At 40.9% G+C, this 115,343-nt stretch carries 126 protein-coding genes, 1 other RNA gene and 1 riboswitch (2 of these 128 running past the window's edge); of the genes, 18 read left to right on the top strand and 109 right to left on the bottom strand.

The window, feature by feature from the left end:
• Positions 1-929, top strand: partial view of a hypothetical protein gene (locus tag QNN06_RS22415; protein ID WP_284035972.1) — the 3' portion only. Its footprint begins 316 nt before the window's first position; the window shows 929 of its 1,245 coding nt (coding positions 317-1,245); its start codon lies off the left edge, out of view; it ends in the stop codon at positions 927-929.
• 14 nt (positions 930-943) lie between these two features.
• On the top strand, positions 944-1,243 hold the full coding sequence (locus tag QNN06_RS22420) for a metal-sulfur cluster assembly factor (RefSeq protein WP_213120408.1): 300 nt from the start codon (positions 944-946) through the stop codon (positions 1,241-1,243).
• Positions 1,244-1,287: 44 nt separating this feature from the next.
• Here the strand turns inward: QNN06_RS22420 and QNN06_RS22425 are convergent, their stop codons facing one another.
• From QNN06_RS22425 to QNN06_RS22465, 8 genes are all read right to left on the bottom strand, one after another.
• Complete coding sequence (locus QNN06_RS22425; protein WP_284035973.1) at positions 1,288-3,213, bottom strand: ATP-dependent DNA helicase; 1,926 nt, start codon at positions 3,211-3,213, stop codon at positions 1,288-1,290.
• A 46-nt stretch (positions 3,214-3,259) separates the two neighbouring features.
• Complete coding sequence (locus tag QNN06_RS22430; protein WP_217033506.1) at positions 3,260-4,405, bottom strand: THUMP domain-containing class I SAM-dependent RNA methyltransferase; 1,146 nt, start codon at positions 4,403-4,405, stop codon at positions 3,260-3,262.
• Positions 4,406-4,562: 157 nt separating this feature from the next.
• An RNA gene (rnpB, locus tag QNN06_RS22435) (RNase P RNA component class B) lies at positions 4,563-4,955 on the bottom strand.
• Positions 4,956-5,035: 80 nt separating this feature from the next.
• Entirely contained in the window at positions 5,036-5,338 is a 303-nt protein-coding gene (gene gpsB / locus QNN06_RS22440; protein ID WP_213120405.1) for a cell division regulator GpsB, read from the bottom strand.
• A 137-nt stretch (positions 5,339-5,475) separates the two neighbouring features.
• On the bottom strand, positions 5,476-6,036 hold the full coding sequence (locus tag QNN06_RS22445) for an SLOG family protein (protein ID WP_284035974.1): 561 nt from the start codon (positions 6,034-6,036) through the stop codon (positions 5,476-5,478).
• A 121-nt stretch (positions 6,037-6,157) separates the two neighbouring features.
• Positions 6,158-6,523 carry a CotD family spore coat protein gene (locus QNN06_RS22450; RefSeq protein ID WP_213120403.1) on the bottom strand — a complete coding sequence of 122 codons (366 nt, stop codon included), beginning with the start codon at positions 6,521-6,523 and terminating at the stop codon, positions 6,158-6,160.
• A gap of 376 nt (positions 6,524-6,899) precedes the next feature.
• Complete coding sequence (locus QNN06_RS22460; RefSeq protein ID WP_217033508.1) at positions 6,900-8,168, bottom strand: ribonuclease H-like domain-containing protein; 1,269 nt, start codon at positions 8,166-8,168, stop codon at positions 6,900-6,902.
• A gap of 14 nt (positions 8,169-8,182) precedes the next feature.
• On the bottom strand, positions 8,183-10,462 hold the full coding sequence (locus QNN06_RS22465) for a DEAD/DEAH box helicase (protein ID WP_284035975.1): 2,280 nt from the start codon (positions 10,460-10,462) through the stop codon (positions 8,183-8,185).
• A gap of 140 nt (positions 10,463-10,602) precedes the next feature.
• Between QNN06_RS22465 and QNN06_RS22470 the strand changes: the two genes are divergently transcribed.
• Both QNN06_RS22470 and QNN06_RS22475 read left to right on the top strand, forming a co-directional pair.
• Complete coding sequence (locus QNN06_RS22470; protein WP_217033511.1) at positions 10,603-11,301, top strand: Crp/Fnr family transcriptional regulator; 699 nt, start codon at positions 10,603-10,605, stop codon at positions 11,299-11,301.
• 223 nt (positions 11,302-11,524) lie between these two features.
• On the top strand, positions 11,525-12,019 hold the full coding sequence (locus QNN06_RS22475) for an Hsp20/alpha crystallin family protein (protein ID WP_213120399.1): 495 nt from the start codon (positions 11,525-11,527) through the stop codon (positions 12,017-12,019).
• Between the two features lie 50 nt (positions 12,020-12,069).
• Here QNN06_RS22475 and QNN06_RS22480 read toward each other — a convergent pair whose 3' ends face one another.
• On the bottom strand, positions 12,070-12,432 hold the full coding sequence (locus QNN06_RS22480; protein ID WP_249366895.1) for a YppG family protein: 363 nt from the start codon (positions 12,430-12,432) through the stop codon (positions 12,070-12,072).
• 65 nt (positions 12,433-12,497) lie between these two features.
• Here QNN06_RS22480 and QNN06_RS22485 point away from each other — a divergent pair, with 65 nt between their 5' ends.
• From QNN06_RS22485 to QNN06_RS22495, 3 genes are all read left to right on the top strand, one after another.
• A complete protein-coding gene (locus tag QNN06_RS22485; protein ID WP_213120678.1) occupies positions 12,498-12,677 on the top strand; it encodes a hypothetical protein in 180 nt (59 codons plus the stop codon).
• A 119-nt stretch (positions 12,678-12,796) separates the two neighbouring features.
• Entirely contained in the window at positions 12,797-13,009 is a 213-nt protein-coding gene (yppF, locus tag QNN06_RS22490; protein WP_213120398.1) for a YppF family protein, read from the top strand.
• Positions 13,010-13,324: 315 nt separating this feature from the next.
• Positions 13,325-13,447 (top strand): hypothetical protein, encoded by a 123-nt coding sequence (locus QNN06_RS22495; RefSeq protein ID WP_284038012.1) that lies wholly within the window; start codon positions 13,325-13,327, stop codon positions 13,445-13,447.
• Positions 13,448-13,809: 362 nt separating this feature from the next.
• Here QNN06_RS22495 and QNN06_RS22500 read toward each other — a convergent pair whose 3' ends face one another.
• From QNN06_RS22500 to QNN06_RS22510, 3 genes are all read right to left on the bottom strand, one after another.
• Positions 13,810-14,184 (bottom strand): DUF1798 family protein, encoded by a 375-nt coding sequence (locus QNN06_RS22500; protein ID WP_217033514.1) that lies wholly within the window; start codon positions 14,182-14,184, stop codon positions 13,810-13,812.
• Positions 14,185-14,376: 192 nt separating this feature from the next.
• Positions 14,377-14,649, bottom strand: coding sequence for a hypothetical protein (locus QNN06_RS22505; RefSeq protein ID WP_213120396.1), 273 nt, complete (start codon positions 14,647-14,649; stop codon positions 14,377-14,379).
• Positions 14,650-14,992: 343 nt separating this feature from the next.
• Entirely contained in the window at positions 14,993-15,970 is a 978-nt protein-coding gene (locus QNN06_RS22510; RefSeq protein ID WP_284035976.1) for a DUF2515 domain-containing protein, read from the bottom strand.
• A gap of 189 nt (positions 15,971-16,159) precedes the next feature.
• Here QNN06_RS22510 and recU point away from each other — a divergent pair, with 189 nt between their 5' ends.
• Both recU and QNN06_RS22520 read left to right on the top strand, forming a co-directional pair.
• Positions 16,160-16,774: a Holliday junction resolvase RecU gene (gene recU, locus QNN06_RS22515; protein ID WP_213120394.1), complete on the top strand. Its 615-nt coding sequence runs from the start codon at positions 16,160-16,162 to the stop codon at positions 16,772-16,774.
• Between the two features lie 36 nt (positions 16,775-16,810).
• Entirely contained in the window at positions 16,811-19,375 is a 2,565-nt protein-coding gene (locus QNN06_RS22520) for a transglycosylase domain-containing protein (RefSeq protein ID WP_217033517.1), read from the top strand.
• 126 nt (positions 19,376-19,501) lie between these two features.
• Here the strand turns inward: QNN06_RS22520 and QNN06_RS22525 are convergent, their stop codons facing one another.
• The 16 genes from QNN06_RS22525 to QNN06_RS22600 form a co-directional block, all read right to left on the bottom strand.
• On the bottom strand, positions 19,502-19,858 hold the full coding sequence (locus QNN06_RS22525) for a YpoC family protein (protein ID WP_284035977.1): 357 nt from the start codon (positions 19,856-19,858) through the stop codon (positions 19,502-19,504).
• Complete coding sequence (gene nth, locus QNN06_RS22530; RefSeq protein WP_213120391.1) at positions 19,851-20,513, bottom strand: endonuclease III; 663 nt, start codon at positions 20,511-20,513, stop codon at positions 19,851-19,853. Before nth ends, QNN06_RS22525 begins: the two co-directional genes overlap by 8 nt.
• A 67-nt stretch (positions 20,514-20,580) precedes the next feature.
• A complete protein-coding gene (locus QNN06_RS22535) occupies positions 20,581-21,279 on the bottom strand; it encodes a DnaD domain-containing protein (RefSeq protein WP_213120390.1) in 699 nt (232 codons plus the stop codon).
• Between the two features lie 123 nt (positions 21,280-21,402).
• Positions 21,403-22,590: a pyridoxal phosphate-dependent aminotransferase gene (locus QNN06_RS22540; RefSeq protein ID WP_284037968.1), complete on the bottom strand. Its 1,188-nt coding sequence runs from the start codon at positions 22,588-22,590 to the stop codon at positions 21,403-21,405.
• A 29-nt stretch (positions 22,591-22,619) separates the two neighbouring features.
• Positions 22,620-23,096, bottom strand: a complete 477-nt coding sequence (locus tag QNN06_RS22545; RefSeq protein WP_284035978.1) for a cell wall elongation regulator TseB-like domain-containing protein — start codon at positions 23,094-23,096, stop codon at positions 22,620-22,622.
• A 139-nt stretch (positions 23,097-23,235) separates the two neighbouring features.
• Positions 23,236-24,084 (bottom strand): ComEC/Rec2 family competence protein, encoded by an 849-nt coding sequence (locus tag QNN06_RS22550; protein WP_284035979.1) that lies wholly within the window; start codon positions 24,082-24,084, stop codon positions 23,236-23,238.
• Between the two features lie 48 nt (positions 24,085-24,132).
• Positions 24,133-26,931 (bottom strand): ATP-dependent DNA helicase DinG, encoded by a 2,799-nt coding sequence (gene dinG, locus QNN06_RS22555; protein ID WP_213120387.1) that lies wholly within the window; start codon positions 26,929-26,931, stop codon positions 24,133-24,135.
• Positions 26,932-27,695: 764 nt separating this feature from the next.
• Entirely contained in the window at positions 27,696-28,079 is a 384-nt protein-coding gene (gene panD / locus QNN06_RS22560; RefSeq protein ID WP_213120386.1) for an aspartate 1-decarboxylase, read from the bottom strand.
• Between the two features lie 29 nt (positions 28,080-28,108).
• Positions 28,109-28,957, bottom strand: a complete 849-nt coding sequence (gene panC / locus QNN06_RS22565) for a pantoate--beta-alanine ligase (protein WP_213120385.1) — start codon at positions 28,955-28,957, stop codon at positions 28,109-28,111.
• Complete coding sequence (gene panB, locus QNN06_RS22570; protein ID WP_213120384.1) at positions 28,954-29,790, bottom strand: 3-methyl-2-oxobutanoate hydroxymethyltransferase; 837 nt, start codon at positions 29,788-29,790, stop codon at positions 28,954-28,956. The genes panC and panB overlap by 4 nt, the downstream gene beginning before the upstream one ends.
• 250 nt (positions 29,791-30,040) lie before the next feature.
• On the bottom strand, positions 30,041-31,018 hold the full coding sequence (locus tag QNN06_RS22575) for a biotin--[acetyl-CoA-carboxylase] ligase (protein WP_284035980.1): 978 nt from the start codon (positions 31,016-31,018) through the stop codon (positions 30,041-30,043).
• Positions 30,988-32,202, bottom strand: a complete 1,215-nt coding sequence (locus tag QNN06_RS22580) for a CCA tRNA nucleotidyltransferase (RefSeq protein WP_284035981.1) — start codon at positions 32,200-32,202, stop codon at positions 30,988-30,990. Before QNN06_RS22580 ends, QNN06_RS22575 begins: the two co-directional genes overlap by 31 nt.
• 12 nt (positions 32,203-32,214) lie before the next feature.
• Entirely contained in the window at positions 32,215-33,342 is a 1,128-nt protein-coding gene (gene bshA / locus QNN06_RS22585; protein ID WP_217033526.1) for an N-acetyl-alpha-D-glucosaminyl L-malate synthase BshA, read from the bottom strand.
• 3 nt (positions 33,343-33,345) lie between these two features.
• Entirely contained in the window at positions 33,346-34,053 is a 708-nt protein-coding gene (gene bshB1, locus QNN06_RS22590; RefSeq protein WP_284035982.1) for a bacillithiol biosynthesis deacetylase BshB1, read from the bottom strand.
• A 24-nt stretch (positions 34,054-34,077) separates the two neighbouring features.
• Positions 34,078-34,881 carry a 4-hydroxy-tetrahydrodipicolinate reductase gene (gene dapB / locus QNN06_RS22595; RefSeq protein ID WP_213120379.1) on the bottom strand — a complete coding sequence of 268 codons (804 nt, stop codon included), beginning with the start codon at positions 34,879-34,881 and terminating at the stop codon, positions 34,078-34,080.
• Positions 34,882-34,886: 5 nt separating this feature from the next.
• Positions 34,887-35,213, bottom strand: a complete 327-nt coding sequence (locus QNN06_RS22600) for a nucleotide pyrophosphohydrolase (RefSeq protein WP_213120667.1) — start codon at positions 35,211-35,213, stop codon at positions 34,887-34,889.
• A gap of 218 nt (positions 35,214-35,431) precedes the next feature.
• Between QNN06_RS22600 and QNN06_RS22605 the strand changes: the two genes are divergently transcribed.
• Positions 35,432-36,304 (top strand): YitT family protein, encoded by an 873-nt coding sequence (locus tag QNN06_RS22605; protein ID WP_213120378.1) that lies wholly within the window; start codon positions 35,432-35,434, stop codon positions 36,302-36,304.
• Positions 36,305-36,338: 34 nt separating this feature from the next.
• Here QNN06_RS22605 and QNN06_RS22610 read toward each other — a convergent pair whose 3' ends face one another.
• From QNN06_RS22610 to QNN06_RS22750, 29 genes are all read right to left on the bottom strand, one after another.
• Positions 36,339-37,016 (bottom strand): zinc metallopeptidase, encoded by a 678-nt coding sequence (locus QNN06_RS22610; RefSeq protein WP_284035983.1) that lies wholly within the window; start codon positions 37,014-37,016, stop codon positions 36,339-36,341.
• 61 nt (positions 37,017-37,077) lie between these two features.
• Positions 37,078-37,872 carry a sporulation protein YpjB gene (gene ypjB / locus QNN06_RS22615; protein ID WP_284035984.1) on the bottom strand — a complete coding sequence of 265 codons (795 nt, stop codon included), beginning with the start codon at positions 37,870-37,872 and terminating at the stop codon, positions 37,078-37,080.
• A 78-nt stretch (positions 37,873-37,950) separates the two neighbouring features.
• Complete coding sequence (gene lhaT / locus QNN06_RS22620; RefSeq protein ID WP_284035985.1) at positions 37,951-38,544, bottom strand: lipoprotein heptaprenylglyceryl N-acetyltransferase LhaT; 594 nt, start codon at positions 38,542-38,544, stop codon at positions 37,951-37,953.
• 88 nt (positions 38,545-38,632) lie between these two features.
• Positions 38,633-39,409 (bottom strand): menaquinol-cytochrome c reductase cytochrome b/c subunit, encoded by a 777-nt coding sequence (locus QNN06_RS22625; protein WP_284035986.1) that lies wholly within the window; start codon positions 39,407-39,409, stop codon positions 38,633-38,635.
• Positions 39,410-39,471: 62 nt separating this feature from the next.
• On the bottom strand, positions 39,472-40,146 hold the full coding sequence (gene qcrB / locus QNN06_RS22630) for a menaquinol-cytochrome c reductase cytochrome b subunit (RefSeq protein ID WP_213120374.1): 675 nt from the start codon (positions 40,144-40,146) through the stop codon (positions 39,472-39,474).
• Between the two features lie 3 nt (positions 40,147-40,149).
• On the bottom strand, positions 40,150-40,653 hold the full coding sequence (locus QNN06_RS22635) for a QcrA and Rieske domain-containing protein (RefSeq protein WP_213120373.1): 504 nt from the start codon (positions 40,651-40,653) through the stop codon (positions 40,150-40,152).
• A 141-nt stretch (positions 40,654-40,794) separates the two neighbouring features.
• The gene (locus QNN06_RS22640) at positions 40,795-41,259 is read right to left on the bottom strand and encodes a YpiF family protein (RefSeq protein ID WP_284035987.1); all 465 of its coding nucleotides are present in this window, start codon (positions 41,257-41,259) and stop codon (positions 40,795-40,797) included.
• Positions 41,260-41,654: 395 nt separating this feature from the next.
• Positions 41,655-42,221 (bottom strand): ReoY family proteolytic degradation factor, encoded by a 567-nt coding sequence (locus tag QNN06_RS22645; protein ID WP_213120371.1) that lies wholly within the window; start codon positions 42,219-42,221, stop codon positions 41,655-41,657.
• 42 nt (positions 42,222-42,263) lie between these two features.
• Positions 42,264-43,529, bottom strand: a complete 1,266-nt coding sequence (locus tag QNN06_RS22650) for a tetratricopeptide repeat protein (RefSeq protein WP_284035988.1) — start codon at positions 43,527-43,529, stop codon at positions 42,264-42,266.
• Between the two features lie 23 nt (positions 43,530-43,552).
• Positions 43,553-44,452, bottom strand: coding sequence for a hypothetical protein (locus QNN06_RS22655; RefSeq protein ID WP_284035989.1), 900 nt, complete (start codon positions 44,450-44,452; stop codon positions 43,553-43,555).
• 104 nt (positions 44,453-44,556) lie between these two features.
• Complete coding sequence (gene aroA / locus QNN06_RS22660) at positions 44,557-45,846, bottom strand: 3-phosphoshikimate 1-carboxyvinyltransferase (protein ID WP_284035990.1); 1,290 nt, start codon at positions 45,844-45,846, stop codon at positions 44,557-44,559.
• 26 nt (positions 45,847-45,872) lie between these two features.
• A complete protein-coding gene (locus QNN06_RS22665) occupies positions 45,873-46,979 on the bottom strand; it encodes a prephenate dehydrogenase (RefSeq protein WP_284035991.1) in 1,107 nt (368 codons plus the stop codon).
• Between the two features lie 83 nt (positions 46,980-47,062).
• Positions 47,063-48,151 carry a histidinol-phosphate transaminase gene (hisC, locus tag QNN06_RS22670; RefSeq protein WP_284035992.1) on the bottom strand — a complete coding sequence of 363 codons (1,089 nt, stop codon included), beginning with the start codon at positions 48,149-48,151 and terminating at the stop codon, positions 47,063-47,065.
• A gap of 44 nt (positions 48,152-48,195) precedes the next feature.
• Positions 48,196-48,570: a chorismate mutase gene (gene aroH, locus QNN06_RS22675; protein ID WP_213120365.1), complete on the bottom strand. Its 375-nt coding sequence runs from the start codon at positions 48,568-48,570 to the stop codon at positions 48,196-48,198.
• 15 nt (positions 48,571-48,585) lie between these two features.
• The gene (aroB, locus tag QNN06_RS22680) at positions 48,586-49,662 is read right to left on the bottom strand and encodes a 3-dehydroquinate synthase (RefSeq protein WP_284035993.1); all 1,077 of its coding nucleotides are present in this window, start codon (positions 49,660-49,662) and stop codon (positions 48,586-48,588) included.
• Entirely contained in the window at positions 49,662-50,834 is a 1,173-nt protein-coding gene (gene aroC / locus QNN06_RS22685; protein ID WP_284037969.1) for a chorismate synthase, read from the bottom strand. Before aroC ends, aroB begins: the two co-directional genes overlap by 1 nt.
• A gap of 164 nt (positions 50,835-50,998) precedes the next feature.
• A complete protein-coding gene (ndk, locus tag QNN06_RS22690) occupies positions 50,999-51,445 on the bottom strand; it encodes a nucleoside-diphosphate kinase (protein ID WP_213120363.1) in 447 nt (148 codons plus the stop codon).
• A 98-nt stretch (positions 51,446-51,543) separates the two neighbouring features.
• Positions 51,544-52,506, bottom strand: a complete 963-nt coding sequence (gene hepT / locus QNN06_RS22695; RefSeq protein WP_213120362.1) for a heptaprenyl diphosphate synthase component II — start codon at positions 52,504-52,506, stop codon at positions 51,544-51,546.
• 39 nt (positions 52,507-52,545) lie between these two features.
• The gene (locus QNN06_RS22700; protein WP_213120361.1) at positions 52,546-53,250 is read right to left on the bottom strand and encodes a demethylmenaquinone methyltransferase; all 705 of its coding nucleotides are present in this window, start codon (positions 53,248-53,250) and stop codon (positions 52,546-52,548) included.
• A 3-nt stretch (positions 53,251-53,253) separates the two neighbouring features.
• Positions 53,254-54,060, bottom strand: a complete 807-nt coding sequence (locus QNN06_RS22705) for a heptaprenyl diphosphate synthase component 1 (RefSeq protein WP_217033540.1) — start codon at positions 54,058-54,060, stop codon at positions 53,254-53,256.
• A 224-nt stretch (positions 54,061-54,284) separates the two neighbouring features.
• On the bottom strand, positions 54,285-54,521 hold the full coding sequence (gene mtrB / locus QNN06_RS22710) for a trp RNA-binding attenuation protein MtrB (RefSeq protein ID WP_213120359.1): 237 nt from the start codon (positions 54,519-54,521) through the stop codon (positions 54,285-54,287).
• A gap of 28 nt (positions 54,522-54,549) precedes the next feature.
• Entirely contained in the window at positions 54,550-55,116 is a 567-nt protein-coding gene (gene folE, locus QNN06_RS22715; RefSeq protein ID WP_213120358.1) for a GTP cyclohydrolase I FolE, read from the bottom strand.
• A 153-nt stretch (positions 55,117-55,269) separates the two neighbouring features.
• Entirely contained in the window at positions 55,270-55,542 is a 273-nt protein-coding gene (locus QNN06_RS22720; RefSeq protein WP_213120357.1) for an HU family DNA-binding protein, read from the bottom strand.
• A 343-nt stretch (positions 55,543-55,885) separates the two neighbouring features.
• On the bottom strand, positions 55,886-57,364 hold the full coding sequence (gene spoIVA / locus QNN06_RS22725; RefSeq protein ID WP_213120356.1) for a stage IV sporulation protein A: 1,479 nt from the start codon (positions 57,362-57,364) through the stop codon (positions 55,886-55,888).
• Positions 57,365-57,671: 307 nt separating this feature from the next.
• A complete protein-coding gene (locus tag QNN06_RS22730) occupies positions 57,672-58,379 on the bottom strand; it encodes a hypothetical protein (RefSeq protein ID WP_213120355.1) in 708 nt (235 codons plus the stop codon).
• Positions 58,380-58,407: 28 nt separating this feature from the next.
• A complete protein-coding gene (locus tag QNN06_RS22735; protein WP_217033542.1) occupies positions 58,408-58,593 on the bottom strand; it encodes a DUF2768 domain-containing protein in 186 nt (61 codons plus the stop codon).
• A 211-nt stretch (positions 58,594-58,804) separates the two neighbouring features.
• Positions 58,805-59,854: an NAD(P)H-dependent glycerol-3-phosphate dehydrogenase gene (locus tag QNN06_RS22740; RefSeq protein ID WP_213120353.1), complete on the bottom strand. Its 1,050-nt coding sequence runs from the start codon at positions 59,852-59,854 to the stop codon at positions 58,805-58,807.
• Between the two features lie 19 nt (positions 59,855-59,873).
• Positions 59,874-61,184 carry a ribosome biogenesis GTPase Der gene (gene der / locus QNN06_RS22745; protein ID WP_213120352.1) on the bottom strand — a complete coding sequence of 437 codons (1,311 nt, stop codon included), beginning with the start codon at positions 61,182-61,184 and terminating at the stop codon, positions 59,874-59,876.
• Between the two features lie 161 nt (positions 61,185-61,345).
• Positions 61,346-61,954 carry a YphA family membrane protein gene (locus tag QNN06_RS22750; RefSeq protein WP_213120351.1) on the bottom strand — a complete coding sequence of 203 codons (609 nt, stop codon included), beginning with the start codon at positions 61,952-61,954 and terminating at the stop codon, positions 61,346-61,348.
• A gap of 107 nt (positions 61,955-62,061) precedes the next feature.
• Here QNN06_RS22750 and QNN06_RS22755 point away from each other — a divergent pair, with 107 nt between their 5' ends.
• A complete protein-coding gene (locus QNN06_RS22755) occupies positions 62,062-62,208 on the top strand; it encodes a YpzI family protein (RefSeq protein ID WP_213120350.1) in 147 nt (48 codons plus the stop codon).
• Positions 62,209-62,304: 96 nt separating this feature from the next.
• On the opposite strand, the gene fni is transcribed toward QNN06_RS22755, so the two are convergent.
• From fni to QNN06_RS22830, 15 genes are all read right to left on the bottom strand, one after another.
• Complete coding sequence (gene fni, locus QNN06_RS22760) at positions 62,305-63,357, bottom strand: type 2 isopentenyl-diphosphate Delta-isomerase (protein WP_213120349.1); 1,053 nt, start codon at positions 63,355-63,357, stop codon at positions 62,305-62,307.
• Positions 63,358-63,369: 12 nt separating this feature from the next.
• Positions 63,370-64,509: a 30S ribosomal protein S1 gene (rpsA, locus tag QNN06_RS22765; RefSeq protein ID WP_213120348.1), complete on the bottom strand. Its 1,140-nt coding sequence runs from the start codon at positions 64,507-64,509 to the stop codon at positions 63,370-63,372.
• 121 nt (positions 64,510-64,630) lie between these two features.
• Positions 64,631-65,212, bottom strand: coding sequence for a lysophospholipid acyltransferase family protein (locus QNN06_RS22770; RefSeq protein ID WP_217033549.1), 582 nt, complete (start codon positions 65,210-65,212; stop codon positions 64,631-64,633).
• A 1-nt stretch (position 65,213) separates the two neighbouring features.
• Complete coding sequence (gene cmk / locus QNN06_RS22775; RefSeq protein WP_284035994.1) at positions 65,214-65,888, bottom strand: (d)CMP kinase; 675 nt, start codon at positions 65,886-65,888, stop codon at positions 65,214-65,216.
• A 715-nt stretch (positions 65,889-66,603) separates the two neighbouring features.
• Positions 66,604-66,783, bottom strand: coding sequence for a DUF5359 family protein (locus QNN06_RS22780; RefSeq protein ID WP_213120345.1), 180 nt, complete (start codon positions 66,781-66,783; stop codon positions 66,604-66,606).
• A 103-nt stretch (positions 66,784-66,886) separates the two neighbouring features.
• Positions 66,887-68,236: a germination protein YpeB gene (ypeB, locus tag QNN06_RS22785; protein ID WP_284035995.1), complete on the bottom strand. Its 1,350-nt coding sequence runs from the start codon at positions 68,234-68,236 to the stop codon at positions 66,887-66,889.
• A 12-nt stretch (positions 68,237-68,248) separates the two neighbouring features.
• Positions 68,249-69,004 (bottom strand): spore cortex-lytic enzyme, encoded by a 756-nt coding sequence (gene sleB, locus QNN06_RS22790; RefSeq protein ID WP_213120343.1) that lies wholly within the window; start codon positions 69,002-69,004, stop codon positions 68,249-68,251.
• A gap of 204 nt (positions 69,005-69,208) precedes the next feature.
• Positions 69,209-69,898, bottom strand: coding sequence for a glutamic-type intramembrane protease PrsW (gene prsW / locus QNN06_RS22795; RefSeq protein WP_213120342.1), 690 nt, complete (start codon positions 69,896-69,898; stop codon positions 69,209-69,211).
• Positions 69,899-69,980: 82 nt separating this feature from the next.
• On the bottom strand, positions 69,981-70,937 hold the full coding sequence (locus QNN06_RS22800; protein WP_213120341.1) for an asparaginase: 957 nt from the start codon (positions 70,935-70,937) through the stop codon (positions 69,981-69,983).
• Positions 70,938-70,944: 7 nt separating this feature from the next.
• Positions 70,945-71,916 carry a YpdA family putative bacillithiol disulfide reductase gene (locus tag QNN06_RS22805; RefSeq protein ID WP_217033555.1) on the bottom strand — a complete coding sequence of 324 codons (972 nt, stop codon included), beginning with the start codon at positions 71,914-71,916 and terminating at the stop codon, positions 70,945-70,947.
• Between the two features lie 104 nt (positions 71,917-72,020).
• Positions 72,021-73,298: a Glu/Leu/Phe/Val family dehydrogenase gene (locus tag QNN06_RS22810; protein WP_213120339.1), complete on the bottom strand. Its 1,278-nt coding sequence runs from the start codon at positions 73,296-73,298 to the stop codon at positions 72,021-72,023.
• Between the two features lie 226 nt (positions 73,299-73,524).
• Positions 73,525-74,106 (bottom strand): adaptor protein MecA, encoded by a 582-nt coding sequence (locus tag QNN06_RS22815; protein WP_284035996.1) that lies wholly within the window; start codon positions 74,104-74,106, stop codon positions 73,525-73,527.
• A 152-nt stretch (positions 74,107-74,258) separates the two neighbouring features.
• Positions 74,259-75,041, bottom strand: coding sequence for a metallophosphoesterase (locus QNN06_RS22820; protein WP_284037970.1), 783 nt, complete (start codon positions 75,039-75,041; stop codon positions 74,259-74,261).
• Between the two features lie 27 nt (positions 75,042-75,068).
• Positions 75,069-75,428: a hypothetical protein gene (locus QNN06_RS22825; RefSeq protein ID WP_284035997.1), complete on the bottom strand. Its 360-nt coding sequence runs from the start codon at positions 75,426-75,428 to the stop codon at positions 75,069-75,071.
• Positions 75,429-75,492: 64 nt separating this feature from the next.
• Positions 75,493-76,125, bottom strand: coding sequence for a CBS domain-containing protein (locus QNN06_RS22830; RefSeq protein WP_213120336.1), 633 nt, complete (start codon positions 76,123-76,125; stop codon positions 75,493-75,495).
• A gap of 146 nt (positions 76,126-76,271) precedes the next feature.
• Between QNN06_RS22830 and QNN06_RS22835 the strand changes: the two genes are divergently transcribed.
• From QNN06_RS22835 to QNN06_RS22845, 3 genes are all read left to right on the top strand, one after another.
• The gene (locus QNN06_RS22835; protein WP_213120335.1) at positions 76,272-76,502 is read left to right on the top strand and encodes a spore coat associated protein CotJA; all 231 of its coding nucleotides are present in this window, start codon (positions 76,272-76,274) and stop codon (positions 76,500-76,502) included.
• Positions 76,499-76,759 carry a spore coat protein CotJB gene (locus tag QNN06_RS22840; protein ID WP_213120334.1) on the top strand — a complete coding sequence of 87 codons (261 nt, stop codon included), beginning with the start codon at positions 76,499-76,501 and terminating at the stop codon, positions 76,757-76,759. Before QNN06_RS22835 ends, QNN06_RS22840 begins: the two co-directional genes overlap by 4 nt.
• A 178-nt stretch (positions 76,760-76,937) precedes the next feature.
• Positions 76,938-77,507 carry a manganese catalase family protein gene (locus tag QNN06_RS22845; RefSeq protein ID WP_213120333.1) on the top strand — a complete coding sequence of 190 codons (570 nt, stop codon included), beginning with the start codon at positions 76,938-76,940 and terminating at the stop codon, positions 77,505-77,507.
• 27 nt (positions 77,508-77,534) lie between these two features.
• On the opposite strand, the gene QNN06_RS22850 is transcribed toward QNN06_RS22845, so the two are convergent.
• The 5 genes from QNN06_RS22850 to QNN06_RS22870 all read right to left on the bottom strand — a co-directional run bounded on the left by QNN06_RS22850 (position 77,535) and on the right by QNN06_RS22870 (position 81,952).
• Positions 77,535-77,990, bottom strand: a complete 456-nt coding sequence (locus tag QNN06_RS22850; RefSeq protein ID WP_213120332.1) for a DUF2663 family protein — start codon at positions 77,988-77,990, stop codon at positions 77,535-77,537.
• Between the two features lie 90 nt (positions 77,991-78,080).
• Positions 78,081-78,806 (bottom strand): LysM peptidoglycan-binding domain-containing protein, encoded by a 726-nt coding sequence (locus QNN06_RS22855; RefSeq protein WP_213120331.1) that lies wholly within the window; start codon positions 78,804-78,806, stop codon positions 78,081-78,083.
• Entirely contained in the window at positions 78,799-79,410 is a 612-nt protein-coding gene (locus QNN06_RS22860) for a CPBP family intramembrane glutamic endopeptidase (protein WP_217033563.1), read from the bottom strand. Before QNN06_RS22860 ends, QNN06_RS22855 begins: the two co-directional genes overlap by 8 nt.
• Complete coding sequence (locus QNN06_RS22865) at positions 79,407-80,915, bottom strand: RecQ family ATP-dependent DNA helicase (protein ID WP_213120329.1); 1,509 nt, start codon at positions 80,913-80,915, stop codon at positions 79,407-79,409. The genes QNN06_RS22860 and QNN06_RS22865 overlap by 4 nt, the downstream gene beginning before the upstream one ends.
• Positions 80,906-81,952 (bottom strand): YpbB family protein, encoded by a 1,047-nt coding sequence (locus QNN06_RS22870; protein WP_217033564.1) that lies wholly within the window; start codon positions 81,950-81,952, stop codon positions 80,906-80,908. The genes QNN06_RS22865 and QNN06_RS22870 overlap by 10 nt, the downstream gene beginning before the upstream one ends.
• 247 nt (positions 81,953-82,199) lie before the next feature.
• On the opposite strand from QNN06_RS22870, the gene QNN06_RS22875 reads away from it, so the two are divergent.
• Entirely contained in the window at positions 82,200-82,448 is a 249-nt protein-coding gene (locus QNN06_RS22875; protein WP_042355233.1) for a ferredoxin, read from the top strand.
• A 108-nt stretch (positions 82,449-82,556) separates the two neighbouring features.
• On the opposite strand, the gene QNN06_RS22880 is transcribed toward QNN06_RS22875, so the two are convergent.
• The 19 genes from QNN06_RS22880 to QNN06_RS22970 all read right to left on the bottom strand — a co-directional run bounded on the left by QNN06_RS22880 (position 82,557) and on the right by QNN06_RS22970 (position 101,801).
• Positions 82,557-83,120, bottom strand: a complete 564-nt coding sequence (locus QNN06_RS22880) for an ECF transporter S component (protein WP_284037971.1) — start codon at positions 83,118-83,120, stop codon at positions 82,557-82,559.
• Between the two features lie 167 nt (positions 83,121-83,287).
• A riboswitch (FMN riboswitch) is annotated at positions 83,288-83,420 on the bottom strand.
• Positions 83,421-83,545: 125 nt separating this feature from the next.
• Positions 83,546-84,295 carry a peptidoglycan DD-metalloendopeptidase family protein gene (locus QNN06_RS22885; protein WP_213120327.1) on the bottom strand — a complete coding sequence of 250 codons (750 nt, stop codon included), beginning with the start codon at positions 84,293-84,295 and terminating at the stop codon, positions 83,546-83,548.
• 169 nt (positions 84,296-84,464) lie between these two features.
• Complete coding sequence (locus QNN06_RS22890; protein WP_284035998.1) at positions 84,465-85,643, bottom strand: negative regulator of sigma-X activity; 1,179 nt, start codon at positions 85,641-85,643, stop codon at positions 84,465-84,467.
• A complete protein-coding gene (sigX, locus tag QNN06_RS22895) occupies positions 85,618-86,169 on the bottom strand; it encodes an RNA polymerase sigma factor SigX (protein WP_213120325.1) in 552 nt (183 codons plus the stop codon). Before sigX ends, QNN06_RS22890 begins: the two co-directional genes overlap by 26 nt.
• A 189-nt stretch (positions 86,170-86,358) precedes the next feature.
• Entirely contained in the window at positions 86,359-87,633 is a 1,275-nt protein-coding gene (ltrA, locus tag QNN06_RS22900; RefSeq protein ID WP_284035999.1) for a group II intron reverse transcriptase/maturase, read from the bottom strand.
• A 584-nt stretch (positions 87,634-88,217) separates the two neighbouring features.
• Positions 88,218-89,999: an ATP-binding protein gene (locus QNN06_RS22905; protein ID WP_213120324.1), complete on the bottom strand. Its 1,782-nt coding sequence runs from the start codon at positions 89,997-89,999 to the stop codon at positions 88,218-88,220.
• Complete coding sequence (locus tag QNN06_RS22910) at positions 89,996-90,712, bottom strand: response regulator transcription factor (protein WP_213120323.1); 717 nt, start codon at positions 90,710-90,712, stop codon at positions 89,996-89,998. Before QNN06_RS22910 ends, QNN06_RS22905 begins: the two co-directional genes overlap by 4 nt.
• A gap of 180 nt (positions 90,713-90,892) precedes the next feature.
• Positions 90,893-92,080 (bottom strand): c-type cytochrome biogenesis protein CcsB, encoded by a 1,188-nt coding sequence (gene ccsB / locus QNN06_RS22915; RefSeq protein ID WP_213120322.1) that lies wholly within the window; start codon positions 92,078-92,080, stop codon positions 90,893-90,895.
• Entirely contained in the window at positions 92,081-93,700 is a 1,620-nt protein-coding gene (gene resB, locus QNN06_RS22920) for a cytochrome c biogenesis protein ResB (RefSeq protein ID WP_213120321.1), read from the bottom strand.
• A 22-nt stretch (positions 93,701-93,722) separates the two neighbouring features.
• Complete coding sequence (gene resA / locus QNN06_RS22925) at positions 93,723-94,247, bottom strand: thiol-disulfide oxidoreductase ResA (RefSeq protein WP_213120320.1); 525 nt, start codon at positions 94,245-94,247, stop codon at positions 93,723-93,725.
• Positions 94,248-94,345: 98 nt separating this feature from the next.
• The gene (gene rluB, locus QNN06_RS22930; RefSeq protein ID WP_213120319.1) at positions 94,346-95,089 is read right to left on the bottom strand and encodes a 23S rRNA pseudouridine(2605) synthase RluB; all 744 of its coding nucleotides are present in this window, start codon (positions 95,087-95,089) and stop codon (positions 94,346-94,348) included.
• Between the two features lie 850 nt (positions 95,090-95,939).
• Positions 95,940-96,476, bottom strand: coding sequence for a spore maturation protein (locus QNN06_RS22935; protein WP_213120318.1), 537 nt, complete (start codon positions 96,474-96,476; stop codon positions 95,940-95,942).
• A gap of 6 nt (positions 96,477-96,482) precedes the next feature.
• Positions 96,483-97,070, bottom strand: coding sequence for a nucleoside recognition domain-containing protein (locus QNN06_RS22940; protein WP_213120317.1), 588 nt, complete (start codon positions 97,068-97,070; stop codon positions 96,483-96,485).
• Positions 97,063-98,208, bottom strand: a complete 1,146-nt coding sequence (locus QNN06_RS22945; protein ID WP_213120316.1) for a D-alanyl-D-alanine carboxypeptidase family protein — start codon at positions 98,206-98,208, stop codon at positions 97,063-97,065. The genes QNN06_RS22940 and QNN06_RS22945 overlap by 8 nt, the downstream gene beginning before the upstream one ends.
• Before the next feature lie 218 nt (positions 98,209-98,426).
• Entirely contained in the window at positions 98,427-99,323 is an 897-nt protein-coding gene (locus tag QNN06_RS22950) for a superoxide dismutase (RefSeq protein ID WP_217033571.1), read from the bottom strand.
• A 111-nt stretch (positions 99,324-99,434) separates the two neighbouring features.
• Positions 99,435-99,923 carry a YpuI family protein gene (locus tag QNN06_RS22955; protein ID WP_213120314.1) on the bottom strand — a complete coding sequence of 163 codons (489 nt, stop codon included), beginning with the start codon at positions 99,921-99,923 and terminating at the stop codon, positions 99,435-99,437.
• 17 nt (positions 99,924-99,940) lie between these two features.
• Complete coding sequence (locus QNN06_RS22960) at positions 99,941-100,360, bottom strand: hypothetical protein (protein ID WP_213120313.1); 420 nt, start codon at positions 100,358-100,360, stop codon at positions 99,941-99,943.
• A 93-nt stretch (positions 100,361-100,453) separates the two neighbouring features.
• Positions 100,454-101,041, bottom strand: coding sequence for an SMC-Scp complex subunit ScpB (scpB, locus tag QNN06_RS22965; protein ID WP_284036000.1), 588 nt, complete (start codon positions 101,039-101,041; stop codon positions 100,454-100,456).
• A complete protein-coding gene (locus QNN06_RS22970) occupies positions 101,028-101,801 on the bottom strand; it encodes a segregation/condensation protein A (protein WP_213120311.1) in 774 nt (257 codons plus the stop codon). Before QNN06_RS22970 ends, scpB begins: the two co-directional genes overlap by 14 nt.
• A 195-nt stretch (positions 101,802-101,996) precedes the next feature.
• Between QNN06_RS22970 and QNN06_RS22975 the strand changes: the two genes are divergently transcribed.
• The gene (locus tag QNN06_RS22975; protein ID WP_213120310.1) at positions 101,997-102,098 is read left to right on the top strand and encodes a YjcZ family sporulation protein; all 102 of its coding nucleotides are present in this window, start codon (positions 101,997-101,999) and stop codon (positions 102,096-102,098) included.
• 124 nt (positions 102,099-102,222) lie between these two features.
• Positions 102,223-102,744: a DUF309 domain-containing protein gene (locus tag QNN06_RS22980; protein WP_284036001.1), complete on the top strand. Its 522-nt coding sequence runs from the start codon at positions 102,223-102,225 to the stop codon at positions 102,742-102,744.
• A 21-nt stretch (positions 102,745-102,765) separates the two neighbouring features.
• Here QNN06_RS22980 and QNN06_RS22985 read toward each other — a convergent pair whose 3' ends face one another.
• Positions 102,766-103,116: a GNAT family N-acetyltransferase gene (locus QNN06_RS22985; protein WP_213120308.1), complete on the bottom strand. Its 351-nt coding sequence runs from the start codon at positions 103,114-103,116 to the stop codon at positions 102,766-102,768.
• A 471-nt stretch (positions 103,117-103,587) separates the two neighbouring features.
• Between QNN06_RS22985 and QNN06_RS22990 the strand changes: the two genes are divergently transcribed.
• Positions 103,588-104,454 (top strand): DUF1002 domain-containing protein, encoded by an 867-nt coding sequence (locus QNN06_RS22990; protein ID WP_284037972.1) that lies wholly within the window; start codon positions 103,588-103,590, stop codon positions 104,452-104,454.
• 43 nt (positions 104,455-104,497) lie between these two features.
• On the opposite strand, the gene lysA is transcribed toward QNN06_RS22990, so the two are convergent.
• The 12 genes from lysA to deoB all read right to left on the bottom strand — a co-directional run.
• A complete protein-coding gene (gene lysA / locus QNN06_RS22995; RefSeq protein ID WP_217033575.1) occupies positions 104,498-105,802 on the bottom strand; it encodes a diaminopimelate decarboxylase in 1,305 nt (434 codons plus the stop codon).
• A 174-nt stretch (positions 105,803-105,976) separates the two neighbouring features.
• Complete coding sequence (locus tag QNN06_RS23000) at positions 105,977-107,464, bottom strand: spore germination protein (RefSeq protein WP_217033576.1); 1,488 nt, start codon at positions 107,462-107,464, stop codon at positions 105,977-105,979.
• Positions 107,421-108,026 carry a stage V sporulation protein SpoVABEA gene (spoVAEA, locus tag QNN06_RS23005; RefSeq protein ID WP_217033578.1) on the bottom strand — a complete coding sequence of 202 codons (606 nt, stop codon included), beginning with the start codon at positions 108,024-108,026 and terminating at the stop codon, positions 107,421-107,423. Before spoVAEA ends, QNN06_RS23000 begins: the two co-directional genes overlap by 44 nt.
• A 27-nt stretch (positions 108,027-108,053) precedes the next feature.
• Positions 108,054-108,476, bottom strand: coding sequence for a stage V sporulation protein AB (locus QNN06_RS23010; protein WP_213120304.1), 423 nt, complete (start codon positions 108,474-108,476; stop codon positions 108,054-108,056).
• Positions 108,466-109,086: a stage V sporulation protein AA gene (locus QNN06_RS23015; protein WP_213144972.1), complete on the bottom strand. Its 621-nt coding sequence runs from the start codon at positions 109,084-109,086 to the stop codon at positions 108,466-108,468. Before QNN06_RS23015 ends, QNN06_RS23010 begins: the two co-directional genes overlap by 11 nt.
• 187 nt (positions 109,087-109,273) lie before the next feature.
• Positions 109,274-110,032 carry an RNA polymerase sporulation sigma factor SigF gene (sigF, locus tag QNN06_RS23020; protein ID WP_213120302.1) on the bottom strand — a complete coding sequence of 253 codons (759 nt, stop codon included), beginning with the start codon at positions 110,030-110,032 and terminating at the stop codon, positions 109,274-109,276.
• Between the two features lie 12 nt (positions 110,033-110,044).
• The gene (spoIIAB, locus tag QNN06_RS23025; RefSeq protein ID WP_213120301.1) at positions 110,045-110,485 is read right to left on the bottom strand and encodes an anti-sigma F factor; all 441 of its coding nucleotides are present in this window, start codon (positions 110,483-110,485) and stop codon (positions 110,045-110,047) included.
• A gap of 1 nt (position 110,486) precedes the next feature.
• Positions 110,487-110,837 (bottom strand): anti-sigma F factor antagonist, encoded by a 351-nt coding sequence (spoIIAA, locus tag QNN06_RS23030; protein WP_213120300.1) that lies wholly within the window; start codon positions 110,835-110,837, stop codon positions 110,487-110,489.
• Between the two features lie 130 nt (positions 110,838-110,967).
• Positions 110,968-112,158 carry a D-alanyl-D-alanine carboxypeptidase family protein gene (locus QNN06_RS23035; RefSeq protein ID WP_217033579.1) on the bottom strand — a complete coding sequence of 397 codons (1,191 nt, stop codon included), beginning with the start codon at positions 112,156-112,158 and terminating at the stop codon, positions 110,968-110,970.
• 122 nt (positions 112,159-112,280) lie between these two features.
• Positions 112,281-113,585: a pyrimidine-nucleoside phosphorylase gene (locus QNN06_RS23040; protein WP_217033580.1), complete on the bottom strand. Its 1,305-nt coding sequence runs from the start codon at positions 113,583-113,585 to the stop codon at positions 112,281-112,283.
• 26 nt (positions 113,586-113,611) lie between these two features.
• Positions 113,612-114,430, bottom strand: a complete 819-nt coding sequence (locus QNN06_RS23045) for a purine-nucleoside phosphorylase (RefSeq protein ID WP_284036002.1) — start codon at positions 114,428-114,430, stop codon at positions 113,612-113,614.
• A 33-nt stretch (positions 114,431-114,463) separates the two neighbouring features.
• A protein-coding gene (deoB, locus tag QNN06_RS23050; RefSeq protein ID WP_284037973.1) for a phosphopentomutase crosses the window boundary here: on the bottom strand, positions 114,464-115,343 show its 3' portion. 305 nt of this gene lie beyond the right edge of the window; the window shows 880 of its 1,185 coding nt (coding positions 306-1,185); its start codon lies beyond the right edge, outside the window; it ends in the stop codon at positions 114,464-114,466.

Below are 115,343 nucleotides of genomic sequence, written 5' to 3' on the forward strand. Positions count from 1 at the left end.
TCTACTTCGCGCCGCAAAATGCCGTCATTCCTGGTGTCATTACGCTTATCGGAATCTTCATGTTCTTATTCCAGATGCTAATGACGCTAAGAACACAAGCAAACCCTAACATTCTCACTGCTTTTGTGGGTACGGCTTTAGTTTGCTTGTTTTTGACCATCTTCTTGGGAATTACAATGATTTACAGTATGAAAACAGGCTTTCTCGGCGAACATTACCAAGCCATTTTTAAAAGCCATCTTTTATTGGGGTTAACCGGCTGGTTTACTCTATTAATCTTTGGCTTTTCTTATAAAATGGTGCCGATGTTTTCTTTGGCCCATGGTTTTCCAATGGTGCAATCAAGATATGTATATGGAATTTATGTATCCGGGCTTGTCTTGACAATCATTTCTTTCTATAGCGATAGCAGTATTTTATTAAAAATTGGATTCTTCCTGCTATTTGCCGGCTTTTCCATTTTCAGTTGGCATATCAGGATTATCGTTAAAAAGAGGTTAAAGAAAAAGCTCGATAAACCATTTTCCTTCGCCCTTTCGGCGATTGGCCTTGGGAATGTGATTCATGCAGCGGCCTTTATGGTCTTGCTCAGCAGCAAGTTTGCCAGTCTTATCGGGCCGCTACTATATTGCTATATACTGTTGTGGATTGTCCTAAGTATTGTCGGATATTTATATAAAATCGTTCCATTCCTGTGGTGGACCTATAAATACAGCAAGGAAATCGGAAAGGCTAAAGTTCCTTCGTTGAAGGAAATGATGAATGAAAAATTGATTGTGCCAGTCTTATCGGTATTCATTGGCTCAGTACTAGTTGTCTTTTTGGCACTTGTATTAAAAACAACGATTCTCTTTAATTTGGGCCAATTTGTCCTGTCTGTAGCGATGCTTATTATTGCAAGCAGTATATTCAGTGTTCTAAAAAAATAATGAGGTGAGTTACGATGAATCTAGAGGAGAAAATTTTTGAAGAATTAAAAAGTGTATATGACCCGGAGTTAGGCATCAATGTTGTAGATTTAGGGTTAATTTATAGTGTGGGGATTACAGAAGAAAATGATGTTTCGATTACGATGACACTGACCACTCCTGGCTGTCCGCTTCACAATAGTATCACAAGCGGAGTCCGTTATTGTGTCGAAGGAATCGAGGAAGTAAACAAGGTTGACGTTAACCTTGTTTGGCAGCCGGCCTGGTCACCGGATAAAATGACCGAAGACGGCCGCCGCGCCCTTGGCAGATAGCAAAAAGAGGCTGGCAATTCATTGTCAGCCTCTTTTTTCCTTCCTTACCCTTCAATTGCTTTAGTCGGCAATACTTCTTTTATCTTTTGCAGTACATCTGGTTCTAGAGGTTCTTCCAACAGGATATGGACAGTGCCTTGATCCTGTTCACTTCTTATCAGCCGGCCCACTCCTTGCCGTAATCTAAGCAACATGTAAGGAAGGTCCACCTCATTAAATGGGTCAGCCATTCCTTCCTTTTTGGCCGAAAAAACGGGGTCATTCGGCGGGAAGGGCAGTGAAAAAATCAGGACATTTTCCAGTGAGCGGCCGGGGATGTCAAGACCCTCCCATAGATGGATGGAGCAAAGCACCGAATTTTCCTCATTTTGAAACTTGGAGACTAGTGTGCTAATCTCCTTATCACCTTCAAAGTAGATTGGAAACTGCTGCTCATCTTTAAGCTGTTCCTTTAAATTCCTCATTTCATCACGATTATTTAAAAGAATAAGAGCCCGCCCTTCTGTCAATCTGACTTTCTCGATCACATAATCGATTTTTTTATTGATGGCATCTTGTTTAAAAGATGGCAGGAATACCTTCATTTTCTCGTCATAATCAAATGGGGAAGCAACCGAACAGGAAAGGTAATCATCAATCCCTAAACTGGACGCGATATAATCAAAAGATTTCTGATTGGACATGGTGGCGGATGAGAAGATATAAGGCTTTTTCTGTGAAAATACCTCTTCCCGCAAAACCTCCTCCACCATTTTCGGCATGATGACAAGGGTACGCTCACCACTGCTTTCTTCCAGCCAAGTAATTCCATTTATCTCTTGAAGGAAGAGTGATAAGGAATACGTGATTTGCTCCAAGTATTCCTCAACAATTTTTAAATCATATTCGTTGATAACAAACATTTCACTTTCAAAGACAAGTTCCTCTTCCAATGACTGCAATGTCGAAAGAAGTTTGCGGCAATTTTTCATAACCAAAGGGTGCCTATGAATGATCTCTTTATCAGATCCCATTGCGGGTTGTGAAAACTGTGCAAGGCAATCGAAGAATTCATCATTATCCACAAGCGCTTGTTCTATCGTATAAAGTGTTTTTTCGCGGACTTCATTTTCCATCAGTCTGGTTAAGAGTGTATCAAGTGTGTAATCTGTAAACCGGTAGCTTAGCGCCTTTTGTGCCGCATATTCAAGCAAATGCCCTTCATCAAATACCACTGATGAATGTTCCGGCAATAGCGGCAGCTGGCCCTCCCGTTTTCGGGCCTCTTTTGTCCAAACATGCTCCATATAAAAATCATGGGAACAAATAATTATATCCTTTGCGTGCCGATAGAATTCACGGTGTAAGGTGAGACCACAACGATGGCGCTTTTCACATGAGAAACAGTCCTGGAGCTTATCCCAGCTGACAGTTTGCCATACTTCATCGGAAAGAGCCGGATAGTCTCTTCTGTCGCCGTACTTTTCAAATTGCAGCATGGAACCTTCCATATGGACAAAATCAGGAAGATTCTCATAAATATCAAGAACGTCATCCGAAAAATGACTATTCCTGCCATTCTCGAGCTTTTTTAAGCATAAGTATTGATCCTGCGATTTGGCCAGACGGACATCGATTTGCAAATTAAGAGCTTGCTCAAGCTTGGCGATATCTCCTTCCTTCTTTACCAGCTGCTCAATTAATGTCTCATCAGCACAGGCAATCACAGCCGGCCGGTTTGTATAACGGGCATACATAATGGCATAGAGCAAATAAACGATTGTTTTGCCTGTCCCTACTCCGGCTTCAGCAAACATGACCTTTTTCTCTTTAAATGCTTTTTCAAGCTGAAAGGCCATGTAGATTTGTTCATCGCGGATTTCAAACCCGGATTCCGGCAAAATGTCATAGAAGACGTCACCAATCCATTCGCCTAACTTATCATAAAATGTTTCTGTTTTCGAAACTGTAAATGGCATGCGGCTTTGCATCCTATCCCTCCAAAAAGAAAAGCGTCAAAAGACGCTAAATTATTTCTCAATTATTGTTATTTTGCCTTGGCTGCCTTTTTCCCCAGTATTGGTAATAATCTGTTTTGATAAATCCGTTGAACAGCTTTCGTTTCTTTGTGGCCGGCTTGCCATATAGTTGTTCGAAATCCTCGTTTGAGGTCAAGATGTAAATCGACCAGGTATCAAGCGGGCTAAAGGCTTTGCCCATTTCCCGATACATTTGCTCCACTTCGGCCTTTTCTCCCAATCTTTCTCCATATGGCGGATTGCCGATAATCACACCGTATTCCTTTTTCGTTGAAATATCTTTTACCTGCATTTGTTTAAACTGAATCAGGTCGCCAAAACCTGCTTCGAAGGCGTTTTCCTGTGCCATTTTGACCATCCGATGATCAATATCCGAGCCGCTTATATCAAGCGGTGTATCGTATTTTGCCAGGTCCTCTGCCTCTGTCCTAACTTCATCCCAAACCCTTGAAGGCATCCAGTTCCAGCTCTCGGAAACAAAATCCCGATTAAAACCAGGTGCGATATTTTGGCCAATCAGGGCAGCTTCGATTGGAATCGTTCCCGACCCGCAAAAAGGATCGATAAAGGGACGGTCTGACCGCCAATTGGTCAGCAAAATAAGCGCCGCCGCCATTGTTTCCTTTAACGGGGCAGCCCCTTGGTCAGCACGATAGCCCCGTTTATGAAGGCCGGTGCCGCTCGCATCAATCGTAATAGTGGCGGTATCTTTTAACAATGCGACTTCGATCCGGTATAAAGCCCCATTCTCGTCAAACCAGGTTTTTTTATACTTCTGTTTCAAACGTTCCACAATGGCTTTTTTAACGATGGCCTGACAATCAGATATACTAAATAGCTTCGATTTCACAGATTTTCCAAGCACCGGAAATTCAGCATCCTCTGGTAAAAACTGCTCCCATGGAAGCGCCTTTGTTTTTTCAAATAATTCATCGAAAGTATACGCCTTGAATTCGCCGACTATAATCTTAATCCTGTCTGCTGTGCGGAGCCATAAATTACTCCTGGCGATGGCATATTCATCCCCGCTGAAGATTACCTTTCCATTATCCACCTGACAGTCGTAGCCAAGCGCCCTGACCTCCTGAGCGACAAGCGCCTCCAACCCCATGGCTGCGGTTGCTATAATTTGATATTTTCCCATTCTTTCACCCTTAATCGTTTATGTATCAATAATTGTAAAGTTTGATTTCCCAATATCATTATGGACTAAAAACAACCTCCGGATTCAGTTAACAAATAAAAAGCCCTCCCGTTTAAGGAGAGCTGTTCATTTCCATCAAAACTATCCATTAATAACGTTCTATAAGCCATGTTCTGTACCTCCGTACTGCAAACGACTTACAAGTCTCGTACTGAGGCGGTAATCATCTATCTACAGATTCACGTGGAACCTGTCCTTCTCCTCGTTGATTTCCGATAGAGAAAGTGCCCCTACCATAATTTGGGTTTCTCGCTCGTGGGGTTTACCCGTTCCACCCTCCTCATTTCTAAGGAGGTAATCGTCACTGTGGCACTTTTAAAGGTACTCCTACCATATCCTAAGGACTTAGGTATTTTCCCAGCCGTCAACCGAATGAGCTACCCGGCTGCCCTAGCTTATGAATTCGCTAGGCACGAACACTACGAGCATCTCAGCTCGTGCGAGCATGGACTTTCCTCTGCAAGAAGACTTGCAGCGATTACCCGAACGTCATTAACGTTACATTGTCTATTATATGTATATCGTTCAGCATTATCAATGGTTATTCAAAGGAAATGAGGGTATTATTTGTTATTCGTAAAGCTTGCTGCCGAATACATGCTTTTCAAGATTAGACAGGCGCTTTAAAATATCAAAATTGGTTGTCCCAGCAGGCTGTGCTGCAGGTTGCCTTTTTGCTGTATCTTCCAGCTGTTTGCGAAGCCTTAGATTTTCTTGCTGAAGATCTTCTATTTCCTGATGGAAAGTACCATAATCTTTAATAATCAAATCTAAAAACTTATCAACATCTTCTTGTCTATAACCACGTACGCCAGTTTTGAACTCTTTTTCCAAAATATCCTTTGCAGTTAGTTTCACTTTATCTGACAGCATTCCAATCACCTCAAGTTTAGCCAATCATTACCTATTATTTTTTCAAATATAAGCGGTTTTGTCAATTTTCATTTACAGTAAAGTAATTCAGCAGACATTATATTCTATTTAGTATATTCTAAAATATTCGAGCAGGATTAAAAATCAGACTGTTTAAGCTGTTCTTCTTCGACAATCACCTGCAAATCATAAAAGGTAATCAGCTCAATCGAATAGGGATGATTTTTTTGATAAACGACAGCTAGTTCGTATAAATATTTTGGACTTCCTTCCTTTTCCTGGTCATACAAGAGTAGAAGGCCATCACTCTTTTCAATAAAAAATTGATTTTTCAATCGGAATTGCCACGGTTTTTCATAGCCTTTTTTCGTAACTGAATCAATAAAATCCGCTTGCATGAGAACAGATTCGTACCATTCCTTATTGTTTTCATTCCAAGATGCTTCTTGATTAAAAAAAGGAGTGATAACGGCTAACTTCAAATCCGGAAATTCCTCCTGCAGGTTAAAAACAGTTTCAGCTGCCCAAAGCTCCACTCCTAACTGTCCGCTGATCAGTACCCATTCCAGTCCATCTTCAAGCATAGGCAACAGCGATTTTTTGATAGCCGCTTTAATAAAATTTGCCGATGGATGATCTTTTTTAAAAATCCCTAATTCAAATGGTTTATATCCAGAAATGGCTAATACCTTAAGCAAAAACATTCTCCTCAATGAAAAAATTTTTAAAAAGGGACAAACATTTTATTACCATTAGCATATTATAAAGTAACAAAATAAAAAACAAGGGCTAAAAGCCCTTGTAAGATTAGTCAAACTTTTAAGGTCTAGGTCCCATATAAGGTCCAGGTCCAAAACCAGGTCCAGGTGCGCCAAAGCCAGGGCCTGCCATACCATAACCCGGCATATTCGGCATTACATTTGGCATCGCATTTGGCAATACGTTTGAAACAGGCATTACTGCTTGCGGTGCACAAGGGTTGCAGCAGTTGATGTGCTGGTGACATACATCCTCACAGCATGAAGATGATTGCGGGCAATAATGTTTATGCTCAAACATATGGTGATTCACAGTAGTTGTGTGAACCGGATGAATATGGGGCACCACCGTTGCAGAAAAAGTATGGTTCACAATGTTCGTCGTCGGATGAACCACCGGCGGGGCAAAATTAGTTCCAAGAAACATATTAAGCTCTCCCTTCTTTTCTTTATTCTGTTTACATTAACAGCCTATGAAAAAAGGGTTACTCTTGTACTAAGGAAAACACCTATTTTTTATAATAATACCGGCTTCCTTGGGTTTATATCCTTATAACATAGTATAAAAGCTATCTTTCAAGCTTGTAAAAACAACAGCAGTTAAACAAACAACAACGAAAAATAAAAATAAAATTGCTTTATACATCCTACCCACTCCATAAAGTTTTTGCGCTTTTTTTACACAGCACACAATTTATAATTTTACCTATTAAGACGACAGTAAACAATATGGAATTTCAAATTTTTTAATCAAATTGTGAACTTTTTGTTACATATTTTTAATAACCCTTAAATAAAGAAATTTAACGTGGGCTTTTAGCTATTTTTCGATTCAAACGCTCTTTTCGTGCTTGTAGCTGTTCCATTGAAGCATCCCTTGAAAGATTATGGAAACTAGGGGTTCGCTCACTTATAATGATAGCTTGGCTACAGTATTGAAGAGCTGATTCTAAATCTTTTAATCTATGCTCATAGATTTTAGCCAATTCAATACATGCATCAAGAGCAAGACGCCCCTCTCCAAATTGGACAACCTCAACAAACAAATTTCTTGCTTTGTCCCATTCCCGGTCTTTTTTATGCTGAAACGCAAGAGTAAGCTTTGCTTGGCAAGCTGTAACATCCTGCCCGTCTGTAAGTTTGCCGAGCACTTTCTCTGCTTCATCTTTTTCACCGATAGCCGCAAACCAGCGGCCTACTTCAAAGGTTTCCATTCTGGTGGAGTCGTGGTCTAATCCGCATAATTGAAAGGTCAGATGTGTATACAGAGTGACAAGCGACAATATATCAATTTCATTATGCTTGAGTATGCCAATCATGCCATCGGGCTTTTTGTTTTCAACGAAGTCAAAATAAATCATCGGAGCTAAAAATCCCGGAATATCGTCAACCCTTTCTACCCCGAGAACCTCTTTTTCCACTACTGCTAATTTCAACCGTTCTAATTTGTGCTTCCAGAGTCTTTTGGCAGCGTGAAACAAGTCGAAATGACCAAAAGACGGAAGCCTTGGAACATGCTCTCTTACAAGCGTATGTCTCGTTTTGACCTGCGGCCAGTCAAAGGCTTTCCCATTATATGTGACAAGTGTCCGATAATTAATCTTTTCCAGAAAGCTTTGGTATAGCGGGACCTCGGCCCCGGGATTTGGGAGGATATGCTGTCTTAAAATCAACTCTTCTCCCTCAATGCTGGCATACCCCAATAAGAAAATGGTATTGCCCGTCCCGCCGCCGAGCCCCGTCGTTTCTGTATCGAAAAAGAATAATTCTTCCGCCTGAAATCCTTTAGCAGATAATGGATGAGCGGCTGATTGCTGGTTCCAGGTTTCCATTGCCGTCAGAAAATCACGAAACCGATAATGGCCGTGCCTTTGATCAAGCGGATATTTTACCTCTCTTATTAAACAGAAGTTTTCGTCTAAATAATAAGGAGAAACATGTTCTAGCTCCCATTGCTCTTTGTAAGGTATCTCAACGGACATTTCTACTGAAGAGGGAACAGCCCTTTTTTCTGAAGAATTCCCCGTCGACAAGTGGGGCTTTAAGCGATTCAATTTATTTTTTAAAGACATCCTCGCACTCCCCCTTACCGTGATGATGCTTCTAAGAAGGCATCAAGAATCATTAATGAATCATGTTTCGCTTCATCGCCAACTGCATCCGTGCCAATGCATGATGGACACCCTGATTCACATTGACAGCGATCAATCATTTTTTTACTTTCCAGCAAAACCTCTGCCATCCCTGAATATATTTTTTCACTTAAGCCAATTCCGCCAGGATAGCGGTCATAAAAAAAGATGGTTGGCTTTTCATTATGGTCGGCCTTAACCTGCGGAATGACATGAATATCCTGCGGATCGGCCATGACAAACAAAGGCGCTATCGACCTAAGTGCATGGGCCGCCCCAACAAGTCCTTGCTCGAGCCGGACAGCCCCCAATTCTGAAAGCGCCCTATTAAGCGAAATCCACGCGGCATTCGTATGAAGTTCCTCTTCCGGTAGGTGAATCGGACCGGAACCGATATTCTCATGAGTTTCGAATTTAATTTTTTTAAAAATGGTCGCCATAGCCCTGACGCTGACATCTCCATAACCAATTTCCGCTTCATTGACCGGCTGCAGTTTATCAACCTCAAGTACCTTTAATTGAACCGCTAAATTGGCATCTGTAAAATAATCAACATCCACCTCACGGACAAATGCCTTTTTTTCGTCCCAATCCAGTTTTTCCACTTGAAATTGAGTGCCTTGGTGCAAATAAATGGCCTCATCGTGAAGCAGAGTCATTGCCGAAAAACGGTCCATTTCCCCGATGACCTTTACACTAGCAATATCGGTTTGGTCGACAATGATGACATTTTCTTGTGAAGCGGACCTCAGGCTGATATTGTGGGCCGGAAAAGAGTCGTTCATCCAGTACCATTTTTCGCCGTTCCGATATAGAACCCGCTCTTCAGTTAAGTATTCCAAAAGCTCCTCAGTTCCCACATTACTGAACTTTTCGTCAGCCTTAAATGGTAGCTCGTAGGCGGCACATTTCATATGGTCAATCAAAATGATCAAGTTGTCCGGATTAATCCGTGCTGTTTCCGGGCTTTTATTGAAGAAATAATCAGGATTTTGAATGATATATTGATCCAACGGACTCGAGCTTGCCACCATGATGACAAGAGCCTCTCCATGCCGTCTCCCTGCTCGTCCGGCCTGCTGCCAGGCACTAGAGATGGTTCCGGGATAACCTGTCATAATACAAACCTGAAGTTGTCCAATATCAACACCAAGTTCAAGTGCATTCGTACTGACAACACCGTAAATTTCCCCGGAACGCAAGCCTCTTTCAATTTTCCGCCGTTCTGTGGGGAGATAACCGCCGCGATACCCCATAATTGATTTGCTGCCCAATTCGTGTTTCACCAGTTCCTGGAGATACGTTAAGATAATTTCAACTCGTACCCTGCTTCTGGCGAAAACAATCGTTTGAATTTTGTTTTTTAACAGTTCCCCAGCAATTTTCCGAACCTCAAGAGTGGCACTTCTTCTAATGTTTAATGGTTTGTTGACAATTGGCGGATTATAAAAAACAAAATGCTTTGTTCCGCTTGGTGCCCCGTTGTTGTCAATCAGCACCATGTTTTCCTCGGTAAGGTTTTCCGCCAGTTCGAGAGGATTAGCGATCGTCGCAGATGTACAAATAAATACAGGATTGCTTCCATAGTAATGGCAAATCCGTTTTAGCCTCCTAATCACATTTGCCACATGACTGCCAAAAACGCCACGGTACGTATGAAGCTCATCAATCACGACAAATTTGAGATTTTCGAACAAAGACACCCATTTTGTATGGTGGGGAAGGATGCCCGAATGCAGCATATCAGGATTTGTGATGACAACATGGCCTGCTTTTCTGACCCGCTGGCGGATATTTGCCGGCGTATCTCCATCATACGTATAGCTGTTAATATCCATGCCGGCCGCTTGGATAATTTCGTTTATTTCACTTTTTTGATCCTGGGCGAGTGCCTTGGTCGGAAACATATACAGCGCTCGTGTGCTCGGGTCATTTAATATAGATTGAAGAACTGGCAGATTGTAGCAAAGCGTTTTTCCTGATGCCGTGGGTGTAACTGCCACAATACTTCTTCCTGCCATCGTCGCTTCGTATGCTGATCTCTGATGGGTATAGAGCTCGTCTATCCCTTTTTGATTAAGTGCTTCATGCAATAGCGGATGTAAATCCCTAGGACATGTTACCGTTTGGGCTTCTTTCTTGGGGAGTGTATGCCACGCAGCGATATTATCTTTAAAATCCTCATTTACTTTAATATCTGAAAGGATGGCCTGCAAATCTTTTTTCAACTTCATCTAGCTCACCTCATTATTTCTATTTTACCGAATAAACGTTCGGAGAAAAAGAGGAAATTAATATTTTACAATTACCTTATTTTTATTCGGCAACATTTTGTTACAATAGAGATATATCGAACGAAACTGAAGGTGATGTAATGAAGATCGATGAAATTAAAAGGGTGCTTTCCGAATTTACTCTCTTTCGCTCTTTAAACGACACGGAATTATCCAAAGTTACCGACATTGCGATTGCAAGAGAATGGAAGAAAAATAGCCATGTTTTTCATCAAGGTGATCCGCTTGAAAATGTTTATTTCATTTATGATGGAAAGCTTAAAATTTATAAAAGCGATGTAAACGGGAAAGAACAAATCGTGGCCATTATGAAAAAAGGGGAAATGTTTCCCCATGTGGGCTTTTTCCGAAAAGGAGACTATCCGGCCTACGCTGAGGTTCTAGAGTCTTCAACCCTGATTGCCGTGCCGATTTCCAAGTTTGAAAATGTTCTGATTGAAAATCCGGAGCTATGCATTAAGGTATTTAAAGTACTTGGTGAAAAGATCGTCGACCTGCAAAACCGGCTGGAAGAGCAAATTCTCAATAATACCTATGAACAGATTGTCAAGCTGTTAATCCGCCTCGCCCAAAAGCACGGTAAAGAACAAGAGGATGGTACTATATTGTTAAAATCGGAATTTACCAATAAAGACCTAGCCAACATGATTGGAACAACGCGCGAAACCATCAGCAGAACGTTGACAAAAATGAAAAAAGACGAATTAATCGAAGTCGATGAAGAGGGCGACTTGATCCTCGATATCGAAATCCTTATGGAAGAAATTCATTTAATTTAAATGAAAACTCGCTGATTGGCGAGTCCGTTAGGACGGTTCATGAGGCGTAGTTGAATTTATGCGTTAGGAAAGTGTAAATTTGGAAAAATTCATACTTTCCTATTAGCTAAGACTAACCACCACCGCAGATTATCTGCGGTGATTTTTTTGCGGAAAATGGGCACCAGGTCGGGACTAAACGCATATGATATCGTGTGAAAAATTGGAAAGTGAGGGTTTTAGGATGTCTTCTAATCTTCCGAGTGATAAGAATCATGAGAAAAAGCCTGTTTCCGAACCGTTCAGTCATTTAATGAAATCCATGAATGATTTTTTCATGGAGAAACCTATTAGAGGATTCTTGCAGTCCGTCGATGATTTTTTCAAAACACCTTTTCCGTTTGATGGCGGCGGAGGCTTCCATGTAGAAACTGTTGAAAGAGAAAATGAATATATAGTGTCTGCCGAACTCCCCGGTGTCAAAAGAGACCAAATCCATCTTAATATCACCGGAAACTACTTAACCATATCTGTTGAGAATAAGGAATTAGAAACCTCAGAGGATGAGCGAAATCAAATTTATCAGCGCCGTTTTGTCAGACAGCAAACCGCAAGAACCATCTCCCTGCCTCATATGATTAATGACAGAAAAATTAAAGCCTCCTACCGGGACGGATTACTACAAATCCGCATTCCACGCGAAAAAGGAAAAATTATTGAAATTGACGAGCAAGAATAATAATTTTCCATATTATATAAAAAAGACGGCAAGGCTTGCCGTCTTTTTTATTACGCTTTAAAAATACCGCTAAAGTTTTTTACTAAGGAAGAAACCTGCGTTACCGCATTCACCATCTGGCCCGCTGTATTCATCATTTTATTAAAATCAACTGAGCCATCCTGTGATTTAAAGGAATTCATTAAGGACTGCATACCGCTTGGCTGTTTTGGTATAAAGCTTTGTTTAGGATAAGGATTCATAACCGGATATCCATTCATTGGCACATATGGAGCGGGATACATATCCTCCTTTGGCTGCAGGGGATTCTGAAATAGGAATTGCGAATCTTTTTGCGGATACTGGGAGTTTTGATGGTTCATATTCTGTGCATTATAACCTTGCTGATAGGCCGGCCCCATTGGCTGGAACATGCTTGGATGATAGCCTCCTTGCGACTGGAAAGTGTTCCAGGTCTGATTCTGGACAGGAGGCTGATATGGAAAAGCTTGATTTCGCATTACTAAATGCCGGTTCCATTGTTGGCCAACTGGACCATATTGCATCATTTGTCCCGAATATCCATTATGAAAGATGGTATTTGGTCTCATTTTTCCAAACACGGGCAAACATCTCCTCCGTATTTATCTCTGCTTCACATTATGAAAAAAAAGCCTAATTGGTGATTCAAGGAAATGTCAAAATTTCAAAGATTTTGTCTAAAGTTTAAATTTTTGAAAAAATAATAATCTCTTAATTTCATGTTACGATAGTAAAAATGATGAAGGAGGAGTAGAAATGGACATACGCGAAATAAAAGTGAGATTTAGTCAAAGCCGTGATTACACCACTGATGATGTTAATGCACTAATGGATTTTGTTAAAAAGGCCTATATCTTCAATGAAATTAGCATTAAAGAATATCGCAATCTTGTCCGTGAACTTGAAAATCAAGGTGCGGTGCCCCCAGAGGCAGCGCAGGAAAACTCCCTCATCGAACATAATGGATAGACTAAAAAAGAGATGCTTACGTCGCATCTCCAGGCTGTCGAGAAACTATCGGCAGCCTTTTATTTTACTCATATTATTTAATGATTAACCGCGTTAATTCGTTATAATATTATTATAGGCTTTTCAACAAGTCTGTTGATTGGCGCTCCAGGCACTTCGCGCACCTTAGGGCGTGCCGGGGAGCCTCCTCATCGCTTCGCTCCTGCGGGGTCTCCCCTGCCCCGTACTCCCGCAGGAGTCTTCGTGCCTTCCGCGCCAATCAACAGGTGTATTCTATTAAGTCATTCAACTCCAATAAAATAAGTGGTGAATTTAATGTTTAAGCCAAAAGGGTATAGCCAAAGTGAATATGAATTTGTTTCTATTGAAGAATTGGTTCCAGATGACTACCTTCTTCGCTTGATTCACAAATATATTGATTTCTCGTTTCTTCTTTAAAAAGTTCGTTCTTTTTTAAAGAGAACAGGCCCTTTTAACTGCAGCCTGCCAAAATATGAAAAAAAGATTGCAACTCACTTATCAAGGTTGGAAAAATGTGTGCTGCAATACTAAGGTTGATTTGCCTCCCTGTTGATTGGAGCGGAGGGCACTCGACTCCTGCGGGATATAGAGGTCACTGGAGACCCCGCAGGCGCTTTCAGCGCCGAGGAGGCTCCAGGACCTCCCCGCGGAAAGCGAGGCCACTTCGCTGCAATCAACAGGCCAGTTAGCAGGGATAAACATTAAAGGTTGGTAATTTAGGTTGGGACTAAATGAAAAATTACTAAGAAAAATCCGCTTTCTCGACAATCTGAAGATGCTTACGTTGCATCTCTTTTTTCTTTATTCACTTCTTTTAAAACTTCCGTCAGAAAAAATTCGACTGTCCGCTGGGCATTTAGAAATCTTGATTTGCTTGTTTTCGGAAAGAAAGCCTGGATGGAGAGCTGTTCGATATGTTCTGAAACGGATTCGACTTGCTGAATGCGGATATGTTTTAATGGAAAGTTTATAAGCCATTTTTTCATCTCCTCTTTCCACTCTCCGTTTATTGAGTTAACCTTATTGGCAAATGGCTTTATCACCTCATCAAAATTTTGTTCACTCCCCGTTTCTCTTGCTTCCTGAAAATGCCTCAAAAATTCTTGATTGAATGATAATAATTCCCTAGTTAAATGCTCTATTTCCCTGTCCAAGAATGCACACTCCCTTCCCGTCAAAATAAATGAAAACTCGCCGACTGGCGAGTCCGTTAGGGCGAAGACAGAGGCGTAGTTGAATTTATGCGTTAGGAAATTATAAATTTGTAAAAATTTATAATTTCTTATTAGCAAAAAAAGCAGCACTATTAAATGCCACTTTCAAATTTAAGACTATGATACCGAATATTAAAAACCCATTTCAAGCTTTAATGATTTTGCGGAATGGTGGGAAAGCGGATTTTGGACCATCTCTCCATTCAAAAGCATTTGGTCTGAAATTCTTTCCAATTTTGTAATTTTTTCAGCCGAATCAAGCAGTTTTTCTTGTTCCCTTTGATCAAGCTCGATGCGAAGTTCAGAAAAGGATGCTTTTAGTGCCTCGTCTAATTCTTCCAATTGATCATATATCCCCGCCAGCTTAGACAGGAGCCTATCCTTATCACTAAATGAACTATTCATTTTCTAAAACCTCCCCCACGTTTTTCCTAAAGATAATATTCGCTTTCCAATCTATGGTTCCTTCCCCCTTGACAAAACTAGAAGCATTTCGGCAAAGAAAGTGCCATTCTGGCATATTCTCTATTTTTCGTTCGACAGAATCTAGAATCGTATGAAAACCAAAATTCAGCACATGATATTAGTGGAGGTGTTTATTTTGTCTAACAACAATAAACAAAACAAAAGCCAACCGCGGCAATCTGATACAGAAAAAAGAACAGGTTACGGCGATAAAAAGTTAGAAGGACCAAACCGACCGGCTGAGTAAGAGAAAAGCAAGGAGAACACCCTCCTTGCTTTTTTCTTATTTCCATTTCTTTAAATCCAGTGCCTTTTTCAAGGAAACAAGCAGCTGCAGCTGGTGGGATTTAGCCACGTACCAATCGGTTAGGTGAATCGGGTGGCGATGATGGACTGGAAAATGCAGCCACGCGGAAGAAACTTTTCGAACTTTACTCCAATCCTGATAATCCTGCTGATGGTGCTTGATTACCGGGTAGGTCATTCTTAAGATAGGAGTAGTTCCTTCCGTTTTTATTTTGAAAAACTGTTCATAATCATTTCTTGAGCCTGTATGTGTTGTTTTTTCAGCAAACTCAAAAAAATGGGGAAATAACCTTGGCTGAAAAAGAATGCTCGCCAGCCTTTTTCCAAGATTAATCCTTTTGGATAGAGACCTAAAGCCATTCACGCTTGCTCCATATACCTCCCCGCCGCAGGTTGGGAACAACACGCAGCTAAAATGCAGCCAATCTTGAAAATTGAATATAAGTGATTGAAATACCTTTTTCTTGTAAACAGGGTGTTCAATGACCGGATTTTGAATCACATTTTGTTCATTAATGATTAGGGCGGTCATGAGCCTTTTACTATCTTCATCACGCCAAAAGCGGTGCCACTCATTTTGAATAAAGGATGAAACATGAAAATAGGGAAGTAAATGAAACAGAGGCCGGCCTAATTTCGTCGAATATTGATAGACCAATAATTGAGGGAAAACATCATGAAATATTAGCCAATTTGCCCTTTCATATGTAAAAAAAAGCTGTTTTCTGACCTGGGGGGCAAGCAGCTGCCGAAACATAGATCCTTCAAGATCGCACATATTCCAGCCGCCATTTCGGGATACCATGCTTGCCAGAAAGGACCATTGAATATCCGGATTTTCTTTAAAGTAGGAAAAATATGCATTAGTCCTTGAAATATTATCGATATTTTTTTTGCTTGTTTCGGTTTCAATTTGACGAATGATATTTTGTTCGTGTATTGTAAGGAGACTCATATTTTGTGCATCTTTCCTTCAGTTTTAATAGATTATTAGCCGCAGGCTAATCCCTTAATAAGAATGAATCATTTATTTTTATAACAAAAACGGTACAATTAATATTAGCGTTTACCTGAAGGGCTATTTTATTCACCCACTTTTTTCTGAGATTTGATATGATAGTGAGTGTCTTAAGAGGTGAAGGAAATGAGCTTTAATTATCCAAATGGAAAAAAGTATGTTCGCTTGGATCAAGAGAAAAAAGCACCTGTAAAAATCAAGAAAAATGATGCATATGGCAATCGCGGAATGACACTTGAAGAAGACTTAAACGAGAGTAATGAATATTACCGCTCCAGGAAGATGGCCGTTATCCATAAGAAACCGACACCAATCCAAATCGTCCAAGTGGATTACCCAAAGCGAAGTGCGGCAGTTATTAAAGAAGCCTATTTTAAACTTGCCTCCACCACTGACTATAATGGCGTTTATAAAGGAAAATATATCGATTTTGAAGCAAAGGAAACAGAAAATCCTACTTCATTTCCGTTAAAAAATTTCCATCCACACCAAATTACTCATATGGAAGAAGTGATGAATCAGGGTGGGATTTGCTTTGTTATCATCCGTTTTTCGCGATTTGATGAGGTATATTTGCTAGAGGCAAAGCATATGTTGGGTTTTTGGGACAGAATGATGAGTGGAGGAAGAAAATCGATTACAAAGGAAGAAATTAAACAGAACGGTTATCTCATACCGCTTGGATTTCATCCAAGAATTGATTATATTAAAATATTAGATAATCTTTTACCTCTTTATTAAAAAACAAATAAAGAGCAGAAAGGAAGGAATTTCAAAATGGCTGAGCAATACCAATCAAGAGAGGAGCGCCGAAAGAAACAGCAGTCAAACGATAAGGCCAGACCTAAAGCAAAGGCTAAGAAAGGCGGAATGGCAAAGAAAATTTTCCTTTCCCTAATCGTGCTTTGTTTTGTCGGCTTATTGGCTGGTGTCGGCACTTTCGCCTATTTAGTAAAGGACACTCCCAAGCTTGATCCAAAATTATTAAAAGATCCTATCCCTTCAAAGATTCTAGATAAAGATGGAGAGCTTATTTCCGAAGCCGGTTCAGTGAACCGGGAATATGTTACTTATAAAGATATACCGAAGCAGGTTGAAAATGCCATTTTGGCAACGGAGGATTATCGTTTTTATAAACATCATGGCATCGACCCGATTCGCCTTGGCGGTGCGGTACTCGCGAATTTCCGTGATGGCTTTGGTTCGGAAGGCGGCAGCACTATTACCCAGCAGGTTGTCAAAAACGCCTTTTTATCACGTGATAAAACCTTGAAACGAAAAGTTCAGGAAGCATGGCTTTCCTATCAGTTGGAACAAAAATATACAAAACATCAAATTTTTGAAATGTATGTCAATAAGGTCTATATCTCGGAAAATAGCTGGGGTATTGCCACTGCTGCAAAAATATATTACGGGAAAACACTTGATCAGTTGACACTTGCGGAAGCAGCCCAATTGGCAGGGATGCCGCAAAGCCCGAACAATTACAATCCTTTTAACCATCCGGATTTAGCCGAAAAAAGAAGAAATATCGTATTAAGTTTAATGTATCAGCATGGTTTTATTTCAAAGGCACAAATGGAGGAAGCTAAAAAGGTTGCCGTAAAAGATACGGTCCTTAAAGAGGAACAGCGGAAAATAAATGACAAGCCATATGATGCCTTCGTTGATGCAGTAATCGATGAAGTAAAAGAGAAGACCGATTTTGATATTTTTTCAGACGGTTTGACGATTTATACAACACTGGACAAAAACGCGCAGGACTATGTTAACGAGCTTTTAAACTCAAAAGACGTTATTCCATATCCTGATGATCAATTCCAGGCAGGCGTCGCACTTCTCGACACAAAGACTGGAGAAATCAGGGCAATTGGCGGCGGCAGAAACCAACAGGTGCAGCGCGGCTACAACTATGCCATTGATATACAGCGCCAGCCCGGATCTACCATTAAACCTGTGTTGGATTACGGCCCTGCCATCGAATACCTGAATTGGGGCACCTACCAAATGATTGAGGATAAGCCAATTACGTATTCGTCTGGTAAGAAATTCGGAAACTGGGACGGTCAATATAAGGGTCCGATGACGATGAGGACAGCCCTTCAGTTATCACGGAACACTCCGGCGGTTCAGGCCATTCAACAGGTAGGTCTGGATAATGCGATGAAGTTCGCTCTAAATCTTGGCATTCCATTAAAAGAAATATCTGAGTCCTATGCGATTGGCGGATTTGGAGGAAAAACCGTCGGAGTATCACCGCTAGAAATGGCCGGAGCCTATGCTGCATTTGGCAACAAAGGCATTTACAATAAGCCGCATGCTGTCACGAAAATTAAGCTGCGCGATGGTACCATTATTGACACCGCACCGGAACCTAAGGTGGTCATGAAGGATTCCACAGCATTTATGGTTACCGACATGTTAAAAAGTGTTCTAGTTTCTCCGGGTACGGGGACAAACGCAAAAGTCCCAGGCCTTCCAATGGCAGGTAAGACAGGGACTACAAACTATTCGGAAGAACAAAGAAATGCATGGAATATTAGTAAAAGTGCGGTACCAGATTCTTGGTTTACAGGGTATACGACCAATTATACTGCATCCATTTGGACTGGTTACGGTGACTATAAAACGCCGGTTGAGGCAAAGGGAAATAACCAAAGAATTGCCCAATTAATCTTTAAAAATTTACTGGCCCATGTCTCAAAAGGCACCCAAACAGCTGACTTTACTATGCCAAATAGTGTGGAGAAGGTCAGAATCGAAAAAGGCTCCATGCCGGCTGTGCTTGCGAGTGAATTCACTCCTGACAGCGAAGTACTCACGGAATATGCTGTAAAGGGCCATGCCCCGAAAACAGTATCCGAGAAATATAACAAGCTTGATGCACCTAGCGGCTTGGCGGCAAAATATGATCAAGATACACAAAAAATCGCTGTAACTTGGGATTATCCAAATACAGCACAACAAAATGTTCAGTTTGATATTACCGTTGATAACGGCACTACTCCAAATCATGTGGTGCAGGCAGAAAAAGGATTCCTATTTCCAGTTAAGCCGGGTGAAAAATACACTATTACCGTTCTGGCTATTATCGGAGATCGGAAGAGCGATCCTGCAACAACCACCATTGAGGTTCCACAGGCAGAAAACGATACTGAACAAGGAAATGGAAATAATGGCACTGGGGACGGAAATGGAAATGGAAACGGCGCTAACAATGGGAACGGAAATGGCACCGGAACAGGTACTAGCAGTGGCAATGGCAATGGCACCGGCAATAATACCGGCGGAGTCGTGATCCCGCCTGTCATACCCCCTGGAACTCCTTCCACCGGACATTAAATGAAAACTCGCCGATTGGCGAGTCCGATAGGACGAAGACAGAGGGGTAGTTGAATTTATGCGTTAGGAAAGTATAAATTTGCGAAAATTTATACTTTCCTATTAGCTAAAAAACAAGAGGCTGACTTAGGTCGGCCTCTTGTTTTTTTGGATAGTTTTCCGCGCATATTGTTTTTCTTGTTCTACCATGAGTTCTGATAACTGTCGATAAGAATGGTAGAGTGATGGTCGGTACTTAATAAAAGCAAATCGCTCCTCAAGATTGACAGGCATGTATTCGATACTTTCAAATGGAATAGCATCATTGTAGCTAAGTGGCAATCCATTCGTCAGAAACAAAAACCGAAGGTATAATTGAATTCCTTTATTCATCCATTCTTTAGCCCCTATTTGGTCCCTGTTTCGAAATACTTTCTCAAGTTGCTCCTGTATACTGGCCCATTCTTTAAGAATATCGGTTACAGACTCTGAAGGCTTACTCATTTACAGCAGCCTTTCCTTTCATTCGTTTCTTCCCTTCCCTGCATACGTCCAAAAGCGGGCAGCTTGGACACTGCGGGTTTTGCGCCTTGCAATGATACCTGCCAAAAAAGATTAAGCGGTGATGTGTGGCTGACCACTCCTCTTTCGGTACCTTCTTCATCAGCGTCTTTTCAACTTCCAATACAGAGTCCTTCCAACGGCAAATGCCGAGCCTCTTACTGACACGTTCAACATGGGTATCAACAGCGATGGCGGGAATGCCATAAGCAACCGAAACAACAACATTGGCTGTTTTCCGGCCCACTCCCGGCAGCTTTGTTAATTCATCCCTATCCATTGGCACTTCGCCATTATATTCCTCTAATAAAATTCGGCAAAGGCTTTGAATGTTTTTCCCTTTGTTCCGATAAAGACCGATCGAGCGGATATCATTTTGCAATTCCTCCAAAGGGACTTTTAAGTAGTCATCAGGGGTCTTGTATTTTTTAAATAGACCAACAGTTACCTTATTAACGAGGGCATCGGTGCATTGGGCAGATAAAGCGACAGCGATAACGAGTTCAAAAGGATTTGAATGATTTAATTCGCAATGGGCATCTGGAAACATTTCACCCATTGTATCTAAACAATGCCGAATTTGTGTATTATTAAGCAAGGTCTTCACCCCTCTAAATGTTTATTACAGAAAATAAACGAGTGAATTGTCACTCGTCGCTTTAAAATTATTGCTCTAACCAGTTATAGAATGGAATGGATGATGGCGGGGCATCCTCTCTTGGATTGCCTTTTTGAACTTGTTTCTGCCGGAATTTGCGGCCCTGATTTTTGGCCTGCTCAAGTGTCTTAATGCCGTTCTTCTTCCACTCAAAAAGAATTCTATCAATATAGCGAAAATTTAATTTACCTGACATGACTGCTTCACGAAGTGCGGCTTTGATAATGACAGGATCATGATGGTCATCATCCATCCACATCGCTAGAGACTCACATTCAAAAGGAGACAAAGGACGGCCAAATTCATTTTCAAAACACGTATATAAATCGGTTTCCTCCGTTTTCTTTTGATTCTCTTGTACATTCTGCGTGCTTGTTAAAAATTGTGACACGAGTCTTTCCCATAACGGTTTAATTGTGTACTTCTCGAAACGAATGCCGTCTTGCGAATATTCATCAATGATGGCAAGTAAGCCTCTTTGAATCAGCTTTCTAAGCATGTCACTGCATTCTGATATCGAAATGGTCATTCTTGAGGAAAGCTCTTCGGGGGTTGGAAAATCATTCCCTTTCTCTACAAACGTCATGATATTTAGTAACAGAACTAATTCTGCTTCGTTTAAATGCAAATTGCGATATTCGGAAAATAGTAAAGAGGGTACGGTAATGGTACCTTCTTCTAGCCAAGCTACTATATTATCTTTCATGTTAGGACACCTCCTAAAAAGTATATCACGAACAGGTGATTTCGAGTAAGAGAATTAGGCATCCTGTTTTGGTAAAGAAATCAAAAAGCCTGCAGGTCGCAGACTTTTTGATTTTACTAAAGGTTATACCCTAACTTTTGATTCTACGAATTGCTGCATGCGGGATACGGCTTTTTCTAATAAGTCTAGTGATGTTGCATAGGATAAACGGATGTTATCAGGTGTTCCGAATCCTGAACCGGGAATTACAGCTACTTTTGCTTCCACCAAAAGGGCAGATGCAAAGTCGTCGACATTGCTGTAGCCAGCCATTTCAGCAGCCTTTTTCACATTTGGGTACAGATAGAAAGCACCCTGCGGCTTGACACAAGTGAACCCTGGAATGGCAACCAGCTGATCATAGATAATTTCCAATCTTTCTTCGAATGCCTTCCGCATTTCTTCAACAGGCTCCTGCGGCCCGTTGTAAGCCGCGATGGCCGCATATTGAGCGGTAGTGGTCGGGTTAGATGTGCTATGGCTAGCGAGATTAGTCATTGCTTTAATAAGTTCAGCATTACCAGCAGCATAGCCAATCCTCCACCCTGTCATCGAATGGGACTTGGAAACACCATTAATAATAATTGTTTGTTCTTTAAGCTCCGGCGAAATTTCCGCAATCGAAACATGCTTTACACCGCCGTAAACGAGCTTTTCATAAATCTCATCAGAAACAATCAAGATGTTTTCTGCCAAGCATACCTTACCAATTTCCAAAAGCTCCTCTTCTGTATATAAGACCCCTGTTGGATTGCTCGGAGAGTTAATGATGACAGCTTTTGTTCTATTGGTAATCGCCTTTTTCAATTGTTCCGGTGTTATTTTAAAATGGTTTTCTTCCAATCCATCGATATAAACAGGAACTCCGCCCGCTAACTTAACCTGCTCCGGATAGCTTACCCAATAAGGAGTAGGAATAATAACCTCATCCCCCTCATTTAAAAGAACCTGAAACAGCGTATAGAGGACATGTTTTGCACCATTCCCGACAATAACTTCATTTGGCTTATAGGTTAAACCTTGATCTGTTTCGAATTTTTTAATAATCGCCTTTTTTAAGGCAGGAAGACCGGCCGAAGGTGTGTACTTGGTTTGTCCCTCATTCATAGATTTTACCGCAGCATCCATAATGTGCTGAGGGGTATTAAAATCGGGTTCACCTGCACCGAGTCCAATTACGTCTTCACCTTGTTCCTTCAATTCTTTTGCTTTCGCAGTAATGGCCAATGTTGTTGAAGGTGTTAAGGACAACACCCGGTTTGCCAATTCCACTTTCATTATGTTTTCCTCCTGTCTCTACCCTAAAGATTTTCAATTTCCTTCAGCCACTCGCCAGTTTCGAAATGGAGATAATAATAATTTATTAAATTATTTTCAGAACGATAATAAATTTCCCATAAAGGGATGTTCTGTTCCATTCCGAGCCGGACTGAAATGATTTTTTTGGGATTTTTTTCTTTATTCAATGTTTGAATTGCTTCCTCTTTTGTAAGGCCGCTCTTGGCCTTTCGGACAATAACCTTTTTACTCTTTTCGGGAACCCAGACAATAATCTTTTCGCCCTTGTTATTTTTCCCTTCAATGACATTAACGGTTTCTTGACCATTATAAACATGAAAATCTTCAACGCTTTTTAATGGAACCTTTTTTTTAGCATCCTGAAGAGCACGTTCTTCAGCGGTAATTAATGGTTCCATTGCACTATGATATACTTTTATCGAAACCCCGATCACCACAGCAAGTAATAAACATGCTCCAATTATAATCCACTTTTTCAATTTCAAATCACTCTTTTATGTACGATATTTTTCCTCCAATTAATTCTTGTTACTTGTTTCCTACCAAATATCATTATAACAGGTAAAAGGAAAAATGCCCTATCCTGAAACCAAGGAATCGTAATTTTTCTTTAAGTTTTTATTCTTCTTCTGTTGGGATGGTAAAAACCTCATATTTTGAATCCGTGAACTTAAGCGTCACCGATCCATGTTTTTTTGTAAAATAAACTTCAGACCAAGTTTCGTGCAGGCCTTGAAGAATATCACGATCCGGATGATATTCCTCCGGTGTAAACAATACAGAAATCTCCGGATTTAAATAGTGGATAAAATTATTTGAGAAAAAAGAAGCCTTAGCGTAATCCGGAATTTTTAAAACATGGACATCTTCAAGATTTTTTGTCAGTAATGCCTGCTCCGCCCTTTCGCTGCAGGACGACATTAAAAAGAGACGGTGATTGAAAAACTTAAGGATAAAATCCATCCCTTCGTTTTTTTCATTTCCGACAAATTGGACTTCGGCCGTCAGGTCAGGAAAAAGTGATTCTGTTGTCCCTTCTTTCCATGTTGATACCGCGGCCCGCTTTTGATCATCAAGCCCAAAGGCTGCCTGGGCTGAGATTTTTGAAGTGGTAATCAGTTTTTCAATGTTATATTTGTCAATTAGCTTATTTACTTTTTTAAACGACAGGCTATTTTCATCCGTAGTAATGATTAAGGTTTGAATGCTTTTTACATCATAAAGTTTGAGCCACTTTTCCAATTCCGCTTCAGTGTCTTGCCCCCCGACATTGACCAAAATATTCTCGTTGTTCGGCCCTTGGATTAAAGTAGCTTCCCCAGTGGAAAGACCAATAAAAGTAATGGCCATTTCGTGTTCCTTTATATTTAAATCTATATTTTCAACCTTACCTGAAATAGCCGTTTCCGCATGAACTGCTGAAACAGCCGGAAAAAATAAGGCCAATAGAATGAATAAAATTCGCATACACATTCCTCCTGTCATCTCTAGGATGTGTATTTTTTCCAAATTTTATCATAACCAGGATTGAATTATTTTGACTATTTCTTTGGCCGATTCTTTTTTTATGGTGACTGGCGGGATGGAATTTAAGAAGGCCTTTCCATATTTCGTTGTGATAATCCGCTTGTCAAAAACAATCACAATCCCCCTATCTGTTTCAGTTCGTATCAACCGGCCAAAGCCTTGTTTAAACCGTAGGACTGCTTCAGGCAGAGAATATTCAAAAAAGGCATTGCCGCCACTTTCCTCAATTATTTGGCATTTCGCCATTGTTAACGGCTCATCCGGTGAGTTGAAGGGAAGCCGTACTAAACACAGGCATGATAAATCCTCCCCTGGAATATCCACACCCTCCCAAAAACTGCTCGTTCCTAACAGAATGGCCTTTTCATAGCGCTGGAAATTTCTCGTCAACCTTGTTCTACTCCCGCTTGTAATCCCTTGGGCAATTAAAACATAGTCATCGAGAAAGCCGCTTTCTTTTATCAATTCGTACGTTTTCTTTAGCATGTCGTAAGCAGTAAAAAGAAGCAGCATCCTTCCTTTCGTCGCCTCAGCAATCGTAATGATGTGCTCGGTTATGGCAATCACAAATTCATCTAAGGAAACCGAATTGATTTCGGGCAAATCATCAGGAATAATCAGCTGTACTTGTTCCTTGTAATTAAAAGGAGAGGGGATGATTACCTTTTCCGGATTACTGGAATCAAGGCCGATTTCCTTGAGATAATAGTCAAAGGTATTATTAACGGTTAACGTTGCAGAAGTGATGACTGCTGCCTTTTTCTTTGCGAAAAAATATTTTTCTAAAGCTGCCGCTACACTGGCCGGCTGTGCGATAAAGGTTGTTATATTCTGCGGTGCACGTACATCGATTTCAATCCATTTAACATCATTGGTGTCTCTTAAAAAGCTGTTTATTACCCTGCCCCTTAATTCCTCTAATTCCATAAGAAACACATGGACTTCCTCGATCTTCCCCTCCTGCTTTCTGGTTAACCCATCCTTTTGGGCAATAATCCATTCCACCCTTTTACTAATTGCGGTATGCAAATCCTTTATTAAAAATGACAGCCTTTCCGCACTATGCACTAAAGCCATTCTTTCTTTAGAACTATCAGCTTTACTAAAATGGATTTTTGTGCGGTAATATCCATTTTTGTTATTAATCCTCTTTTTGGCAAATAGAGCAATTAATTTAAAAAATTCATCCATTTCGTACGAAAAGTCAATCATCATTTGATTAAGCTCAAATGTATGGATAAGCGGTTCCTTCGTGAAAGGATAAATAGCAAGAATCTTTTCTAATTCATAAAAAAGCTGTTCTTGTTCGTATAAACCAAATTGGCCAGCCAGCATTCTTGCAGATAGGTAATCCAAGGAGGTACCAAAGAATTGAACTGCCGCTTTTTCCAAATGATGCCCTTCGTCAATAACGGCAAAATCATATTCCGGCAAAACAGCGCCGTTCCCTTTAATATCACTTAATAATAAAGAATGATTGGTAATAACAATATCCGAGACTTTAGCCTCTTTTTTTGCTCGCAAATAAAAATCCCGTTCTTGCCAATCAGGATGTTTTGAAAAAGCGGTTTGCTCATTTTTAATTTTATTCCAAAAAAGGAATCCGCCGCTCGAAAGATTCAGTTCATCCTTATCACCGGTTTCTGTCTCGGTTAACCAAACAAGAATCTGCATCTTTGTTAAGGTGGTATCATAGTTATCGTTTTCATCAAGCAGCGACTGATGGAATTTTTCCAAACAGATATAATGGCTCCTGCCTTTTAAGAGTACAGCCTTTACCGGAAAAGGAATCATTTTTTCCAGAAGTGGCATTTCTTTTCTTAATATTTGCTCCTGCAGCTGAGTAGTATGTGTACTGACGATAATCGGCCGGTTCCGCTGTTTAGCGAAGAAGACTGCTGGCAGCAGATACCCTAACGATTTTCCTACCCCCGTTCCTGCTTCAATTAACGTATGACGCTCGGATACAAAGGCTTTGTAGACCACATCCATCATCTTAAATTGCCCTGTCCGGTTCTCAAAAGATTTAAGGCCGCTTTTCATCAGCCTTAATTTCTCCTCTTCAGCTTGAGGATAGTGGTATGCCTGGAATTCTAACGATGTTCCCGGCTGAGGCAGCACTTTTTTTATGGCGAGGTCCCTAAACACCTCAAAATCCTCATTATGTGCAGACTTTTCAGCCATGCTGTCAATCATTTCTTCAAGTAGCTGCTCAAGGTCGCTTTTTAATCCGCCGGATAACGGAAGAAGCCGCTTAAGCGTAATAAAGGGCAGCTGCTGTAAACGCTGGACCAACAGCAGAAAAATTTCCGCGGTCACCTCCGCATCACTGTCGGCTTGGTGAGGCCGATCGTGCTTGAGGTTTAGCATTTCAGCCAAATCGGTAAGTTTATATCCGTCCGCTGTCGGATATAGAATCCGCGACATTTCCACGGTATCCAAGACAGATCCGTAAAATCCTTCAAATCCGGCATGGATTAATTCCTCTTGAAGAAAGGATAAATCAAATAAAACATTATGGGCTACAAAATAAGCCCCGTCCAGTAAGGAAAAAACCTTCGCAGCAATCTCTGAAAAAACAGGGGCATTCTTCACCATTTCATCATTGATTCCAGTTAACTCTTCTATAAATATCGGAATGGATTTTTGGGGATTAATCAGTGACGAAAATTTCTCCGTTATTTGTCCATCTTCAATTACAACAGCGGCAAATTGAATAATTTTGTCGCCCTTCTTCGGAAGATTTCCGGTAGTTTCTAAATCGATTACAACAAATTTATTAGACATTTACATAACACCCCAAAGCTTCATTCCTTAAACGGTAACATAAAAAAATAAAAAATGAAAACAATTAATATATTCGCCACTCATTATAATAAAGTCCCCGTCAAAAGAAAAATCCCCCATTGAAAGGGGGACCAGGCTGTCGAAAAACTTTCGATAGCCATTTATTTTGCTCTTTTATTTAATAATTAATATATAGGCTTTTCAACAAGTCTGTTGATTGGCGCTCCAGGCGCTTCGCTTTCCGCGGGCGTGCCGGGGAGCCTCCTCTGAGCTATCGCTCCTGCGGGGTCTCCCCTGCCCCGTACTCCCGCAGGAGTCTCCGCGCCTTCCGCGCCAATCAACAGGTGTAATCAATAAAGACCTTCATCTCAAATAAAAATAAGTACCGGTTACGGGGATTGAATAATGTAAGAGTGCAGCTTCTCTCCTTACTACAACCTCCCAAAATATCAAAAAAATTGTAACACACTTATCTAGGTTCGATAATGTGTGTTACAATACTTTAGATTTTTTTGCCTCCCTGTTGATTGGAGCGGAGGGCACTCGACTCCTGCGGGATATAGAGGTCACTGGAGACCCCGCAGGCGCTAAAGCGCCGAGGAGGCTCCAGGACCTCCCCGCGGAAAGCGAGTGCCCGGAGCGGAAATCAACAGGCCCTTTAGCAGAGTCAACTCAAAAAAAGATGTAATTAGAATGATAAAAAAATAGCCGAGAAAGGTACTCTTTCTCGACAATCTGATCCCCCAAATAAAGGGGGACGTTTTTTACATAATTGTATGGGCTGGTTCGGCATGAATAAGTTCTTTTATTTGGTTAAATTCGTCCATAATCGCTACTTTTGGTTTATGGTAAGGGACTTTTTCTTCTGGTACAAGAGCATAGGAGATGATGATCACAATATCTCCAGGCTGTACAAGACGGGCAGCTGCCCCATTTAAGCAGACCACACCAGACCCTCTTTCACCAGGAATGATATAGGTTTCAAGACGAGCTCCGTTATTGTTATTGACAATTTGCACCTTTTCGTTCGGCACCATGCCAACTGCATCTAATAAATCTTCATCTATTGTAATACTGCCAACATAGTTTAAATTCGCTTCTGTGACTGTTGCACGATGTATTTTTCCGTTCATCATGTGGCGAAACATAAAATGTGGTTCCTCCTCTATTCAAGTGTCTACTCTATATCCAGAATGAGATTATCAATTAAACGAACCTTTGTAAATTTTACAGCAAGCGCAATGATTATCCTACCCTCTAATTTTTCCAGTGGTTTTAACTGTGGATAGGAATAAATCTCCGCATAGTCGACTACCCCAGACGAATTGCTCGTAATCATTTCTTTCATTAAAATGATTAAACTGTGAGGGTTCTGTTCGCCTTGATCAATTGCTTTTTTTGCTTCCTGCAGGCTTTTATACAAAACAACTGCCTGCTCTCTTTCTTCGGGCAGCAAATTGACATTGCGAGAGCTTTTGGCCAACCCGTCTTCTTCGCGGACAATTTCCACCGCCACCACGTCTAGTGGAAAATTGAGGTCAGAAACCAATCCTTCAATGACCGCCACCTGTTGCGCGTCTTTTTTGCCAAAATAAGCCCTTGTCGGCATGACAATATGGAAAAGCTTAGACACAACTGTAGCAACGCCATCAAAATGACCAGGGCGCGATTTCCCGCATAACACATCGGTCCGAGCCTGGACAATGACTTTCACCGAAGGTTCAGTTGGATACATTTCGTTGACTGTTGGGTAGAAAATGTAGTCGACATGTTCACATTCTGCCAGCGCCCGGTCTCGCTCAAAATCGCGAGGATATGTTGAAAAGTCCTCTGTTGGTCCAAATTGCAATGGATTGACAAAGATACTTAAGACCACAATATCATTTTCCTGTCGAGCCTGCTTTATAAGAGTGAGATGCCCTTCGTGAAGATATCCCATCGTTGGGACAAAGCCGATCGATTTACCCTCACTTTTTTGTTGTTTAATTTCAGTCTGCATCTCTTTTATGGTTGTAATAACCTTCATTCTTTACCTCCGTATAAAACGAGCAGTTGCTCTTCCTTCATGGTGTAGCTGTGCTTATCTTCAGGGAACTGTTTGTTTTTCACATCCTGGGCATACGCTTGGATTGATTCAATCATAAATGGACTTACAGAATGGTACTGTTTGACGAATTTAGGAACCCGTTCAACACCGTAGCCAAGAATATCATGATAGACAAGCACCTGGCCATCGACATCAATTCCTGCACCGATGCCAATTACCGGAATAGACAAGGATTTTGTTACTTGCTCCGCCAACTGCTTAGGAACACATTCCAAGACAAGCGCGAATGCTCCTGCTTCTTCGCATTTTTTAGCGTCTTCGATTAACTGTTTTGCTGCATCTGCATCTTTGCCTTGAACCTTGTAGCCGCCTAATACACCGACTGACTGCGGTGTTAAGCCAAGATGGGCACACACTGGAATTCCCGCTCGCGTCAGGGCAGCAATATGTTCGGTGACTTCATCTGCCCCTTCAAGCTTAACAGCATGTGCTCCGGTTTCCTGAATCAATCTGCCTGCGTTAACTAATGTATCCCTGACCGATAAATGGTAGGTTAAAAATGGCATGTCCACAACTATGAATGTTTCTTTAGCCCCGCGCTTGACAGCCTTTGCATGATGGATCATGTCATTCAATGTGACAGGAATAGTAGAATCATAACCAAGAACCACCATTCCGAGAGAATCACCGACGAGAATCATATCTACGCCGCCCTGTTCCGCCTGCTTTGCTGAAGGATAATCATAAGCCGTTAACATCACAATTTTTTCGTTCTTTTCTTTCATCTTCAGAAAATCTGTCGTTTGCTTCATCCTTATTCCCTCCTTAAATTAGGGGAGAGGTGATAAAACAAATGAGAAGCTAAATAAAAAAAATCCTTCTGAAGGCAGAAGGATTTTGGTTACTTACTTCTTGTTCCATCCCTCTGTCCCGGTCCGTTTGACGGATCTAGGCAGATACCTTTTAGTTTTATAGACTTCCAAGGTGCAGTTCCTTCAGGATACTGCCCATAAAAAAATTATAGCAAATATCATCCATTCCGTACAGAATGAAATGACAGGACTATAGTTCTATATCAGCGGAATAAACATGGTGAATCACACCGGATGCATCTTCAATCTTTAAAACGCCTTCATCGGTTATCCCGAGGGCTTTTCCTTCAATGACACCGGTCAAAGTTCTAGCTTTGAGCATTTTCCCAATACTTATGGCATAGCCTTCCCATAGCAATTTAATTGGGTAAAAACCTTTTTCGAGGAAGAGCAAATATAATTTTTCAAAATGGGTAAAAATACTTCTTATGATGCTGGCCCGTGAAAGCGCATCTCCTTTTTCAATCAACAAGGAGCTTGCAATATTTTGCAATTCAGGTGGAAAGTCATCCTTCGTCTGATTGACGTTCAAGCCCATCCCAATGATGATCGAATGAATCTGATCAGCCTCCGCCTGCATTTCAGTCAGAATGCCGGTTATTTTTTTCCCATTCAGTAAAATATCATTTGGCCATTTTATTTCCGGATTAAGGCCAGTCACTTCTTCGATTGCCTGAACAATAGCAACGGCTGTTAAAAGCGTTAACTGCGGCGCCTTTGTCAATGGAATATTGGGACGGAGGATGAGGCTCATCCAAATCCCTGTATATTTTGGTGAATGCCACGGGCGATTCATTCTTCCCCTGCCGGAAATTTGTTCCTCCGCTATTACAACTGTTCCCTCAGGCACATTTTCAGAAGCTAATCTGTGGGCAATCTTTTGGGTCGATTCCACGGTTTCTTCGTAATGGATGTTTTTTCCGATAAACTCCGTAGTTAAGCCAAGTCTAATTTCATCGGCAGTAATTTTTTCGGGTGTTTTGATAATTCGATAGCCTTTTTTTCTAACCGCCTCAAGTTCAAAGCCTTCTTTTCTTAATTCCTCAATATGCTTCCAGACTGCCGTTCGCGAGCAGCCAATTAATTCAGCAAGGAATTGACCTGATAAATAGGATTCACCAGCGCTGGTAAAGGAATCTAGCAGTTTTTTTCTTGTTTCTGACTGCACGCTTTCAGCCACTCCTTTATCTTTTCTTTTTCGTTTACAACTTCATTTTGCAAAACTGCATGTTCTATTCTAGTAAGCAGCTCTTTCAGCCATGGGCCACCTGCCTGTTTCCACCAAGCCATTATGTCGCTTCCGGTCACAGCCAGTTCAGATCGCTGCTTGATTGGCAGATTGTCGTAAGTGTTTAACCAATACTTTACAGAGTCATAATCATTTATGCCTTTTAAAACAAGATAAAGCTTTTCTGCGGATTGAATTGTCTCGCTGCCAGCCGTATATAAATCGTAACGGGACCAATCTTTTATGAGTCTTTGTTTGGCATATAGCAAGATGTCCTGAATTTCTTTCATTTCCTTTACAGGAAGTCGCCAATTCCGAAGAAAAGCGTCGCTATTTTGTTGATCAAGTTCTAAACAATAAAGGAGCAATGCCCACATTTCTTTCTTATTTAAGAAATCAAATGGATAAGAAAGTAATTTTTCAATTTTCAATTCCCGTTTCTTGAGCCCAGGTAAATATTCAAAAACCTGCGTTTCAAGCAAAATCCTGAAAGCATTTTTTCGATTGTCGCCAGAGAGCAGCTTTTCAAACTCGGATCTCTTCCTCTCGACAGCAATTTTATCGAGCAGGTGCGCATCCAATTTTAAAGCTAGTAATGTTTCACCTGCAATATGAAAAGAGAGCTGGCTGACAAAGCGTACCGCTCTCATCATTCTTAGGGCGTCTTCGCGAAACCGTTCCTCCGGGCTTCCCACCGTTCGAATAACCCTTTCCTTAATGGCTGTTTGGCCGTCAAAAGGGTCAATAATGCTGCCATTTGCATCCATAGCGATGGCATTCATGGTAAAATCCCTTCGCATCAGATCTTCGTTAAGATTGCGAATAAATGATACCTCCTTAGGCCTCCGAAAATCCTGATACTCTCCTTCGGTCCGAAAGGTGGTAATTTCATAAGAATTGTTTTTAAACAGGACAAGAACCGTTCCATGTTGAATACCGATATCAACAGTTTTAGGAAAAATCGCTTTCACTTCTTCAGGTGTGGCTGACGTCGCAATGTCGACATCGCTAATTTTATTTCCAAGTAAATAATCCCTAACCGATCCGCCCACAAAGTAGGCTTCATATCCAGCGGACTCAAGCCTTTTGATGACTGGAACAGCCGATAAAAAGGGTTCTTTCATATTTTTCTCACCTTATTTCAGCAGCTTAAAATAAAGCATTTCGTATTGCTCGACAATTTGCTCTGCTTTAAATTTCGTTTTAACTGTTACTTCTGACTGCTGTGAAAATTGCTGATGAAGAGCTCCATCATTCAATAGACGAATTGCTTTATCAGAAATATCCCCAATATCACCGACGTTACAAGTATAGCCCGTTTTGCCGTTCTCAATAACCTCAGGGATGCCTCCTACATTGGTTCCAATCACCGGTACTCCGCAGGCCATTGCCTCTAGGGCAACAAGACCGAAGCTTTCCTTTTCCGACAATAGGAGCATCAAATCGCTGATGGAATATAACTCTTCTAGGTTTTCTTGTTTTCCTAGGAAAATGACTTGATCCTCTAACCCAAGCTGTCTGACCAGTTTACAAACGATGGTCATTTCGGGTCCATCCCCGACTAGCAACAATTTCGCCGGCATCACAGCGGAGATATTGGCAAATGTTTTAACCACATCCTGGACGCGTTTGACGCCGCGAAAATTGGATACATGGATAATGACCTTTTCATCTTCCCTTATCCCAAATTCAGCTCTTAAATGATTGGAATCTGTTTTTTGATAAACTCGGTCATCAATAAAGTTATATACTGTTTCAATTTGCTTGTCAGGATTGATGACCTCATATGTCTGCTGGACCAATGCACTTGAAACAGCCGTCACCGCATCCGACTTTTCAATGCCAAATTTTATTGCATCTGTGAGGGACGGATCATACCCAAGCACGGTGATGTCAGTACCGTGCAGGGTGGTGACTATTTTTATATCCCTTCCTGCCATTTGCTTTGCCAAAATAGCGCAAACCGCATGCGGAATAGCATAATGGACATGAAGCAGGTCGAGTTTCTCTCGATTGGCCACTTCAGCCATCTTACTGGCGAGAGCGATATCATAGGGTGGAAATTGAAAAACCGAATATTGATTTACTTCTACCTGATGATAATAGATGTTGTGATAGATTTTGTTCAGCCGAAATGGGATGCTTGATGTTATGAAATGAATCTCATGCCCCTTCTCCGCCAGGAGTTTTCCCAATTCTGTCGCGACAACCCCGGAACCTCCGACAGTCGGATAACAGGTAATGCCAATTTTTAATTTTTTCATACGTTAATCTCCCAGCAAATCACGGTTCAATAGAATAGGAACCTTTGTTTTAAAGCCTTCCGCATATGTAACATTGACCAGTTTCCCAAACATTCTTTCTCTTGCCTCAACGGTTTCAATATAACCATTGACAAGAGGTGTGTCGTAGCTTGTATCTGTCCGGTCAAACTGGCTTTTATAGGATTGTAATGCCGCTATTTTTTTGTCCATAGACATGGAAATGTCGACAGTAAAGTCCGGCTTGTGAAAGCCATTTATCATATAAAAATACAATCTATTTACCCGATGGGGCTCGCTAGATTCTGTTTCAAATTTTTTTATTCCCGCCGAAAAAACCGCCTCTTCAACGAGACGGGCACAATTCCCATGATCCGGATGACGATCTTCCAAAAAAGGAGCAAACACGAGTTTCGGCTTATGTTGACGAATGATATCCGCTATCTTTCCTATGTATTCATCCTTTAAATATAACCCTCTATCAGGAAACCCGAGTGATATCCGGTATGAAACCCCTAAAACCTCTGCAGCCTTAGCCGCTTCCGCTTTCCTTAGTGTCACATTTCCGTTAGAGGAAAGATTCGCATCCGTTAAATCACATATTCCGATCTGATACCCTTCTGCTGTTAATTTTGCAATTGTACCTGCCATGCCGATTTCGACGTCATCGGCATGGGCCCCAAATGCAAGAATATCCAGTGATTTACCTTGCATGTCCTTCACCAACTTTGATTATTTTTAGTCCAAAATATTTTCCAGCCCGTACACAAAGCTGTTATGTTTCATAACTGTTTCAACAGCGACCTTTACACCGGACATAAATGATTCACGGTTATAGGAATCATGGCGGATGGTTAAGGTTTGTCCATCTGAACCGAATAATACCTGCTGATGGGCAATCAGCCCAGGCAAGCGGACAGAATGGATATGCATCCCGTCAAATTCAGCACCGCGTGCTCCTGTTATAGTTTCTTTTTCATTTGCATGACCTTGTTTTTTCGCTTCCCTGACAGCCGAAATCATTTCAGCCGTTTTAACTGCTGTACCGGACGGGGCATCTAGCTTTTTATCATGATGCAATTCAATAATTTCAACATCACGAAAATATTTTGCAGCAAGCTGCGAAAATTTCATCATTAACACTGCTCCTATTGCAAAATTTGGAGCGATAATACAGCCTAGCTCCTTTTCCTTGCAAAGGCGCTCTAATTCTTCCAGATTTTCTTTTGAAAAACCAGTTGTACCTACCACAGGCCGTACATTATAGCTAAGTGCCGTTTTGGCGTGCAACATGCCAAACTCTGGCGTTGTTAAGTCAATTAGTACATCTGCCTGAACATTTTGTAGACACTTTTCAATATCGGTATAAATGGGAACATTATGTATCGATTGAAAGCCTTCAATGTCGCTAAGCATCATTCCGTCATGTTTATGGTCAAGGACAGCCACTAGGTTAAAGTGTTCGGTTCCTGCCGCTAGCTTTACTGCTTCACTGCCCATTCGGCCTCTAGGACCTGCAATCATTATATTAATCTGCTCCATTTTTCTCACTCCATATTTTCCTGATTTTTTCTCGTCCAACGATCCTTATCCCGTGTATTAAACTTGTTCATCACATAATCATGCGCTTTTTCCAAATCAATGTTTAAGGAATTGGCAAGACAAATTAACACAAACAAAAGGTCGCCAAGCTCCTCATCAACAGCTTTCTCGCTTTCTGTTGATTTCTTCGGTTTCTCGCCGTAATAATGGTTGATTTCCCGTGCCAGTTCACCTAGCTCCTCTGTCAGTCTTGCGAGCATTGCCAAAGGACTAAAATATCCTTCTTTAAATTGACTTATATATGTATCAACTTCTTCTTGAAGTTCTTTCATTGTCTTACCATCAGCCAAACCTTATCACTCCAAACGATGCTGTTATTTGTCAGGCAGGCATGCTCCTGCTCACTATTTTATGTTAGCTAAATTATGGCTGATTTACAAATGTTTTCACCGGAATGATTGGAATTCGCTGGCCAGATTGCCCAACAATAAATTATTCGATATAATTAAATCCGCCATATGGAAGAAAAATATGGATGAGGAGGAAGGATATGATATTTAGCCTTAAAATAAAAAATATACTATTTATCCTGCTTGGCGCAGCGATATTTTCATTTGGACTGGTCCATTTTAATATGCAGAACAAACTGGCGGAAGGCGGGTTTACGGGGATCACTCTTTTGTTATTTTTCCTTTGGAAATGGGATCCGTCGTATACCAACTTGATTTTAAATATCCCGCTATTTTTTATAGGATGGAAGATGCTTGGTCGTAATGCCTTTTTTTACACCCTAATTGGAACAGTCAGTGTGTCCGTCTTTTTATGGATTATTCAGCGCAACGCGATTAACATGCCATTAAATCATGATTTAACGCTTGCTGCCCTGTTTGCTGGAGTTTTTGCCGGTATCGGATTAGGGATCATCTTCAGGTATGGCGGCACAACTGGTGGCGTTGATATTATTGCCCGGCTCGTCCAAAAATACTTTGGCTGGAATATGGGCAAAACGATGTTTCTGTTTGATGCCTGTGTCATCACTCTCTCCTTAATCACCTATTTGAATTACAAACAGGCGATGTATACCTTGGTTGCCGTTTTTGTTGGGGCCAGGGTAATAGACTTTATTCAAGAAGGTGCCTACTCAGCAAGAGGCGCGATGATTATTTCCGAGAAAAACGAAGAAATCTCCGCTAAAATTATGGAGGAGATGGAACGCGGTGTTACAGCTCTGAAAGGTTTCGGTTCCTATACAAAAAACGAACGGGACGTCCTATATTGTGTGGTCGCTAAGAATGAAATTATGCGTTTAAAAAATCTGATTACTTCAGTCGACCCGTATGCATTTATCTCCATTTCTATCGTCCATGATGTCCACGGGGAAGGCTTTACGCTGGATGAGAATAAAATGCCGATAACAGACTAAAAGACTGACTCGGGAACGAGTCAGTCTTTTCTGGTTAATCTTCACTTCGATTCATCCCAGTAAAAATTAATACTAATCTAAGTAATTCCAGAACGGCTACTGCTGCCGCTGCTACATAAGTAAGGGCTGCCGCGTTTAAAACCTTGCGGGCCTCCCTTTCCTCTCCGCTGCCGACCAATCTAAGTGAGGCAATTTGGTCCATGGCCCGGCTTGAGGCGTTAAATTCAACAGGAAGAGTTACAATTTGAAAAAGTACAGCCGCTGCCATACAAATAATTCCTAACAGCAGCATTCCTGACAGATGGGCAAATATGCCGATCATGATAAGAATCCACGAGGCATTTGAACCAAGGTTTGCAACTGGAACTAAGGCATGGCGAAACCGCAAAAATGCATATCCTTGAGCATCTTGGATGGCATGTCCGCATTCGTGAGCCGCAACTGCTGCCGCTGCAATGGAATGTCCGTGGTAATTTTCTGGTGACAAACGAACAGTTTTGCTGCTTGGGTCATAATGATCGCTTAAAAATCCCCGGCCTTCTTCTACGGCAACATTATACAAACCGTTGGCATTCAATATTTCTCGGGCCACTTCTGCACCTCTACGATATGTTGCGGCAGAAATTCTAGAATATTTTGTAAATGTACTTTTTACTTTCCACTGTGCCCACAAAGGAATCAGAATGATGAAAGCAAAATATAGCAAATACATGATGAAACCTCCTAAGAGAGCTCTTTGATGATTTACATTTTAGTAAAAGGGATTAGAGGCGTCAATCTTTATGCTCTCTGGACCGGTCTTTTCTAACATCCTTTTCCCCTTGGTACTTCCTCCAGCCGACATAAGATAATGTCGCAATGATAATACTCCCTGTTGAAATGATCACCCACCAAAGGGAAGGATCGGCCTCATCATCCTCGATATTGGCAAATAAATTCTGCAGATCTGTGTCAAGTTTATCTAGCTCTACCCGGCCTTGTGAATCAGTTAAAACTTGAGAGCGATATTCATCAATAAATTTGATACGTGCATCTAATCTTTGTATATTTTCCACAGGAACATCAATTTTCATACTTGGATAAATGACGTTATAGAGAGATAAAAACGTATTAAAACTCGCATGGAAATTCGCAGAATTACCGGTCACAGCTGCTTCCTTGGCTTGGTGGAACGCTGTCATGATTGGACCTTCCATCTCCGTCCATAAGGGCTGATGACTTGTGGCAATCGCATCCATAACCAGCCTGAATTTCGTCAACTTATTAATACGCTCCTCATGTTTCATATCTGGACTTACTGCTGCTTCCATTGCTTCGTCATGTGAAGTGTTAATGATTCGAACCTCATCCATTGTTAATGGCTGTCCGGTGACTGTAACACCTTTAAACTGATCAGAAAAATAATCAAGCAACTTCCTGGCGTCATCATATCTATGAAACTTGACCATTTGAAGAGCTTCATCGGAAATGTCATCAAGCCGCTCCATTGGGGATTGTCCTTCCGCATATACTGATATCGGCATTAGTAAACATATAATTGCTAATAACAGGAACTTCTTTATATTCACTAACCTTGTCCCCCTTTTCGTTACTAATAAAATGTATGAAAGGGTGGACAAGGTTAGACCATAATTTATAGCTGAGAATTATTTAATTTCAAGTTTAAAACTTTTTTGGCGTATACAAAGATAATAGGCAATTCCAATGGAAAGAATAGACAGCCAAAACGTAAAGTAGCCGATTTGCGGGATATAACGGTCAAGCATTTGATAGCTTGGCAGCATAAAGAAAACATAATCGATGATATCATTATGCAGTGTCCAAATTGCAGTCACTACTAAATGCCATAGTTTGAGACGATAAAACGGTGCGAATAAGAGCCCTTGGACTGCCATGGCAAAATGAGAGAAAATCAACATATAACCGACTGGATCCAATTCCCCTTGAACAACAAAAACAAGGATATTCATCACGACAGCCCAAATTCCATATTTAAAAAGTGTGACAATGGCCAGTGCTTCCATCAGCGGCCAATTTTTTCTTAATAAAAAGGCAATAAGGACAAAAACAAAAAAGAGGCTTGCAGTGGGACTGTCCGGTACAAAAATTAAAAATATAGCCGGGGTATTCTCCAACTGCCATCCATACCAATAATACCCATAGATTGTCCCAGCTATATTAACAATTAATAGCAATTTAAGAATCGACCGATTGGCCATAAGAGGGTAAATCCAGCGCACAATGACTCCCCTTCCATTATTCGTTTTTAGTTTGTTGCAGAATATACAAAAAAGCTGACGTAATCCCGTCAGCTTTTATAGTGCAGCATTATTTTGCGCCAAGTCCAGAGATAAATTCAGATAGCTTTTTCAGCTGTTCGTCATCACCTTTAAAGATACCTGGAGGCATTTTGCCGCCTTTACCCTCTTTTGCAATCTTGGCGATTTCTTCAGGTTTTAAACCTGTACCGATCAAGGTTGGTGCACCGGCACCGCCTTGAAGATTTTCACCATGACATGTTAAACATGTGTTATCTTTAGCGATTTGATATCCTTCTGCAGTCTTATCAATATCGACTTTTTCAACGATTTTCCCTTGACGCTCAGCAGCTGCCCAGTCATGTGTAGCTACAGATTGCCAAGTTAAAAATACAGTCGCAGCCAATGCCAATAACATAGCTCCTGTTGCAATTGGACGCTTACTCGCACGGCGTTCAGGTCCATTATCAAGGAATGGAGCCAATAATAATCCTCCAAAAGCAAGTCCTGGGATAATCATTGCACCAATAACCGTATATGGCCCGGATGCGTAAGTATACTTTAACAATTGGTACAAGAATAAGAAATACCAGTCTGGTAATGGAATATAACCTGTATCCGTCGGGTCCGCAATCCTTTCAAGTGGAGCCGGATGAGCAACGGTTAAACATAAAAAGCCAACAAGGAAAACTGCACCTATCATCCATTCTTTCAAAAGGAAGTTAGGCCAGAAGGCTTCTGTTTTGCCAGGGTATTCTGAATAATCTTTAGGAAGTTTCGGTTTTCTTGATTCAGGTGCAACTACGCGTGAATCACCGACAAACTTCATACCTTTACCGCGATGCATTGAGCAATCCCCTCCTTTTTCATCGTAATATGAAAACTTTCTAGTTTAGATTAAAATTTGAATCATAGCGGTCCAGAAATACCTTGTCTGCGAATCATGACAAAGTGTGCTGCCATTAACCCAAATAATACTCCTGGCAGGAAGAATACATGAATAGCAAAGAAACGGGTTAATGTCTGCGCACCGACAATAGTTTCATGTCCGGATAACAGAATTTTAACATAGGAACCGATAAACGGCGTCGCTTCAGCAATTTGCAAACCTACCTTCGTTGCAAACAGTGCTTTCATATCCCAAGGTAAAAGGTAGCCTGTAAAACCTAAGCCAAGCATGACAAAGAAAATCAGTACTCCGACAATCCAGTTTAATTCACGAGGTTTTTTATAGGCTCCTTGGAAAAAGACTCGAAGCGTATGTAAAAACATCATAACTAATACTAAGCTTGCTCCCCAGTGGTGCATTCCACGGACAATTTGTCCGAATGCAACTTGGTTTTGCAGATAAAAAACAGATTCCCATGCGTTTTTGATGTCCGGCACATAATACATGGTTAAAAACATACCGGAAAGAATTTGAATTACAGTAACGAAAAATGTCAGACCGCCAAAGCAATAGACAAACGCAGAAAAATGATGGGCAGGGTTAACATGCTCAGGCACTTCATGGTCTGCGATATCGCGCCACATAGGCGTAATATCTAAACGTTCATCTACCCAATCGTAAATTTTGTTTAACAATGATTACGCCTCCTTCCGTGGTTTTGCTTTTCCTAAGTATAGGAAACCGTCTTTTTCCTTGTATGGATATACATCTAGCGGGTGAAGTGGTGGTGTACCAGGAATGTTGGTACCATCCTTCGTATAACGGCCGTAATGGCACGGACAGAAGAATTGTTCCGGATGTTCCTTGTCAGAATTCCAGTTAACGGTACAGCCCAAATGTTTACATACTGGCGACAGTGCAATAATCTTATCTCCGTCTTTGTAAACCCACGCAGATTCGGTTACATCTGACTCATACCAGGCATCCTTCTGCTTGAACGTGAAGTCTACACGAACCGGTTCGTCAGTAAGTTCTGACACTTTTTTCGGAGTTGCGATGAAATCACCGCCAGCTTCGGCCTTTAACACTGGGTCAACTGCAAATCTTACCATTGGCATTAACATGCCGGCAGCCATGAAACCGCCTACACCTGTTAATGTGTAGCTTAAGAATTGACGTCTAGAAACGCGCTCTTTACTCATGATTATCCCCCCTCTATTCACGAAGTAAGTCCAGCGGACATTTAATTAAACACATATAAAACTAGGACATAACAATGATATATCAACTTCTGAGTAAGGTCAATATCAATACTGTTTTAAAATAAGGATTATGAATAGTTTTTACGCTTTTTGATGCCACTTTTGTGTGAATAGTGCTAAAAGCTGCTTTACTTGGCTGTCCATCATTTTTAATTTCTGCGTATCATTCATCTGTTCGAGAGGTATCGAGGGAACCCAGATAACAGCACCATCAAGTTCGTTTTCACGTGATCTCCATTCGATATCCGAGGTAATATAAAATACATGTTTAAATTCAGCCTCTAGTATGTTCACCTCCCAATTCTTTAATTCGCCTAAAACTTTTTCGCCTGAATCATTTTTTAAATATGTAAATGGCGGGAACAACAAAATTCTTCCTGTAAATTGTCTTTCAAGATGAGTGGTCAACAGGCCAATAAATTCGGCTGCTTCTGCTGATTCTTTCATCTCCCCGCCAATGGCTACCGAATATAACGGTACAACAGCGGTATCGACGTACTCCTTCGCATTTAAGTAGGTCTCAACCTCTTGGGATATCCATTTCATCTATGTTACACCAACCTTTATTCATCGCTACCCCTATATTATCATTATCTCCTAAAACTTTAAAAGAAAATAAAACTTATAAAAAAATTTGTTTAAAATAACAAAAAAAGCGGAAGCGCCTTGACCAGGGCCTGCAGCTAGATAAAAAAAAAGTCTGCTTATAGCAAACTTCTGCAAAGGGGCCTGTCGATTTCCGCTCCGGGCACTCTCTTTCCGCGGAGGTCCTGAAGCCTCCTCGGCGCTGAAAGCGCCTGCGGGGTCTCCAGTGACCTCTATATCCCGCTGGAGTCCCAATGCCCTCCGCTCCAATCAACAGAGAGTCAATCAATCTAAGTATAGTAATTTAGATAAATAAAATGGCTATCGAGAATAACTCGACAGCCTCTGACGTCTGCTTAGCGCAGGCTTCCTTTTGGTTCGGATGATTTTAATTTATTTAGTTGTTTGGTTAATCGTTCAAAAGCGGGGCGGTCTTGTTTATCTAAGGCCTCATCTATTAATTGGAGGAGTTTTTCCCGCTGAAAGCGTTCGATACTGTTTTGCAAAAATTGCTCTGCTACGATTCCATCCTTCTCATTTACCTGGAGGTGTTTCGGAACGTATGGATTCTCCTCCAAAACAGCTGCATACTGGTGTGCTTGATTAGAAGCATGAAAATTTAATTGAATATAAATGTCCTCATCGCGATTCAAGCGAATATCATGGAAGGACTTTTCGGCATCTGTGGTCATCACATTTTCTTTATAAAAGCGGAATGGCACTTTATCCACACAATGAGTCGACATGATCAGGCCGCGCGGACAATATTGGGCCTGCTCCACAAAATGAACTTTTTCCATAAGCTGATCGTGACTCATTAAATAATTTAGAATCCATACACATTCTCTTCTTTTTAATTGATAATGATTTAAAAACCAGCGTATAAAATCCTTCTTCTCGTTGACAGAAACAGGGGTTGCCATAGTCGTATTCCCTCCTCTGCATATTCATCTTTTTTGTTTTATTTATTCTTCAAATTCGTCAAGACGTTCAAGCACATCCAGATACTCGCTGTTGGTTGGATCAAATGCGAGCAGTTGTTTAAAAATTTCGGCGGCAGGGGTGGTTTTTCCTTCTTCCATTAGAAAATATCCATAATCCTGTAAAAAAGTTTCGTTATTCTTAAAAAAAGTATATGCACTTTCATATTTGTCTAATGCTTTTGAATATGACTCCAACTTTTGATAAGCAAGGGCTGAGTCCCATAGAAGCTGAGGCTCTTCGTCATCGGTCAATCCAAGATCTGACAGAAGAAGTAAAACATCCTCATAGCGCTCTTCCTGTAAAAATAGCTTATTCAGCACCACTACAGCCTGAGTGAATCCGGGGTCCAAAACAAGTGCTTCCCGCAAATATTGTTCAGCCTCGGGAAGTTTCCCTAGCTTGGCGGCAATTTGACCACCATAGAAAAATAAATCTTTATTAAACTCGTCAAGTTTAATGCCCTCTTGAACAATCCGGAAGCTATTTTCAAGCTCTTCCTCCCGCTCATAAGCCTTTCCAAGAAGTAAGTAAAGCGAATGATATTCCGGATCTAGTTCTTTTAATTCTGTAAACTTTTCGATAGCTGTCCGGTTGTAGCCTGCCTGTAGGGCTGTGAAAGCGTAACCAAAAAGTGTGTTTATTTCTAATTTCTCTTCAAGCGCTTTGTCGTAATAAACTAATGCTTCTTCAAAAACGCCGGATGCACTTAACAGGTCTGCCATTCGGGCATGAATGTTAACACTGGCAACTTCAGTTGTCTCCTTAAGAACCTTTTCATAGGCATTTAATGCTGCTGTTACTTCCCCTTGTTCACTGTAAAGCTCGCCTAGTGCAAAATCAATGATGATTTCATTTGGTAAGATTTCCTTTGCTTTTAAGAGTTTGTTTTCACAAACTTCATATAATCCTTGCAGCTGATAAAGGTCAGCCATGAGCAGCAAGCTTTGCGCATAATGAACATCAAGTTCGGAAACTCTTTCCAAAACAAGAATGGCTTCTTCCTCTTCACCTGCTTCAATCAGAATTTCACCAAGAAGAATCAGCAGTTCTCCTTCTTCAGGATAGCTGTTTAACAAATTCTCTACCAAGGCCCTTGCTTCGTCGAGAAAACCATATTGGAATAACTCTTCACCAAGAAGAAATTTCTCTTCTGGCATGCCGCTTTGTAGTACAACATTATATTCATTTAAGGCCTCTTTATGTTGGCCGTTTTCTAACATCGTAATAATTTTTTTGATTCGCTCCATTGACATATACCTCTCCCGTTTACTTACAAGGAAAAAAACGATGGTGTTCGCACGTTTACATATTCTCCATATCCTGGTTTAAATAATACCTCTTTCCCGGAACGGACGATTTTTCCCTTGTGTACTGTGATTGCTAGTCTATCACCATAATAATGAAATAAAGCAGCTTCATCAACATTGATGATTTCCCTGGACTTTTCATATAGATTATAGCTTAGTTCTGTCCCGTTCATCAGGCTGCCTTTATGCGGAAATAAACCAATCTTATTTAAAACAGTTGCTGAGAGCGGTATGTTTTCTTCTAATTCCTCTAATAGGGCCGGTATTTTTTCCTTTTCCATTATAGTTAACCATTTCGACAGAACGGCCTTTGCTTCCTTCTTTTCTGTTGAAGAAATAATTGGAATTAACGGGCAATTGTAGGGAAATAACGCTTCTCTAATCCATCCCCATGGTACGGACGCTAATTCATCAGGGTTATCCAAATCAACAAAAATAGCAGGCACTTTTTCTTTTTTACATTTGCGGATCATTGAGGGGGTAATCAGTCGCATTGGTATTTTTACCCCGATTAGATAATCAATTGGGCTGCTGCTAAGGGCAACTTTCAGTTCATTGATTTTATCGGGTATTTCCTCTGCAAAGGAAGCCTGTACATAAGTGAATAAGGTAGTGGAGCCCTTCGTAAGAAAGTAATCAATCATCCATTTTTTCATGTCTTGAAACGAGTTTTTCAGTGGAATGTTTGAATTCAACAGGACAAATGAAGGGGTCATGATATATGGCTCTAGGTCCATTTTAATATGACGGTAGTACTTAAAATTTGATTGGATGGAAGCAATCCGGTTGTCTTGTATGAATAACGAGCAAGTTTTCAGCTCTTTCCTTTTTAGGATATTGGCATTTTCAATGATATACGCCATCCTCTCACCCTTTTCATCTGTTTAAGACAAGCTATGCGGATTTTTGAAAAAGTATGATAGGGCATGAGGCTTAAAAAGGAAAAACTGCCCCGGAAGGCAGCTTTTTAGTGAATTAGACTTTCTAAATGTGTAAAGAAATTAGGGTAGGAAACGGCTATTGCTTCTGGGTTTTCCAAGGTGACCTCACCTTCACAAAGGAGAGAAGCGATGGCAAGCATCATGCCGATTCGATGGTCCCCATGACTGGACACCACTCCGCCATGTAGTTTGGTTCTGCCGTGAATAATCATCCCATCCTCTGTAGCTTCGATGTCAGCACCAAGTTTCTTAAGCTCCTGAACAACTGTATCAATCCTGTTCGTTTCCTTTACCTTTAACTCCTCTGCATCCTTTATGACTGTTTTACCTTCGGCCTGCGTGGCAAGAAGAGCAATGACGGGAATTTCGTCGATTAATTTAGGAATTAACTCGCCTTCGATTACCGTACCGTTCAAGCTTGATGTTCTGATTACAAGATCTCCCGCTGGCTCGAAAGAATCATCCTCCGTCTGGAAAATCTCTAGTTCAGCGCCCATGTTTTTCAGAACCTCAATGATCCCTGTCCGGGTCGGATTTAAACCTACGTTTTTCAGAACGATTTCACTATTTGGCACAACAGCGCCGGCAACTAGGAAAAAAGCAGCGGAAGATATATCTCCCGGCACATTTACACTTGCTGCAGACAGCCTTTGTCCCCCTTCTACCCTAATGGTTAGACCTTCTTTAGAAATCTTACCGCCAAACTTACGAATCATTCTCTCGGTATGATCACGAGTATTGGCCGGTTCTAAAATCGTCGTTTCGCCTTCGGCCTGAAGACCGGCGAGAATCAGTGCTGATTTTACCTGCGCACTTGCTACTGGAAGTTCGTAATGAATAGCATTTAATTTGCCACCTCTTATGGAGATGGGAGTAAATGCCCCATTTTTCCGACCGTCGATGGCCGTACCCATTTTCGATAATGGACCTGTTACTCTGGTCATAGGTCTTTTCGCTATTGACTCATCACCCACAAGTGTAGAGAAAAATGGTCTGCCCGCTAATATTCCCATTAGTAATCGTATGGTTGTGCCGGAATTGCCGACATCTAAAACTTCGTCAGGTTCGGTTAAGCCTTCGAAACCCTTGCCTAAAATGCGGAGTTCTCCGCCATTTTCTTCAATGGTTACCCCGAGATTACGAAAACAGGAAATGGTGCTTAGGCAATCATCACCTGGTAAGAAATTCGTGACCCGCGTTTCTCCGTGGGCAATCGAACCAAACATGACAGAACGATGGGAGATTGATTTATCCCCTGGAATCGTTATTTCTCCAGTTAAACTTTTATTATTTGTTGCTAGCTTTAATGAAGTCATGTCATCACCTTTTAATTTAAATCTTTTTAACTCCCATTCGAGGTGGAGTAGTTTGTATAAGTAAGAATGCACTTCTCGGCTCTTTGCCTGTCTCCTTCTGTTTGAAAACTAATGACAAGGACACCGATAATATCCTCACGTGTTTCGAGAATGCGAATATTTGTGATACTGATATTTTCCTTCGCCAAATAACCGGTCACTTCAGAAACAATCCCGGGAACGTCCGGAATATCAACATATAAATCATAAAAGGCTGGGATTGCACCCTTTTCTTTGGCCGGAAGGCTGTCCCGATATTGTTTAGCCTGATAGAAATATTGATAGATATCCTTTTCGTTACCTGTTTGGAGTAATTCCTTTACCCCTTCCATTTCTTCCTGCCACTGATTTAATAGAGCAATTAAATTTTCCCGATTGTGAAGCAAAATATCCTTCCACATATTTGGACTGCTGGAGGCAATCCTGGTAATGTCTCTAAAACCTCCTGCCGCAAGACGGGGGATTAAGGATTCCGATTCAGACAATTTCTCTGTCTGGCGGACAATGGATGCGGCAATGATATGCGGAAAGTGACTGACAATGCCTGTCAGATAATCATGGTTATCAGGTGTTATCGTCAAAAACTTCGCTTTTGTTCCTTTTAACCAGTCCTTAAGCTCATCTACCTTACCTGTGTCGGCCACTTCTTCAGGGGTTAAAAGATAAAAAGCATTTTCAAACAAGATATCCTTCGCAGCTGAAACACCACTTTTATGCGACCCCGCCATCGGATGACCACCAATGAAGGTGATTCCCTTGTCCCTTAAATCAGCAGCATTTTCGACGATTATCTTTTTTGTGCTGCCCGTATCAGTAATAATGACATCCGGTTTTAATGGTAATGTGGAGAGAGCCTTAAGTATCGTTTTCGAATCATTTACAGGTGCGGAAACGATGATTAAATCAGCATACTGTGAGCCATCGGGAATATTCTCCGCTGTTTCATCAATGACACCCAGCATTTTGGCAAGTCTGACCTGTTCTCTATTAATATCAAATCCTATAATGGTCGATTCCGGATGCTCTTTTTTTATACAAAGCGCCAGCGAGCCCCCGATTAACCCTAATCCAATAACAAAAACCCGGCCTTTCAATGGATCACTCCCCCTAAAACAAAAAGCGTAAGGCGCCTATCTATCGGCGCCATATGCTGGACAATTTTCTTAGGCACTGCTGTTTATTTTTCTGAAAGGAATTGCTCTAGAACCTTAATTAATCCTTCATTTTGTTCAGGAGATCCTACTGTAATTCTTACCGCTGTTGGAAAACCAAGTGCTTTACCGGAGCGGACAATATAGCCTCGTTCTAACAAATACTGAAATACCTCATTCGCCTCTACTTGAAAATCGATTAAAACGAAATTCGTTTGGGACGGATAAAATTTCAGGCTGTTGTTCTCGCAAAATTCGTAATATTGAGCAAGACCCTGTCTATTTTTCTGTTTGCATTGTTCGACAAACTCTTGGTCGGAAAGAGCTTCAGCTGCGGCAAGCTGCCCTAATGAGTTTACGTTAAATGGTTCTCTGGCTGGCTCAAGTGCTTTGATAATGCTGCTATTGGCAATACCATAACCGACACGGACCGCCGCTAAGCCATAAACTTTTGAAAATGTCCTGAGTACAATCAAGTTCGGATACTTCCGCGCGAGACTGATGGAATCATAGTAATCTTCCGCCACCACATATTCATAGTAGGCTTCATCAAGTACTACAAGAATATGTTCGGGAACTTGATCTAGGAATGGAATCAGTTTACTTTCCGGTATATATGTACCAGTTGGATTGTTCGGACTGCACACCCAAATAACATTGGTTTGATCATCAATGGCCGTCAAAAATCCCTCTAAATCATGCTCCCCATCAATGTCTGGCACCTCTTTAATGATAGCCCCTTCAATTACAGCATTGTGCTTATATTGGGAAAATGTATGGGTCGACATGATCGTGCTGGCACCTGGATGCAGGAGCGCCCTTGAAATCATCTGGATAAGGTTATCTGAACCGTTTCCAAGGATGATTTCATCCTCGCCCACTTGTAGGAAGGAAGCAAGCTTTTCTCTTAAAATTGTGGCATACCCATCAGGATAAATAGCAAGGCTTGTCGAATTTTCTTTTAGTGCAGAAAGAGCCGCTTGTGAACATCCAAACGGATTTTCATTCGAAGCCAGCTTAATAATTTGCTCTAAATTATATTGTCTTTTTACTGATTCAATGGATTTCCCTGGTTGATATGGTGTAAGAGTTAATAATTGTTCTTTCCATCTCATGATCATATACATCCTTTCTATATTTTTCTAAAATGGACAGAGCCCTATAATGACAAGCTGCTGCCTAAGTCTGGTCTAAGTGCCACTGCATCCTTTAAATAGACATGAATGATGTCTTCTTGGGATATAGAGGTGTTGACGTGCATCATGATTCTTACGCACATTTTTAAAGAACCTGGAACAGGAATCTCTCTCATGCATACGACCGGAACATATGTCCAGCCAGCGAAATTACGCAATGCCTTTGCAGGAAAAACGGCATTGACATCCTCAGTTGTAGAAATAAAAACGGATGCGACGGAGTCCGGCTCGATATGATTGACCTCAATCAATTTTGCCAAAAGCTCCTCGGTTGCAGATACAATCGCTTCTTCCGTGTTAGCGTCAACCGTTGTCGCTCCTCTCACCCCTCTAATCATGGCTAAACTCCCCCTTCACTTTAAAAACTTCCTGAGTCTTTCAAGAATATCAGCATCATTTACTTCTTGAAGTACCGGTTTCCCTATTTCTTCGAGGAATACAAAATGAATCGTTTCCCCAACGGACTTTTTGTCCTGTTTCATTTTGGTTACTAATTTCTCAAGAGATAAATGATCAGGTATCTTGGTTTGATAACCCAGCCTTTCAACCCATTGGATGAATTCCTGCAATGGAAAAGAGAGCCCTCTATACTCGATACTGAGCTTTAAGGCAAACACCATCCCAATCATGACCGATTCACCGTGAGTGAAATTCCCATAGCCCATTTCCGCTTCAATGGCATGGCCCAATGTGTGCCCAAAATTCAAAAAGGCTCGGACGCCTGTTTCCCTTTCATCCAGACTGACATATTCATTTTTAATCCGAATCCCTTTTGTTAATGACTTCGATAATTCCTCCAATGTTAGGGAATTTAAGTCATCTATATTGGAGGAAAGCCATTGATAAAAATAATCATCATTGATAAGGGCATGCTTAATCACTTCCGCGAATCCCGAGCGAATCTCCTGGATTGGGAGAGTCTTAAGCAATTCCAAGTCATAAAAAACAGCCTCTGGCTGATAAAAAGCGCCGATCATATTTTTGCCAAGCGGGTGATTAATGGCTACCTTACCGCCTACGGCACTGTCGTGTGCCAGGATTGTGGTTGGTATCTGAATAAATGGAATTCCTCTCATAAAAGAAGCCGCAACAAATCCAGACAGGTCACCAACAGCCCCCCCGCCCAAGGCTAATACAATGGATTTCCGGTCGAGACGGTACTCAAGTGCGGTTGATAAGGCATTATAATAGACCTCAAAGGTTTTAGCCTTCTCACCCTTCGGAGCAGTAAAAACAGTCGTTTTGAATGGTTCTAAGACGGCCAGAAGCTTCTCTAGATGAAGCCCGGCAACTGTTTCATCCGTGATAATGAATAGTTTCGTCAATTTAGGAAAGTGATGCGTTAAAAACGGGCCTATGTCTTGAAGGGTACCTTCTCCAACAAAGACAGGATAGTTTTTTGACTTTGTATGGATTTGAATTGTGTCCATTAAAATTCCCTCGCATAGTCACGCTGCTTATCGATTTCTGCAGCAAAGGTGTCGAAACGGTCGCTGTAAAATTGCTCCACTAACGCATTTGCAAGCTCCCAAGCTACGACACTTTCCGCCACTACAGCAGCCGCTGGAACGGCACAGCTGTCGGAACGTTCAACGCTGGCTGAAAACGGTTCTTTTGTTTCAATATCAACGCTCATTAATGGTTTATAAAGGGTCGGAATCGGCTTCATTACACCGCGGACAACAATTGGCATACCTGTTGTCATTCCGCCTTCAAAACCGCCTAGCCGGTTTGTTAAACGGTGGTATCCTTGCTTTTTATTCCAAGCTATTTCATCATGGACTTGACTGCCTGGTTTAGAGGCTGCTTCAAAACCAATGCCGATTTCCACACCTTTGAATGCGTTAATGCTGACAATCGCCGCCGCCAATTTTGCATCTAATTTACGATCATAATGAACATAGCTGCCCACGCCAGCTGGCATCCCGGTCGCAATGACCTCCACTACGCCACCAATGGAATCACCATTTTTCTTGGCCTCATCAATAGCATTCATCATTTCCTGCTCCACATTTGGGTCTCCGGTCCGCACTGGTGAATTTTCTGTCCGCTCTTTTAATTCCTTCAGTGTAATTGAACTGTCAACATTCGCCTTAATCCCAGCAATTTCAACAACATGTGATACAAGGTCCACACCAACTAACGACAACAGCTTTTTGGCAGCTGCCCCCGCTGCTACCCGAACCGTTGTTTCACGTGCGGACGAACGTTCAAGGACATTTCTCATGTCACGATGTCCATATTTTATCGCACCATTTAAGTCGGCATGGCCTGGCCTTGGCCGGCTAACTTTTCTTTTTACTTCGTCCTCCTGGCCTTCTTCAAGTGGTTCAGCCCCCATGATTTTTGTCCAATGCTTCCAATCGTTATTTTTAACGACTAAAGCAATCGGTGAGCCGAGTGTCAATCCATGGCGGACACCTGACATAATTTCTGCCGTATCCTTTTCAATTTGCATTCTTCTGCCGCGGCCGTAGCCCTTTTGCCTTCTTGAAAGATCATTATTTATATCATCTGCCTCTAAAGGCATACCTGCTGGAAAACCTTCTAATATTGTCGTTAACTGCGGACCATGGGATTCTCCCGCAGTTAAGTACCTCATTCCCATATTCTTTCCCCCTTCAACTCATTAAAGAATTATGTATCAATATAACATATACAGCCGAATAAACATAGTAGGACAATTCAGAAAAAAGAAATTTTCTTTATGAATGCGTATACAAAAAAGCACTTGTATTTGTCATACAAGTGCTTTCATTATTTGGATTAATAGATCCATTCGTTTACTATTTTTGTGTATTCTGCTAATTCAGCCTCATTAAAGAAAATGCCGATTTCACGTTGTGCACTTGCAGGTGAATCAGAGCCGTGAATAACATTTTTGCCAACCGTTAAGCCAAAGTCACCGCGGATTGTTCCAGGTGCAGCATCCTTTGGATTGGTAGAACCCATCATTTGGCGGGCAGTCGCAATCACGTTTTCACCTTGCCATACCATTGCAAATACTGGTCCGGAGGTAATGAAATCAACTAATTCCCCGAAGAATGGGCGCTCTTTATGCTCGCCATAATGCTCAGATGCAAGTTCTGTAGAGATGTTCATTAATTTTGCTCCAACTAATTGGAAGCCCTTTTTCTCAAAACGGGCAACAATTTCACCAATTAAATTGCGTTGTACACCATCTGGTTTAACCATTAAAAAAGTTCTTTCCATCTATTCCACTCCTAAATAATTATGTATATGATTGCTAACGAAAACAATCCACGAAAATATTAACATTGTTTGGTATAAATGGCAAGACTGTAATCAAACTAGAATTTTCTTCTGCCAATGTTCTTGGCAATATCCCGAAGCGCTTTACCTGCTTTGTTGGCAGGCAGTTCTTCTAGAATCGACAGGGCCTTTTCTAAATAAAGGTCACTTAAAGCAAGCGATTTGTCAATTGCACCGGTTTGCTTGACCAAGGAAATAATTCTTTCTATGTCGGCTTTTGAGCTTTTTGCATGGACTTTTTCTATTTCTTTTCGGGCTGCCTCATTTTCCATTGCAAACAGGGCAGGAGCCGTAATATTTCCTTGCAGAAGGTCGCCGCCAGCAGGCTTGCCTAATTCTTTTTCCGTTCCCGTAAAGTCCAAAATATCGTCAATTATCTGATAGGACATTCCTACATAATACCCAAACCGATAAAGCTTTTTATGAATGGCTTCTTCAACATCTGCCGCAACCGCCCCAAGTTGGCAGCTGACAGCAATTAACAAAGCTGTTTTTCTTTTAATTCTGCGCAGATAGTCTCGAAGGTTCTGATTAAACCGATATTTATCCTTAATTTGCTGGATTTCCCCTACGCTTACTTCGACTATGGCATTGGCCAAAATTTTATGGGCTAACGGATGCTTGATATTAGTCATCAATTCGAGCGCAAGGGCAAACACGAAGTCACCCGTATACATCGCTGTCTTGTTATCCCATTTTGCTTTGACAGTAGGCTGTCCCCTTCTTAAGTCAGCATCATCGATGACGTCGTCATGAACAAGCGAGGCCATATGAATTAGTTCCAATGCGACCGCAACATTCTTCATGACGTTTATATCATAGCTGCCGAATTTTCCTGCAAGCAAAACAAAAACAGGACGAATTCTTTTTCCTCCGGCTTGTAATGTATGCAATGAAGCCTGCTGCAGGAGGATAGACTCTGATTTGATCGTCTCCTCCAGTTTTTTCTCGATTAAACTAATATCCGAATTCAAAAATGAATACATCATTTTTAATTTCATTTGTATCCACCTGGCTTTTCATCCTGTCTTTGTTTCATGTTATTTCTTATGTCCGATATGAACAGCAGCCGCACCGCCGCTGTATGGCTTATATTTTACATTTCGAAAGCCAGCCTGCTCAAACATTCTAGCCAGCTCTCTCATCCCTGGAAAATCGCGTGCAGACTCTTGAAGCCAAGAGTATTCCTGGTAGCTTTTCGCAAACATCTTTCCGAATAAAGGCATTATAAAGCGGAAGTAAAAGAAAAACAGCTGTCTGTAACCAATAAGGGTTGGCTGGGATGTTTCAAGGCAAACCCCGATTCCGCCCGGTTTTACAACCCGTTGCATTTCTTTTAGTACCTGCAGGTAATCCGGCACATTCCTTAAACCAAAGCCAATGGTGACGTAATCAAAGCTATTATCAGGAAAAGGCAGTTCCATTGCATTGCCATGGATGAGTTCAACTTGATTCAACCCAAGCTCGCGAACTTTTTCCTTTCCCACCTTCAGCATATTTTGACTAAAATCTAAGCCAATCACTTTTCCGGATGGACCGACAGCCTCTGCCAAAGCAATTGTCCAATCAGCTGTCCCGCAGCAGACATCCAGGGCTTTGGAGCCAGGCTGTACATTCATTCTTTTCATCGTGTCCTTACGCCATCTAATATGCTGCTGAAAGCTGATAACAGAGTTCATTTTGTCGTAGCTATCAGAAATTTTTTCGAACACTTGATGAACACGTTGTTCTTTCGATTGCTGCATGTTTCACCCTTCTTCCACAAATGTTTTGGCATATGGCTGATATTGATTTAATAAATTGGAAATCCTGCCTTCAAGCAAATGATTTAGATATGGAAGCTTTGGAATCCCTTTTTTAATTATTTGCTTTGAAAGTTCAAGATACCGGTCACATACCTTTAAAAGCTGATCGTTCTGAATATCCGGCAAGTCTTTGTTATGGTCGTGGAGTGGTACCATTATTTTTTTCAATGCAGCAAATAAAATGGAGCTGCCTGTTTGAAGGAATAAAGCCTTTTCGTTTAATAACCGTTTGAATAGCAAGTAATTGGCTAGAACATCATTCCAAAGGTCGATATTAAAATATTCGGCAAGCTTCGAAAGCAGCGAGCTTTCAATGACCATTATGCTTTTCATCAGCTGTTCGATATCCTCTGACTCAGGAAAATATACTGAAATCTTATGTTCATTTACTTGCTTAATTCCTTCTGACAGTGCTTTTATCATGAAAATGTCATCTGAATCGGCCAGGAGCTTATAATACAATCCGCTAAAATAATCCCCGGCCAACACAGTTAGCTGCCGGTTTTTTTCCTCATTTGTTGATGTAATATGTTCATGGGTATCGAGGGCGATTTGCACCAGCATAGTCGAGAGTGCATAGTTTTCCATTTCGTGATAAGACAAACCCATCTGGTCCATAATGGAAACTAAAATTAGGAGTTTATCCTCGTCAACTATTGGGCTCTCAATAAATTCTAGCAAGTAAGGATCAAAAACACGGTTTTCGACTTTTTCCTTAATGCTTATTAACTTTTGTCGAATATCCTGCATTTTTAATCACCCTTGTTCCCCGAAGTAGTATCATTATGTATTCTTATTTCCTAATCCAAAAGGAAAATGCATGTTAAATAATTAAGTAAGAAAAACTCTGCCAATAAACAAGGCAGTCACCATTATAACACATATAAACATCCATGAGCAGGAATTCACAAAATAATTATATTTCTCATCAACTAAGAATACTCTTATAAAAAACAGAAGGACCAAGAAGTCCTCTATTTTTTTATTTCACTTTCAATTTCCCCGTATTGAGTAAGAATTTTGGCATTCCCTCTAATTTTAATAGCAGAAGTATGCTCTGTAAATTGAGCAATTAATACCTCACCTTTATCAAGCTTTTCAGAATGGTGGAATCTTGTATCAGTACCTCTTGTCAGACCAATGACACTAACTCCATCATCATTTGCTTTAATGACAATATAATCACTACTTTGTGGCTGCCGGTTTTCCATCTCATCACCTCTAAAGTTTTAGAAAAAGTTAATTTTTTATTAAGGATAGCACTTCGGAGCGGGCGTTGACATCCTCGGCAAGTGTTCCACGAACAGCAGTTGTTACGGTTTTTGCTCCCGGTTTTTTCACTCCACGCATCGTCATACACATATGTTCTGCTTCTACCACAATCATTACACCATGCGGCTCTAATTTTTCCATAATGCTATCAGCAATGGTGGAAGTGATTCTTTCCTGCAGCTGCGGTCTTTTGGCAACAGCTTCGACGGCCCTTGCCAGCTTGCTTAAGCCCGTTACACGACCATTTCGCGGGATATAGGCCACATGCGCATGCCCGAAAAATGGGACAAGATGGTGCTCACACATCGAATAAAACGGAATATCCTTCACCAATACCAGTTCTTCATGGTCTTCACTGAATATCGTTTCAAAATGCTTTTTAGGATCTTCCTTTAACCCGCTAAAAACTTCCTCATACATTTTTGCCACACGCTTAGGGGTGTCAAGAAGTCCTTCCCGATTTGGATCTTCCCCGACTGCTTCTAATATTAAACGTACCGCCTCTTCAATTTGGGCACGATTTACCTCTGACATGTTAACTCCTCCTATTTGCCTCTAATAGATGACAAATACATATTAGCATATTGTTTTCTAAGCAGGCAATTTAACAGCGCACAAAGAAAAAGGCCATGGTGTTTGCCATGGCCTTTGCTCTTAAGCATTCGCTTAAAGCAATAATTTATGTAATTATTTTACTGCGTCTTTAAGCGCTTTACCTGGTTTGAAAGCAGGAACCTTGCTTGCCGCGATTTCGATTTCATCACCAGTTTGAGGGTTACGCCCCTTACGTGCTGCACGCTCGCGTACCTCAAAGTTACCAAAACCGATAAGTTGAACCTTATCACCATTCTTTAAAGCATCTAAAATCGAATCAAAAACAGCATCAACCGCCTTAGTTGCGTCCTTTTTAGAAAGTTCGCTAGCTTCTGCTACTGCATTAATAAGTTCTGTCTTGTTCATGCCTTTCACCTCCTCCCAAAGGTTTATCGAGATAAATAAGATTACTTATCTACATTTCTAAACACTTTTTCTGATTTCTATACGTTCAACAGCGCAGTTTTATTGTAAAAGTTATAAAAATTACCGCTTTTGCAGCAATTTCTAAATCTTTGAAAAAACCTTTTAAAATAAAGGACTGATGCACTACTAACGTAATTCTGTTAAAAGATTATCATAATCAATTCAGCATATCAAGAAGATTTCAAGAAATTATGGGAATCTTTTCTTTTCTTCTACAAAATTCTACTTTATTGGTCATAATTGGGTAGAAACGCATAAAAAAAGACTCCAGAGGAGTCCAATTTTATAAAATAATGGCAATCAAGCCACCCGAGCCTTCGTTAATAATTCTTTCAAGTGTTTCTTTTAATTTGTATCTAGCATTTTCCGGCATTAATGAAATCTTAGCCTGAATGCCTTCACGGACGATGGAACTCAAACTGCGGCCAAATATATCAGAATTCCAAATAGACAGCGGGTCATCTTCAAAATCCTGCATTAGGTAACGGACTAGCTCTTCACTTTGTTTTTCTGTTCCAATAATCGGCGCAAATTCTGATTCGACATCTACTTTAATCATGTGAATGGATGGTGCAACTGCTTTTAATCTAACACCGAAACGGGAACCCTGACGGATTATTTCCGGCTCTTCGAGGCTCATATCTGAAAGTGTTGGACTAGCAATTCCATATCCCGTCTGTTTCACCATTTTGAGGGCGTCTGAAATATGATCATATTCCGCTTTTGCATGGGCAAAATCCTGCATAAGCTCCAGCAAATGGTCTTTTCCTCTGATTTCTACCCCGACTATTTCTTTTAAAATATCATCATATAATTCATCCGGAGCAAATAAATCGATTTCAGCCACACCTGAACCCATTTCTACTCCAGCGAGTCCCGCCTTGTCAATAAACTCAAACTCACTGAAATGCTGTACAACCCGGTCGACATCTCTCAATCTCTTGATATCTTTTACCGTTTCCTTAACAGCATCCTGATAGCTTTCTCTCAGCCAATGGTTTTCCTTTAGAACCATTACCCAGCTTGGTAGATTGACATTGACTTCAAGAACAGGGAATTCATAAAGTGCTTCGCGGAGTACATTTAGGCAGTCATTTTCCCGCATGCTCTCAACACTCATGGCAATGACAGGAATGTCATATTTTTCAGCCAGGTTGGACCTTAGAGTCTCTGTACTTGGATGGTATGGTTGGGCACTGTTCACTACCATAATAAACGGTTTGCCGACTTCTTTGAGCTCTTCAATAACCCTTTCCTCAGCCTCGATATAATTACTTCTTGGAATCTCTCCAATGGTTCCATCTGTTGTAACTAACACACCTATTGTGGAATGCTCCTGAATGACCTTTCTAGTGCCAATTTCAGCGGCCTCATGGAATGGAATAGGCTCTTCATACCATGGCGTATTAATCATTCTAGGGCCATTTTCATCTTCATATCCTTTAGCTCCAGGTACTGTATAGCCAACACAATCCACAAGTCTTATGTTGACATCCAAGCCTTCATCAACATGAACAGTTGCGGCCTGATTTGGAACAAATTTAGGCTCAGTTGTCATGATTGTTTTTCCTGCTGCACTTTGCGGAAGCTCATCCTGTGCTCGCGATCTATCTGCTTCGCTGTTTATATTCGGTAAGACAACAAGCTCCATAAATTTTTTAATGAATGTTGATTTTCCTGTTCGTACTGCTCCGACTACTCCTAAATAAATATCGCCGCCCGTTCTTTCGGCAATATCTTTAAAAATATCTACCTTTTCCAAGTGATCCCCTCCTGATCATAGAGTAAAGTGGGATAGTTCCATCCATATAGGTATTTTTGGACAGTATATGTTTATGATGTTGTCCTACCCAGTTATGACACTTTTCTAAAATTTTCTACCTCCTTCAAAAAAAATTTCATGTAATGCTGGTATTTACAGTACCTGTAAGGTCAAAATGGATGGAGGGTTTCTATTTATGTTCATCGATACGATGGAATTAGGAATTCGCCGTACCGCGTTTATTTATTGAAAAAAAACCCTTCTCCTACAATATATTTCGCAGGAAAAGGGTTATGACTTTTAAATCTTATTCTTCTAGAAATACCGGTTCATTTGTTTTTGAGTCTACGGTGTAGGGAAGGGAAAAAGCCGGAACGAACATAGAGTTATTGACTAGAATAGACCGGATATCCTCGCCGGGATTCAACTTCTGTTCTGATTTCTTTATTGCCTGATAGAGGTCAGGGCTGTAATCTATATATACTTCGGCATTCCCAGTGATGACAAAGGATAAATTTTGATTGGAATACGGGCTGACAGCATACGGAGACTCCTTATATCCCAATTTTTTATAGTCTAAAGTAAACACATTTTTGGCAATTTGTTTTTTATAGGGCGGATACCCCATTGCCTTTAATCTTAATTTCATATCCCGGATCGTTTCAGCCATTCTTAAGTCAATAAGTTTCACAGTTGGACTGGTTTCCACATCAACCAAAACGTATTGGAATATCCCCCCGTTTTCAAATGCATTACCGGGTGGTTCAGCTATATATTTTGGGGCAATCTTTTTAAAATCAATTGGATACTTTTGATAAATGGGGGTACCCGCCTCTTTCGTTTTGATTGGCAGTATGCCACCATTATCATTTCTAAAATCGTCCACAGCCGTTTGAACTGCTTGTATTTGATCCTTGTAGGGAATCTGATTCTTTGCCAATTCCTCCTTTGGATACATACATCCCGTTAACAGGAAAGCCAAAGCTGCACACAAGCCCAGCATCTTCCACTTCATATAATCACCTTTATATGTATATTTTTCATCATGTCAGGAAAACGATAAGCAGTGTCAGCCCTGCTGCAATCATAAATAGATAGGCAAAAATAGCTGTAACAAAACGGAGTACTCCTGTTAATTTATACCTGCTCAAATAAATGGTTATAATGGCGAGAAACATTAAAGCCATTCCGCCAACGGATATCCACATTTTTAACATACCTGGTGACAACGTAATCCCCCCTTGTCCGAATGTTATTATAACATAAAAATAAAAAACTGAAGTAAAGAGGGGCGAGTTCTTTACTTCAGCCAGGTCAAAGACTAAATAACCCATACTCCAGCGTCATACTACCAAGTTGCTTCGATGCATTGTATGCATTTTCATGTTAAAGCGTATCAGAAGAATGCCTATTTTTTGAGGGAAAAGACACATTTTTTCGTTATATATGTCTTTCATCTAAAATATTAACCAAATCTTCCATCTCATGCGTTTTGCTGCGGCCCATTAATACCTCTACCCCGTCTTTTGCATTTTTGCCATTAAACAAAACATCATAAAGCACACGGGTAATAGGCATTTTCACTTCATATTTTTCGGCCAACTGGTAAGCAGCTTTCGTGGTTCTGACACCTTCCACGACCATGCCCATGCTATCAAGTACTTCCTCTAGGGTTTTTCCTTTCCCTAATAAATTTCCTGCTCTCCAGTTTCTTGAGTGAACACTGGTGCATGTGACAATTAAATCACCTATTCCAGCCAAGCCGGAGAAAGTTAACGGGTTAGCTCCCATTTTTGTGCCAAGCCGCGCGATTTCTGCCAATCCTCTTGTCATAAGGGCAGCTTTGGCATTATCACCATAGCCCAAACCATCGGTAATTCCTACAGCCAAAGCAATAATATTTTTCAAGGCACCGCCAATCTCAACCCCAATTACATCGGAATTCGTATAGACACGGAAATTGTGGTTGATAAATAAATCCTGAATTTCTTCAGCTGCCTCCATATTTTCCGAAGTAACCGCAACCGTTGTCGGGTGTCTGAGACTAACTTCCTCGGCATGGCTTGGACCAGAAAGAACAACGACAGCATCTAACAGCTCTTTAGGCATTTCTTCCTTAATGATTTCCGAAATTCTCATCAAAGTATCGGGCTCAATCCCCTTACTTACATGCGTTATCGTAATCGGAGAAGTTACGACAGCCTGAATTTTCCGAATGACCTCGCGAATGGCCTTTGTGGGAACCGCTAAAATAACATGCTTAATATTTGCCAAGGCATCGCTTAAGGAAGCATAGCCAACGATTAATTCAGGAAGTTCTATTCCAGGCAAATATTTTTTGTTTGTGTGAAACTGATTAATTTCTTTAACTTGTTCCTCATTATGGCTCCACAACCGGACCTCGAGTCCATTATCCGCCAGCACCATCGCCAGGGCTGTCCCCCAGGACCCAGCACCGACGACGGCAGAAGCCTTTTGTTTCTCTTCCATTAAGATCACCGCCTCAAGGCTATTTTCTTTCTCTTGCAAAGATTTTAATAGGGGTGCCTTCAAAGCCAAATGCATCCCTTATCCTGTTTTCAAGAAAACGTTCATAAGAGAAATGCAGTAATTCTGGTTCGTTGACAAAAATGACAAAGGTTGGTGGCTTCACGGCAACCTGTGTTGCATAATAAATTTTTAATCGTCTGCCTTTATCCGTTGGCGTCGGGTTCATGGCAACCGCATCCATGATAATATCGTTTAAGACGCTTGTTTCGACACGCATAGCATGGTTCTCACTAGCCAAATTAATCATTGGCAGCAAGGTATGGATTCTTTTTTTCGTTTTTGCAGATAAGAAAACGATCGGGGCGTAATTAAGAAACAGAAAATGATCTCTGATCTTCTGCTCAAACTCTTTCATCGTTTTTTCATCTTTTTCAATAGCATCCCACTTATTAACGACAATGACGACCGCTCTTCCGGCTTCATGGGCATAGCCGGCGATTTTCTTATCCTGTTCAATGATTCCTTCTTCCGCATTAATGACCACCAAAACCACGTCTGACCGTTCAATGGCCCTAAGCGCACGCAGAACACTATATTTTTCGGTGCTTTCGTATACTTTTCCTTTTTTTCTAATTCCTGCTGTATCGATGATAACATATTCTTGTCCTTCGTACGTATAAGGAGAGTCGATGGCATCACGGGTTGTCCCGGCGATATTACTGACAATCACTCGGTCTTCTCCTAAAATGGCATTAACCATAGAAGATTTTCCGACATTCGGACGGCCAATTAAAGAAAACTTAATAACATCTTCACCATACTCTTCTTCTCCGCCTTTTGGAAAATGGTTTGCCGCCGCGTCCAATAAATCCCCCAGGCCAAGTCCATGAGACCCCGAAATCGGAATCGGCTCACCAAACCCAAGTGCGTAAAAATCATAAATCATATCCCGCATTTCAGGATTATCGATCTTATTAACCCCTAGGATAATTGGTTTTTTTGTTTTATAAAGAATTTTCGCCACTTCTTCATCGGCAGCCGTAACCCCTTCTCTTCCATTCGTTAAAAAGATAATGACGTCAGCTTCATCAATCGCCACTTCCGCCTGCTGCCGGATTTGCTCCAGAAACGGCTCATCACCAATATCAATCCCGCCTGTATCGATGATATTAAAATCATGGTTCAGCCATTCGCCTGAGCTATAAATTCGGTCTCTCGTCACACCTGGGATATCTTCAACAATGGAAATTCGTTCACCAACAATTCTATTAAAAATAGTGGATTTTCCGACATTCGGTCTTCCCACAATGGCAATAACAGGTTTAACCATTCTAATCGCCATCCTTTCTTATCCGTTAATCAAACTTTTTTAGTATGTAAAGTTACTAAAAATGATGAAAGAACCCTTCGGGGTACCCCCAGAAGGGTCTAACTATCCTATCTTAGCAAATGTTAATCTCCTCCTGCAATGGATAGGGGGAATAAATCTTGTTATGAAGATTTTTGTTTTGCTTTTTCCAAAAAATGAAAATGATTTTGCAGTACTGCTCCTGCATTTTCCAAAAGGCTCCAGCCAACCGTTACTGCGGAAATCAACGCACATACATCTAAATACGCAAAATCTCCGATCGAATGCGGAAATTGAAATTTATTTAAAATATACGTATACAATATCTCTCCCTGCATGGTTCCACTAAATATAATCAGCAGTCTCCCCTTTAACGTGTTTAGCAGGATTATGGCCAAATAGCCGATACCGATTCCCATCATCCATTCCTTCTTAAATATTAACCAAACCGGGTCAAATATTTCGAACAAATGGAAGGTTACGTATGCGATTGTGATTATTAAAGAACAAATGAGAAGGTATATGATTACCCGCTGCTTTTCTTTGCTTATAAATAAATATGAATAACTTAAGATGACAACCGCGTTTGCATAAACGTCAACCATGCCGAAACTAAAATGATGGTTTGAAAAAATAATCAAGATTAATACCGCAGCCGCAAGCCTTAGCCGATACGGGTTATCCTTAGGTAAAATAAACGTAAGGTAAACCCAAAACATCCAAAAAATCAAATAAAATGCCGCACCTTCCATACATACACCTCCTATTATTATCATTATTGATATTCTTGATGAACTTTTATACTCACTGAATAATATTTCCTGTGTGATTCATCTTATAAAGAGGAGGTGTAGAAAAAATGGGAAAAGACCGCCAAGAGAAAAAGCTGAAAGCAAGCAGAAGAGTGGAGTCAGACCGTGATCATGCCTTGCACTATAAGGGGGCCACGAAACTGTCAGGTCCTGATGAGGCAAGAGGTTTAAATGATGGGAAGGACGACTACTAATAGAAAAGCGGAAGCGCCTTGACCAGGGGCTTCTGGCCCCGAGCCCTAGGGCTGCAGCCAGCCAATGAAGAAAAGCTCCTGCTTTTTGCAGGAGCTTTAAAATTGTCGCTGGCTGTATTGTTTAGTATCAATTCCTCTTTGGGTTAACCAGTGATAAGTCTCCCCAGAAATAATCAAGGGAACATGTTTTAATTCCGAAATGGATTTTGCCCCTAAGGCTGTCATAATAAGAGTAATCTCCATAAGCAGTTCCTGCATTTCATCTACTAATGCTTCTGTCCCTTTTTCTACAAGAATCCTCAGGAAATGGCCGGCAATCCCGATCGCATCCGCTCCCAAGGCTATTCCTTTGACGATATCCAAACCGTTCATAAAACCGCCAGAGCCAAAGATGGAAATGTTGGAAATGGATGAAGCTTCAGCAATAGAAACAGGAGTAGGTATGCCCCAATCAGTGAAAAAAGGGAGGGATTTCTCTCTGCGTTTATTTTCGATCTCCGCAAAGTTGGTTCCTCCGGCTCCCCCACAATCGGCAATTTGCACCCCTATCGAGAAAAGCATTTGAACCGTTTCACGGGACATCCCAAAGCCCACCTCTTTTACGATCACCGGGACTTCTACACCGTTTACGATGGATTCAATTCTTTTTAAGGCTCCTGAAAAGTCACGATCCCCCTCCGGCATGGTCAGCTCTTGGATCACATTTAAATGAATTTGCAGCGCATTTGCTTCAATCATTTCAATTGCATATTTTGCATCGTCCAACTTTGCTTCACTGCCAAGATTGGCAATCAAAACTCCATTCGGATTCTCTTTACGGGCCACTTCATAGGTATAGCTTTGAGTACGGTCCTTAACAGCCGACATTTGTGAACCGACAGCCATCGCCAATCCAAGCTCACTTGCAGCAATGGCCAGTTCCTTATTAATCGAATAGGTTTTTTCACCGCCGCCGCCCGTCATCGCATTGATAAAAATAGGCGAACTTAAATAAAGTTCGCCTATTGTTTGATTTAATCGAACATCACTAATACCAATATTCGGTAAGCTTTGGTGAATAAATTTGATATCATCAAATGCTGAAGAACGCGTTTGCCCATTTTCAATAGCTAGGCGGATGTGATCCCATTTACGTTCCAATCTAGACACGTTTTATCACCATTATTTTCTCAGATTCTTTAACTTATCTCCAATCATTTCACCAAGCTGGAATCCTTTTGATTCTTCCGGAAGTTCATAATCGTAGGTTTCCTCAACCTCTTTTTCAAGAAGCTCCTTGATGCTCAAAGATAAGCGCTGCTCTGCTTCATTTGCATCTAAAACTTTAACGGATACCTCTTGTCCTTCCTTTAACACCTCATGAGGGGTACCAATGTGTTTATGGGCAATCTGGGAGATATGAACAAGCCCTTCAACACCTGGGAATACCTCAACGAAAGCGCCATAAGAAACCAATCGTTTAACGGTTCCGGTTAACACACTGCCCTTTGGAGCCTTTTCTGAGATGTTTGACCAAGGTCCAGGAAGTGTCTCTTTAATGGATAATGAGATTCTTTCGCTGTCACGATCCACGCTTAAGACTTTTACATTAACGTTTTGGCCTTCATGTACAACATCTGTTGGTTTATTGACATGTTCGTGTGATAATTGGGAAATATGGACAAGTCCGTCAATTCCGCCAATATCAACAAAAGCACCAAAATCAGTTAATCTTTGAACTGTACCTTCAATGATATCACCCGGCTGAATTGCATCAAGACGGGATAGTTTTTGCTTCGCCTTTTCCTGTTCAACAACAGCACGGTGGGAAAGGATTAAGCGATTTTTTTCTTTATCAAGCTCGACAATTTTAAAAGTAATCGTTCTGCCCTTGTAGTCGCTAAAATCCTCGACAAAATATGTCTCAACAAGGGAAGCAGGGACAAAGCCGCGAACTCCAAGGTCGACAACTAGGCCGCCTTTCACTACATCTTTTACTTCAGTTTCAATAACCTCGCCGCTTTGGAATTTCTGCTCAAGGCTTTCCCAAGCTTTGCCGGCATCCACTTTTCTTTTTGAAAGAATTAATGCTTCTTCTTCAACCTTCATTACTTCAAGCTCTAGTTCATCGCCTTCTTTAACGGCATCAGAGGCTTTTTCAATATGCAGGCTTGATAATTCGCTGATTGGAATAATCCCATCAAGTTTGCTGCCTTGGATATCTACAAGCACCTGCTTTTCTTCTACTTTAGTAACTTGTCCGGTTACCTTGTCGCCAACTTCAAAGCTTTTCACTTCTACCTGATTTAATTCTTCAGACATATGTAATCCTCCTTAATCCATTGACTAGCAAAATCTATAATTATCTATAAATTCTGATTTGCCCAAAATTGAATCTCATTATTTAACTTCTTATAAATCATGTATTTTGTCAAGCGGAAACCTATCGATCCTCTTTAATAAGTTTATGAATTTCAGCCATAATTAATTCAGTGGCTACTTCCGCAGATGCCTTCGAAGTTCTAAGTTCGTCCATTTGAATAGGTTTCCCATAAACTACCTTTAACTTTTGCAGGTTTTTGTAAGGGCCAAGAATCGCACACGGAACAACAGCACAATTCGTTTTCAAGGCAAAGAACCCAGCACCGGCAAGACCTTTCCCTAATTCCCCAGTTTTACTTCTCGTTCCTTCTGGAAAAAGTCCAAGCACATGCCCATCCTTTAAGATGTTGATTCCTTTTCTTAGTGCTTCGCGATCACTCATTCCTCTTTTTACAGGAAAAGCGTTACATTTCCGCACGATGTTCCCTAAGACAGGGACTTGGAAGATTTCCTCTTTGGCCATAAAATAGACAGGTCTTTTCCCGGTAATCCCGACAATAATAGGGTCAAAATTATGAATATGATTGGAACAAAGGAGCACGCCGCCTTCTTTTGGAATATTCTCCGCTCCAATCGTTTCAACTCGATACCACGGTTTAAAGATTGCGTTTACTACTGATCTGGCAAAGGTATAAAACGTCAACTCATCCAATCCTTTCGTGCACAAGAGCCATAATTTTATCGACTACTTCCAGAATAGTCAAAGAGGTGGTATCAATTTCGGTGGCATCTTCAGCCTTTTTCAAAGGAGCTACTTCTCTTTCAGAGTCGATTTTATCTCTACGCGCAATTTCTTCTTTTAGTTTTTCCAAGTCTGATGGGAAACCCTTTTGAAGATTTTCATTATGGCGCCGCTCAGCTCTTTCGTCCACACTGGCGAGTAAAAAGACTTTTACCTCTGCATTCGGTAAAACATGGGTCCCAATGTCACGCCCATCCATGACAACACCGCCGCTTTTCGCAAACGATTGCTGTCTTCTCACCATTTCTTCCCTTACCCGCAGATGTTTGGAAGGAATGGATACCAAATTGGTTACTTCAGATGTGCGGATTTCGTTAGTAACATCCAGATTATCAAGTAAAACGATTTGCCCGTTATCAGAAGGCAGGAGTCCTATTTCTGTTTTGAGCAGCATTTCCACTAGGGAGTCTTCATCTTCAAGATCAAGATTGTTCGCAATTGCTTTATATGTCAACGCCCGATACATGGCACCTGTATCAATGTAAATATACGATAAGTTTTCTGCGACAATTTTTGCTACAGTGCTTTTACCGGCAGCAGCTGGCCCGTCAATTGCGATGGATATTTTTCTATTCATAAGTCCTCCTAATGAATATCTAAAGTTGTCTATTTCTATTTTACCATAAGAGAATGGAATCCTTCCTTAATTTAATCCATTAAATCAAAAAAAGCAGGCAAGCCTGCTCAGATTGTAGAGAAACTAACGATAGCTTCTAATTTTTTACTTTATTTAAAAATTCATGGCATTAATTTTTGTTTATATATTTATTAATATATAAGCTTTTCAGGACAAATGGGAAGGAAGCCGAATGGAAAATGTCCAATAGAAGGTTTCTTAAAGACAAAACAGTCGCGGCTTTGAGTGAAAATGTCCAATAGGAGGCATCTAATGGACAAAACAGATCGTGTTAGGTGTTAAAATGTCCAATAGAACACTTCTATTGGACAAAACGGGTGGTTATTAATGTAAAAATGTCTAACAGAACGCTTCTAATAGACAAAACGGATCGTGTTAGGTGTTAAAATGTCCAATAGCAGGCATTTCTAACTGCCTGCTAAAAAAAAGAATTGCAACACACAGCAATTTTGGAAAAATTGTGTTGCAATCCTAAGGTTGGTTTGCATCCCTGTTGATTGGAGCAGAGGGCACTCGACTCTTGCGGTATCGAGAGGTCACTGGAGACCCCACTGGCGCATAGCGCCGAGGAGGCTCCAGGACCTCCCCGCGGAAAGCGAGTGCCTGGAGCGGAAATCAACAGGCCCTTTAGCAGAGACAATCAATTAATAAATCTTTAGTTTCCTTGAAAGGTCTGGAGTATTTCGGTGATGGAATTTTCGTTGACGCCTTCGTATTTGGTTAGCTGCTGCAATTCCGGCAGCGTATCAAGTTGATGCAAAAAAAATTGCGTTAGAAGTAAAAACAGAAATTGTATGATGATTATCTTCATTAAAATTTTTTCGATTTTCTCCAAATCCATTCACCCCAAAACCAAGTTATTCCTATTATGGGGGCTGATTCGATATTTTATTCTCAATAGCGCACCAAATATAGAAAGGAAAAGCAAGCGCTTTTCCTTATAAAACACCTTCATACATATTTTCCGCATTTTTGAGTTTATCCACTTTTTCTTCCATACCTGTTTTTGCATTAATAAAAATGCGGTAAGTATCTTCTCCCATTGTCCCAAGAAATTCGTAACATAATACTTCCTCATTTAAATCATTGATGACAACAGCAAGACGGTCCTCCATCACCTTTAAATTTGGGTTCACTTTCTTTCTAGCATCTTCAAGTGTAATGGTTGGTTTATCTAAATTTCTTGTTTGAAAGGACTTTAAGTAATCCTCCGCAGAAACCCCGACAATATCGCCATTATCTAGTGCAACCTTAACCTTTACCGATTCCGGATAGATTCTGACCCCATTAGTTGTGGTGACAAAATTAAAGACACCAACATTATCATATTGAAAACTTTCAAAAGTCTCTAAGTCTTTAAAGCCGGTTTCTTTTAAAAAAGCAAGTGCTTTATTATTGGCATCATTCAAACTGATGGCCTGCTTATCGATCGGGCGGTTGTTCATAAACCAAATGGGATGGCCGGCCTTTTTGGTAATGTCCATACTAGCTTCCTGACCAGTTTGGTTATTCCTTACGGAAACACTGTAAAAGCCATAGTCAGACCCTTTGCCATTTTTGGTGACCTTCACATCGGCATTGTCGTCAATTTTCATATATTTTTTCGCAATGTCAGCTGCCTCTTGCTTTGTAATGGATTTCCCTTTAATTTTTTTATAGTTTTCATCCTTTTTTTGCAAATTTGTTAACGTAAGCCCCTGGGCAGTTTCTTCATAGCCGCTGACGGTTTTCTCAACCGTTTTGAAACCGTCAATAATCGTGTTATCTGTATTTTCCTTACCTGAGGCCAGGGCAAGCTCAACATCCATCCAGCGCAAATTATTCTTTAGTACCATATGCTGGACTTTTCTAAGCTCGGACTGGATTTGACCGGATTGCTTATAAAGGGACTTCAACGTTACGTACTCCTGCTCAGAAAGGGGCTCCTTATCCAAATCCCTGGCGGCAGTCCGATAGCTGAAGTTTCCGATATTCGCAAGAAATTCCTCTGTTTTATTAAATGGCAGCAGCGTCAATGGAAGCTGCCCAACATCGCTGTGCGCCTGTGACGTGAGTCTCCAAACTTCAATTAGCGACGGCGATAACGAACTTCTTGAGTTCATAGCAAGTGTTGTGCCAATTTTGTCATTTAAAAGGTCCATTCGATAAGTAAGATTATGGAACGCCCGTTGATAATTGTTTTCTGCATTTAAAAGCACCGCGTTTTTCTCTTGATGTTCCTGGTAACCCCAGTAGGCAGTACCCGCAATAGCTATCGCGAGAACGCCAATCAATATTCCTCTAATCAACTGTCTTCACCTCTACTTGCAAAAAATATGTTGGCCAATTTTTTTAATTTGCGGTCTTCCCCAGATCCATCCGCTCGTTGCCGTTGCCGGATTAAAATAATACAAGGCTTCGCCGGTAGGGTCCCAGCCATTTATCGCATCGATCACTGCTTTCTTGGAAGTTTCATTCGGGGTCAGCCAAATCTGTCCATCAGCAACTGCCGTAAATGCTCCCGGTTCAAAGATAACTCCTGAAACCGTATTTGGAAATGAAGCACTTTGTACCCTGTTTAGAATAACTGCAGCAACTGCTACCTGGCCGATATATGGTTCACCTCTCGACTCCCCATGAACGGCATTGGCCATCAAGCGGATATCATTTTGTGAAAAACCGGCCGGAGTGTTCGCAGCGGTGGGCTTTTTGGCAGGTGCTTGCGGTTTTGCATTTGGTTTTGCCGCAGAATTATTGCCCGCCTTATAGTTTTTGCTCGCCTTCACGAGTTTCGCTTTTGTATTTGGTCCTGCCATCCCATCAATCGGCAGCCCAAATTCATACTGGAAATTCCGTAATGCCCAATAGGTCCTCCAGCCGAAAACGCCATCCACCGTCCCTGTAAAAAACCCTAAATGTTTGAGCCTTTCTTGTAATTCAATGACATCGGTGCCAACCGCACCATGCTGGATTACCTGTCCCGAAAAAGCTTGAACCTGATTGGTTTTCACGAATGGTATCGGCGTTATTAAAAGGGATAAGATTAGCAGATTTATTAAAATCGGTTTCTTCAACATGGAACATTAACCCCCATTTGTAAATCTTTTTGCATTAATCCTATTTTTTGTTTAAATGGTGTTTTTATTCCAATTAAATAAAGAAAACTCGTCGATTGGCGAGCCTGTAAGGGCGAAGACAGAGGCGTAGTTGCACTTATGCGTTAAGAAAGTATAAAATTTGGAAAAATTTTATACTTTCTTATTAGCTGAAAAAACCCAACATCAATGATGAAGGGTCTTTTTAAGTGAATATTGTTTTTTAAAATGGTTAGCACTTAACAATTTCGCTTTTTTCACTTTTCTAAGTCCAAACCACCATAGAAAGATCATGAAAGGAAAAATGATAAGCAGCCAATTTTCTAAAGATAGCAGGATTAAATCGTAGAAGCCGTGCAGAACAAATGGGAGTAACAACGACAAAGCAAGCCATTTCGCTTTATTGCCTTCGGTAAACTTTGCCTTGCCAAAATAAAATCCCATTATAACCCCAAAAAGTGCATGACTGGAGACCGGAAGCAGCGCCCGGGTTACGGCATGTTCAATGCCGTTAGCAATCAGGTAAAAAATATTCTCAACGGTAGCAAAACCAAGGGAAACTGCCGCACCATAGACAATTCCATCAAATGGTTCATCAAATTCAACATGTTGATAAATGGCATAAAAAACAATAAACCATTTAAAAAATTCCTCAAGAAAACCGGTACTGATAAATGCGTTAATCATGCTTGAATCAAGTAATTGCTCTGTCTTTAGGACATGCTGGATAAACATAATCGGAAATACCAACAGCGCACCATACAAAAATGTTCTAAGAACAAGGGGAATAGGCTCAGATTCATATTCATCTTTTAAATAAAAATAACTTAGCAAGGCCAAGCCGGGAGCGATCCCGGCAGATAAGATTCCCAGCATGATGAACCTCTTTTCAACTCCATTTTCTTAAGTCTAACATGGAAATGACGTAAGGAAAATGAAAGATTTATTCCAGCTTCCATTAATATTGAATATTTTCTAGGCCGCTTGCTAGCGAAACAGCAAGTTTAATTCTTGCCTTTTTGGAGTCATTATCGCTGCCAAGGATGACTCCCTTTTTATAAAGATCATAGGCACTGCCCTCGTAATCATAGGTTGTGTAAACTGAACCCTCTTCAGCACTGGTGGTAACGACCATCTTAATTCCAGCTTTTATTGACAGTTCTATTTCTTCCATCATTTTAGGGGCAACCTGGCCTCGCCCCACCCCCTCGAGGATGATTCCTTTTACTCCCGCTTCTCTTGCAGCCTTAATAAATTTTCCATCGGCACCAATATAGCATTTAATGATCTCAACCTGGGGGATAGCTGTAAGAACCTTATAAAATTCCCGTTTTATAGGCTTTTGATAAATATGAACCTGGTCGTTATCAATGATTCCTAGATAGCCAAATCCAAAGGAGTTAAACCCCTGAATATTGGATGCGTGTTCCTTCTTGACGTATCTTGCTGCAAAAATCCGCTCATTAAAAACGACAACTGCCCCGGCATCATGCAAATCTTTAGAACAAGCTGAATAGATGGCATGCCTAAGGTTAATGTAGACATCACTCCCCAAATCTTCTGGGGAACGCTGTGATCCGGTTACTACAACTGGACGGGAATCAGCAATTGTCAAATCAAGGAAGTAGGCTGTTTCTTCCATTGTATCTGTCCCGTGTGTGACGACCACTCCACAAACAGTATCATCTTTAAAATAGCCCTCAATTTTTGATTTTAATAAAAGTAAATCGTCAAAAGTGATATGAATACTAGCTTTTTGAAAGACAGATTCAACAATGACTTCAATATCATTCGGCAATTGGCACATAGCGGCCAGTTCTTCACCCGTTAAAGCACCAGATGCAAGTTTTCCAGAATCTTTATTTGGCTTGCTTGCAATTGTACCGCCTGTAGTTAACAAAACAACCTTTTTCATAGTAATATCACCCTTTTGATTCTTTCTCTAAGATGGAACTCGCAATTTGTCCGCCATGAAATCTTCCATTTTCGATAAAGATTTCATTTGCATTGTTGCCGGCCGCTAATACCCCTGCGATATAAATCCCCTCTACGTTTGTTTCCATCGTTTCAGGGTTAAAAATCGGCCTTCCTGATTCTTGGTCGATTATCACTCCCATATTTTTTATGAATTGATGGTCTGGGTGGTAGCCAGTCATAGCAAACACAAAGTCATTTTTTATGGTCTTTTCTTGGCCTTCTTTTACATAGATGACCTCATTTTCAGTTATTTCTTTGACATTTGCATTAAACTCCATGTGGATGACTCCATTCCGGACCAAGGATTCAAATTCCGGAAGAATCCACGGCTTGATACTTGGAGAATATTCATTTCCACGATATAAAACAGTTACTCTCGCACCCGCCTTTACAAGCTCTATGGACGCATCTACACTGGAATTTTTTCCGCCTATAACACAGACATCCTGGTCAAAATAGGGATGCGCTTCTTTAAAATAATGAAACACTTTAGGCAGATCCTCACCATGTACCTTCATAAAATTGGGGTTATCATAGTAGCCGGTGGCTATGACAACATATTTGGCACGATAAGTATTCTTTTCTGTTACAACTGTAAACAATTGATTGTCTTTTGTCACTTGCGTCACTTTTTCAAAGGGATTAATACGAAGCTTTTTTCTTTTTGCAACCTCTCTATAATAGACTAGAGCTTGATTTCTTTTTGGTTTATAATTTTCGGTTAGAAAAGCGACATCACCAATTTCCAATTTTTCACTGGTACTAAAAAAGGTTTGATGTGTTGGATAGTTATATAAAGAGTTTACAATGTTGCCCTTTTCGATGATAAGCGGGCTTTTCCCTATTTCCTGTAAGGCGATCCCAGCCGCCATTCCGCACGGTCCCCCGCCAATAATAATTACGTCTTCTATTTGCACAATGGAACACTCCTTAAAACATTCATGCATCTGTTTTAATATATAGAAAAAACTCCTACCTGTTAATGATAGGAGTTTTTTCTATATATTTCAATGGTAACAACTTAAATCCAACCCCTGAAGCGGCTTGCTTCAGCCATTTTTCTTACACCAACCATGTAAGCAGCAAGACGCATATCGACACGACGAGTTTGGGCTGTATCATATATATTGTTAAAGGATTTGACCATCACTTTTTCAAGCTTTTCTTCTACTTCTTCCTCAGACCAATAGTAACCTTGGTTATTTTGCACCCATTCAAAATACGAAACAGTTACTCCACCTGCAGAGGCTAATACGTCAGGTACAAGAAGAATTCCGCGCTCGGTTAGAATTTCCGTAGCTTCTAATGTAGTAGGTCCGTTTGCGGCCTCAACTACGATGCCGGCACGAATATTGTGGGCATTCTCTTCGGTAATTTGGTTCTCAATTGCTGCCGGAACGAGAATGTCACATTCCAATTCAAGCAGTTCCTTATTGGTAATAGTGTTATTGAAAAGCTTTGTTACTGTTCCAAAACTGTCCCTTCGGTCGAGCAGGTAATCGATATCTAGTCCATTCGGATCATAAAGTGCACCGTAGGCATCTGAAATCCCTACTACTTTGGCACCTGCATCATGCATGAATTTTGACAAGTAGCTGCCAGCGTTGCCGAAACCTTGGACAACGACTCTAGCTCCCTCAATATTGATGCCTCTCTTTTTCGCTGCCTCGCGGATACAAATAGTGACCCCTTTTGCTGTTGCCGACTCACGACCATGGGAACCGCCAAGTACAAGCGGTTTGCCAGTGATAAAACCAGGATTGTTAAATTCATCAATCCGGCTGTACTCGTCCATCATCCAGGCCATTATTTGCGAGTTTGTAAATACGTCAGGAGCAGGAATATCTTTTGTTGGGCCGACAATTTGGCTGATTGCCCTTACATATCCGCGGCTTAATCTTTCAAGCTCACGGAATGACATATCGCGCGGGTCACAGATAATCCCGCCTTTACCGCCGCCATATGGAAGATCAACGATTCCGCATTTTAAGCTCATCCAAATTGAAAGGGCTTTCACTTCTGTCTCTGTTACACCCGGATGGAAGCGAATTCCTCCCTTTGTCGGGCCTACTGCATCATTATGCTGGGCACGGTATCCAGTAAATATTTTTACAGATCCATCATCCATTCTAACTGGAATCTTGACTGTCATCATTCTTAGCGGCTCTTTTAAGAGCTCGTATACCTCTTCAGGGTAACCTAATTTTTCAAGGGCTTTATGTATAACGGTCTGTGTTGATTTTAACACATCGTGCTTACCCTCATGATTAGTCTTTTCATTACCTTTTTCGGTAGACATTTATAAACCTCCTAAGAAAATACTAAAACGATTAATGTCCGCTATCAGTCACAAGTATACACCTTTAGGCAATTAATGCAAGAACAAAAATCCACCTTTCCTTTTATATAATGTGATTATGCAAAGGCGGTCATTCGCATTTATTTGCTATTTTAAAATAACAAATAGCATTGTAAAAAAACTTAAGGAGCGGTTTAACCCCCTCCTTATTAGATATGTGTATTATTCATTTGAAATAGTGGAGAAGGGTTTCGATCGCTGCGTGACCGACGATGAGTTTTCCGTATTCCTTTAAGACATACGGACTTAATATGGATGCATTGCCAAACTCCGACATCAATGAGGCGGTAATAGAGCTTTGTTCGGTTTCTATTTTTGTCAGCAATAGAAAGTAGCGGCTGCGATATACATATAGACTCCCACCATAAATACCTAATAAGGAAAGCCGTTTCGCAAGACCGATTATATCTTCAAATTCTTCAAATTCATATAAAAAGTCCTCACAGCCCCCTACTCTTACCTGCATTTCAATTAAACCCTCATCCAATGCTTCCTCATCTTCCCGGGTATGGTCGACGGTAATAATCATGATAATTCCTTGAGCATGAAGGGAGAAAATTTCAACCGCTACCGAACCCCTTATATCAACATCGAATTCTTCACTTGCCTCTTCAAGCATATCGTGAAAGAGCTGATTCCATTTGCCGGATTCTTTCCAAATATCCTCCTTGGAAAGCCCTCTTTCAAACAAATCATCGGACGTTAAAATAATTTTTATTTTGTTTACTGCTAAGCGTTCTAAGCGCATGTTTTTGCCCCCTGCTAGACATCTCTTATGTTAGATTATGAAAGCAGAGAGGCGGTTGTGAATTGTCTCCCTTAAATGAAAACTCGCCGATTGGCGAGTTCGATAGGACGGTTCATGAGGCGTAGTAGAATTTATCCTTTCATATTAGCTAACTAAGGGGTATCGGTTCCTTTTCTGACAGTAATCAAATGGCACTGTGCCGGGGCTCCCAATCTAAGGGGGATGGCAGTTGTTCCATAACCGTTGCTAATGAAAAGCAGTGTTTTCTGAACCCTTTTTATTCCCCCTTTTTCCTCGGGACTGAATCCAAAAAGACGGATTTGACCACCGTGTGTATGCCCACTTAAAATCAGCCGGATATTCTGCTTTGGCCCAACTTTCTTGATAATATCCGGGGAATGGCTGACCAAGATTTTAAAGTGATTGGCCTCTGTTCTGTCTAAGGCCAACTCAAGCCGGTCCCTTCCTAAAGTGACATCGTCAACTCCAAGTAAAAAAATCTTTTCGCCTTGGTTTGAATGCAGGCTGACGGCTGAGTTATCCAAGACATTTATGTCAGTTTCCTGAAACACCTTATGTAACTGATGCAAATTGGCCTCATAATCGTTATTTCCCCATACAAAATAAACGGGACCGATTTGTCTTAACTTCATTAAATTGCTCCTAACTTTTTGTAAAGGCACATTTCTTTCTGTTAAATCTCCTCCTACCACAACAAAATCAGCATTTCCAATAGCTATTTGAATGACTTTTTCAGAAATTGTCCGTTTATGAATATCGGAGATAAAAAAGATGGAGATCCTTCCAAAGGAATCAGGAAAATCCGGAAAAAGCAATTCATGACGGACCACATCATTTAAAAAGGCCTCTCGCAACATATATAAAAGGAGACATAATCCAATGATGAGAATAATAAGCAAGATAATAGGGATGATACCCATTTGACATACCCCTTTAAAACTTTAAGATTCTAATGAAATGGTACCATAAACGATACTTAAACAAAAAAAGACAAGTGCCTGCTCCCAGCCAAATTGAAAAAGAATCAAAAATACCATTACTAGAATCACCAATTCAAACATCTTCAAGAGGAGAAGATGTTTCTTTCGTGCATCTCTTAACATATGTATGAATTCCTTTATTAGACCACCCGAAAGAAGCACACCAAAAAACAGGGCTAAGGAGGCAGCCAAAAACTCAAAAGGATGTGTAATCAGACCGATAAAAAAATCAGCCAATACAAATGGTTGCGGTATCCAAATCCAATTACTGAATAAATAGCCGAACAAAAATATAAACAGAATCCTCCCTACTTCAATCATTCAAAAAATCCCCCCCATAACAATGTATGAGAGGGATTGGTATTATTTCCACGGTTCAATATTTTTACACTTCTTCAATGCTTAAAATACGGAAGCCATGTTCTTCAAGCTTTCTCGTAAATTTATCAATGTTATCTTTCTTTTCAATTTTCATGACAATTCTTCGGACCAGCTTATCTGTTTCGTCAAAGGTGACCAGCGAAATGATATGCTCGTGAAAATGATGGGCGATTTCCGATAAGCGGGCGATCCGTCCTTCAGTCTCAACTGATGTAAACGCAATCCTCACCCCGGGGCGATTGACTCCAAAAGCACTCTCAAAGAAGCTCAGAACATCTGAGCGAGTTATCACCCCTAGAAAATTACGATTCTCATCTACTACTGCAAGCAGAGGAAAATCTTTTAAATCAAGCATCGTCCTTTCGAATAGTTCCGCACCTTCTAAAAACATTTCTTGGTGGGTAGCAATGTCTTTCACACTCGTCGTTGTTAAATATTCTTCCTTTGTTTTATTGGAAAGAAAATAATTTTCATAAATCCCATATCTGGTCACTACACCGACATATTTATTACCTTGCAAAACAGGAAGGCCATCAATTTGCTGAGCTTCTAATCGATCCAAGGCTGCTTTAAGTGTTTCGTTTTCCTGTGCTGTAATACAGTCATGCTTTGGAATCATCATATTTTTTACGAACATTTTCCTATCACCTCTAAGGTTAATACTTCAACTACATTATAATTCTATGTCAGCGTTCAAAAACCTTTCATTTATTAAACTTTTATGTCATGTCATAAGAATATTATCATATGATTAACTGATGCTGAAATAAAGGGAGGGTTTCCATGAACACTCATCTCAAGACCTATCATCCGTATGTAAGTCCTTTCGACCCCTGTAAGCCGATGCTTGAAAAAAAATATTCCACACCGCCTCATTTATATATGGGTTTTCAACCGCCAAATCTCCCACAATTTTCTCCATTTGAGGCTCTTAAAGCAGGTACGCTTTGGAAAGATTTCTATGATCCCTGGTACGGCCCCAATGAAATAGCAGAAGGGGGTATCCCTTCATGAAGCAAGTTCCTGCCGAGTATTATCAATTGATGGAACAGCTCCAAGCCGTCGACTTTGTCCTAGTCGAGCTCACTTTGTATTTAGATACCCACAATGATGATCTTGAAGCGATAAACCAATTTAACCATTATGTAAAGGAAAGAAAGAGAATAAAAAAAGCCTTTGAAAGCCAATTTGGTCCCCTTCAGCAGTTTGGCAACAGCTACTCGGGCCATCCTTGGAATTGGGACGATTCACCTTGGCCTTGGCAGATTTAAAAGCGGAAGCGCCCGTTTAGCGGCGTATGGCCTGGAGCGCTTCGACTGAGATAAAGGAAACACGAAGAGCGATAGCGCATTCGTGCTTGACTTATCGTAGGGAGAAGAGCGAAGGACACTAGCCGTTGGGCGCTGGAGCTGGATAGTGTTAGATGTTCAAAGGGAGGGATAAAGGAAAATGTGGATATATGAAAAGAAACTGCAATATCCTGTCCGTGTCAGCACCTGCAACCCGATGTTAGCCAAATTTTTGATAGAACAATATGGCGGTGCAGATGGAGAGCTTGCTGCAGCGCTCCGATATTTGAACCAACGATATACGATTCCAGACAAAGTCATCGGACTTTTGACAGATATCGGAACAGAAGAGTTTGCTCACTTGGAAATGATTGCCACTATGGTCTACAAGCTTACAAAAGACGCTACTGTTGAACAAATGAAGGCAGCAGGGCTTGACGGGCACTATGCCGATCATGATAAAGCCCTATTTTACCATAATGCCGCAGGAATTCCTTTTACCACTCAGTATATCCAAGCTAAAGGTGACCCAATCGCCGACCTTTATGAAGACATTGCTGCAGAAGAGAAAGCACGGGCAACTTACCAATGGATTATCAATATGAGCGATGACCCCGACATAAATGACGGTCTTCGTTTCCTACGGGAAAGAGAAATCATCCACTCCCAACGCTTCCGCGAAGCGGTCGAAATTTTAAAAGAAGAAAAAGGAAAGAAGAAGATTTTTTAATAAGGAAGAGGCAGAGATTCTGCTTCTTTATTTTTTTTCATGATATAGATTGATATCGTAATTTTTTTTCATCATTGCAAAAACGATATGGCGGTTTTTCCACTCTTCTTCCTTCTTCCAAAAATCTTTACTACGGTCAGCAATCTCAGCCCTCAATTCCTGGTATTCCTTCTCCTTCTTATCCTTTTGCTGCTTCAAAATATTCATTGAACCGTACCCAATGATCGTAATCGCCATTAAAAATATGATAACCGAATCATTTAACGAAGCAGAAAACATGGCAAAAAAGGAATAAGAATAATATTTCGCAATGGCAAAATAAAAATAACAAAAAAAGACGGCAGCCATTAAAAGAGTCGAATAGATAGAAAGATAATGTAACTTTTCTGCTTTATCAAATTTTCCCTTCTTTTTCCGGACATTTTCTAGAACCTGCTTGGTCGCTTCATCCGTATGCTCAAGCTCCCTTATTGGAGAATCCATATCCATCCCTCCATTTCTCCATTAATAAATATGAACTTGTCCGCAAACTTATGATTTAAAAAAACAAAAAACCGACCTAAAAACGATCGGTTAGTTGCTAATCGGGATTTTTAATACCTGACCAACATAGATTTCGTCGTTGGACATGTTGTTTGCTTTTTTTATGATATCCATCCCTTTTTGCGATTTATAATACTTCATCGAAATACTAAATAATGTTTCTTTCTGCTGAACCTTATGACGAATGATCTTCTGTTGTACTGGTTCGCTTTTACTTGTATCCGTTTGTGATGGTTGATTCTGAGTCTGCACTGGTGCATTATTGCTGGCAGCCCCTTGAGGTGAAACAGGACTTTCCGTGGACACATTTTTTTCCGTATTGGCAGTCGGCTGTTCTTCGGCAGGTGGAGTTATAGAGGTGCCCGCTTCTACACTTTCCGGATTATTCGTCGCCTCAACTCCATCGGCATTTACGGATTGTTCCTCCTCCACTTTATCAGCCTCTTCTGAAGTTGATTTTTTTAGATTAATAGTTTCATAGCCAACAGGATCGGTTGAGGCTTTTTTAGAGCCATTTATTTGTTTTCCATCAAGATAAGAAATAACACTGAAAATAATCACAGGAAGAAGAATAAAGAATAATACCAGGATCCGAATAACCGGATATTTTATTTTCCATTTTACCTTTTTCTTTTTTTCCCGATGGACCAGTTCCCTTGGCGGCAATTCATCCTTCACGTCAATATTTTCATTCACCTTTTGTATTCGTTGTTTTAATCTTTCGGCTTGCTCTCTATAAGGCTCTTCTCTATTCATGAAGCCCTCCCCCTCCTTGCTGATCATCTGCCGAAGAATGTTTATACTTTATAAAAATACCTAATAAGAAATCGATAATAAAGTGCATCATAATGGTGACAGCCAGATTATTTGTCGATTCATAGACTGCCCCAATAACAAAACTAAGCGTGATAATGTTGATAAATAAAAACACATTAAACAGGTAGCGGTAATGGATTACCGCAAAGATAAGGCTAGCCAGAATAAGCCCGACCTTCGTTTGGATGATCCCTCTAAATAATAATTCCTCGCTAAAGGAAACAAACGCGGCAATAATAAAAATATGGAATATATTTCTTTTCCGGAAGATCCGTTCATTTAAGCCGCCATCATCATAAAAAGATGCAGGCAGCCACTTCATTAGAATTAAGTCAATGATGACAACAGCTATCCCCAATGGCACGCCTATGGAAATAATCTTAACATCTCTTGCATCGATTGTTTTCAAAAAAGAGAAATGGTCAAATAGGAGCAATCCTAAAATGAGTGAGATCACAAGCAATATGACCTGTGTCATATATAAGTGAAAAAGTAAATCTTTATCAGTTAAGCTGCTAATTAGTTCATTATATTTCTTTTTCATTCCCTCAACTCGCTATTAAGTAATAATCCGGCCAGGTATTCTTTCCATTCAATTTTCCCTAAATGATTCTTCCTCAATTTATGGGAGGCTGAATAGTTTTTTTCGTCAATTCCGCAAATATCACAGCATTGCTCAATTCTGCTTGTCACCTGTTCCTCAAAATAATTCAAAAGGAATTCGCGACGGCATCGATTTGACAGAATCCATTGTAACATTTGGTAAATATTTTTTTTCTTCATTGTTATGCGTTCATTAACAAATTCTTTAATGCTTTCTTTGCAGTCAAGAAGAGAACTTTTTTCTTTGGCTTCTTTCCGAAGAAGATTCTCCACTAATCTCCACTGAACCTCAGAAAAACCTCCTCTTTCCTGGGTGCCCTGATTGAATTGAAGTGCATCGCCTTTTATTCCGTGTCCAATTTCCAATTCATGAAACAGCCAGTCAATTTGCTGTTCCGACGGGAGTTCGCTTTCGGCAAGCTGAAAAGGCAGCTGTTCATCTCCAGGTGAATATAAAAGATAGGCGATACTCGCCAGACCATCACGTCCTGCCCGGCCAATCTCCTGAAGATAGGACTCGATTTGCATCGGCATATGAAAATGAATAATAAATCTGATATTTTCCTTATTCACTCCCATCCCGAATGCACTTGTGGCACATATAACATCTAGCTGGTTATGAATAAATTGTTGCTGGATTAATATTCTTGTATCCTGATCCAATCCCCCGTGGTAAGCACTTGCGTTGCAATTATTCTTTTCCTCTAGCAATAAAGCCATTTGTTCGGCCATTTTTTTGCTTGAAAAGTAAATGATACCAGGTTTTTCAAGCTTTGCAGCAAGTTCCAAAACCCGGTCTGTCTTTTTCTGATAACCTTCTATTTCCTCTATCCATATGGCTATATTAGGCCTGTCAATTGTCGATTCCACTTTTACAGCATCCTCTATGCCTAATGATTGGATAATATCCTTCCGGACCTTTCTTGTAGCTGTTGCGGTAAGAGCTAGTGTAAGGGGGCACCCTAAGCTTTTCCTTATTTCACCCAATTTGGAGTAATCCGGCCGAAAATCATACCCCCATTGAGAAATGCAATGCGCTTCATCCACTACAAATAAGGAGATGGCAAGGTTCCGAAGCTTTTGTAGGATGAAAGAGGACTGAAGCATCTCCGGTGATATAAAGATAAACTTATAGTCCTGCAGCCGGTCTAGAACATAATTTTTTTCCTCCAAGGAAAGAAAGGAGTTTAAAGCAACAACCCTTTTCTCACCCAAACGGCCTAATTGTTCCACTTGATCTTGCATAAGGGATAGAAGCGGGGAAACGATTAATATCGATCCATCAAAAACATAACCAGGAAGCTGGTAGCATAGGGATTTGCCCGTTCCAGTCGGGAGCATGGCCAGGGTATGTTGTCCATTTAAAATAGCCGAAATAGCTTCCTTTTGCCCTGTTTTAAACGATAAATAGCCAAAATGTTTTTTTAAAAGATTTTCTAATTCCATTGCCGGTCACCATACTTCGCCAGCACTAACCTAATTTGAAAATAACTGGCACGGCTGACTTTTTCCTTTATTAATTTTAATTGCTTTGTGGCGGCTTGATTGGCAATTTGCAAAATTTCCAGCTGTAATTCTTTATCAACAAAAGCATCAATTGAAAACCGGTCTATTTGCAACGCAAATTCCACTAAATGATCTTCTATTGTGCTTGTTTTTAAATTTCTGTTTTTGGCTATCATCTCTATCGAATACCCCTGCGATAGCAATTTCCATGTTTTTCTCGCCGTAATGGTTAATTCATCCCCATGCTCCAAGCCCTTTAGTAGATGGGTTAATATCGGAAAATTAGCTCCCCTTGTTTCTATTTTTTCAATCAAATAATGTAGGGTATTAGTAAATGTAAGATGATATTCGTAAACATTAACATTCATTTTTTTGGATGCTTGCTGAGCGGTTAATCCTATTTGCCGGAATCCAGTTAAACGGAAGACAATCATAGACGGATCAATTCCCTTCCCATCTTCGAAGCATTCATTCAATTCTTCATATAATTTTTCGCCAATTTCGTTTCTTAAGAGATGGCTTTCTTTTAGAACAGCTTTAACCCAGAACAGAACCTTCTTATTTTTTTGAATCGGTATATAGCTTGATTCCTGATTAATGAGGTTAGATACTACCTGCACTAATAAAGAGAGCCGTTCCCAAAATATGGTGGTCACATGGTGATAACGCCAGCCATTGAGAAAGATTGGAATACCGATATTTTTCAAGCGCTGCTCACCTGAAGAACTGAGCAGGTATTTTTGCTCACCTTGCTCAATGATCCACCCGTTATCCCTCATACAATGAATGATCTCTTCAAAGGAGTCTCTTGCCAGCGGTTCAAGTACTCCAAATAATCTTTTTAACGAATATAAATGAATATCCTGAATGGTTTGCGACGATTTCTTTCCTTTTAAAATGTGGTAAACAGAATAAATAGTTCTTTCGTTATTAATTTTTTTCAAACAATAAAGAATAACTGATTCTACCCATTCCATTTTAGACTCACCACTTATCCTAATTCGACAAAAACAGTTAAATTTTATTATATTTTAACATGAAACAGGTATTGTGTTGTCCAAAAATGTGGAAGTTTAAGAAATAATGGGACTAAAGGTACCAAAATCAAATTTCTATTGAAAAGTTATTCATACAGCTTTACAATAGATATGTGAATTGTATTTTCCATCACAAACGGAAAATAAGTAAGAATATTACTTGTTATTTTACTGGGAGGTTTTTTTCATGGCAAAGTACACAATTGTTGACAAGGAAACTTGCATCGCGTGTGGCGCATGCGGCGCTGCTGCACCAGATATCTATGATTACGATGATGAAGGTATCGCATTCGTAACACTTGACGATAACGAAGGTATCGTTGAAATTCCAGATGTTTTAATCGATGACATGATGGACGCTTTCGAAGGCTGCCCAACTGATTCTATTAAAGTTGCTGATGAGCCATTCGACGGTAACCCAACTAAATTTGAATAATCTTTGACTGAAGATATTCTTAAGCTGCTACCCCCCGCCTACTATAAGCCGGGGGGTTATTTTTTTCGATAAAAAACAGAGGCCCTGGTTTTGCGGCCTCTGTTCGTTTTAAGCATTTTTTACTGAAAATTTATTTAGCCATGCTTGCATCCGAATAAATAGAAGCATGAAAATGATCGACATCATTACGCCCTTTAAGATATTAAAAGGCAAAATCGCAGGTACGACGAGGTTCCGCATATCCGGGAAACCCATTAAGGCCGTATAGGCAGGTAAAATGATAAAGTAGTTGGCGATGCTCATCACAACAGCCATGATAATAGTTCCAGCTACTAGGGCAAGTGTCATTCCCTTTTTTGATTTCAATTTATTATACACATAGTAAGTCGGCAGAATAAACACAATCCCAGCTGCGAAATTGGCAAGGTGGCCAACAGGAATGCCTGTCGGGCTCCCTGTTGCAAAATAATTTAGCATATTCTTAAACAATTCTACTAAAATTCCTGCCACTGGTCCGAAAATCAGCGCAGCAATCAAAGCAGGAATATCACTAAAGTCCACAAACAAAAAATTAGGGAACATCGGCAGCGGAAAGTTTAAAAACATTAATAAATATGCGATGCTGCTCAGCATCCCGATTGAAACCATTGCTCTTACCTTTGTGTTCTTCATTTTCTTCATCTTCCTCTCTCCTTTTTGATCCATCACGTTAGGAAGAGAGATTCAGCTTTTATAGGCACTCAAAATAAAACTCCCTCAAGATTGAAGCTTGAGGGAGTAAATTTAGGTATGCTTAATAAACATTCGATCCGTGGAAATTTTTCGAATGCCTGCAGAACCTCCATCTTCTCCCATCCAGACTATACTGTCGGCTTTGGAATCACACCAAATCCTGCCTAATAAGGCTCGCGGGCTGAAGAGTTATACTCTAATACCGCCGATCGGGAATTTCACCCTGCCCCGAAGATAGATCGTTATAAAATTATAAGTTTATTATACTGAAAATCAGTCACTTTGTTAAGTTAAAGATTTTTTCCGGTCTTTAAATATTTATAAAAATACCCGCAGCAATAGGCTGCGGGGTAAAAAGTTTTTATTTACTGGACAATCAAGATTTGCTTAGGCTTAATTACATCTGTGTTAAGGTTGTTGATTTCTTTTAATCTGGCCACTGTCAAATTAAACTTTTGGGCAATGGAGGACAAGTTGTCACCATTTATTACAATATATTGGTTTACAAGCGGCGGCCCACTGGGTTCAGGAATATTTTGCGGACGGCTACTTACCTCCAAAACATCCTTGCCACTGGCTGCAATTCCGCCCTGAACCGCTTCGCCAACATCAGCATCTCCTAATAGCAGTTCCGGATTAATGGCAAATTTTTTGTCATATCTCCATTCTAATTGGTGTGATTCAAAATGAAGATGGGTGCCGGTAGCCTGACCGGTCCTTCCCATTGTTCCGATGGTCTCCCCCCGCTTAACCATTTGACCAGGCACAACGGCCCGTTTGCTTAAGTGGGCATAAACCGTAACGAAATTGCTTGGGTGCTTGATAAATACAACCTGACCATATGTATTGGAATAATAAGACTTAATCACAGCCCCATCTTCAACTGCCAAGACCGGGGTGCCATATGTTCCGGCGATATCGATTCCTTTATGCTTGCCCTGTCTTGTCCCATATGTATCAGAAATAACGCCATCTGCCGGCCAAATCCATCTCTCCTTCTCCGTTTTTGCCTCTGGCAATCCGGCAGCTTCCGAGTGTCTCCCTCCAAGAAACAACAAACCTACACAAATCGCCATTATAATGGCAATAAAAAACCTCTTTATATAGTCACGCATTTCACTATTAATCCTCCTTACATCTTGTCCATACCACACCATATGTTCTTATACTCGCGTTTAGAACATATGGTGTGGCATCGGACGGCCTGACCATATTTGTTATAATTTGGAGTCTATTGCTATTTTATGCATAAAAAAATCAACCGTTTTTTGGTTGATTTTTTTATCATTTCTCGATTGTCCGAAGATTTGGGGCAGCTGGCACCTTGATTTCTTTTGTTAAATCAAACGGGCCAATATTTGCTGCTGGAGGATTGCTCACAACCACTTTTTCAAATCCGAATTCTTTTGCTGTTAAAAGGATGGCCTCCATCGACCAGACGGCCAACCGTTCATCTTCTAAACTGGCATCTTTCGCAAAAGTGATAGTTAACGTGTTATCATTTGCTGATACATCCTGAATTGCCAAATTCGGCAACAAAGATCTTTGTAATTGATATTCCTCTATCCCTGACTTCATCGCATCGATTGCAGCCTTAATATCCTTATATGATTCGAGTGTTGGCACCAAGAACGGAACATCACTGCCATTAGAATAGTAAAAGAGGTAAGCATGTTTTTTCACATCAGTGATGGTCAATTTTTCATAAAAGTCATTGCTTAGTTCGATTCCAGGTTCGCCATTTGTGGTGAACTTAATCGTTTTGACGCTGCTATTGGAAGAAATATCATTTTTTAATGCACCGAGAAAAATTTGTTCCGTTGCAGTCCCTTGGCGGTATGGATGGTCTGAAGGTACATCGACAATAACAGTTTCATTAGCATTATCATAATGCAATGTTGCCTGGAGCGGATAAAATTCACTTAGGCCCCATTCCGATTCGTTTAGGTTTGCCATATGTTCATTATATAAGGTAAGCCAGTCTTTTCCTTCGGTATTTTTGACTATAGTTGATACTGGTACCAGATTTTGAGCTTGATTATCGGGCACCCAATAGGTCAACACGACGCCGCCTTTTATTTCATCATCATAAACAGCTGTTTTCCCAGCATAATCGTTTTGCCCTTCGGCTTTCTTTAATGTTGAGTATTTATCCGCCTGTGATTCCTGATTGGCCATACCGCTCGCATCGCTATTATCTTTGGCAATTTTCGCTTCTTTTGTTGACTCTTGTTTGGCATTGTTGATTGAATAGTGATTCGTATCCATAAACTTAGGAGCCAAAATAAAAAATAAAAATAGTGCCGCTGCAGCGGCAATACCCGGCAGGATCCAGGAAACAGTTTTCCGTTTTTTACGTGAAAGGTTTTGGTAAATGTCACGAGGATGGCGATAGTCTTTTATTTTAGGCATTTGTTTTAACAATTCTACGAGCTCTTCATCGCTCCACTCTGACTTTCTCAATATTTCCCTCCTCCCTTCGGTAAAATGTTTCCATGTGCTTCTTCAAAACTTTCAACGAGCGATGCTGGGTCGTTTTGACTTTACTTTCTGTCCACCCTAGAGCCTCTGCTGTCTCCACTATTGACAAATCGTGAATAAATCGTAATATAACGACGGCCTTTTGGTCCACGGTACAATATTCCAAGCATTTATATACCCATTTAATTTCTTCTCTTTGAACAGCCATTTCCTCAGGGATAGGATGGTCGTCCTTTACCTGATTTGAGGACCAATCAAATTTCTCAAGGATTCTTTCCTTCCAGCCCTTTTGCTTTCGGAAATAATCAATCGCAACATTTCTCGCAATCGAAAAAAGCCAGGTTTTTTCGCTGCTTTTTCCCTCAAAGCGATTATAAGACTTAAACACTCTAATATAAACCTCTTGAACAAGATCCTCCGCCTGCTCTCTGTTTCTAACCATATAAAAAAGAAATTGAAATACATCATGGTGATATTTTTGATAAAGTTCATCGAAAACGGAGTCCAACTTTTTTCCCCTCCCCGTTCAAAATATTAGTCGATGTTTATGTATAAAAGGTTACACTTTCTTAAATATAGACTTTTTTGGGATGAAAAGGAAGGTATTTAGTGGAAATCGAGTAGAGGGAAAATAGGTTGACTATTTTCGCCCCTCTCACAACACCGTACGTACGGTTCGCGTATACGGCGTTTCAATTTATATTACAGTGTGTACTTTTAGGTAACGTTCTAGAGCAGAGGGTACTCCCCTCTGCTTTAGTCTTTTGTTTGAGATTGCTCTTTGGACAACTTTTGATAACCCGATATACCGGTATCCTTTCCGGCAGAACGTTAATCCTTTCGCTTCTTCTTCGGGTATTCCTAGTTGAATTAGCGACTTGATTTGTTTTGCCGATACTTTCCATTGTTTCCAGATGATTACTCTTATTCTTGAGCGTAGTTTCTTATCAATTCGACTTGTTAATTTTTTCATATTTGCGATTCTAAAGTAATTTACCCACCCGAACATGACTTGTTTCAGTTTCAATATTCGGTAGTCTAGCGGAACACTCCAGTTTCGCTTTGTCAGTTGTCGAAGCTTCCTTTGAAATTTCTGTACTGAAGTTGGGTGAGGTTTCGCTTGGTATCTCTTGTTTGTGAAATCGTAGTAATACCCAAATCCTAAGAATTTCAATTCTTTTGGGCGAGAGATTTTACTCTTTTCGACATTGACTATCAACCCTAATTTTTCTTCTATAAATTTCACGATTGATTTCATCACTCTGTTCGCTGCTTTTTCACTCTTCATAAAGATGAGGGCATCATCCGCATATCTCACGAATCGTAGTCCTCTACTTTCTAATTCCTTATCGAATTCATTTAACATAATATTACTTAAGAGCGGACTGAGGTTGCCTCCTTGCGGAGTCCCAATTGGTGTTTCTTCATATTTCCCATTCACCATAACCCCACTGACAAGGTATTTTCTTATTAGTGATATGACGTCTCTATCATTTATTGTGTTAGATATGATTCGCATAAGTTTATCGTGGTGGACTGTATCGAAGAATCTTTCAAGGTCAATGTCTACTACCCAATCGTGTCCATCATTCAGAATTTCCAAGCTTTTTATAATCGCCATTTCACAACTTCTTTTTGGTCTAAAGCCGTAACTGAATTCACTGAACTGCTCTTCAAATATCGGACTGAGAACTTGATGAATGGCTTGCTGAACTACTCTATCCACTACTGTTGGTATTCCCAATTTGCGCATCTTTCCATTTTCTTTTGGGATTTCCACTCTTAAGGCAGCTTGTGGTTGGTATTTTCTTGTTCTGATACGCTGACGCAGCTCATCCTTATTCTCTTTCAGATATTGCTTTAATTCATCGACCGTTACTCCATCGACCCCACTTGCACCTTTATTTTTATAGACACGTAAGTAGGCTTCATTCATATTTTTATTACTTAGAATCTGTTCTAAAAGTTCCACACTCGTTTCTCCTTCCCTCTCACGTAGTAAGTGATAGCTCCCTTTTGGTTATCCTTTGAGATACGCTCATACTTTCGCCATTAACACATTCGGAGTACGTCACTCACGCATTCGTGGTGTTGAAACACTATAAATTGTTCAGCCCTTCATGAATTTTCATTCATTACTATGGCTTCTGCTGACTTCTTGCGGCTAACCTTTTTCGACTGTATTTCTGTACATCCGCAAGACCTCCCAGGGTAAGACAACTATCTTTCCTCTTTTACTCGCCTGATTTACTCTATAAAGTTACGCACATCTTTTGGACTTTGACTTGATATGGAGCCTTATCCTTTTATAAAGCCTTGGTATCAGATTTCTGTTCGTCGAGCCAAGATTTTATTCCACGCTTCCTCCAGCCCCTACCTCACGGTAAGCGCCTTGCGTTTCCTTAGTGGTTGGTCGATGTGTACCCCCACAGTGGACTTTCACCACCTAGATAGTTGTCATGCCTGGCACACATAATAAAAGAGGCTGCCGCAAATTGACAGCCTCCGAAATTGTTCCTTGTGAATCAATAGAAATCGGCAAAATCCATGGTCATTTTACGATTTTCGTGGGAGTATGAAGGAAAATGTCGTTCCCTGCCCAACTTTACTTTGAACGGAAATATGTCCACGATGGGCATCAATGATATTTTTGGCAATAGCCAGTCCAAGACCTGTTCCTGACCTGCCGCGGGTTCGTGCCTTATCAGCTTTATAAAACCGTTCAAAAACAAACGGTAAATCTTCCTCAGGAATCCCTGTTCCTAAGTCCACAACATCCATTCTGATTCCTTTGTCCTCGGAAGTAACTTTTAAGGTCACAGAACCATCTTTCGGCGTATGTCTGATCGCATTATCAATCAAATTCGTTAGAACCTGTTCAATTCGATCAGGGTCCATTGTAAAGGTTGGTATGTCGTTGTCGATTTCAACCAGCAATTGAATTCCATTATCTTTGGCTAACCCTTGGAATTTATGAATAATCCGTTTGATAAAGGCAGAGAGATTGACCTCTTCCATTGTTAATTGAATATGACCTGCTTCCATTCTTGCCAAATCCAGCAATTCATTGACAAGACGGCCCATTCTTAGCGATTCATCATAAATGACCTTTGCCATTTCTTTTTTCTCTTCCTGGGTTTCGGCAATATCGTCAACAATCGCTTCGCTGTAGCCCTGAAGCATAGAAATTGGCGTCCTTAGTTCATGTGAAACATTGGCAATGAAGTCTCTTCTCATTTTCTCCAATTGCCGTTCCTCAGTCATATCCCTTAAGACCGCAACTGCCCCGCGAATAAAGCGATTACTGTAAAGCGGACTGACCAATATGACCCAATGGCGGCCTTGCAGGGAGATTTCCCCAATCTGCTCTTTTTCTGTATCAACTGCTTTTTGAAAAAGATTCATGACTTGGGAGGGAATGGCCTCCAATCCGGAAATAAACCCTTTTTCATAATACCAATATTGAAGAAAGCGGTCTGCCGGTGGATTCGTAATTAAAATCGTTCCATCCCGGTTGAAGGTAATAACCCCATCAGCCATACTGCTGAGAATGCTTGCCAACTGCTCTTTTTCCTGATTGAGCGCGTTCATGTTAAACTTTAATTGCCGGCCCATTTGATTAAAAGCAGTAGCCAGTTCACCTATTTCATCATGGGTCAAAATAGGGACCTTTGTGTCAAATTTCCCTCTTGCCACCTCAAATGCAGCTTCCCGCATTTTCCTTAACGGGGCGGTTATTCTTGTGGACAAAAAGAATGCGAAAATGGTTGTAAGAATAATGGCAACACCAGCCACAAGCAAAATAAATTTGGTTGCTGACCGGGATGTTTCCTGCATGACCCTTAAAGATTGGTAAATGAACACTGCCCCATTTTGATTTCCAGAGAGTTTAAGCGGCACTCCGATGATTGAATAATTGGCGGCAGTGCCAGCTCTATTTTTTTCGGATGAAAGATCGGAGATTTTCTCGACCCGTTTATTTTTGTGTAAAACATTTGATAACTCGGGATCGTTCCGAATATCATCAATCGTTAATTTATTTCCTCCCTTTGTGTTTGGAGAATAATAAACTTCATCCCCTTTTATAATGACTACTTTGGTGACATCATCAATGATTTCCCACGAGATTTCCAAACCGAGCGGCCATTTATCTGCTGGATGCTCCTCCAACACAGTGGCAATTTTTTCGGCTGTATGGGTTAAATCATTCTTTGTTTCATTAATATTATAGTTTTGAAAAAACTCAAGAAGCATCACTGTTAAAATAAATAGGACAAATGAAACTAATAAAATGATGGTAAACCAAAGCTTACCGACTACACTTCTTAAGAAGGTCATTCATTTACTACCTCAAATTTGTAACCTACTCCCCAAACGGTAACAATCATTCTAGCAGCTTGTTCCGAAACTTTATTTAGTTTTTCGCGAAGACGTTTTACATGCGTATCAACTGTCCTTAGGTCTCCGAAAAACTCATAATGCCATACTTCCTTTAACAGCTGCTCACGGTCAAATACTTTGTCCGGTGCTTTGGCAAGAAAATATAACAGCTCATATTCTTTAGGCGTTAAGCTAACCTCTTTACCATCAGCAGATACCCGGTGGGCATCATTATCTATTGTTAAATGAGGAAATACAATGACATCCTTGGTTGTTGTCTCCGTTTGCAGGAAGGTAGTTTGTGATGATCGTCTTAACAGTGCTTTTACCCTTAGTACAACCTCACGCGGGCTGAATGGTTTAACGATATAGTCATCCGTACCGACTTCAAAGCCCTGAACCCGGTTCACCTCTTCACCCTTTGCCGTTAACATGATAACAGGAGTCGCCTTTTTCTCCCTTAATTCGCGGCAAACCTCAATGCCATCCTTGCCAGGCATCATTAAATCCAAAAGAATGACATCATAATCGTTAGCCAATGCTTTCGCTAATGCTTGATTACCATCCTCTGCTTCATCAATTATAAAATCTTCGCGCTCTAAATACATTTTTAATAATCTGCGAATTCTTTCTTCATCATCTACAACTAAGATTTTAACGTCCTGATCCATTATTAATCCCCCCATGTTGTTTATTTTACAAAATGGTCTCCATTTTTGCTATATGTTGAAAGCTAATAAATCCGATAAAAAGTGTCAATAATTTGACAATGTAAATAAAGGACAATGAATTCTATTACTATTATTTGAAAAAGGCCCTCACTTAATGAAGTGAAGGCTAAATTTTGGCCGTTAAGATCCTGCGTAAGAATGGAGTCCAGCTATGATGAGGTTGACGGCGACAAGGTTAAACATGATGATAACAAAGCCGATTACGGCAAGCCAAGCGGACTTCTCTCCATGCCAGCCCTTTGACAGACGAAGATGCATGAAGGCGGCATAAAATAACCAGGTTATTAATGCCCATACTTCCTTAGGGTCCCAACCCCAGAAACGGGACCAAGCCATTTGTGCCCAAATCATCGCAAAGATCAGTGCTCCCAGTGTAAAAACAGGGAATCCAATTAATACGGAACGATAGCTAATCTCATCAACAAAATCAAGATTTATATTTTTAACCAGCGGTTTAAGAGCGGCAGAAATTCGCTTTCTAATAATCAGCCTAATAAGTCCATAAAGGATAATTCCACCGATCAATGACCAAATGACCGTATTTAGTTTTTTGGCATTAACAATAGCTGGCATCTCAACGAATGGTTTAAAGCCATCCTTTGTCAACAGTTCCCCTTCGTGAGGTCCTGCAATGGCAGGCATCGTATATTCGACAACTGCCTCGTTATCATGCTTATCAACCCAATTAAATTTCTCGTGGTACCCCATACCGGAGAAGATTGAAGAAACGGCCACAAAGCCCAAAACTGTAACTAAAGAAAACATAACCGCTTCGAGCCAAAAGGTTCGTTTACTGGATTTGGTTTGATCAATGGCTTTTACTAAATAGATAAGACCTGCCGCAAAGCTTATTGCCAAAATGGCTTCCCCGATTGCAGCAGTGGTAACGTGAATATGCAGCCAATAGCTTTGCAGGGCCGGTATTAATGGAGTAATATCCCTTGGGAACATACTAGCATACGCGATGACCAGGATGGCTACAGGCATTGTAAACAGACCAAGCAGCGTCGTGCGGTATATAAAATAAATCACGATAAACGCGCCGACAAGGGCCATTCCAAAGAATGTCGTAAACTCAAACATATTACTGACCGGTGCATGTCCGGCCGCAATCCATCTGGTAATAAAATAGCCAAGCTGGGAGACGAAGCCCACGATGGTTAGAAATACAGCAATTTTCCCCCACTTATTCGTTTCTTTCTTTTCAGACAAACCTTTTTTCTCTTTAATCGAACCGCCGAAAAACAGCGTCGCTATTAAATATAGGATAAAAGCGACAAACAATAGATTACTGCTTAATGCTGCCAACTATACTACCTCCTTAACCTCTTTGTCCCTTTGAAGCTGATCATCCGGCATCGTCAATTTGGTGCCTGCTAAAATAGCTTCAAGCTCCCGTTTCAAGCCGTACCAATTCTTGTTTGTATGGGCGGCAATCCAGACCTGACCGTTTTTGCGCTGTACCCAAATACGACGGTGGTTCCAGTAGGCACCTTGAATAACCCCAATCATGAAAATGATTCCACCAATAATGAACACCCATAAAGAGGAATCCTTTCTAACAATAAATCCGGAAACATTTTTTGTTTCAATTCCCTTGAAGGCCAGTTTATAGGTATTATTACCAAACGGTTCAATAGTCTGTCTGATGGCTACAAAGCTTGTTTCCCCTTTTGGCTTGTCCGGTGTATTCATCCGGAAAATGAAGGCCGGGTTATTTGGTACCCGAGATTTTGTTGATGGTTCCCCGTTATCGTCAAATTCGAAATCTGGGAAATAGTTTAGAAGTTCCACTGAATACCCATTACCTAAATCGTACTTCTCCTGCGGGTTAGTTAAGTCAACCTTCACCTCGCCAAAGGCTTGATTTGTGCTCTTATTAGTGAGAGCAAATGTCATCGCTTTAAACTCAGTTTTAAAGGAAGATTGAAAGACAGAGTAACCATTGAAGGATAGTGGCTGATTTACTCTAATCTTATATTCCTCTAACTTCTTTAACTTTGGCTTTTCCCCTGGGATTTTCTCTCCCTCCCGCTGATACAGAACGACGTTTGATTGATAGTTCTTCACAACCTCGCCTGCCCGGTTAAGTGCCTTTTCGAAAGTCTTATTGTTTTTATCGTAATGTTCTAATATAAATTGATTATTTTTAATATAATATTGTTCATTCGTTTCCGGAACTAATGCTGTTTCCCCTTCACGTACCCAAAGGTCCTCATTTACATAAAAACCAGGGATAAAGCGCAGCATTCCGCCAAATAAGAAAATTATTAGACCGATATGGTTTACATATGGACCCCAACGGGAAAAACGATTTTTCTCTGCAAGAATATCACCATTTTCTTCACGGACATGGTAGCGTTTTGCCTGTAAATGTTTTTTCACCGTTTCAAGGTCGGTTTGCTCAGCCTCGGAGTTGGCACCAAACACCCGCTGGCGCTTGAGAAATCCCTCATGTCTTGTGACCCTTTGTGCTTTTAATGCCTTATACAAAGGAACTACCCTGTCAAGGCTGCAAATAACAAGGGAAATGCCAATCATGGCGATTAATAATAAATACCACCATGACCCATACAAATCATGGAAGCCCAGCTGGTAGTACAACTTTCCAAACCAGCCGTATTCCTGCTCGTAATACACATCCGGCGGCAGATTAATGTACATTTCCTGTGGCAAAATCGTGCCCAGAATAGAAGCTATCAGCGTGATAATAATCAGCCAGACGCCGACCTTTACAGAGGAAAAGAAGTTCCATATTTTATCAATGATAGTTTTGTTATAGGTTTGCGAGCGGCGAGCACTGCCTTCATAGCGCATATCAAGAAGTTCTTTCCTGTTGTCTGTTTCATCCAGCACCTTTCCGCAGGCCTCACATAACACCGTGCCGTGCGGATTCACATGCCCGCATTCACATTTTACATCGTTCATTAAAAAAAACTCCCAACAACCCTTAAGGTTTAATTTTCTCCATAAACTCCCTTACCATTTTTTCCGTCATTTCGCCGGTATGATATTTCACAACTTCCCCGTTTTTATCGATTAAAAATGTTGCTGGCAGCGGGTTAATACCATAGGCCGTCATGACTTCTTTATCGGTATCGATCATAATCGGAAAATCCAGCTTATAATGCTCAGCAAATTGCCTTACTTGCAACTCAGATTCCTGGATATCAACTGATAAAACCTGAACCCCTTTGTCTTTATATTGTTGGTATTGGTTATTGATATAAGGCATCTCTTTCTTGCAAGGAGGACACCATGTTCCCCAAAAGTTTAAGAAAACTCCCTGACCGCGGTAATCGGACAAACGATGTTTATTCCCGTCCATATCCGTTAACACAAAATCAGGAGCTTTTTCCCCTACGGCTACCTTTTGTTTCGTGTCCTTTGTCAAATTGGCATATAGGCTATAAGCAACGGCAGCACCGAGAATCAGCAGAATAATCGTTCTCATCACCAATCGCCGTTTTTTCATTTGAATCTCCTCCATTTGCTACAGAGCACAGTTAGTCTAAATTATATCATTTATCAATGTCCCCACAGTGTTTACCACAGAATCTAATTGTGACGATTCTATGAATTTTTTCGCCGCTTCGATACATCCAAAGCAAGTGCCCTTATCTGCTTCATCTCATGGGTAGTTAGTTCCCTAGCTTCTCCAGCCTTTAACCCTGTTAAGGTTAAAAATCCATAACGTTCCCTCTTTAACTTCAAAACTTCATGGCCAATTGCTTCGAACATTCTCCTTACCTGACGGTTTTTGCCTTCGTGAATAATAATCTCAACGATAGAGGTTTGTTTTTTCTTATCAGTTGACAGCAGCTTCACTTTCGCCGGCGCTGTTTTTCCATCCTCTAAACGGATTCCCTTTTCAAGCTTTTTAAGATTTTCCCTTAAAGGAATGCCTTTTACTTTAGCGACATAAACCTTTTCGATTTCGTTCTTTGGATGCATTAGTAAATTGGCAAATTCGCCATCGTTAGTAAGCAGCAATAACCCAGAAGTATCGTAATCCAGGCGCCCCACAGGGAAGATTCTTTCTTTTATAGCCGGAAAGAAATCCGTTACTACCTTTCGGCCTTTTTCATCGCTGACACTCGAAATAACCCCTCTTGGTTTATATAATAGGAAGTAAACAGGCACCTCTTTCTCAAGCGGTATTTCATTTACCTCTACTTTATCGGAGGGGGAAACCTTTACACCAAGCTCGGTGACGACTTTTCCGTTTACTTTTACCCTGCCCTCTTTGATCAAATCTTCCGCTTTCCTTCTAGATGCAATTCCGGCGCGGGCAATTACTTTCTGCAATCTTTCCATTCTTTCACCTCAAAAAATCAATCCATAGTATAGGGAACAAATATAATTTTGCTATAGTAATAATTCTTATTTTAAAAATGCATTTGTTCTATCCTACTGAATTATGACACAAATTCTCCACTTTTCAAAGTCTAAGCGGCAGTGCTCATTAAATACAAAAAAACAGGCTCTGTAAAGAACCTGCTTTTTGTTTTTTCTGGGTTATTTTTTTGATTGTCCATGCTATTGGGCCTGTTGATTTCCGCTCCGGGCACTCGCTTTCCGCGGGGAGGTCCTGGAGCCTCCTCGGCGCTAGGGCGCCTGCGGGGTCTCCAGTGACCTCTATATCCCGCAGGAGTCGAGTGCCCTCCGCTCCAATCAACAGGGTGGCAAATCAATCTAAGTATTGCAACACACATTTTCCATCCTTGAAAAGTGTGAAGCAATCTTTTTCATATTTTGACAGACTGCAGTAAGAAAAGCACGTGTATATATTAATCAAGTTGAGAAAAGTGGTTGTCTATAATAAATTCATATTTCTTTGGCTAAACTCTTTTGGCTTAAACATTGAAATTACAACTTATTTTTATTATTTATTGTGAGTGTAAGTTCTATATTGAATACACCTGTTGATTGGCGTGGAAGGCGCGAAGACTCCTGCGGGAGTACGGGGCTGGGGAGACCCCGCAGGCGCTTCAGCGCCGAGGAGGCTCCCCGGCACGCCCGCGGAAAGCGAAGCGCCTGGAGCGCCAATCAACAGACCTATTGTTTTGCCTTTATATTTATAAAGCGTTGATTAATGAAAAAAAATAAAAAGGCTATCGAAAGTTTTTCAACAGCCTAAGAAACGTTATACAAGACCTGCTTTTTGTTATTTTGTTCCGAAAATGAAGGCGACGACGATGATGGATACGATGATACCGACTACGTCTGCCAAGAGCCCTACTTTTAAGGCATCGCCCATTTTTTTGATGCCGACTGCACCGAAATAAACAGTTAAAACATAGAAGGTCGTGTCGGTGCTCCCCTGCAATACGGACGCTAGTCTGCCAATGAAGGAATCTGGTCCGTACACAGCGATTAAGTCACTGGTCATACCCAAGGCTGCTGTACCGGAAATGGGACGAATCAATAATAACGGAACGATTTCTGCTGGAACTCCAATCATCTTCATAAATGGACGAAACCAATCCATGATGGCATCTAGTGCACCTGATGCCCGAAAAATGGAGATAGCCACCAGCATTCCGACTAAAAACGGGATAATCGAAACAGCGATTTTTATCCCTTCCTTACCGCCCTCGACAAAGCTTTCGTAAGTCGGCACCTGTTTAATGGTGCCATAAATCAGGATAAAGCCTATTAATAACGGTATAAATGTCAAAGATATTAATGAAATAAATTCCATAAATGATCATCCTTTTCGGCTTCTGCGATAATAGAAGTAACGGTCGATGAGAACGGCCCCTATCGCCGAAAGGATGGTGGCAATAATGGTTGGAACAACAATTTCGGTAGGGGATGTTGAATGATATGTCATTCTGATAGCTATGACGGTTGTCGGGATAATGGTAATGCTAGCCGTATTAATCGCCAAAAATGTGACCATGGACCTTGAAGCCGAGTTTTTTCCGCCGTTTAACTTTTTTAGCTCCTCCATTGCTTTGATGCCAAGCGGAGTCGCGGCATTCCCAAGGCCAAACATGTTGGAAATCATATTCGACAGCATATATCCCATCGCTGGATGTTGGACGGGTACTTCTGGAAACAATATCTTTACAAGCGGGCGAAATAATTTAGCCAGTTTTTCAAGAAGTCCTGATTCCTCCGCAATCCGCATCATTCCAAGCCAAAAGACAAGCACGCTGATCAGGCCGATACATAACGTGACCGCTTCTTTCGCCCCATCAAATACCGCCCTGTTTACATCCTCAATGGTCCCATTAAACAGAGCAAACACAATCCCAATGACAGTCATTCCAACCCAGATATAATTAACCATGCGCGTTCACACCTATTAGTGAAAAAAATATTTTTTTAACACTTTCAAACAGACCCTTCTCTTTTTTCGGCAAGCTTTGATAGTAAATAGGTGATTCCTTTACGGCCCTTCCATCCAAATAAACAATAGCTTTTCCGACTACTCTCTCTTGTTTATTTTCATCATCCCATTTTTTATCAGGCTTGTTTAACTTATACTTAATGCTGAATAAGTCCATCTCTTGGCTGGTTGCCGGGTAAACAATTGATTTCTTTAAGAACAAATGGTTTTGAAAATATTTCGGACTTTTGATATCAATTTTTCCTTTTGTTAAAACTTCTGCCATATCGTAATCTTTAAATCCGTATTCATACATGGAAATATGATCATCCCAATCATTTGGGTCGTTCAAGGTGACCGCGATTAAACTCATATCACCTTTTGCCGCTGTCGTTACCAGCGTCCGCTTGGCCCGTTTTGTATAGCCTGTCTTACCTCCGGTTGTATATTTATATTTTGTTAATAACCGATTTTTGTTCTTCCATACCCTGTCCCAGCTTTCGGTTGGATTAGGAGCGCGATGCACCTTTGTACCGGAAATTTTTTGATAGATTTTGTTATGCATCGCGTAACGTGTCAAAATGGCCATATCATAGGCGGTTGAATAATGGTTTTCATGGTCATCCAAGCCATGCGGATTTGCAAAATGTGTGTTTAACATGCCGATTTCCTTTGCCTTTTGGTTCATTAAAAAAGCAAAGCCATCGACACTTCCACCGACATATTCGGCGATTGCAACAGCTGTATCATTTCCGGACCGCAGCATTAATCCATAGACTAAATCCTCAAGTTTTATTTTTTCACCCGGCTTTAAGTATACAGATGAGCCCTCTGCACGGACTGCTTGTTCACTTACCTTTACATATTGATCTAGTTTTCCAGATTCGATTGCTAGAATCGCCGTCATAATTTTCGTAATGCTGGCGATTCGTCTTTTCGTAAAAGCATCCTTTTCATAAAGAATGCGGCCGGAATTTTGCTCAATTAGAACTGCACTAGCAGCACTAACATCAAAGGAAGCCTCGGCTCTCTGAGGATGATTAGCGGCAAATAGTGAGACTATGAGGCAAAAACAGGCTATTTTTAAAATAATTCTCATTAGATATACCTCGTCCTCCTCGTTATTTAGTAAATTTTATGCAGGACAAAGTGTGATATGACAAAAAGAAAAGCGGAAGCGCCTTGAACAGGGGCGACAGGCATAAGACAAGCCGGCGAGAAGGCTGCTTTTTGGCCTTCTTGACGGATTGGCTGTAGACCTGCGAGCCCCTAGGCGCTGGAGCTAGACAAAAAAGAAAGCGGCGCGCCGCTTCCTTGTCATAGGGGAGACCATTTCGTGTCCACTGTTTTTTCAAATCTCATTTCTACATCGTGCCAGTTTACGACATTCCACCAGTTACTAATGTACTCAGTCCGGTTGTTTTGATATTGAAGATAATAGGCATGCTCCCATACGTCGAGGACGAGCAGTGGGATGGTATCCCACTGTGTCAGCAGCATGTGCCGTTCCGTTTGTAAAATTTCCAAATGGTGTGCTCTTGGCGACCAAACCAATAACGCCCAGCCTGACCCTTCGACCTGTTTGGCGGCCTCGGTGAAATGATTCTTAAAGGCCGTGATGGTTCCGAAATAATTGGTGATTTCCTTTTGCACTAATCCGTACGGGTTTCCTCCGCCATTTGGACTCATGTTTTTCCAAAATATCGAATGAAGATAATGACCGGACCCGTGGAATGCCAGCTCCCTTGACCAATGCTTGACGAGGGAAAAATCGTTTCTTTCTCTTGCTGATTTTAGGTTTAACTCTGCCTTGTTTAAGCCCTCAACATATGCACGGTGGTGCTTATCATGGTGAAGCCGCAAGATTTCCTCAGAGATATATGGCTCTAACGCGTTATAAGGATAGGGCAGCTCGGGTAGTTTATGGCCACCCGGCGGGATTTGTTTTTCAATTGCCCAAATGGTCCCTATCTCCTGGTCACGTTTTTGGCTAAAATAATTTTCCAATTTACCATGGATTTGTTCAGCTCTTGCCTGAAGACCGATCAGTTCTTCATTGGAAAGCTCTTTCCTTGAACCTTCAATCATATCCGTAAATTCATCAAGTTCATCCCATAATTCAGAGTTTTGGCTGACCCGTTCAGACTGCAGGAACTGCCGCATCTGCTCATTCCATTTAAATAATTCATTTACATAACCGCTAAACCGGCTCATTTTCTCGCCTTCCTTTCCGCTGCACGAGTCTCCCTAAAAGGTATGAGGAAAAAAGGTTGGTAAGAACAAGAGAAAAGGCTGACCTTTGCAAGGACAGCCTTAAAATAATAATTATTTGGATTGAATCATCTTCGTGCGATAATCTGTTTCATAATATTCCAGTTCTTCTCTTATGCGCTGAAACTCACCTTCCAAGCTTTTAATCAATTGCTGGATTTGCTCAGCTGTAGTCCGGTAAAATTTGATGGAATTTTTCCCGGTATAAGCAGAACGGCTGTTTTCAAACCAGGCATCATTTTTTGGTGAGAAGAATTCCTCGATGCATTGATGATAAATCTTATACAAGGTTTTCTCGGCTGCAGCTTTTTGAAACGGATCTCCCTGCAAAATAACCGTACATGCTTCGAAACCCTCCTCGCTGTACACAGCAAGCTTTCTTAACGTTGAAAAGATTAATTTATGATAGTTAACGTCTTCATCATTTTCTAATTGCAATTGTGAAATTGTTGTTTCATTTAAAAAATCCCCAATCGCTGTAATGGTCTTTGCAAGGAAATTTTTGACATCGTATAATTGTGAATGAACTAAGGAATTCCCCATCTTAACCCCTCCTGTGTTTAATTAGGTTGCAAGATAAACTCTAGCGGTGAACGCAACTGATAGCCGTTTTGTTGCTTTAGGCTTGAAAAGATTTCCGGCAATTTTTCAAAATTGATACCTTGAAAATAAGAAGCAAATTCTTGCTTGGAATTAATATAAAGCCGTTTGCGACCGCGTAAGCCTGGATTTTTCAACAAACAAACAAGGGCAACAATATCTTTCAAGCTCACCTCAAGTCCATCTTGGGCAAAAATGGGATCTTGCTTAAATGGAGTAAATTCTTGAAAAGTAGTATCAAAATAACGGACATACAAAACATGCAATGTTTTTTCAGTCCCATCTTCCATAAATGTTATCTCACTTCTGTTAAAGAAATCCTCTGAAGTATTGGATTTTTCTTTTTCTAATTCATACCCTTTACATTCTTTAATCAGCAACTTAAATCCCGCTCCTTGTAAATATGCTTAAACCATTGTTGCGTAAAAAAAATATGGATATTTTTATTTTATCACATATTCTCTGCGCGGATATTAAGAGTTCAATGTTTCTTGAAATTTTTCAAAAAATAAATCGGCTTCCTCCTGAACAAATTCATCCTCCACTTTTTCAGGAAGAGGCGGTAGTTCATTCAAGTTCTTCAAGCCAAAATAATCAAGAAACTCTTTGGTAGTACCATACAAAATAGCGCGTCCTGTCCCCTCGGCACGACCGACTTCTTTGATCAAGGCCTTTGCCATAAGCGTGTTTAACGGCCGTTCCGTTTTGACACCACGGATTTCCTCAATTTCAGCCCGGGTGATTGGCTGTTTATACGCAATAATTGCCAAAGTCTCCAAAGCAGCCTGTGACAATGTCGAGGTATGTGGAGAATCAACAAGCTTTTTTAAGTAGTCGGCGTTGTCTTTCTTTGTGGCAAGCTGAAACGTCCCGGCCAGTTGAACCATCATAATTCCGCGATTTTCATTAGATTCATACTCTTGTTTTAAATTCTCAATTATCTCATTTGCAAGAAGTACATCCACTTCTAGGACCTCGGCGATTTGTTTAAGGGAAAGCCCTTCGTCTCCTGCGGCGAACAACAGGCTTTCCAATATACTTGTCCAATTAATGATATCCACCAACATCTGCTCCTTCTATTACTGCTTCAATTAAAATGTCCCCAAAGTTTTCTTGTTGATGGACGTTAACTTCCTTTCTTTTCATCAGTTCTAAAATAGCTAGAAAAGTAACAACGATATGGTCCTTTGCAGGAAAAGGAAATAATTCAGTAAAATTTCTCCTGCCCTTAAGATGCTTTAATTCTTCCATGATCTGTGTCATTCTTGTCTCAATAGAAATTTCCTGCCGGGTAATTTTCGTCGCCATTGGCCGCTGCAGTTTCTTTCTTCTCATTAGTTTTTGGAACGCAGCTAGCATATCGTAAAGGGAAACATTCATATCTTTTTTCCCAGGCTGTACTTCCTTCGTAAAGTCGGATAAATCACTTGGCGGTTTGGTGTACATAAGGGCTCGCTCTTCTTCCATCGTTTTTAAATCGTGAGCAGCTTCCTTGTACTTTCGGTATTCTATCAATCGCTCAACCAGTTCGTCCCTCGGGTCTTCCTCGTAGGCTGTCTCGAGGGGATCAACATCTTCAAACTCTTCCTCATGCTTAGGAAGAAGCATTTTGCTTTTAATCGCCAGCAGTGTTGCCGCCATTACCAAATATTCACTGGCAACATCCAATTTTAATTCCTTCATGGTATGAATATAGATTAGATATTGTTCCGTTATCTGTGCCACGGGAATATCATAAATATCAATTTCAAGCCTGTTTATTAAATGGAGCAGCAAATCAAGCGGCCCTTCAAATGCATCAATTTTCACCTGATAAGGCATTCATCTCACCAAAATTCTAAAATCATATTATACAAACGACTATTAATAGTATAGAGGATTCAGGATGGTTATCCAATAGAAAAATCAACCGAATCCTCTGCCCTTCCGTAAATACTGGTAACCCGCCCATAACAATGGACAAATTCCTCACATATGATGACATGGAAAGAGAAAAATTGACGGGAGGTAATAATTATGGCTGATGGAGCAGCAGGCTTCGGATTCGGCGGCGGCTTTGCGTTAATCGTCGTACTGTTCATTTTATTAATTATCATCGGTGCTTCCTGGGTTTGGTAATAAAATGATTTTACTAACTAAAGGACCCGTTTTTAACGGGTCTATTGTTTTGCAGCCAGGTCATGACCTTCAATTGCCGAATATGTTAAACTGTACATATATAAAGAAACTGGAGGGGAAATGCTTGTACCCAAAAGAATATATCGAATTTTTAAGTCATTTTCATGGCGACAGGGATTATTTTGAGTGCCATGAAATCCTCGAAGACTTTTGGAAAGGGTCTGACCCCGGCAACAAAGAGTCTATTTGGGTAGGGTTTATATTATTGGCGGTATCGGCTTACCACCATCGCCGCAAGAATTTTAACGGTGCACAGAGAACATTGGAAAAGGCGATTACAATCATTTCTGACCAATCTTCCTTACTACCGGATCTGGGTTTAGATGACCGACTTTTCCTTCAGACCATAAAAGAACAGTTAATACGTTTGCAAAATCGCGAAGAATATAAAAGTATGAATCTGCCCATAAGCGATCCTGAATTGCTTCAAGCGTGTATGAAATTGTGTGATGAAAAAGGTTTTGACTGGCAAAGGGAAAGTGATTTGTCGGATCTAGAGCTCGTCCATCGCCACAAATTGCGGGACCGGTCAAGTGTCATTGCAGAAAGAAACAACGCGATATTAAAAAAAGGCAGCGGGGCATGAGGCCGCTGCCTTTTCCTATATTTAGCAAACATCACATTTCTCAATAAAAGAAGCTGTGTTCGCATTCGAAGTAATATTTTTATCCGGATACATTTCCTTTAAAGCTTTAACCATTCTTTTGCCTACTCCTTGGAAGCGGTGTGAGGGATTAACAGAAACATGTTGAATTTCTAAAGTATTGGTATCCTGATGATAAATCGCCCCAATCAGTCCAATAATATCTTCTTCCTTCCAAAGGAACAGCTTGTGATTCTCTTCTGTTTCGTATTCCTTCATGGTTTGCTGGAGTTTCTTGAGATCTTTTTCAGTTGGCATAAAAGACATTAACCCCATCGCAATTTTTTCGAATGTTTTCTTATAGCGAATTAACATACGTATCCCTCATTATTTTCAATAAACCAATGGTTTGGTTTAACAATAGTGTATTTTTCAAACTGGTTTAATGATTTTCTATATGCAGTATATGTATTTGAAAATCCTTATGTTCACTAACCACAATCATACCGAATTCGTCATCATTCTTCAATGGAAAATCTCTACTTGCCCGGCGCAATGAACATCCAATAGATAATTCCCCAAATAATTGATATCGCAATAAGAATGCCAAATAAGGCCCAGTTGTTTCTATTCATACAAATCCCCCATTAACTTACTTACCTGTCCTACATTCTACACCAAAATACAAAAATAATCCATTTCTCCTAAATCAGTCAAATTTTCGTGAATAATTTGAACCTATGAAACTTCTAATTTGTTTTTATCGTTATATAATAATGGAATCGGTTATATTATTAAAGAAGCATCTTCATTATTGTCAAAAGCGCTTTAAAAATCAAGGAGGCTATTATGAAAAAATTATTGTTACTCCTCACGGCAGTCTGCTTATTTCTCATTCCTGTCCGCAGTTTTGCAGACATGGCTGAAGGAGATATGATTGTAACATTAGGTGAGAATTTAACAGAAACGCAAAAAAACCAATTGTTGGAGGAAATGGGCGCGCCGAAGGATGTTCAAATTGTGACCGTATCCAATCAAGAAGAGCATCAATATTTAGGGAAATATGTCTCAAAATCATTGATTGGAACGAAGGCAATCTCTTCATCGGCGATTACAATTGCGCCAAGCGGTTCTGGTATAAAAGTTAAAACTAAAAACATTAACTGGGTTACAGATGAAATGTATGTCAATGCTCTGATTACGGCTGGCGTGAAGGATGCTGACATCTATATAACTGCTCCCATCTCTGTTTCGGGTACCGCAGCGCTGACAGGGATTATTAAGGCGTATGAGATTTCCGCCGATAAAACTATCCCTGAGGAAGTAAAGCAGGCGGCCAATCAGGAAATGGTAGAAACAGCAAAGCTTGGTGATGCCATCGGTGCAGAAAATGCTGCCGCCTTAATCGCAAAAATAAAAGAGGAAGTTGCCAAGAACCAGCCGAAAAACGATCAGGAATTGCGGGCCATAATCGAGCAAGCGGCGAAAGAACTGAATGTAACTCTTACCGAGGACCAGATTCAAAGGCTGATTGACTTATTTAATAAATTGAAAAGCTTGAACATTGACTGGAATCAGGTTAGTGACCAACTCAACAAAGCAAAAGACCGTATTTCCAAATTCCTGCAATCCGAAGAAGGGCAGGGATTCCTGGAGAAGGTCAAACAATTCTTCATTTGGCTTATTGACACCATTAAGGCCCTATTCTCATAGTTTACTCTATAACAAAAACTGCCGCTCGTGAGCGGCAGTTTTATTATTTTAATGGTAAATCATATCTTACAAGATCTTCATATGTTTCTCTTTTCACGACGAGCGTGGCTTTTCCATTTTCGACAAAAACTACTGCCGGACGTGGAATTCGGTTATAGTTGTTAGCCATGGAATAGCCGTAAGCGCCAGTACAGAATACGGCTAAAATATCCTCATCCTCTTGCTCCGGCAATGGCAAATCCCAAATCAGCATATCTCCTGATTCACAGCATTTGCCGGCAATCGAAACAGTTTCTGATGCTTGTGCCAACGGTCTGTTGGCAAAGACCGCCTCGTATTTTGCCTGGTAGAGTGCCGGACGGATATTATCGCTCATCCCGCCATCAACCGCCAAATATTTCCGGACACCCGGAACATCTTTGGAAGCTCCGACCTGATAAAGAGTAATCCCGGCATCTCCTACAAGAGAGCGGCCTGGTTCAATCCAAATTTCTGGCATTTTAAGTGAATATTCGCCAGCCAACTTTTTAACCTCTTTAATGATTTCACTGACATATTGCGATGGTGGAATCGGCTCGTCCTCTTTTGTATAGCGGATTCCAAAACCTCCGCCAAGATTTAAAACTTCAGACTCAAAGCCAATACGTTCCTTCCATTCTGCCAGCTTTTCAACTATTTTTTGTGCTGCTAATATGAATCCGGTTGTTTCAAAGATTTGCGAACCAATATGACAATGGATCCCAAGCACATTAAAATGTTCAAACGGAAGAGCGGCGGTTAATGCATTTTCCGCTTGGCCGTTCTGCAAGTCAAACCCAAATTTTGAATCTTCCTGACCTGTCAAAATATAATCGTGGGTATGAGCCTCGATGCCAGGAGTGACCCTCAGCAAAATATTTGTCTTCACCTGTTTCTCCAAACAGATTGCTTTTAACAGTTCCATTTCATAAAAATTATCAACGACAATGCAGCCGATTTTTTGGTCCACTGCCATTTCTAATTCTTCCCTGCTCTTATTATTTCCATGAAAGTGAATCTTCTCTGGAGGGAAACCAGCTGTTATTGCTGTATATAATTCACCGCCGGAAACAACGTCCAATGATAGACCTTCTTCCTCCGCGAGCTGCACCATTGCCACAGTCGAAAATGCCTTGCTGGCATATGCAACCTGAGCCCTTACATTTTGTTGTTCAAAGGTTTGTTTAAATCCCCTTGCTCGTTCCCTGATTAAAGCAACATCATAAACATACAAGGGGGTTCCAAAGTTTTTCGCGAGCTCGACAGCGTCGACGCCGCCAATTTCCAGATGCCCATCCTTATTTACACCTGTTGTACCGTAAAAATACATTCCCTTCCCTCTCTCCGTAACGACTCACTACAGTCTATGTAGACAACGTGTAAAAATAATAAACAAATAGACAGAATCCGCATTAGAAACTGCCTATTTTTATTTCTTTAATCCTTTATTTAATTAAACACTTTAGCATAATTATGCACATTCTGCAATTTGTTTTGAAAAAACTTACCCATTTGGAGGCTGACGGTAACGGTTTCTCGGATGGACAATACTTGGTCTAAGCGCAGCACCCGGGATCGCACGACGGAAAACAATCTGTAAGAATCCCTTGGGTTCGAAAGGAAGAAACGGCCATAAATAAGGGGTGTTGAGCGCCCGCATATGAATTAGAAAGATAATAAAGATGGTTGAGCCTATAATGAAACCTGGTGCATGGAAAAATGCTACCGCTAACATCAAGAGCATTCTGGCGATTTTATTGGCAACACTTAATTCATAGCTTGGGGTCGTGAAGGTCCCGATACCTGCCACCGCAACATAAAGAATGACTTCAGGTACAAAAAGGCCGACATCAATGGCAATTTGTCCGATTAATACTGCTGCAATTAAGCCCATTGCTGTTGACAGCGGTGTTGGTGTATGAATGGCAGCAAGCTTCAAAAATTCTAACCCAAAATCCGCCAAGAACAGCTGAACAATTAACGGAATATTAGTCTGCTCATTTGGGCCAATAAAGGCGATTTTTTCCGGCAACAAGGATGGTTCTAGGACCACTAATAGCCAAAACGGCAGTAAAAAAATGGATGATGAAACTCCTAAAAACCGCATCCAACGGACGAAGGTTCCCATTGCAGGTGATTCACGAAATTCTTCGGCATGCTGGACATGATGAAAATATGTAGTAGGTGTAATAATAACACTTGGTGAAGTGTCACAATAAATAATTACATGTCCCTCTAATATATGTGCAGCAGCAACATCTGCCCGCTCCGTATATCTGACAATTGGAAATGGATTAAATCCTTGTTTTACGATAAATTCCTCTAAAGTTTTATCCGCCATAGGAATTCCGTCAATATCAATCGCATTTAATTCTTGTCTTAGAATATTTAGTAAATCAGGGTCGGCCACATCCTCCAGATAGCCTAAAGCAATGTCTGCTTTTGAGCGCCTGCCTACCTTAATCATTTCAAAGCGGAGCCGTTCGTCACGAATCCTCCGTCTTGTTAATGCTGTATTTAAAATAATATTTTCAACAAATCCATCACGGGCGCCTCTCACTACCTTTTCCGTATCGGGCTCCTGAGGCGACCGTCCAGGATAGCTCCTGACATCAATCGCAAACCCTGTGCTTTCACCGTCAATGACAACCGCAATTAAACCGGATAAAACCTTATCCACTAATTGATCAAGCTGGGTAATTTGCTCTACCGATTGGTTTACTAATCTATTTTCAATTAGCTTAAAAAGGTCAGTAGAAAGCTTTTCACGATTATTGATGCCGACCAGCTCTTTGATCAATTGAATAATGTACATCGTATCGCATAAACCATTTACATAGTAGATTTGGATTTCTTTCTTTAAGATTGTTAATTTCCTGACGCCCAAATCAAAGCTTATCCCTAAGCCGACACTATGCTTCATGTAGTTTTCCACTTCATTCACTGATTCAGGAATCGGCCAATGTTCCACTTTGGATTGTGTCGTCGTCATAAAATCCACTCCTTTCAAGGATAAGTTCAACAGCTTTTTCTGTTATCGGCGCACCAAGCTTGTAGGAATCGTGTCTCGCCATTTTGCCGATATCCCCTATTCCTACAATAAGCGGTACATTTAATTGATCCAGGCAATAAACGGTATCTCCATTTAGTCTCCCTATTTCCAGTTCAGGTATACCATATTTATCTACTCCATATGGTGTTAATTCCCCGTCCCGATCAATACTTACATCTACCCTTGTCCATTCTTCGTGCCTAGATTTGGCTGCAACAGCAACGACGCCGAGAACATTGATGTCCTCGTGTTCCGCCACATATTTCAAGGCCTTCTCCCCGGCGCCTTCTCCAACAATGCCGCTGTCATCAAACATAACAAGAACCGGGTCGTGGGGTGCCTTCTTAATAAGTTTGACAATCTCCGGCCCCGATAATTTGGATGGATTTCCCTTGGACTGTGTAATACAGCGTCCGCCGACCGTCTTGGCAACCTGCTCTAAAGACCTCCTGGTGTGTTCATCGCCATCTGTTACTAAAATAACATTCCTTTTGGTGCTCATACTTTGATGTCCTTCCTTTTAAAGATTTTAATGATGGACAAAGTAAAGCCATTGAAAGATGGAACCAAATATTTTCCCCAAAACAATTGCCATTATTAAAATGACAATCTTACCATCTAAATGAATTCGCTTAGCAAGGATTGGGAAAACGTTTAAAGCCTCTGTAAGACCTGCAGCCAGCATCCCAACAAAGACACCGCCAAAAAGCCCCAAGGGGATTAAGAAATAAGCGGATATATCCAATACGGGGTCCCTTAAGCTGGCAAAAACTCCCGTTAAGGCCCCGATAACGACTCCCCATTCATACTGATAAATCATTTTCATCGTTTTGGTAAGCTGCGTTAATCTGGGGATAACCCCCAGAACGGTAAGAAATGCAACAAATCCCGAGCCAACGGCCAACCCACTAGCAATTCCCAGAAACATAACAGCAATAATTTTAATCGTCATGAACCCGTTTCATACTTTCTTTATTTTCATGGAGAATCACATAATTATCTAAATCCATCTGATAATTAAACATCTCAACCTCGAGCGGACTTGGTTCATCATTAATTCTCTTCTTAAAGACATGATTGAAAAAGAGAATCATGCCAAGTCCTAAGCCAATTGAATAGGGAATTTGAAAAAGCAGCGGTTTTGCTTCCTTCTTACCTGTAATGATTGTGTAGATTTTCTCCTGCACACTTTTCATACTGACATCATCATGAAAATTCATCAGTGTCATGGCCGAACCGAAAAATAAAAGAAACCATATTAAAAGAAAAAAAGGAATCGAAACTCCTTTTTTCATGGCTACTACTTCAATAATTGTCTGCGCCGGTCCGATTGTTTGGACCTCAACATCCTCAAACCTGGCCGTTATTAACCGAATGACTTTCATGATATCGATCACAACAATATTTCCGTCCTCTTTTTTTAATTGGTAAATCTCCATCGATTGTAAATCACGAAGGACCTCTTCAGTGGCAATCATCTGAGCAGCATCTTTTAATAAAACCTTTCCCTCCGGAGGGACTTGAACACGATTCCGCATGCGAATGTAGATTGTTTTTTCCAAAACATCACTTCCCACACAAAGATTTCTCGTATATGTAGTATGGGTAAAAACTGCCTTTTTATGAAAACAAAAAATGGAATTGCTTTTTTTAAATGAAAACTCGCCGATTGGCGAGTCCGATAGGACGAAGACAGAGGCGTAGTTGAATTTATACTTTCCTATTAGCCAAATAAAAAAACCAAATGGATTAGAGATCCATTCGGTCCTTCATTTGCAGAAGTATCTTTTTTTCTAGTCTTGAAACTTGAACCTGAGAAATTCCCAGTCTTACTGCCACTTCTGATTGGGTTTGGTCCTTATAATAGCGCAAATAGACAATTAGCCGCTCCCTCTCATCAAGCTCGCGGATGGCTTCTTTTAAAGCGATTTTATCAAACCATTTGCCGTCGTTCCCATCATCAATTTGATCAAGCAGGGTAATCGGATCCCCGTCATTTTCATAGACTGTTTCATGAATAGATGAAGGTGTCCTGCCTGCTTCCTGGGCAAGTATGACGTCCTCAGGTGATATCTCAAGGTATTCTGATATTTCATTAACGGTTGGAATTCTACCAAGTGTTTTCGACAGCTCATCCTTGGCCTTGCGGATTTTGTTCCCCATCTCCTTCAGCGATCGGCTGACCTTAACAGTCCCATCATCGCGGATAAACCGCTGGATTTCTCCAATGATCATCGGGACAGCATACGTAGAAAACTTGACATCATATGATAGGTCAAACTTATCAACTGATTTTAATAGACCGATACAGCCGATTTGAAATAGGTCATCCGGGTCATAGCCTCTATTCAGGAACCTTTGGACAACAGACCAAACAAGCCGCATATTTTTTTCAACGATTAAATCGCGCGCTTCCTGATCCCCGTCCTGGCTTCTTTGAATGAGCTCCTTGACTTCATGATCCTTTAAATACGTTTGATTTTTGTCGTTTTTGACCTCCACATCCATCGGCAAGTCTCCTTAATTGCAAAGCATTTTGCTGGATTTTAAATGCTTTCGTAGTCTAACCTCGGTCCCGCTGCCAGGCTGTGTGAAGACCTCTACCTCATCCATAAAATTTTCCATGATGGTAAAGCCCATGCCGGATCTTTCAAGTTCCGGCTTCGTTGTAAATAATGGCTGACGAGCTTCTTCCACATCTGCTATACCTAATCCATTATCTTTAATGGACAATTCAATGAAACTATCCTCTATTGAAACATAAATATAGACAATTCCATTCGGGTCATTTTCATACCCATGAATAATTGCATTTGTAACTGCCTCTGAAACAACCGTTTTTAGCTCAGTCAGCTCATCCATAGTCGGGTCAAGCTGGGCAATAAAAGCAGCAACCGTTACACGGGCAAAGGATTCATTCTGGCTTAAAGCGCTAAACTGAAGAGTCATTTCGTTCTTCACGTTAGGCCACCCCCAATCTCTGCAATGCAAATTCTTCAGTCGGTTCCATTTTGATAATCTTAAACATTCCCGACATATCGAATAATCTTTGGATTGCAGGGGAAATTGCGCAAACGACCATTTCACCGTGCACCTGTTTAATTTGCTTATATCTGCCTAATATAACACCAAGCCCAGAGCTATCCATAAAGGTTAGTTGTGCCAGATTCAAGACAATGTGGCGGATTCCATTGTTTTCAATTTCGCTTGAGGCTTTTTCGCGAAGCTCATCAGCTGTATGGTGGTCCAATTCTCCGCTTAAACGAATCAGTAAAACATCGTGTTTTGTTTCAAGATCAATGTTAAGACTCACTATCCTTCGTCCTCCTTATTCAGGTATAGTGAGTCAATTCGCCTTTTGTCCATTCATTTCCTTCTCAACATACAAAACTAGTCGATTTTCGCTAAAAGTAGTGATTTCGTTTTGGGATTCGACATTCCCCTTATTTTCCAGCCTTTGTAAACATGCCGAAGGAACGTTTATAAAGGGTCCACCAACCTGCTTCTTGGACAGTGCTTTTGGCGACCAGAGGGCTTTCCAAAACCACCTTGCCATCTTTAATTAGCTTAATGGTTCCTACTCGATCACCTTTTTGAACGGGAGCCTTTATTTTCTTTTCAAGAGTTATCTTTTGCTTCACGTCCTTGGTCTTTTCTCCCTTTTTCGTTAGAAGAGAAAGCGGTTCGCTTGTTACAGCCTTGACTGTTTTGTCCTGGCCTTTACTTACTTTTGCTTCACCAATGGTTTGATTCCGTTTGTAGACTGGATGTGTTTGATATTGGCTGAACGCATAGTCAAGCATTTTTGTGACTTGGGCATTGCGGTCCTTGGATGTCGGAGCCCCAAATACTACAGCAATGACTCGCATTCCATCCTTTTGTGCAGTTGCTGTTAAGCAGTATTTTGCTTCAGCCGTAAATCCAGTTTTTAAACCATCCACTCCTGGATAGAAACGAACTAATTTATTTGTATTAACCAGCCAGAATTTTTTATCCGTATTTTCACGGAGATAAGCTTCATACATTCCCGTGAATTTCGTAATGTCTTCATATTTCAATAATTCTTTTGCCATTACGGCCATGTCATGTGCGGAGCTGTAATGACCGCTTTCTGGCAGGCCAGTCGTATTTTTAAAGAAAGTTTGCTTTAAGCCCAGTTCCTTCGCCTTTGCATTCATCATGTCAACAAATGCTTCTTCGGAACCGCCAATTCTTTCGGCCATCGCAACAGAAGCATCGTTGCCTGAACCGATGGCAATCCCTAGCAGCATTTGCTTGGTGGTCATTTCTTCGCCCGGTTCAAGAAAAATTTGCGAGCCTCCCATTGAAGCGGCATACTCACTTGTGCGGATTTTCTCATCCCACTTCAGTTTTCCTTTGTCAATCTCATCCATGATTAATAACATGGTCATGATTTTTGTCATGCTAGCAGGAGGTAACTTCTCGTTGCCATTTTGATCATAAAGAATCTCTCCGGTATCTCTTTCCATTAAAATAGCAGAACGGACACCAGTGACAATCTCAGTCCCTTGCTTTTCCTCCGCTTTTTTCTCCTCCGCCGCAAAGGCATGAGGCCCCCCTAAACTTGTAAACATAAATAGCATAACTATTAAATAGACTAAACGACGCTTCATCGCAAAACCCTCCAATCTTTATAGCCAACATTTTTTCCAAAATTACCAACTTTATACATAAAAAGGTGTCAGGCACCACGTGAAAATTTCACATGGTGCCTGACACCCGCCTAAGGCTTTATTTATTCCGTTATTTCTTCGTATATGAGGGTCGGTGCTTCTACTTTGGACGAAGCGATTTTAATATTTTCATAAAGCTTTTCTGATACTTCTTTGATGTCTTCGAAGTTGCTGTAAATGGTGACTAGGGATTCACCTTTGTTTACCTGGTCGCCGATTTTCTTTCTGAGGACGAGGCCAACTGCGAGGTCAATCACAGATTCCTTTGTTGCCCGGCCTGCCCCGAGAAGCATGGCTGCCGTACCTACTTCATCAGCAATAATTTCGGAAACATAGCCGTCCTCTTTGGCTTCCAGTTCAAACGTATATTTTGCCTGTGGCAGCTTTTCCGGATTATCGACTACAGTTGCATCTCCGCCTTGGGAGCTTAAGAATATCTTTAATTTTTCAAGAGCCGACCCGTTTTGGATTGCCTCCTCCAATAAGGAGCGCGCTTCTTTTAGTGAATGTGCCTTTCCTCCTAAGTACACCATATGGCTTCCTAAGGTTAGGCACAGCTCGGTTAAATCCTCAGGACCTTCGCCCCTTAAGGTGTCAATCGCTTCCTTCACTTCCAAAGCATTCCCGATGGCAAATCCGAGCGGCTGGCTCATATCGGAAATCACCGCCATGGTTCGCCGGCCAACCTTGTTGCCGATTCCGACCATCGCACGAGCTAATTCCCTTGAATCCTCAAGGGTCTTCATAAATGCGCCTGCTCCTGTTTTCACATCAAGAACAATCGCGTCCGCACCAGCGGCAATTTTTTTGCTCATAATCGAGCTAGCAATCAGCGGAATGCTTTCAACAGTTCCCGTTACATCTCTCAGCGCATACAGTTTCTTATCCGCAGGCGTCAAATTCCCGCTTTGACCAATGACAGCAATTTTATTTTTATTCACCAGCTCGGTAAATTCTGAACTGTCAATTTCCACATGGAAGCCTGCCACTGATTCTAGTTTATCAATGGTTCCCCCAGTATGCCCCAACCCGCGTCCGGACATTTTCGCAACCGGAACACCGACTGATGCCACAAGTGGGCCGAGAACTAGTGTCGTTGTATCGCCCACTCCTCCAGTTGAATGCTTATCGACTTTGATTCCCTCGATTTGCGATAAGTCAATCTGATCACCTGATTTCACCATCGCCATCGTTAAATCAGCCCGTTCCTTTTCCGTCATACCTTGAAAAACAACCGCCATAGTAAAAGCACTTACTTGATAATCAGGGATGGATCCCTCGGTATAGCCTTGAATGATAAAATTAATCTCTTCAGTAGACAGTTCATGTCCGTCACGTTTCTTCTCAATCAAATCAACCATTCTCATTTTTATTCACCACTTTACCATCAAAATTATGCTAGACTCTTTACAATTTCTTTAATATACAGAAGGAAATTTGCTTTTACTTTTTCCGTTGTTTCGATAACCTCGTCATGGGTCAAAGGCTGGTCAAGAATCCCCGCTGCCATATTGGAAATGCAGGAAATGCCAAGCACCTTCATGCCGCTGTGACGAGCAACGATGACCTCCGGCACAGTTGACATTCCAACCGCATCCCCGCCAAGAGTGCGAACCATTCGGATTTCAGCAGGTGTTTCATAAACAGGTCCGGGATTTCCGAAATAAACACCTTCCCTCACATCAATGTTTAACCTTGAAGCAATCTCCTTAGCCATTGTCCTCAATTCCTTTGTATAGGCTTCCGACATATCCGGGAAGCGGACACCGAAATGACTGTCATTTGGGCCAATCAGCGGGTTTGTGCCCATATTATTAATATGGTCGGTAATAATCATTAAGTCGCCCGGCGTAAAGCTTTCATTTACCCCACCGGCGGCATTCGTGACAATTAAAATCTCGACCCCCAGTTCCTTCATCACTCTTACTGGAAAGGTTACTTTATCCATGCTATAACCTTCGTAGAAGTGAAACCGGCCCTGCATCGCGACAGCCTCAACACCATTAAGCAGGCCAAACACAAGCTGGCCGGCATGGCCTTCGACAGTTGAAACTGGAAAGTCAGGAATTTCACGATATGGTATTTTGACCGGCTGCTCGATTTCCTCAGCCAGTACGCCGAGACCTGATCCTAGAATAAGACCTATTTTCGGGGCACTCACATATTTTTCTCTTAAAAAGCTGACTGCCTTTTGAATATTTTCGTAATTCATCCTCATTCACCCTTTTTAGAAACATTCATTTCATTATTTCAATTCGTTTAAGAAGCTTTTCCCATAGTTCGGCATTTTCACGTTAAAGTTCTCAGCAACGGTTGCACCTATATCGGCAAAGGTTTCCCGTAAAGGAAGCTCACGGCCCGCTTGTTTACCTGTCGAGTAGACAAGGAGTGGCACATATTCACGGGTATGGTCTGTTCCGGGGGCGACAGGATCATTTCCATGGTCCGCCGTAATTATTAACAGGTCATCTTCCTTCATTTTGGCAAATACCTCAGGAAGACGGGCATCATATTCCTCCAGGGCACGGCCATACCCCTCCGGATCGCGGCGGTGGCCATACAGGGCATCAAAGTCAACAAGATTTAAAAAGCTGATGCCAGTGAAGTCCATATCAAAGGTTTCAACCAACTTATCCATCCCATCCATATTCGAAACCGTTCTTAATGATTTGGTTACACCTTCACCATCAAAAATGTCGGATATTTTTCCAATTGCTATCACATCAAAGCCCGCATCCTTTAATTCACTCATGACAGTTCTGTCAAAAGGCTTTAAGGCATAGTCATGGCGGTTCGGCGTCCGTTTAAAACTGCCCGGTTCTCCTACAAACGGCCTGGCAATGACTCTTCCAACCATATATTTTTCATCCAGGGTTAATTCGCGGGCTATTTTACAAATACGATATTGCTCTTCAATCGGAATAATTTCTTCATGGGCCGCAATTTGCAGGACGGAATCGGCCGACGTATAGACGATTAATGAGCCTGTTTTCATATGCTCTTCGCCGAGTTCATCGATGATTGCCGTTCCGCTTGCCGGTTTATTGCCGATTACTTTTCTTCCTGTCCGCTGTTCGAGTTCTGAAACAAGCTCCTCTGGAAATCCATCTGGGAAGACGCGGAAT

The sequence above is a fragment of the Neobacillus sp. 114 genome, assembly GCF_030127045.1.
Lineage (GTDB): Bacteria > Bacillota > Bacilli > Bacillales > Cytobacillaceae > Neobacillus > Neobacillus rhizophilus.

Bases quoted from the DNA above. Each gene is read 5' to 3' on its own strand.
- QNN06_RS22495 (WP_284038012.1), top strand. From the start codon at position 13,325: ATGTTTAAGCCAAAAGGGTATAGCCAAAGTGAATATGAATTTGTTTCT.
- QNN06_RS22730 (WP_213120355.1), bottom strand. From the start codon at position 58,379: ATGAAGTGGAAGATGCTGGGCTTGTGTGCAGCTTTGGCTTTCCTGTTA.
- rluB (WP_213120319.1), bottom strand. From the start codon at position 95,089: ATGGAAAGATTGCAGAAAGTAATTGCCCGCGCCGGAATTGCATCTAGA.
- QNN06_RS22840 (WP_213120334.1), top strand. From the start codon at position 76,499: ATGAAGCAAGTTCCTGCCGAGTATTATCAATTGATGGAACAGCTCCAA.
- dapB (WP_213120379.1), bottom strand. From the start codon at position 34,881: ATGGAGCAGATTAATATAATGATTGCAGGTCCTAGAGGCCGAATGGGC.
- QNN06_RS22625 (WP_284035986.1), bottom strand. From the start codon at position 39,409: ATGCATCGCGGTAAAGGTATGAAGTTTGTCGGTGATTCACGCGTAGTT.
- QNN06_RS22605 (WP_213120378.1), top strand. From the start codon at position 35,432: ATGATATTTAGCCTTAAAATAAAAAATATACTATTTATCCTGCTTGGC.
- QNN06_RS22450 (WP_213120403.1), bottom strand. From the start codon at position 6,523: ATGTTTCTTGGAACTAATTTTGCCCCGCCGGTGGTTCATCCGACGACG.
- rpsA (WP_213120348.1), bottom strand. From the start codon at position 64,509: ATGTCTGAAGAATTAAATCAGGTAGAAGTGAAAAGCTTTGAAGTTGGC.
- QNN06_RS22580 (WP_284035981.1), bottom strand. From the start codon at position 32,202: ATGAAAGAACCCTTTTTATCGGCTGTTCCAGTCATCAAAAGGCTTGAG.
- panC (WP_213120385.1), bottom strand. From the start codon at position 28,957: ATGAAGGTTATTACAACCATAAAAGAGATGCAGACTGAAATTAAACAA.
- QNN06_RS22520 (WP_217033517.1), top strand. From the start codon at position 16,811: ATGGCTGAGCAATACCAATCAAGAGAGGAGCGCCGAAAGAAACAGCAG.
- QNN06_RS22645 (WP_213120371.1), bottom strand. From the start codon at position 42,221: ATGGCAACCCCTGTTTCTGTCAACGAGAAGAAGGATTTTATACGCTGG.
- QNN06_RS22970 (WP_213120311.1), bottom strand. From the start codon at position 101,801: ATGCCTTATCAGGTGAAAATTGATGCATTTGAAGGGCCGCTTGATTTG.
- QNN06_RS22475 (WP_213120399.1), top strand. From the start codon at position 11,525: ATGTCTTCTAATCTTCCGAGTGATAAGAATCATGAGAAAAAGCCTGTT.
- QNN06_RS22420 (WP_213120408.1), top strand. From the start codon at position 944: ATGAATCTAGAGGAGAAAATTTTTGAAGAATTAAAAAGTGTATATGAC.
- QNN06_RS22905 (WP_213120324.1), bottom strand. From the start codon at position 89,999: ATGACCTTCTTAAGAAGTGTAGTCGGTAAGCTTTGGTTTACCATCATT.
- spoVAEA (WP_217033578.1), bottom strand. From the start codon at position 108,026: ATGAGCACCAAAAGGAATGTTATTTTAGTAACAGATGGCGATGAACAC.
- QNN06_RS22940 (WP_213120317.1), bottom strand. From the start codon at position 97,070: ATGGTTAATTATATCTGGGTTGGAATGACTGTCATTGGGATTGTGTTT.
- QNN06_RS23045 (WP_284036002.1), bottom strand. From the start codon at position 114,430: ATGAATTACGAAAATATTCAAAAGGCAGTCAGCTTTTTAAGAGAAAAA.
- QNN06_RS23010 (WP_213120304.1), bottom strand. From the start codon at position 108,476: ATGACGATTAAAATTATTGCTGTTATGTTTCTGGGAATTGCTAGTGGG.
- QNN06_RS22655 (WP_284035989.1), bottom strand. From the start codon at position 44,452: ATGGCGTATATCATTGAAAATGCCAATATCCTAAAAAGGAAAGAGCTG.
- resB (WP_213120321.1), bottom strand. From the start codon at position 93,700: ATGAACGATGTAAAATGTGAATGCGGGCATGTGAATCCGCACGGCACG.
- QNN06_RS22850 (WP_213120332.1), bottom strand. From the start codon at position 77,990: ATGGATTCTCCAATAAGGGAGCTTGAGCATACGGATGAAGCGACCAAG.
- QNN06_RS22610 (WP_284035983.1), bottom strand. From the start codon at position 37,016: ATGTATTTGCTATATTTTGCTTTCATCATTCTGATTCCTTTGTGGGCA.
- panB (WP_213120384.1), bottom strand. From the start codon at position 29,790: ATGAAGCAAACGACAGATTTTCTGAAGATGAAAGAAAAGAACGAAAAA.
- QNN06_RS22700 (WP_213120361.1), bottom strand. From the start codon at position 53,250: ATGCAGCAATCGAAAGAACAACGTGTTCATCAAGTGTTCGAAAAAATT.
- QNN06_RS22975 (WP_213120310.1), top strand. From the start codon at position 101,997: ATGGCTGATGGAGCAGCAGGCTTCGGATTCGGCGGCGGCTTTGCGTTA.
- sleB (WP_213120343.1), bottom strand. From the start codon at position 69,004: ATGTTGAAGAAACCGATTTTAATAAATCTGCTAATCTTATCCCTTTTA.
- QNN06_RS22835 (WP_213120335.1), top strand. From the start codon at position 76,272: ATGAACACTCATCTCAAGACCTATCATCCGTATGTAAGTCCTTTCGAC.
- QNN06_RS22465 (WP_284035975.1), bottom strand. From the start codon at position 10,462: ATGAAGTTGAAAAAAGATTTGCAGGCCATCCTTTCAGATATTAAAGTA.
- QNN06_RS22755 (WP_213120350.1), top strand. From the start codon at position 62,062: ATGGGAAAAGACCGCCAAGAGAAAAAGCTGAAAGCAAGCAGAAGAGTG.
- QNN06_RS23035 (WP_217033579.1), bottom strand. From the start codon at position 112,158: ATGAAGCGTCGTTTAGTCTATTTAATAGTTATGCTATTTATGTTTACA.
- recU (WP_213120394.1), top strand. From the start codon at position 16,160: ATGAGCTTTAATTATCCAAATGGAAAAAAGTATGTTCGCTTGGATCAA.
- QNN06_RS22480 (WP_249366895.1), bottom strand. From the start codon at position 12,432: ATGTTCCAGCCAATGGGGCCGGCCTATCAGCAAGGTTATAATGCACAG.
- QNN06_RS22460 (WP_217033508.1), bottom strand. From the start codon at position 8,168: ATGTCTTTAAAAAATAAATTGAATCGCTTAAAGCCCCACTTGTCGACG.
- QNN06_RS22860 (WP_217033563.1), bottom strand. From the start codon at position 79,410: ATGAAAAAGAAATATAATGAACTAATTAGCAGCTTAACTGATAAAGAT.
- sigF (WP_213120302.1), bottom strand. From the start codon at position 110,032: ATGGATGTGGAGGTCAAAAACGACAAAAATCAAACGTATTTAAAGGAT.
- QNN06_RS22470 (WP_217033511.1), top strand. From the start codon at position 10,603: ATGAAGATCGATGAAATTAAAAGGGTGCTTTCCGAATTTACTCTCTTT.
- panD (WP_213120386.1), bottom strand. From the start codon at position 28,079: ATGTTTCGCCACATGATGAACGGAAAAATACATCGTGCAACAGTCACA.
- QNN06_RS22525 (WP_284035977.1), bottom strand. From the start codon at position 19,858: ATGAGTAAGCCTTCAGAGTCTGTAACCGATATTCTTAAAGAATGGGCC.
- prsW (WP_213120342.1), bottom strand. From the start codon at position 69,898: ATGCTGGGAATCTTATCTGCCGGGATCGCTCCCGGCTTGGCCTTGCTA.
- QNN06_RS22750 (WP_213120351.1), bottom strand. From the start codon at position 61,954: ATGGAAGGTGCGGCATTTTATTTGATTTTTTGGATGTTTTGGGTTTAC.
- aroH (WP_213120365.1), bottom strand. From the start codon at position 48,570: ATGATTAGAGGGGTGAGAGGAGCGACAACGGTTGACGCTAACACGGAA.
- QNN06_RS22855 (WP_213120331.1), bottom strand. From the start codon at position 78,806: ATGAATAGAGAAGAGCCTTATAGAGAGCAAGCCGAAAGATTAAAACAA.
- hepT (WP_213120362.1), bottom strand. From the start codon at position 52,506: ATGAAATTAAAAATGATGTATTCATTTTTGAATTCGGATATTAGTTTA.
- ndk (WP_213120363.1), bottom strand. From the start codon at position 51,445: ATGGAAAGAACTTTTTTAATGGTTAAACCAGATGGTGTACAACGCAAT.
- QNN06_RS22650 (WP_284035988.1), bottom strand. From the start codon at position 43,529: ATGGAGCGAATCAAAAAAATTATTACGATGTTAGAAAACGGCCAACAT.
- resA (WP_213120320.1), bottom strand. From the start codon at position 94,247: ATGAAAAAACGGCGATTGGTGATGAGAACGATTATTCTGCTGATTCTC.
- QNN06_RS22800 (WP_213120341.1), bottom strand. From the start codon at position 70,937: ATGAAAAAGGTTGTTTTGTTAACTACAGGCGGTACAATTGCAAGCAAG.
- bshA (WP_217033526.1), bottom strand. From the start codon at position 33,342: ATGAAAAAATTAAAAATTGGCATTACCTGTTATCCGACTGTCGGAGGT.
- lysA (WP_217033575.1), bottom strand. From the start codon at position 105,802: ATGTATTTTTACGGTACAACAGGTGTAAATAAGGATGGGCATCTGGAA.
- QNN06_RS22875 (WP_042355233.1), top strand. From the start codon at position 82,200: ATGGCAAAGTACACAATTGTTGACAAGGAAACTTGCATCGCGTGTGGC.
- QNN06_RS22865 (WP_213120329.1), bottom strand. From the start codon at position 80,915: ATGGAATTAGAAAATCTTTTAAAAAAACATTTTGGCTATTTATCGTTT.
- QNN06_RS22880 (WP_284037971.1), bottom strand. From the start codon at position 83,120: ATGAAGAACACAAAGGTAAGAGCAATGGTTTCAATCGGGATGCTGAGC.
- QNN06_RS22810 (WP_213120339.1), bottom strand. From the start codon at position 73,298: ATGTCTACCGAAAAAGGTAATGAAAAGACTAATCATGAGGGTAAGCAC.
- QNN06_RS22885 (WP_213120327.1), bottom strand. From the start codon at position 84,295: ATGCGTGACTATATAAAGAGGTTTTTTATTGCCATTATAATGGCGATT.
- QNN06_RS22935 (WP_213120318.1), bottom strand. From the start codon at position 96,476: ATGGAATTTATTTCATTAATATCTTTGACATTTATACCGTTATTAATA.
- QNN06_RS22985 (WP_213120308.1), bottom strand. From the start codon at position 103,116: ATGTTAATTCGCTATAAGAAAACATTCGAAAAAATTGCGATGGGGTTA.
- QNN06_RS22505 (WP_213120396.1), bottom strand. From the start codon at position 14,649: ATGAATAGTTCATTTAGTGATAAGGATAGGCTCCTGTCTAAGCTGGCG.
- QNN06_RS22845 (WP_213120333.1), top strand. From the start codon at position 76,938: ATGTGGATATATGAAAAGAAACTGCAATATCCTGTCCGTGTCAGCACC.
- QNN06_RS22950 (WP_217033571.1), bottom strand. From the start codon at position 99,323: ATGAGCCGGTTTAGCGGTTATGTAAATGAATTATTTAAATGGAATGAG.
- gpsB (WP_213120405.1), bottom strand. From the start codon at position 5,338: ATGCTGTCAGATAAAGTGAAACTAACTGCAAAGGATATTTTGGAAAAA.
- QNN06_RS22870 (WP_217033564.1), bottom strand. From the start codon at position 81,952: ATGGAATGGGTAGAATCAGTTATTCTTTATTGTTTGAAAAAAATTAAT.
- QNN06_RS23000 (WP_217033576.1), bottom strand. From the start codon at position 107,464: ATGACGACGACACAATCCAAAGTGGAACATTGGCCGATTCCTGAATCA.
- cmk (WP_284035994.1), bottom strand. From the start codon at position 65,888: ATGAATAGAAAAATATCCATCGCAATTGACGGGCCAGCTGCTGCCGGT.
- mtrB (WP_213120359.1), bottom strand. From the start codon at position 54,521: ATGGAAAACCGGCAGCCACAAAGTAGTGATTATATTGTCATTAAAGCA.
- QNN06_RS22635 (WP_213120373.1), bottom strand. From the start codon at position 40,653: ATGAGTAAAGAGCGCGTTTCTAGACGTCAATTCTTAAGCTACACATTA.
- aroC (WP_284037969.1), bottom strand. From the start codon at position 50,834: ATGAGGTACTTAACTGCGGGAGAATCCCATGGTCCGCAGTTAACGACA.
- QNN06_RS22825 (WP_284035997.1), bottom strand. From the start codon at position 75,428: ATGATTGAAGTAGGGAGGATTCTGTTTATATTTTTGTTCGGCTATTTA.
- QNN06_RS22720 (WP_213120357.1), bottom strand. From the start codon at position 55,542: ATGAACAAGACAGAACTTATTAATGCAGTAGCAGAAGCTAGCGAACTT.
- QNN06_RS22815 (WP_284035996.1), bottom strand. From the start codon at position 74,106: ATGCGCTTAGAACGCTTAGCAGTAAACAAAATAAAAATTATTTTAACG.
- bshB1 (WP_284035982.1), bottom strand. From the start codon at position 34,053: ATGCAAGGTAAATCACTGGATATTCTTGCATTTGGGGCCCATGCCGAT.
- QNN06_RS22640 (WP_284035987.1), bottom strand. From the start codon at position 41,259: ATGAAATGGATATCCCAAGAGGTTGAGACCTACTTAAATGCGAAGGAG.
- QNN06_RS22510 (WP_284035976.1), bottom strand. From the start codon at position 15,970: ATGAGTCTCCTTACAATACACGAACAAAATATCATTCGTCAAATTGAA.
- aroA (WP_284035990.1), bottom strand. From the start codon at position 45,846: ATGACTTCATTAAAGCTAGCAACAAATAATAAAAGTTTAACTGGAGAA.
- QNN06_RS22485 (WP_213120678.1), top strand. From the start codon at position 12,498: ATGGAAAAGCTTGATTTCGCATTACTAAATGCCGGTTCCATTGTTGGC.
- QNN06_RS22740 (WP_213120353.1), bottom strand. From the start codon at position 59,854: ATGGAAGAGAAACAAAAGGCTTCTGCCGTCGTCGGTGCTGGGTCCTGG.
- QNN06_RS22705 (WP_217033540.1), bottom strand. From the start codon at position 54,060: ATGCAGGATATTCGACAAAAGTTAATAAGCATTAAGGAAAAAGTCGAA.
- QNN06_RS22830 (WP_213120336.1), bottom strand. From the start codon at position 76,125: ATGTTCGTAAAAAATATGATGATTCCAAAGCATGACTGTATTACAGCA.
- QNN06_RS22955 (WP_213120314.1), bottom strand. From the start codon at position 99,923: ATGGGGAATTCCTTAGTTCATTCACAATTATACGATGTCAAAAATTTC.
- yppF (WP_213120398.1), top strand. From the start codon at position 12,797: ATGGACATACGCGAAATAAAAGTGAGATTTAGTCAAAGCCGTGATTAC.
- QNN06_RS22430 (WP_217033506.1), bottom strand. From the start codon at position 4,405: ATGGGAAAATATCAAATTATAGCAACCGCAGCCATGGGGTTGGAGGCG.
- QNN06_RS22910 (WP_213120323.1), bottom strand. From the start codon at position 90,712: ATGGATCAGGACGTTAAAATCTTAGTTGTAGATGATGAAGAAAGAATT.
- hisC (WP_284035992.1), bottom strand. From the start codon at position 48,151: ATGAGATGGAAAGAACAATTATTAACTCTTACACCATATCAACCAGGG.
- QNN06_RS22550 (WP_284035979.1), bottom strand. From the start codon at position 24,084: ATGCGAATTTTATTCATTCTATTGGCCTTATTTTTTCCGGCTGTTTCA.
- QNN06_RS22945 (WP_213120316.1), bottom strand. From the start codon at position 98,208: ATGAGAATTATTTTAAAAATAGCCTGTTTTTGCCTCATAGTCTCACTA.
- QNN06_RS23040 (WP_217033580.1), bottom strand. From the start codon at position 113,585: ATGAGAATGGTTGATTTGATTGAGAAGAAACGTGACGGACATGAACTG.
- QNN06_RS22425 (WP_284035973.1), bottom strand. From the start codon at position 3,213: ATGCAAAGCCGCATGCCATTTACAGTTTCGAAAACAGAAACATTTTAT.
- folE (WP_213120358.1), bottom strand. From the start codon at position 55,116: ATGTCAGAGGTAAATCGTGCCCAAATTGAAGAGGCGGTACGTTTAATA.
- dinG (WP_213120387.1), bottom strand. From the start codon at position 26,931: ATGTCTAATAAATTTGTTGTAATCGATTTAGAAACTACCGGAAATCTT.
- der (WP_213120352.1), bottom strand. From the start codon at position 61,184: ATGGTTAAACCTGTTATTGCCATTGTGGGAAGACCGAATGTCGGAAAA.
- aroB (WP_284035993.1), bottom strand. From the start codon at position 49,662: ATGGACACAATTCAAATCCATACAAAGTCAAAAAACTATCCTGTCTTT.
- QNN06_RS22535 (WP_213120390.1), bottom strand. From the start codon at position 21,279: ATGAAAGATAATATAGTAGCTTGGCTAGAAGAAGGTACCATTACCGTA.
- QNN06_RS22600 (WP_213120667.1), bottom strand. From the start codon at position 35,213: ATGAAAGAACTTCAAGAAGAAGTTGATACATATATAAGTCAATTTAAA.